86 protein-coding genes, 1 pseudogene and 1 riboswitch (1 of these 88 only partly in view) are annotated in these 84,461 nt (G+C 38.5%); of the genes and pseudogenes, 58 read left to right on the top strand and 29 right to left on the bottom strand.

The window, feature by feature from the left end; genetic code table 11:
- The 8 genes from ACI3K6_RS09075 to ACI3K6_RS09040 form a co-directional block, all read left to right on the top strand.
- Nucleotides 1-947 (top strand): fibronectin type III domain-containing protein (locus ACI3K6_RS09075; protein ID WP_435554553.1); only part of this gene is annotated, 947 nt, incomplete at its 5' end.
- A gap of 573 nt (nucleotides 948-1,520) precedes the next feature.
- Nucleotides 1,521-1,658 carry a TetR-like C-terminal domain-containing protein gene (locus ACI3K6_RS09070; protein ID WP_435554552.1) on the top strand — a complete coding sequence of 46 codons (138 nt, stop codon included), beginning with the start codon at nucleotides 1,521-1,523 and terminating at the stop codon, nucleotides 1,656-1,658.
- A 98-nt stretch (nucleotides 1,659-1,756) separates the two neighbouring features.
- Nucleotides 1,757-2,011 carry a Fic family protein gene (locus tag ACI3K6_RS09065; protein WP_435554551.1) on the top strand — a complete coding sequence of 85 codons (255 nt, stop codon included), beginning with the start codon at nucleotides 1,757-1,759 and terminating at the stop codon, nucleotides 2,009-2,011.
- 116 nt (nucleotides 2,012-2,127) lie between these two features.
- Nucleotides 2,128-2,463, top strand: a complete 336-nt coding sequence (locus ACI3K6_RS09060) for a zinc ribbon domain-containing protein YjdM (RefSeq protein ID WP_435554550.1) — start codon at nucleotides 2,128-2,130, stop codon at nucleotides 2,461-2,463.
- A gap of 227 nt (nucleotides 2,464-2,690) precedes the next feature.
- Nucleotides 2,691-2,792: riboswitch (TPP riboswitch) on the top strand.
- Nucleotides 2,793-2,903: 111 nt separating this feature from the next.
- Complete coding sequence (tenA, locus tag ACI3K6_RS09055; protein ID WP_435554549.1) at nucleotides 2,904-3,590, top strand: thiaminase II; 687 nt, start codon at nucleotides 2,904-2,906, stop codon at nucleotides 3,588-3,590.
- A complete protein-coding gene (locus ACI3K6_RS09050; protein ID WP_435554548.1) occupies nucleotides 3,587-4,183 on the top strand; it encodes an ECF transporter S component in 597 nt (198 codons plus the stop codon). The genes tenA and ACI3K6_RS09050 overlap by 4 nt, the downstream gene beginning before the upstream one ends.
- The gene (locus ACI3K6_RS09045; RefSeq protein WP_435554547.1) at nucleotides 4,161-5,738 is read left to right on the top strand and encodes an ABC transporter ATP-binding protein; all 1,578 of its coding nucleotides are present in this window, start codon (nucleotides 4,161-4,163) and stop codon (nucleotides 5,736-5,738) included. The genes ACI3K6_RS09050 and ACI3K6_RS09045 overlap by 23 nt, the downstream gene beginning before the upstream one ends.
- A complete protein-coding gene (locus ACI3K6_RS09040; protein ID WP_435554546.1) occupies nucleotides 5,735-6,472 on the top strand; it encodes an energy-coupling factor transporter transmembrane component T family protein in 738 nt (245 codons plus the stop codon). The genes ACI3K6_RS09045 and ACI3K6_RS09040 overlap by 4 nt, the downstream gene beginning before the upstream one ends.
- 430 nt (nucleotides 6,473-6,902) lie before the next feature.
- Here ACI3K6_RS09040 and ACI3K6_RS09035 read toward each other — a convergent pair whose 3' ends face one another.
- From ACI3K6_RS09035 to ACI3K6_RS09010, 6 genes are all read right to left on the bottom strand, one after another.
- Nucleotides 6,903-7,328 carry an OsmC family protein gene (locus tag ACI3K6_RS09035; RefSeq protein ID WP_435554545.1) on the bottom strand — a complete coding sequence of 142 codons (426 nt, stop codon included), beginning with the start codon at nucleotides 7,326-7,328 and terminating at the stop codon, nucleotides 6,903-6,905.
- Between the two features lie 35 nt (nucleotides 7,329-7,363).
- Nucleotides 7,364-8,101, bottom strand: coding sequence for an amino acid ABC transporter ATP-binding protein (locus ACI3K6_RS09030; protein ID WP_435554544.1), 738 nt, complete (start codon nucleotides 8,099-8,101; stop codon nucleotides 7,364-7,366).
- A gap of 14 nt (nucleotides 8,102-8,115) precedes the next feature.
- Entirely contained in the window at nucleotides 8,116-8,760 is a 645-nt protein-coding gene (locus tag ACI3K6_RS09025; protein ID WP_435554543.1) for an amino acid ABC transporter permease, read from the bottom strand.
- Between the two features lie 30 nt (nucleotides 8,761-8,790).
- The gene (locus tag ACI3K6_RS09020) at nucleotides 8,791-9,627 is read right to left on the bottom strand and encodes a transporter substrate-binding domain-containing protein (RefSeq protein ID WP_435554542.1); all 837 of its coding nucleotides are present in this window, start codon (nucleotides 9,625-9,627) and stop codon (nucleotides 8,791-8,793) included.
- A gap of 66 nt (nucleotides 9,628-9,693) precedes the next feature.
- The gene (locus ACI3K6_RS09015; RefSeq protein WP_435554541.1) at nucleotides 9,694-10,266 is read right to left on the bottom strand and encodes a TetR/AcrR family transcriptional regulator; all 573 of its coding nucleotides are present in this window, start codon (nucleotides 10,264-10,266) and stop codon (nucleotides 9,694-9,696) included.
- A 434-nt stretch (nucleotides 10,267-10,700) separates the two neighbouring features.
- Entirely contained in the window at nucleotides 10,701-11,870 is a 1,170-nt protein-coding gene (locus tag ACI3K6_RS09010; protein ID WP_435554540.1) for a glycosyl hydrolase family 28-related protein, read from the bottom strand.
- Between the two features lie 528 nt (nucleotides 11,871-12,398).
- Here ACI3K6_RS09010 and ACI3K6_RS09005 point away from each other — a divergent pair.
- Together ACI3K6_RS09005 and ACI3K6_RS09000 are read left to right on the top strand one after the other, a co-directional pair.
- Complete coding sequence (locus tag ACI3K6_RS09005; protein WP_335477398.1) at nucleotides 12,399-12,719, top strand: PTS sugar transporter subunit IIA; 321 nt, start codon at nucleotides 12,399-12,401, stop codon at nucleotides 12,717-12,719.
- Between the two features lie 271 nt (nucleotides 12,720-12,990).
- Nucleotides 12,991-13,347 carry a nucleotide excision repair endonuclease gene (locus tag ACI3K6_RS09000; protein WP_435554539.1) on the top strand — a complete coding sequence of 119 codons (357 nt, stop codon included), beginning with the start codon at nucleotides 12,991-12,993 and terminating at the stop codon, nucleotides 13,345-13,347.
- A gap of 179 nt (nucleotides 13,348-13,526) precedes the next feature.
- Here ACI3K6_RS09000 and ACI3K6_RS08995 read toward each other — a convergent pair whose 3' ends face one another.
- Nucleotides 13,527-14,753, bottom strand: a complete 1,227-nt coding sequence (locus tag ACI3K6_RS08995) for an NAD(P)/FAD-dependent oxidoreductase (RefSeq protein ID WP_435554538.1) — start codon at nucleotides 14,751-14,753, stop codon at nucleotides 13,527-13,529.
- A gap of 243 nt (nucleotides 14,754-14,996) precedes the next feature.
- On the opposite strand from ACI3K6_RS08995, the gene ACI3K6_RS08990 reads away from it, so the two are divergent.
- The 5 genes from ACI3K6_RS08990 to ACI3K6_RS08970 all read left to right on the top strand — a co-directional run bounded on the left by ACI3K6_RS08990 (nucleotide 14,997) and on the right by ACI3K6_RS08970 (nucleotide 23,011).
- Nucleotides 14,997-15,878, top strand: coding sequence for a MurR/RpiR family transcriptional regulator (locus ACI3K6_RS08990; RefSeq protein WP_435554537.1), 882 nt, complete (start codon nucleotides 14,997-14,999; stop codon nucleotides 15,876-15,878).
- Between the two features lie 446 nt (nucleotides 15,879-16,324).
- Nucleotides 16,325-17,734, top strand: coding sequence for an APC family permease (locus ACI3K6_RS08985; protein ID WP_435554536.1), 1,410 nt, complete (start codon nucleotides 16,325-16,327; stop codon nucleotides 17,732-17,734).
- Entirely contained in the window at nucleotides 17,718-18,854 is a 1,137-nt protein-coding gene (gene aguA / locus ACI3K6_RS08980; RefSeq protein WP_435554535.1) for an agmatine deiminase, read from the top strand. Before ACI3K6_RS08985 ends, aguA begins: the two co-directional genes overlap by 17 nt.
- A 108-nt stretch (nucleotides 18,855-18,962) precedes the next feature.
- Complete coding sequence (ptcA, locus tag ACI3K6_RS08975) at nucleotides 18,963-20,000, top strand: putrescine carbamoyltransferase (protein WP_435554534.1); 1,038 nt, start codon at nucleotides 18,963-18,965, stop codon at nucleotides 19,998-20,000.
- 380 nt (nucleotides 20,001-20,380) lie between these two features.
- Nucleotides 20,381-23,011 (top strand): PBP1A family penicillin-binding protein, encoded by a 2,631-nt coding sequence (locus ACI3K6_RS08970; RefSeq protein ID WP_435554533.1) that lies wholly within the window; start codon nucleotides 20,381-20,383, stop codon nucleotides 23,009-23,011.
- A gap of 277 nt (nucleotides 23,012-23,288) precedes the next feature.
- Here ACI3K6_RS08970 and ACI3K6_RS08965 read toward each other — a convergent pair whose 3' ends face one another.
- Nucleotides 23,289-23,720 (bottom strand): MarR family winged helix-turn-helix transcriptional regulator, encoded by a 432-nt coding sequence (locus ACI3K6_RS08965; protein ID WP_335477406.1) that lies wholly within the window; start codon nucleotides 23,718-23,720, stop codon nucleotides 23,289-23,291.
- A 117-nt stretch (nucleotides 23,721-23,837) separates the two neighbouring features.
- Here ACI3K6_RS08965 and ACI3K6_RS08960 point away from each other — a divergent pair, with 117 nt between their 5' ends.
- The gene (locus tag ACI3K6_RS08960) at nucleotides 23,838-24,425 is read left to right on the top strand and encodes an NAD(P)H-dependent oxidoreductase (RefSeq protein ID WP_435554532.1); all 588 of its coding nucleotides are present in this window, start codon (nucleotides 23,838-23,840) and stop codon (nucleotides 24,423-24,425) included.
- Between the two features lie 90 nt (nucleotides 24,426-24,515).
- Here the strand turns inward: ACI3K6_RS08960 and ACI3K6_RS08955 are convergent, their stop codons facing one another.
- Nucleotides 24,516-25,784 (bottom strand): S-adenosylmethionine decarboxylase related protein, encoded by a 1,269-nt coding sequence (locus ACI3K6_RS08955; protein ID WP_435554531.1) that lies wholly within the window; start codon nucleotides 25,782-25,784, stop codon nucleotides 24,516-24,518.
- Between the two features lie 211 nt (nucleotides 25,785-25,995).
- Here ACI3K6_RS08955 and hprK point away from each other — a divergent pair, with 211 nt between their 5' ends.
- On the top strand, nucleotides 25,996-26,931 hold the full coding sequence (gene hprK, locus ACI3K6_RS08950) for an HPr(Ser) kinase/phosphatase (protein WP_435554530.1): 936 nt from the start codon (nucleotides 25,996-25,998) through the stop codon (nucleotides 26,929-26,931).
- Between the two features lie 40 nt (nucleotides 26,932-26,971).
- Here the strand turns inward: hprK and ACI3K6_RS08945 are convergent, their stop codons facing one another.
- Nucleotides 26,972-27,130 carry a hypothetical protein gene (locus tag ACI3K6_RS08945; protein ID WP_335477410.1) on the bottom strand — a complete coding sequence of 53 codons (159 nt, stop codon included), beginning with the start codon at nucleotides 27,128-27,130 and terminating at the stop codon, nucleotides 26,972-26,974.
- A gap of 248 nt (nucleotides 27,131-27,378) precedes the next feature.
- Here ACI3K6_RS08945 and ACI3K6_RS08940 point away from each other — a divergent pair, with 248 nt between their 5' ends.
- A complete protein-coding gene (locus ACI3K6_RS08940) occupies nucleotides 27,379-28,269 on the top strand; it encodes a LysR family transcriptional regulator (protein WP_435554529.1) in 891 nt (296 codons plus the stop codon).
- A gap of 300 nt (nucleotides 28,270-28,569) precedes the next feature.
- Nucleotides 28,570-30,075, top strand: a complete 1,506-nt coding sequence (locus ACI3K6_RS08935; protein ID WP_435554528.1) for a malate:quinone oxidoreductase — start codon at nucleotides 28,570-28,572, stop codon at nucleotides 30,073-30,075.
- Between the two features lie 77 nt (nucleotides 30,076-30,152).
- Here ACI3K6_RS08935 and ACI3K6_RS08930 read toward each other — a convergent pair whose 3' ends face one another.
- The 4 genes from ACI3K6_RS08930 to ACI3K6_RS08915 all read right to left on the bottom strand — a co-directional run bounded on the left by ACI3K6_RS08930 (nucleotide 30,153) and on the right by ACI3K6_RS08915 (nucleotide 32,731).
- The gene (locus tag ACI3K6_RS08930; RefSeq protein ID WP_435554527.1) at nucleotides 30,153-30,806 is read right to left on the bottom strand and encodes an N-acetylmuramoyl-L-alanine amidase; all 654 of its coding nucleotides are present in this window, start codon (nucleotides 30,804-30,806) and stop codon (nucleotides 30,153-30,155) included.
- Between the two features lie 127 nt (nucleotides 30,807-30,933).
- Nucleotides 30,934-31,158 (bottom strand): hypothetical protein, encoded by a 225-nt coding sequence (locus tag ACI3K6_RS08925; protein WP_335477414.1) that lies wholly within the window; start codon nucleotides 31,156-31,158, stop codon nucleotides 30,934-30,936.
- 3 nt (nucleotides 31,159-31,161) lie between these two features.
- Nucleotides 31,162-31,482, bottom strand: a complete 321-nt coding sequence (locus ACI3K6_RS08920; RefSeq protein ID WP_335477415.1) for a YbjQ family protein — start codon at nucleotides 31,480-31,482, stop codon at nucleotides 31,162-31,164.
- Between the two features lie 88 nt (nucleotides 31,483-31,570).
- Entirely contained in the window at nucleotides 31,571-32,731 is a 1,161-nt protein-coding gene (locus ACI3K6_RS08915) for an MFS transporter (protein WP_435554526.1), read from the bottom strand.
- 79 nt (nucleotides 32,732-32,810) lie between these two features.
- Here ACI3K6_RS08915 and yeiL point away from each other — a divergent pair, with 79 nt between their 5' ends.
- The 3 genes from yeiL to ACI3K6_RS08900 all read left to right on the top strand — a co-directional run bounded on the left by yeiL (nucleotide 32,811) and on the right by ACI3K6_RS08900 (nucleotide 35,603).
- Nucleotides 32,811-33,482 carry a transcriptional regulator YeiL gene (yeiL, locus tag ACI3K6_RS08910; protein ID WP_335477417.1) on the top strand — a complete coding sequence of 224 codons (672 nt, stop codon included), beginning with the start codon at nucleotides 32,811-32,813 and terminating at the stop codon, nucleotides 33,480-33,482.
- A gap of 239 nt (nucleotides 33,483-33,721) precedes the next feature.
- On the top strand, nucleotides 33,722-34,036 hold the full coding sequence (locus tag ACI3K6_RS08905) for a hypothetical protein (protein WP_435554525.1): 315 nt from the start codon (nucleotides 33,722-33,724) through the stop codon (nucleotides 34,034-34,036).
- Nucleotides 34,029-35,603 (top strand): LTA synthase family protein, encoded by a 1,575-nt coding sequence (locus ACI3K6_RS08900; protein WP_435554524.1) that lies wholly within the window; start codon nucleotides 34,029-34,031, stop codon nucleotides 35,601-35,603. Before ACI3K6_RS08905 ends, ACI3K6_RS08900 begins: the two co-directional genes overlap by 8 nt.
- 38 nt (nucleotides 35,604-35,641) lie before the next feature.
- Here the strand turns inward: ACI3K6_RS08900 and serC are convergent, their stop codons facing one another.
- Nucleotides 35,642-36,739, bottom strand: a complete 1,098-nt coding sequence (serC, locus tag ACI3K6_RS08895; RefSeq protein WP_435554523.1) for a 3-phosphoserine/phosphohydroxythreonine transaminase — start codon at nucleotides 36,737-36,739, stop codon at nucleotides 35,642-35,644.
- A 222-nt stretch (nucleotides 36,740-36,961) separates the two neighbouring features.
- Between serC and ACI3K6_RS08890 the strand changes: the two genes are divergently transcribed.
- From ACI3K6_RS08890 to ACI3K6_RS08870, 5 genes are all read left to right on the top strand, one after another.
- Nucleotides 36,962-37,594, top strand: a complete 633-nt coding sequence (locus ACI3K6_RS08890; RefSeq protein WP_435554522.1) for an FMN-dependent NADH-azoreductase — start codon at nucleotides 36,962-36,964, stop codon at nucleotides 37,592-37,594.
- 226 nt (nucleotides 37,595-37,820) lie between these two features.
- On the top strand, nucleotides 37,821-38,825 hold the full coding sequence (locus ACI3K6_RS08885; RefSeq protein WP_335479742.1) for an ATP-binding cassette domain-containing protein: 1,005 nt from the start codon (nucleotides 37,821-37,823) through the stop codon (nucleotides 38,823-38,825).
- A gap of 4 nt (nucleotides 38,826-38,829) precedes the next feature.
- Entirely contained in the window at nucleotides 38,830-39,645 is an 816-nt protein-coding gene (locus ACI3K6_RS08880) for an ABC transporter permease (protein WP_435554521.1), read from the top strand.
- Nucleotides 39,646-39,678: 33 nt separating this feature from the next.
- Nucleotides 39,679-40,353 (top strand): response regulator transcription factor, encoded by a 675-nt coding sequence (locus tag ACI3K6_RS08875; RefSeq protein WP_435554520.1) that lies wholly within the window; start codon nucleotides 39,679-39,681, stop codon nucleotides 40,351-40,353.
- Nucleotides 40,350-41,381 carry a sensor histidine kinase gene (locus tag ACI3K6_RS08870; RefSeq protein WP_435554519.1) on the top strand — a complete coding sequence of 344 codons (1,032 nt, stop codon included), beginning with the start codon at nucleotides 40,350-40,352 and terminating at the stop codon, nucleotides 41,379-41,381. Before ACI3K6_RS08875 ends, ACI3K6_RS08870 begins: the two co-directional genes overlap by 4 nt.
- Before the next feature lie 46 nt (nucleotides 41,382-41,427).
- Here ACI3K6_RS08870 and ACI3K6_RS08865 read toward each other — a convergent pair whose 3' ends face one another.
- A complete protein-coding gene (locus ACI3K6_RS08865; RefSeq protein ID WP_435554518.1) occupies nucleotides 41,428-42,270 on the bottom strand; it encodes an aldo/keto reductase in 843 nt (280 codons plus the stop codon).
- Between the two features lie 56 nt (nucleotides 42,271-42,326).
- Nucleotides 42,327-43,541, bottom strand: a complete 1,215-nt coding sequence (locus ACI3K6_RS08860; RefSeq protein WP_435554517.1) for an MFS transporter — start codon at nucleotides 43,539-43,541, stop codon at nucleotides 42,327-42,329.
- Between the two features lie 164 nt (nucleotides 43,542-43,705).
- Between ACI3K6_RS08860 and ACI3K6_RS08855 the strand changes: the two genes are divergently transcribed.
- Both ACI3K6_RS08855 and ACI3K6_RS08850 read left to right on the top strand, forming a co-directional pair.
- A complete protein-coding gene (locus ACI3K6_RS08855) occupies nucleotides 43,706-44,077 on the top strand; it encodes a winged helix-turn-helix transcriptional regulator (RefSeq protein ID WP_335479728.1) in 372 nt (123 codons plus the stop codon).
- Nucleotides 44,078-44,144: 67 nt separating this feature from the next.
- A pseudogene (locus tag ACI3K6_RS08850) lies at nucleotides 44,145-44,234 on the top strand (methyl-accepting chemotaxis protein); the annotation flags it as partial.
- Nucleotides 44,235-44,502: 268 nt separating this feature from the next.
- Here the strand turns inward: ACI3K6_RS08850 and ACI3K6_RS08845 are convergent.
- Nucleotides 44,503-45,396: a helix-turn-helix domain-containing protein gene (locus ACI3K6_RS08845; RefSeq protein ID WP_435554516.1), complete on the bottom strand. Its 894-nt coding sequence runs from the start codon at nucleotides 45,394-45,396 to the stop codon at nucleotides 44,503-44,505.
- A gap of 155 nt (nucleotides 45,397-45,551) precedes the next feature.
- On the opposite strand from ACI3K6_RS08845, the gene ACI3K6_RS08840 reads away from it, so the two are divergent.
- From ACI3K6_RS08840 to ACI3K6_RS08805, 8 genes are all read left to right on the top strand, one after another.
- Nucleotides 45,552-45,752: a hypothetical protein gene (locus tag ACI3K6_RS08840; RefSeq protein ID WP_435554515.1), complete on the top strand. Its 201-nt coding sequence runs from the start codon at nucleotides 45,552-45,554 to the stop codon at nucleotides 45,750-45,752.
- A gap of 28 nt (nucleotides 45,753-45,780) precedes the next feature.
- Complete coding sequence (locus tag ACI3K6_RS08835) at nucleotides 45,781-46,320, top strand: SdpA family antimicrobial peptide system protein (RefSeq protein ID WP_435554514.1); 540 nt, start codon at nucleotides 45,781-45,783, stop codon at nucleotides 46,318-46,320.
- The gene (locus ACI3K6_RS08830; protein ID WP_435554513.1) at nucleotides 46,305-47,234 is read left to right on the top strand and encodes a sporulation-delaying protein SdpB family protein; all 930 of its coding nucleotides are present in this window, start codon (nucleotides 46,305-46,307) and stop codon (nucleotides 47,232-47,234) included. Before ACI3K6_RS08835 ends, ACI3K6_RS08830 begins: the two co-directional genes overlap by 16 nt.
- A complete protein-coding gene (locus ACI3K6_RS08825; protein WP_335479718.1) occupies nucleotides 47,231-47,803 on the top strand; it encodes a sporulation delaying protein family toxin in 573 nt (190 codons plus the stop codon). Before ACI3K6_RS08830 ends, ACI3K6_RS08825 begins: the two co-directional genes overlap by 4 nt.
- 141 nt (nucleotides 47,804-47,944) lie before the next feature.
- Nucleotides 47,945-48,280: a PadR family transcriptional regulator gene (locus tag ACI3K6_RS08820; protein WP_435554512.1), complete on the top strand. Its 336-nt coding sequence runs from the start codon at nucleotides 47,945-47,947 to the stop codon at nucleotides 48,278-48,280.
- Nucleotides 48,273-48,878, top strand: coding sequence for a hypothetical protein (locus ACI3K6_RS08815; protein ID WP_435554511.1), 606 nt, complete (start codon nucleotides 48,273-48,275; stop codon nucleotides 48,876-48,878). Before ACI3K6_RS08820 ends, ACI3K6_RS08815 begins: the two co-directional genes overlap by 8 nt.
- 72 nt (nucleotides 48,879-48,950) lie before the next feature.
- Nucleotides 48,951-49,235 (top strand): DUF3784 domain-containing protein, encoded by a 285-nt coding sequence (locus ACI3K6_RS08810; protein ID WP_335479711.1) that lies wholly within the window; start codon nucleotides 48,951-48,953, stop codon nucleotides 49,233-49,235.
- Between the two features lie 27 nt (nucleotides 49,236-49,262).
- Complete coding sequence (locus ACI3K6_RS08805) at nucleotides 49,263-49,649, top strand: thiol-disulfide oxidoreductase DCC family protein (protein WP_435554510.1); 387 nt, start codon at nucleotides 49,263-49,265, stop codon at nucleotides 49,647-49,649.
- 32 nt (nucleotides 49,650-49,681) lie between these two features.
- Here ACI3K6_RS08805 and ACI3K6_RS08800 read toward each other — a convergent pair whose 3' ends face one another.
- From ACI3K6_RS08800 to ahpC, 7 genes are all read right to left on the bottom strand, one after another.
- Complete coding sequence (locus ACI3K6_RS08800) at nucleotides 49,682-49,828, bottom strand: hypothetical protein (RefSeq protein WP_335479706.1); 147 nt, start codon at nucleotides 49,826-49,828, stop codon at nucleotides 49,682-49,684.
- A 260-nt stretch (nucleotides 49,829-50,088) separates the two neighbouring features.
- Nucleotides 50,089-50,784: an ABC transporter permease gene (locus ACI3K6_RS08795; RefSeq protein ID WP_435554509.1), complete on the bottom strand. Its 696-nt coding sequence runs from the start codon at nucleotides 50,782-50,784 to the stop codon at nucleotides 50,089-50,091.
- Between the two features lie 13 nt (nucleotides 50,785-50,797).
- Complete coding sequence (locus ACI3K6_RS08790) at nucleotides 50,798-51,721, bottom strand: ATP-binding cassette domain-containing protein (protein WP_435554508.1); 924 nt, start codon at nucleotides 51,719-51,721, stop codon at nucleotides 50,798-50,800.
- 102 nt (nucleotides 51,722-51,823) lie between these two features.
- Complete coding sequence (locus ACI3K6_RS08785) at nucleotides 51,824-52,753, bottom strand: sensor histidine kinase (RefSeq protein WP_435554507.1); 930 nt, start codon at nucleotides 52,751-52,753, stop codon at nucleotides 51,824-51,826.
- Nucleotides 52,754-53,452, bottom strand: coding sequence for a response regulator transcription factor (locus ACI3K6_RS08780; RefSeq protein WP_335479744.1), 699 nt, complete (start codon nucleotides 53,450-53,452; stop codon nucleotides 52,754-52,756).
- A 228-nt stretch (nucleotides 53,453-53,680) separates the two neighbouring features.
- The gene (gene ahpF / locus ACI3K6_RS08775) at nucleotides 53,681-55,210 is read right to left on the bottom strand and encodes an alkyl hydroperoxide reductase subunit F (RefSeq protein ID WP_435554506.1); all 1,530 of its coding nucleotides are present in this window, start codon (nucleotides 55,208-55,210) and stop codon (nucleotides 53,681-53,683) included.
- Nucleotides 55,211-55,222: 12 nt separating this feature from the next.
- A complete protein-coding gene (gene ahpC, locus ACI3K6_RS08770) occupies nucleotides 55,223-55,786 on the bottom strand; it encodes an alkyl hydroperoxide reductase subunit C (RefSeq protein ID WP_335481290.1) in 564 nt (187 codons plus the stop codon).
- Nucleotides 55,787-56,019: 233 nt separating this feature from the next.
- Here ahpC and ACI3K6_RS08765 point away from each other — a divergent pair, with 233 nt between their 5' ends.
- The 11 genes from ACI3K6_RS08765 (at nucleotide 56,020) to ACI3K6_RS08715 (ending at nucleotide 69,695) form a co-directional block, all read left to right on the top strand.
- A complete protein-coding gene (locus tag ACI3K6_RS08765; RefSeq protein ID WP_435554505.1) occupies nucleotides 56,020-56,730 on the top strand; it encodes a DUF2238 domain-containing protein in 711 nt (236 codons plus the stop codon).
- Between the two features lie 56 nt (nucleotides 56,731-56,786).
- Nucleotides 56,787-58,076, top strand: a complete 1,290-nt coding sequence (locus ACI3K6_RS08760) for a polysaccharide deacetylase family protein (protein ID WP_435554504.1) — start codon at nucleotides 56,787-56,789, stop codon at nucleotides 58,074-58,076.
- 891 nt (nucleotides 58,077-58,967) lie between these two features.
- On the top strand, nucleotides 58,968-59,795 hold the full coding sequence (locus ACI3K6_RS08755; protein ID WP_435554503.1) for a TIM barrel protein: 828 nt from the start codon (nucleotides 58,968-58,970) through the stop codon (nucleotides 59,793-59,795).
- Nucleotides 59,796-59,810: 15 nt separating this feature from the next.
- The gene (locus ACI3K6_RS08750) at nucleotides 59,811-61,154 is read left to right on the top strand and encodes an amino acid permease (protein WP_435554502.1); all 1,344 of its coding nucleotides are present in this window, start codon (nucleotides 59,811-59,813) and stop codon (nucleotides 61,152-61,154) included.
- Nucleotides 61,155-61,277: 123 nt separating this feature from the next.
- Entirely contained in the window at nucleotides 61,278-62,291 is a 1,014-nt protein-coding gene (locus ACI3K6_RS08745; protein ID WP_435554501.1) for an SIS domain-containing protein, read from the top strand.
- A gap of 64 nt (nucleotides 62,292-62,355) precedes the next feature.
- On the top strand, nucleotides 62,356-63,138 hold the full coding sequence (gene frlD / locus ACI3K6_RS08740) for a fructoselysine 6-kinase (protein ID WP_435554500.1): 783 nt from the start codon (nucleotides 62,356-62,358) through the stop codon (nucleotides 63,136-63,138).
- A gap of 64 nt (nucleotides 63,139-63,202) precedes the next feature.
- Nucleotides 63,203-63,931: a GntR family transcriptional regulator gene (locus ACI3K6_RS08735; RefSeq protein WP_335481246.1), complete on the top strand. Its 729-nt coding sequence runs from the start codon at nucleotides 63,203-63,205 to the stop codon at nucleotides 63,929-63,931.
- Between the two features lie 390 nt (nucleotides 63,932-64,321).
- A complete protein-coding gene (locus ACI3K6_RS08730) occupies nucleotides 64,322-65,905 on the top strand; it encodes an acyl CoA:acetate/3-ketoacid CoA transferase (protein WP_435554499.1) in 1,584 nt (527 codons plus the stop codon).
- A 31-nt stretch (nucleotides 65,906-65,936) separates the two neighbouring features.
- Nucleotides 65,937-67,178: an L-lactate MFS transporter gene (locus ACI3K6_RS08725; RefSeq protein WP_435554498.1), complete on the top strand. Its 1,242-nt coding sequence runs from the start codon at nucleotides 65,937-65,939 to the stop codon at nucleotides 67,176-67,178.
- A 17-nt stretch (nucleotides 67,179-67,195) separates the two neighbouring features.
- Nucleotides 67,196-68,158, top strand: a complete 963-nt coding sequence (locus ACI3K6_RS08720) for a DUF561 domain-containing protein (protein WP_435554497.1) — start codon at nucleotides 67,196-67,198, stop codon at nucleotides 68,156-68,158.
- Between the two features lie 139 nt (nucleotides 68,159-68,297).
- Entirely contained in the window at nucleotides 68,298-69,695 is a 1,398-nt protein-coding gene (locus tag ACI3K6_RS08715; protein WP_435554496.1) for a sigma-54 interaction domain-containing protein, read from the top strand.
- Between the two features lie 19 nt (nucleotides 69,696-69,714).
- Here ACI3K6_RS08715 and ACI3K6_RS08710 read toward each other — a convergent pair whose 3' ends face one another.
- Together ACI3K6_RS08710 and ACI3K6_RS08705 are read right to left on the bottom strand one after the other, a co-directional pair.
- Nucleotides 69,715-70,026, bottom strand: coding sequence for a c-type cytochrome (locus tag ACI3K6_RS08710; protein WP_435554495.1), 312 nt, complete (start codon nucleotides 70,024-70,026; stop codon nucleotides 69,715-69,717).
- Between the two features lie 142 nt (nucleotides 70,027-70,168).
- Nucleotides 70,169-71,218 carry an NAD(P)/FAD-dependent oxidoreductase gene (locus ACI3K6_RS08705; RefSeq protein ID WP_435554494.1) on the bottom strand — a complete coding sequence of 350 codons (1,050 nt, stop codon included), beginning with the start codon at nucleotides 71,216-71,218 and terminating at the stop codon, nucleotides 70,169-70,171.
- 135 nt (nucleotides 71,219-71,353) lie between these two features.
- On the opposite strand from ACI3K6_RS08705, the gene ACI3K6_RS08700 reads away from it, so the two are divergent.
- From ACI3K6_RS08700 to ACI3K6_RS08660, 9 genes are all read left to right on the top strand, one after another.
- A complete protein-coding gene (locus ACI3K6_RS08700; protein ID WP_435554493.1) occupies nucleotides 71,354-72,199 on the top strand; it encodes an ABC transporter ATP-binding protein in 846 nt (281 codons plus the stop codon).
- Nucleotides 72,150-73,067 carry an iron-hydroxamate ABC transporter substrate-binding protein gene (locus ACI3K6_RS08695; protein ID WP_435554492.1) on the top strand — a complete coding sequence of 306 codons (918 nt, stop codon included), beginning with the start codon at nucleotides 72,150-72,152 and terminating at the stop codon, nucleotides 73,065-73,067. The genes ACI3K6_RS08700 and ACI3K6_RS08695 overlap by 50 nt, the downstream gene beginning before the upstream one ends.
- Nucleotides 73,068-73,126: 59 nt before the next feature.
- The gene (locus ACI3K6_RS08690; protein WP_435554491.1) at nucleotides 73,127-74,134 is read left to right on the top strand and encodes a FecCD family ABC transporter permease; all 1,008 of its coding nucleotides are present in this window, start codon (nucleotides 73,127-73,129) and stop codon (nucleotides 74,132-74,134) included.
- On the top strand, nucleotides 74,131-75,138 hold the full coding sequence (locus ACI3K6_RS08685) for a FecCD family ABC transporter permease (RefSeq protein WP_435554490.1): 1,008 nt from the start codon (nucleotides 74,131-74,133) through the stop codon (nucleotides 75,136-75,138). Before ACI3K6_RS08690 ends, ACI3K6_RS08685 begins: the two co-directional genes overlap by 4 nt.
- A 414-nt stretch (nucleotides 75,139-75,552) precedes the next feature.
- Nucleotides 75,553-76,503, top strand: coding sequence for an efflux RND transporter periplasmic adaptor subunit (locus ACI3K6_RS08680; protein WP_435554489.1), 951 nt, complete (start codon nucleotides 75,553-75,555; stop codon nucleotides 76,501-76,503).
- Nucleotides 76,500-77,210 carry an ABC transporter ATP-binding protein gene (locus ACI3K6_RS08675; protein ID WP_435554488.1) on the top strand — a complete coding sequence of 237 codons (711 nt, stop codon included), beginning with the start codon at nucleotides 76,500-76,502 and terminating at the stop codon, nucleotides 77,208-77,210. Before ACI3K6_RS08680 ends, ACI3K6_RS08675 begins: the two co-directional genes overlap by 4 nt.
- Entirely contained in the window at nucleotides 77,188-78,354 is a 1,167-nt protein-coding gene (locus ACI3K6_RS08670; RefSeq protein WP_435554487.1) for an ABC transporter permease, read from the top strand. Before ACI3K6_RS08675 ends, ACI3K6_RS08670 begins: the two co-directional genes overlap by 23 nt.
- 42 nt (nucleotides 78,355-78,396) lie before the next feature.
- Nucleotides 78,397-78,930, top strand: a complete 534-nt coding sequence (locus ACI3K6_RS08665) for a PepSY-associated TM helix domain-containing protein (protein ID WP_435554486.1) — start codon at nucleotides 78,397-78,399, stop codon at nucleotides 78,928-78,930.
- Nucleotides 78,931-79,139: 209 nt separating this feature from the next.
- Nucleotides 79,140-79,394 carry a hypothetical protein gene (locus ACI3K6_RS08660; protein ID WP_435554485.1) on the top strand — a complete coding sequence of 85 codons (255 nt, stop codon included), beginning with the start codon at nucleotides 79,140-79,142 and terminating at the stop codon, nucleotides 79,392-79,394.
- Between the two features lie 116 nt (nucleotides 79,395-79,510).
- Here ACI3K6_RS08660 and nspC read toward each other — a convergent pair whose 3' ends face one another.
- Entirely contained in the window at nucleotides 79,511-80,638 is a 1,128-nt protein-coding gene (nspC, locus tag ACI3K6_RS08655; RefSeq protein ID WP_435554484.1) for a carboxynorspermidine decarboxylase, read from the bottom strand.
- 1 nt (nucleotide 80,639) lies between these two features.
- Nucleotides 80,640-81,878, bottom strand: a complete 1,239-nt coding sequence (locus ACI3K6_RS08650; RefSeq protein WP_335476394.1) for a saccharopine dehydrogenase family protein — start codon at nucleotides 81,876-81,878, stop codon at nucleotides 80,640-80,642.
- A gap of 786 nt (nucleotides 81,879-82,664) precedes the next feature.
- Between ACI3K6_RS08650 and ACI3K6_RS08645 the strand changes: the two genes are divergently transcribed.
- On the top strand, nucleotides 82,665-84,461 hold the 5' portion of the coding sequence (locus tag ACI3K6_RS08645) for a hypothetical protein (protein WP_435554483.1). The gene runs 90 nt beyond the window's last position; only the first 1,797 of its 1,887 coding nucleotides appear in the window; it begins with the start codon at nucleotides 82,665-82,667; the stop codon falls past the right edge of the window.

The following is an 84,461-nucleotide window of genomic DNA, read 5'->3' as shown; positions in this document are numbered from 1 at the left end:
TATCGACCGGAACAACGTATTATTATAAAGTAAGAGCATATGCATTAAATGGAACAACCAAAATATATAGTGACTATTCACCAATCGTAAGTGCAAAGCCGGTTCCAGTTGCACCAGCAGGCGTAAAATCAACATCAACAGGATATAATAGTATAAGTACAAGTTGGAGTACAGTAGCTGGAGCAAGTGGATATGAAGTATGGAGATCAACAAGCAGTACAGGAACATATTCATTAGCAGGGACAGTAGCAGGAACAGTATTAAGTTATAATAATACAGGACTATCGACCGGAACAACGTATTATTATAAAGTAAGAGCATATGCATTAAATGGAACAACCAAAATATATAGTGACTATTCACCAATCGTAAGTGCAAAGCCGGTTCCAGTTGCACCAGCAAGCGTAAAATCAACATCAACAGGATATAATAGTATAAGTACAAGTTGGAGTGCAGTAACTGGAGCAAGTGGATATGAAGTATGGAGATCAACAAGCAGTACAGGAACATATTCATTAGCAGGGATAGTAGCAGGAACAGTATTAAGCTATAATAATATAGGACTATCGACCGGAAAAACTTACTATTATAAAATAAGAGTATATAGATTAGTAGGAACAACAAAAATATATGGAAATTACTCAACTGTTGTAAGTATAAAGCCAGTCCCAGTAGTACCAGTAAATTGTAAAGCAGTAAGGACAAGTTCAACTAGTATAACTAATTCATGGAATGCAGTAGCAGGAGCAAGTGGATATGAGGTATACAGAGCGGGTTTAAGTAATGGAACATATAGCTTAGTGAAAACTACAACCTCTTTAAGTTTTGTAAATACAGGATTAATAAAAGGAAATACTTACTATTACAAAGTGAAAGCATATAGATTAGTTGGAACAACAAAAATATATAGTAACTTTACAAATGTAGTTTATGCTAAAACATATTAGACAAACTAAATAGTGATATTTATTTATGGTTAATTCAAATATTAATAATTGGTTACTAAAGAGATTAAAATATATTTTTATAATAATAAAAAGCTCTTATTCATGTAGTTGTACATGGGTAAGAGCTTTGATTTTTAATAAAATGTTACAAATAGCATATCAAAGTGAAAAAAATAAACTAAAAGGAATTTCAAAAGAGGTAAAAGATACAATTTGCGGTATACTAGAGATTTTAGATTCAGAATATGGAGAGGATAGAAACTACAAGATGATGACTTAGACCAAAGTGATTGTTTTAGCAATCTCTTCGACTTATCGATTCGAGGAAATGTCATTCAATGGTTCGATGGGCACTCTGCAAATCCTTCTCCAGTGTTTTGGTACTCTCTTAATTTTTGATATATAAAAAAGAGACAACAGTATTTCTTCTTCATTAAATAGAAAAGTATGATTTAGTTTTATAAAAAACATGATGATAAACGTGATCAATTGAAAGTTTTTTTATTTCGGATATAGTTTTAATAGATTCTTTCATCATGGAAGGATGATTCATCTTTCCGGTAAAAGATCCCAATGGAATACTTTTTATCATTTATCACGTCTGCTTTTTTAGGATTAATTGAACAATGGGTTCAAAATGGTTTAGATAAGACCCCTCAAGAAATGACAGCATTATATATTGATATAATTTCTTTTATTCAAAAGAAATAACAATACCCACCTCCACCATATAAAATTCAGCAGCAAATGGTTGCTTTGATGATCGGTATGATAGAGGAGCAAAAAAATTACATCTAATTAAACGTGGTGTGATATTAGATGCAATTTTTGTTGGCATTCATCCTTTTATCGATGGTAATGGACGAACTTCGAGACTGCTTTTAAATCTTGAATTTAAGTCTTGTTATCCACCAATTATTATTAAAGTTGAAATTCGATTAGTTTATTACAATGCATTAATAAAGCACATACGACAGAGGAATATGAGGACTTTATTTAGCTGTTTGCGAAGGAAGTTAAATCTTCATTGGATCTTTTTAAGTGCAGTACAAAACCCCATTTAGATATGTTACCGTGAACCGTACCATAAGTAAAGTGAGGATTTCAAAATGCATTTGTTTTTATTAGAAAAAAAGGTAGTATTAAAGGATACCAATTTCACAAGGAGAATTTGAAAACGATGAGTAATTTGCCTAATTGCCCGAAATGTAATTCTGAATATACGTATGAGGATGGGATAATGTTAGTATGCCCCAATTGTGGTTATGAGTGGACGTTAAATCACGAAACGGGCGAGGATCAGAGGACGTTCAAAGATGCAAATGGGAATGTTTTGAACGATGGGGACACGATTACAGTCATTAAAGACCTTAAAGTAAAAGGAAGTTCATCCGTAATAAAACAAGGTACTAAAGTAAAAAATATTCGTTTGGTTGATGGGGATCATGATATTGATTGTAAAATTGATGGGTTTGGTGCAATGAAATTAAAATCAGAGTTTGTAAAAAAAATATAAATAGGATTTTAATGTAATTGAGCCAAAGAACTTTTTATTATATTTTCTCTTAGGGAGTGAAACCTCATTAAACTGTATCATAAGTAAATGAGGTTTTTTGTTTTCCATTAGTAAAGTACTATTACTCATAAAATGGTTGGATTATTTTTGATACTTAAGAATCATAAATGAATCATTTGATTGACTTTATTGTAAGGCCGGTGTAATGTAAATATTAATTTTATAGGAAGACCCACTAGGGGAGCCATTTTTGGCTGAGACAGAGTTGCTCTGGACCCTTTGAACCTGATCTAGTTCATACTAGCGTAGGAAAGTGGAGACCGTGCACGGGTATATTTACAATTATTCTGCCGCTCCATTTTTGGAGCGGTTTTTTGTTTTTTAACAGTGAATCGCTCCATTTAAAGTCTTCCCAATATAACCAAAAGGGGGAAACATTTATGAGTTTTTCAGCGGAATTGAGAAAAGAGGCAAATCCAATCTTTGAAGCAATTTTTGAACATCCTTTTGTGCAAGGTATTGCCAATGGTGATTTAAGAAAGGAACAGCTTATTCATTATGTCAAACAGGATTTTGAATACTTGAATTCCTTTATCAGAATCTATGGAATGGCCATAGCAAAATGTGAGAAACGTGAAGATATGGAGATGTTTAATAAGCAAATCTCATTTATATTAAACAGCGAAATCCATCCACACCATAACTTTTGTCAGGTAGCGGGTGTTCAATATGAGGAACTGCAAGGATTTCCACTAACTCCATCTGCACTTCATTACATACGTCATATGCTGACCATTGCTCATGAAGGTACATTAGGGGAAATCTTGTCTGTTTTATTGCCATGTCCATGGACTTATTGGGAAATTGGAAAGAGATTATTAAGTGAAATTAACCCGGATTGCTCTCATCCCTATTATGAATGGATTCAGTTTTATGGTAATCGGACAGATTCTATTACAACCAAATTTTGTGAACGAATAGATGAATGGGCTTTGGAAGCAACGGAGAAAGAAAAAGCAAAGATGAAAGAACATTTCTTAATTAGTTGTCAGCTTGAATATATGTTTTGGGATATGGCCTATAAACTTGAGGAGTGGCCAGTAAAAATGGAGGCAGTAAAAAGATGAATTGGAAGATGAAAGAAGTCGTGCTAACAGTTATTTTATCAGTTGCCTGCGGAGTTATTTACTTAGGATGGTCGACTCTTTGGATCCCGATTTCTGCTTTAGTAGGACCTGTCGGTGCCGGTTTTATGTTTGGGATTTGGGTGATTGCTAGTCCAGTAGTGGCCTATATTATTCGTAAACCAGGTGCCGCTTTTATTGCCGAGGTTGCAGCAGCAGCTGTTGAGTTATTAACGGGAAGTCATTTTGGTCTTTCAGCCTTGTTAGTAGGAGTGTTTCAAGGGATTGGGTCTGAAATTGCTTTTGCCCTATTTAGATACAAGCGCTACGACCTCGTTACGTTAATGCTATCTGGTGCTCTAGCAGCAATTGTCGGGATGGGGTATAACATATTGGCTAATGGATTTGGATTCTACACCACAGGCGTATTTTTTACAACGTTAGGAATACATGTGATCAGCGGAATCATTCTGGGTGGTTGGTTAGCAAAGGTCATAGTGGATGCACTGGCTAGGACAGGTGTTTTAGAACAATATGCCTTGATGAAAGAAAAAAGAAAAAAGGATGACATTCATGGGAAAATTTCTGGGATGTAGGAATCTTTCTATTCGCTTCTACAATCGTTCTGAAAAGATCCTTAATGATATGACGTTATCCATTAATAAAGGAGAAAAAGTATTAATATTAGGCCCTAGTGGGAGTGGAAAATCTACATTGATTTCTGCTCTTGCAGGGATTATTCCTGAGCATGTTGAGGCAGAAGTAAATGGTGAAGTGTTTCTTAGGAGTCAGGCAGGTGTTATGATTCAAGATCCGGACACTCAATTTTGTATGCTTCGTGTTGATGAAGAAATTGCTTTTAGTCTCGAAAATAAATCTATTCCCCGGAGTCAAATGGACCCAATCATTTTGGATGTAATGGATCAAGTAGGATTAAAGGTTGATAGGAAAACACCCATTGAAACACTCTCAGGGGGGATGAAACAAAGATTGGCATTAGCCTGTTTATTAGCATTAGAACCCGAAGTATTGTTTTTTGATGAACCGACAGCCCAATTAGACCCAGTTGGAAGAATGGATATATTTGAATTATTGAAACAACTATCACAAATGACCAACCAAACAATGGTATTTGTTGAACATGTTCTTGACGGCTGCATCGAATGGATGGATCGGGTCATTCTGATGAATGAGCGAGGAAGCATCATAGCGGATGGGAAGCCAGAAGAAATTCTGCTACATTATCATCATGAAATGACAGAAGCAGGTGTTTGGCGGCCTAAACTATTCCCTTACAAGTGGATAGATGTTGTGGAAAGTGCCTCGCACCCACTATCTATCAAGCTGTCAGAAATGTTGCAACGTAAGCCTCAAGAAAGAGTGGTTGAAGATCATTTGATCACAACTAAAAATGTTGAAATTGGTTATGAAAAAAAGGCGATCGTGAAGGATATTAGTATAGATATCCATAAAGGTGATTGGGTCTCTATCATCGGGGCAAATGGAGGTGGAAAAACCACTTTCTTAAAAAGTTTAATACGGTTAGAGCCAATAAAAAGTGGGAAAATCCTTTTTCAAAATATGGAACTTAAAAAATGGTCTGACCAGGAATTATATGAAAAGGCAGGTTATGTCTTTCAAAATCCAGAGCTTCAATTTATAACAGATACAGTATTTGAGGAAATTGCTTTTGGCGGCAGACAAAGAAATTGGCAAGAAGAGGAGATTCATGCCAAAACCATTGGACTTTTACAGGAGTTTGGGTTGGAATCTTTTCAGAATGCCCACCCTTTTACCTTAAGCTTGGGGCAAAAACGGCGGTTAAGTGTAGCGACCATGTTATTGTTTGATCAACCTTTATTATTGCTTGATGAACCAACGTTCGGTCAGGATGAAAAAACTACTAAGGAACTTATTAAGCAGTTAAAGAAGAGACAGGAACAGGGAACAACCATTGTAATGGTAACGCACGATATGGATTTAGTTGATACTTGTTCTAATCAAGTCATTCTCTTGAATAAAGGAAGAGTTGCCTATCAAGGGACACCATACGGGTTATTTTCTAATCAGGAAATCATACAGGAAACGGATATTATTCCGCCGCTTCAATACCAGTTAATGTATGCAAGAAGGGAGCGGCTTTTTGTATGAAATCCAACGATTCTTTCCTCGCCTCCCTAAATCCTTCTATGAAATTACTCTCTCATTTGTTAGTCATGTTTCTGTTAATGACCATAACAAATCCAAAAGTGACATTTGGGATATGGGTACTTGGGGTATTCATTGGAATTTTTTTAGGGGGGTGGAGAATTAGGTACCTTCTAAAAAGTCTATTACCGTACTTGGGATTTTTTATTCTTGTGTTTTGGATGATGGCGGCTTTTGGAGAAGGGGAAGAAACCATTTGGAAATGGGCCTGGTTTCATATTACAGCGGAAAGTATGAATCATGGCTTAACCATTGCAATAAGGATGTTAGGGTTTGTAACGTATGGATTGTTGTTTACCTCAACAACAGACTTGACTTTACTTATTATGAGTTTCATTCATCAATGCAAACTATCTCCTAAATGGGCTTATGGGCTATTAGCAGGGTTTCGTTTTATCCCGCTATTCCAAACTGAATTCAACCAAATGAAAATCGCACATAAAGTGAGAGGTTATAAGCAAAAAAAAAGTTGGAAAGCGTTTATGAGGTACTCATTACCACTGTTCACTCAAGGTATAAGAAAGTCAGAACGAATTGCTATTGCAATGGAAGTGCGTGGATTTACGGGGGCAAGGGATAGAACTTATTATCAAACCGCTAGAGTAGTCACAAAAGACGTAGCCTATTTACTATCTTTATTAATTGTTGTAATAGGAATTTCCATTTTTATTAAATGAAACAATAGTTTTGATGAAGTTGAATGATCTAAATGAGTTTTTTTAAGTAAAACAAGCCAAAAATAATAAGATAAAAAAATCTGTATATCTTTGGCTTGTTGAATTTATGAGATAGATGACATTCGGTTCCAGTTTTTAATATTATTCCGTAATAGTACTATGATTAAATACTGTTGATAACCTTGGATTGGTAAAGCTCAATTAAATAGCGAGGAATTGTTCTTCATTTGGGATAGTTAATTAATGTGTGTAAAAAAAAAGGTCTTTTGTATAGGAAAGAAAATAAGCCGAATTATATAGAGTATTGAAAAAGACTTGTATACTTCGGCTTATAAAATATTACTCAGTTAAGAGGCTAATGCATCGGTTTTGTTGAATTGAAAAATATAACATTAAGTAGTGACACTAAAAGGCAATCACTGCAAAAAATCTATTCGTTTCTTTTTTGTTCTTCACCATTTAATACTAGTTGAAAGGCAATGTCGGCCTTTAATGAATCAGACACAGCGCAATATTTTTCCTTCCCAAGGTCAATTGCTCTCCAAATTCGTTTGCTGTCAATGTCACCATCAATGATAAATGTTATGAGGATCGAGGTGAAACCTTTTGGCTCTTTTTCTTTTCTCGTTCCGTCAGTTATGATCTCGAGGTTTTGAATGGAAGGCAGGTAGTGGCGTAATATCATGGTGACGTCAATGCCAATACATCCTGCAACGGAAGCTAAAAGCATTTCAGTAGGGGTCATTCCATTTCCTTCTCCGCCATAGGCCTCCGTTGCGTCCATGTTAATTTTAAATCCAGAATCCCCTACAGCTGTAAAGGCGCGCTGCCCATTCCACTTTGTACGTACAATCATATTCATCCTACCTTTACTATGATTCTTTACTATGATTATTGTAATTTTAGAAATCTTTTTGCTCGCTCTGTTTTTGGATTCATAAAAAATTCCTCTGGCTTTCCTTCTTCGACAATGATTCCATCAGCCATAAAAATTATCCTGTCTGCAACTTCTCTAGCAAACTGCATTTCATGTGTAACGATAACCATTGTCATTCCTTCATTGGCAAGCTCTCTTATGACATTTAGCACTTCATCTACTAACTCAGGATCTAATGCAGAAGTGGGCTCATCAAAAAGAATAATACTTGGCTCTAGGGCTAATGTACGTGCAATAGCAACTCTTTGTTGCTGCCCTCCGGATAATCTGGAAGGATACTCATTTCTTTTATCAAATAAACCTACTCTTGAGAGCAGGGCTTCCCCTTTTTGAATCGCCTTTTCTTTATCCCACTTTTTCACAATCATCAATGCTTCCATCACATTTTGTAGAGCAGTCTTATGTGGATATAAATTAAATTGTTGGAACACCATCCCTGTTTGCAGACGAATTTTACGATATTCTTTGATCCGTTCCTTTTTACTTTGCTTCGAATAAACAACATTTCCATTTAGTTCGAAACTGCCTTCCGTCAGTTCCTCGAGCCCATTCAGGCAACGGAGAAGAGTGCTTTTCCCGGAGCCGCTTGGACCAACAATGGCAACTACTTCCCCGTCGTTCACCTGTAAGTCGATTCCTTTTAAAACCTCTAACTGATGAAAGCTTTTTGATAACTTGTTTGTTTTAATCATGATTAAACTCCAACCTAAACATAGATAGATAAATGTTTTTCAATTTTCTCAAGTATAAAGGAAAATAATATGCTCATAATCCAATACATCAATGCAATCGACAAATAAAATGGCATATAGACATAGTATTGAGCAATTAATAATTGGGCTGAACGTAAAAGTTCAGTCACAGTAATAACGGATACAAGCGAAGTTTCCTTTAACATTCCAATAAATGTATTTCCCATTGGTGGAATAGCAATCCTTATTGCTTGCGGGAGAATGATTCGCCTTATTGTTTGAAAGGGTGTCATTCCAGAAGCATATGCAGCCTCGGTTTGTCCTTTCGGGATCGATTGGAGCGCACCCCGCATCGCTTCTGAAATATAAGCTCCAATGTTAATACTTAAAGCAATATAAGCCGCTACTAATGGATTAAGCTCGATATTATAATCGGCTAGTCCATAATAGACAATAATGATTTGGACTAGCGTAGGGGTTCCTCTAATAATCGAAACATAGGTACGAGCCATCCAACTGATAAAGCGATTTCCTTTCAAGCGGGCAATGGCAATTATTATCCCAATTATGGTGCCGAAAAACATGGACACAATGGTGATAAGGAGCGTATAGTACGCCCCTTTTAATAAAAATTGTATATTTTCTAATACTAGATTCATCCTAAGTTTTATCCTTTCTTTGTCAGTAGGTTAATCTTGAGGTTTTTCACCAAACCATTTAACAAAGATATTGTTATAAGTCCCGTCTTTCTTCATATCACTTAAAATAGAGTTTATTTTTTTCACAAATTCCGGATTGCCTTTACGGACAGCAATTCCGGCTTTATCTGATTTAATTGGTTCACCTACCGCTTTGATTTTAAAACCATTCTGTTCAACAACTGGTTTTATCGCATACATATTGTTAATAGTAGCTTCAATTCTGCCTGCATCTAAATCCTTAAGTGATGTGATAACATCATCGTATGTTTTGATATTAAAATTACCAACCTTCGGAAGTAATACAGTTCGAAGATACGTTTCATCGTTTGTCCCTAACCCAACCCCTATGTTTTTCCCTTTAAAATCGGTTACTGACTGGATAGTATTATTATCTTCGCGGACAATAACCTTTACATTATTAGTAATATAAGGATCGGAAAAGTCCATTTGCTTTTGCCGATCAGGGGTGATGGTCATCTGACTGATGACAGCATCAAATTTCTTTGCTTGCAAGCCGGCAATCATTCCAGAAAATTCTTGAGCAACGAACTCAACTTTTACATCTAAACGTTTAGCAATTTCTTTTGCAATATCTGCATCGAATCCATCCATTTGCTTATTTTTGTTTAGGAAGTTATATGGTTGGTATGTACCCATTAACCCAACTTTAAGAACGCCTTTGTCTTTAACTTGTTGCAATAAGTCACCTTTATCTGCATTTCCTTTAGCTGTATTACTATTGCTGTTTGAACTGCATGCACTTAATAATAATGAAACTGTTAACATTAGAATTAATGCGAATAAAGATTGTTTTTTTATATTCATATTCCTATCTCCTCTATTATTTGAAGTTAATGTTTTACAAACAACCTGCCCTTGGGTTTTATTTTTCTATATTCCGAGCAAACCGAAAAACTCAAAACTGACTAGATCATGCGCAATTTCACCAGCTGACTTTTTTGTTAAAGTTGAATGTTCTGAACTGAATAGCCATCTATCCAAAGTTCCAAGGATGAGACTGATTAAAAATGCTGATTCTAAAGAGGGATCTTTTTCTGGCAATATTCCCAGCTCAATAGCGCGTTTAATGTTGTTTTGAAAAGAGTGCTCAACTTTAACCCAAGTTTCTTTGATGACGTTGTTGACTGAGGCTTCTGCTTCTACCCCGTTAAGTAAAAGTTTAATTAAATTTTTATTTTCCTCAGCAAATTCAAATAAATCTTTAAATAATTTTTCTGATGATTTTACGGCATCTTGAACCGTTCCGTTTGTTTGGCGGTAGCCTTGTGCAACAACCTTTAAAATATGCTGTTGACCATTTTGAATAATTTCTAAAGCAATGGCCTCTTTACTTGGAAAGTACCAGTAAAAAGTACCTTGCGCGACCCCGGCTTCACGAACAATATCGGAAATTTTGGTTTTGTGATAACCATTTTTTGAAAATAACTTCAGTGAAATCTTCAATATCTGTTCTCTTCTGTCGAGAGTAGGATTGGGCTTCGAAATGAACACCTCCAATTATTGATTGATTAGTCAGTCAATACAATCCTAATAAACTTTGGGAGTTTAGTCAACAAATTCGATAGATTTAGTAGGAATTATTTTTTATCCTCTTTCAAGGAGATGCCGATTGGTGAAAAAAACTCATTTATATAGTTTTGTTGAACGTTACGATAAGTAAAGGAGCCATCATTAGTAGTCGAAAAAAATTTAAAAAAACGGAATCACTTCAGCAATTCCGTTTTTTACGCACAGTATGATTAGTGAATAAACGTCGATTATCGGAAAGTTTGTTCCTTCGAAGAGACCTAGGAGCAGCATTCTACAGAGAAATGAATAATAGTATGGGGACACTTGGGCCATTATGATGGTGAGTCAAAAGGTATTAGATTCTAAGATTAATTCGTTCCGGAAGTTACAATAAGGGTTCCATCATGTTTAAACATATTAAGAGATTGTCTAACCATTCCAGATCCATATTTAATGATTCGCGCCCTAGAGGTGGGTGGGTCACCCCATAGACAGTTGGTGACAACACCACTAGTACCATCATCCCAGTACATAGCACCTTTGATTTTACAACCATTGAACACTATCCCATTTTGTCTGACATGGACAAAGACGACATAAGGGTCTGCTACGCCATCACTAAAAATATTACAATTATGAAAAGCTACGTAGGTGTTATTTTTAGTTGTAAAAAAGGCTTGGATATCAATCGCTCTTGTTTTAGAGTAAATCCAACACCCATCAAATACAAAGTCTGACATATCGGCACCTGTAATAGCAAAGTGGGTGTTTAAGTCAATGATCACGTGCGAGAATTTGAAAGCGAGACCTTGGACAACATTCACACCCCATCTGGCTGATCCAATATAACCACCAATGAACATGCAGCCCTCCGGTCGTCTAATAAAACCTTGGTAGATTGCTCCATTTACATACACACCATTATTTGAACCCGTAAAGTGACAGCCAACAAAGGTGTTATTCACAATTTGTCCCTGTATTTTTAAGCCACTGTCCCCGATATAAAAGGCAGTAATAGATTCGAAAAAACATCCCCATACTTCTGCTAGAAAAAGGCCGGTAAAGACATGCGAGATTGAAATATTTTTAAATGTACTGTTATAAACAGCGTAGTTGACGCTTGAGGATTGTGTAATTTTACTTTGATCTGCAGTCCCCATATACATGCCAATAAGGTTTTTGTAATTGGCATTTCCATCAATTTGTAAATCGCTAATAAATCTCGTGCTCATCGTCAAATCTGTTCCGGCAATAGGTTCCCGTCCCTTTATCCAAAGCATAGCATCAACAGGAACACTGGCACCTACAGACACTTGATTCCATGCACCGCCAACTTTTATTAAAGCATTATTACCAATAATAGAAATATAGTCTGGGATTACTATTGTTTGTGAAATGATATAGGTGGCACGAGGTTTAAGGTTTACGATTCCCATTCCCCTTAGTGCACTGGCCATACAATTTTTTAACGCTTGTGTGTCATCTGTAACTCCATCACCTTTTGCCCCAAAATCTTCTGGTAGTAGATAGTAATTCATACAGGTTAGAATCAACTCCCCCAAAAAATTACGCACACCCGTTTTGAATTGGTTATTCTTTACTCAAACGATTAAATGGAAGGTACTAAACATTTCCTAGATAAAAACTCAACATAGAAAAGAATGTGGCTTATTTAGTTGTATATGCTAATAATTAGACGAATATCCAATCGTTTCCGTCGGACATTACCGGTGGTTGCTATTTTTTTGAAGAAACACAGGGAGAGTAGGGCGGAGCCCTTTATCATAAGTAAATAAGTTAGTAGCCAATAATGGTTATTTTCGGGTAATCCTTTTAGCAATATAATTTTTTCTATCAACAGAATAAAGAAGAGTATTCTAACTGGAACTCCGATTAAATATATGAAAAGGCAAAATAGAAGCTAATTGAAAGTATTTGAATTATTCGATTGTAACCATAAACATGTAATTATGGTATGATGAACGATGGAAAGTTCTAGATAGGCATTTCAAATAATTGGATGTACATTGCAATAAACTAAATTTATTATTAGGTAGGAAGGCAGAATGACAATAGATCTAAACGATTATTATGCAGTGTCGTTTAATATAATAAGTAACGTAGGTATGGCTAAAAGCTTAGCTATGGAGGCACTTTATGCAGCAAAAGAAGGAAGATTTGAGCTAGCAGAAGAAAAGTTGACCGAATCAAAAAAATTTTATATAGAAGGTCATAAAACTCATGCTTCATTAATGCAGAAAGAGGCACGTGGCGAAGGACTAGAGTTCTCCCTTATCGTTATTCATGCGGAAGATCAGCTGATGAGTGTAGATACGATTACGATGGTTGTTACAGAAATGATTCAGTTGTATAGGCAGTTAATATAGAACAGTCAGGACGTTTATAGGAACGCTTGTAAATGGGCGTTCTACACGTTAACATAGGACCTCCCTCTTTGTTTCCCGGTTTTTAATTATCCGATAGAGGGTGGAAGAAATTTGCTAAATTAGTGAATACTATTAAATATGGCCTTAATAGACGGAAGAATATAGCTTATTGATTGGAATATAACTTGCTTATTTTTTATCTGATTGTTTCTTAAATAAAGAATGAAGAAGAACATCATATTACAACAAATACACGAAGGAGTGAACGAGAATGATAAACATAACCATTCCAAAACCAACTGTTACAATTTCTAAACAAAAGAACCCAGAAGGAAGCAATATTTATGGATTCACAGAATTCCACCTTATTCCTAGAGATAAGGGCGGCATCTTTATGTTCTATAACGATCACCAAGAGCTATTATTTGTTGGTAAGGCAAGGAAATTAAGACAAAGAATTAAAAAGCATTTTGAAGATACTGTTTCTCCTATGAAAATGCATAGAGAGGAAGTCACTAAAATAGATGTTTGTGTGATTGAAGACCCTGTACATAGAGAAATATATGAAACGTTCATTATTAATGAACTCAAATCGAAGTACAATATCGACAAGGCTTTTTTTAGATAAATTAGATGGCTCACGTTTGGTAAAACTAGAAAAAATCAAGTTGGCATCCTTAATGGGTGCCTTTTTTTAATCAAATTGTTGATTTTGGTTGATTAATTCGGTATTGTAACCCAATTTATATCAATTAATTTGGACGAAAATGAAACCCAAAAAAAAAGGGATTATACCATCCCCATTTTTCAGCCCTTATTTAGTAAAGGACGATCTTGCAAGTAGAGATCTAAATCTGGACATTTTCCTTTAACAATTTCTTCGACAATAATCTTCGATAGCAATTGGCTGTAAACCATCCCGTTATCACCAAAGGCAAATAGAAAATAACTATTTGGATAGGCTTCATATTTGCCGATGATTGGAATCCCATCCACTGTGCCTCCATAAAACGCCGCTAAGTAATATTCCGGCTGCACTTGAATAGTGGGAAACATTTTATTAAACTCTTCAATCAGTTGATTTTTTTTGTGAATGAGTTTACTATCTCGATCTTCAGAATACGCAGTATTATCATCAAGCCCGCCTATAATGATCCGGTTATCTCTAGTTGTTCGCATATATAAATAGGGGCGAGCGGTTTCCCAAATAAGTGTCCTGTTATACCATTGGGAGAGATCTTCTACTGGCTGGGTAGTCACTGTATATGTACTTACAAACGAAGCCTTCTTCTCTTTTTTAATTTCTATTCCTTCATAACCTGCCGCAAAGATCACATAGCGTGCTTGTATGGTATGACCATTCTTTGTAGAAACAATCATCTTTCCTATTTTATCATCAAAATGGTGCCCGTTCATTTCTGTATGTTCATATATTTTGATCCCTTTTCTTGCGGCATGCTCCAATAGTGCATGGGTGAATCTGAATGGGTTAATTTCTGCATCGTTGTAGCAATAAATAGCAGCCTCCCTGCTAAAGGGATATTTTGCTTCAATCTCTTCCTTTGATAAAAAGGTAAGTTCACCGTTATGCTGCTTTAAAAATTCATATTCCTTTTTCAGACTTTCAACGTCTTCTGCACAGCTTGCGGCATACAAGGTGTCTCTTCTGCTGAATTCACAATCAATCGTGACGTTCTTAGATGCTACCTCAATTTCATTAATAGCCTCTTTAAGTAATTGTAGATGCCTTTCGATGTAATCTGATCCAAAGGTATTGATTAGATCGGTAAACATTTTTTCACCGGAATACTGAAGAAGGGCTGTATTCGAACTAGTACTGCCGCTCCCAATCGTAGTTTTTTCAATCACAGCCACATCTAAATTAGTATCAGCGAGGTAATATGCACACTGTGCTCCAGAGCTCCCTCCTCCAATGATTAATACATCACAAGATAGGTCCTCTTCCAATACCGTGTATGATGGAGCATCAGGAAAAGTAGTAGGCCAATAATAGGTTCCAGATTGTACATTCATCTATATCCCCCAATTATAAAAAAGTATAATGTTACTATTTCCAACCTCAATTTGTGTATACAGAAATCTAAGTGAAATTGGTATCGGTTAAACAAAATTAAAGGAATGAAGTATACGATTGTTGCTAATTTTGTCAAAAATTACACGACTCCGAAAAGGTAATAGGTATTACCAAGTGGTATAATAGAGGAGAGGAAATTCTAGCGGTTTTTGCTGCAAAAAGTAACATCGGAGGGCTTCAAAATGGACTTTTTTGAGATAACATCCAAACACATAAATACTTTAAACCATAATGAGAAAGACCTGTATAATTACATTATTCGAAATATGGAAGAAGTAAAGAAGAGCACAATCCGAGATTTGGCTGCCAAATGTTATGTATCACCAGCAACCATTATCCGCTTTCTAAGGAAAATTGGTTTTTCCGGTTATAGTGATTTTATAGCAATCTTAAAATTTACAGATACGGATCATGAAGAGTTTCATAATCCATTTGTTGTTTCACAGGAAAATTATCGAATTGAATACTTAAAAAATATATATGAATCTGTCCGGGTTCTGGATATTGAGAAAGTCAATCAAATCTCCCGGCTTTTGAAGAATAAACCGAGACTTGTGATCATGGCACGCGGTTTAAACAAGAGTGTCGGTCATTATTTCGAATATTTATTTTCCGGTTTTGGTTTTGAAGTGGTGTTCCCCGAGGATAATTACTTTCGGCAAATGCTCTTAAATGGTATCCGCAACACAGACCTTGTGTTCTTCTTTTCATATGGAGGGGAAGACAAGGAACTGATAAGAGATATAGAATTATTAAATATAAAATCAAAAGCTACAGTTGTATCCATCACATCAGCAAACAATAATCCGGTACAAAATATGAGCCATATTAATTTTTACGTATTCGCCGATTCTATTCAAGTGAACGGAATTGATATGACTTCTCGGATTTCCATGATTAGTCTAATCGAATTAATTGCTTATAAATATATGGAAGAGATTGCCGAGAATGCAGATCAACAGTTCGACTCCCCCCCTTACTTTAATGGGGAAAACGAGATAGGTGGATATACGAAAGAATCCACATTTAATATAAAAAGGGCCTCAAATGACTTCATCGTATGAGGTCTTTTTTTTTGGGGCTAAACAGATTTATTACATACATTCAGATTGCATACAATCCATTAAACCTCATGAATTATTCAAAATGACTCGCTACTGGGCGAGTCTTCATTTATACAAAGATGTACGTTCCTTTTGTTATCTCAGAACCTCCTCATGATGATATGAAACATGTTTCGGGGTTTGGAACATGTTTTGGAAGCAATGGAAAAACCCCCGTTTTTTAAGGGTTTTGTTTCGTGTTTTGGAACTTTTTTAAAGGTGGTTGTTCTTGATTCTAAAGCCGCAAAACCTATTCTCAGCGCTTAAAAACAGCATTAAGATAAGGGTGTAAACATTACTGCAGGAATGTTGGAAATTAAAAAATCAGCTTGGTTGACGGAAGAACAGAATTTGATTGATCGGGTACCCTTAAATTTTGTCAACCGAATGCATGAGGAGTATGAACGATGGAAAATAAAAAAAAGCTTCGGTTATTTGATTCGGTACTAATGGCTGTAACCGTTGTGCTTGTGGCAGAATCTGTTGCTCCAGCAGCTGCGGTTGGGCCCTCCCAATTTTTCTGGTGGATCCTGCTTTTAATCGGTTTTTTTCTTCCATATGGTTTAGTTTCAGCCGAACTTGGAACGACCTATGATGATGAAGGAGGAATATATGATTGGGTAAAACGTGCCTTTGGCCCAAGAAATGGCGGCCGTGTCGCCTGGTTCTATTGGATTAACTATCCACTATGGATGGGTTCACTGGCAGTACTTGTTCCTACTACTATTACAGAAATATTTGGTCATGAATTTGGCTCTATAAGTGCGATCATCATTTCTTTAGCATTTATCTGGATTGTAACCGTTATCAGCTTCTTTCGCATAAGTGATAGCAAATGGATTTTAAATATGGCAGCTATTTTTAAAGTGTTTATTATGGTGAGCCTCGGCGGTATTGGTATCTATTTTGCCTTTACACAAGGAGTGGCCAATACATTTAATATGAAGACCATGTTGCCTTCGATGGATATTTCCAGCCTTTCATTTTTATCGGTTATCATTTTCAACTTCCTTGGCTTTGAAGTAGTTACATCAATGGCTGGGGAGATGGATAATCCACAGAAGGATATTCCGAAAGCTCTGATTATGGGTGGAGCATTGATTGCAGTGTTTTACTTGTTGGCAGCATTCGGAATTGGAGTAGCAATTCCATTTAAAGAGCTTACTACAGATAGTGGATTAATAGAAAGCTTCTCCACTTTGCTGGGATCTGGCGCAGGTTGGTTTGTTGCCATTATCGGCTTAATGTTTATCTTTACACTTGCCGCAAACCTTATTTCATGGGCATACGGTGTTAACTATGTGGCCCTTTATGCAAGTGAAAATCACAGCTTGCCAAAAATATTTAAATGGAAAAATGAAAAAACAGAAATGCCAATTGGTGCACCGCTTCTAAACGGTATCATTGCATCGGTCCTTGTTGTAATTGTTCCATTAATGAACAATTTTGGACTAGAAGATATATTTTGGAGTTTCTTTGCTCTAAATATGGTTACCTTGCTTGCATCTTATCTCTTTATGTTCCCAGCCTTCTTGAAGCTTCGTAAAATGGATCCTGATCGGGAACGACCATATAAGGTAAAGGCTACGGGTTTCATGTTAAAGGTAATCGCCTATGTACCATTTGTTTTACTTCTAATGTCTGTTGTGTTTACGGTTGTTCCACTTAATTTAAGTAAGGATGAAATAGTCGGTAAACTTCCGTTATTAATCGGAACGATAACTTCAGTTCTCATTGGAGAATTCTTTATTAACCGTAGTCTAAAACAAAAGGATCATAAACAAGGAGGAGACGATAAACATGCACACATTGCTTAGTACCCCAAAAAGAGATGGATACCGGATGCCTGGAGAATTTGAATACCATGATGGCTGCTGGATGATTTGGCCGGAAAGAACAGATAACTGGCGCTATGGTGCTAAGCCAGCACAACATGCCTTTGTTAATGTTGCTGTTGCAATCTCCAAATTTGAACCGGTGACGATGGTGGTCAGCCCTGCACAATATGATAACGCAAGACACATGCTGCCTGAAGATATTCGTGTGGTTGAAATGGTAACAGACGATTCTTGGATGCGCGATGTAGGCCCGACATTTGTAGTGAATGATCAAACTGGAGAAGTCCGCGGAGTAGATTGGACGTTTAATTCCTGGGGCGGGCTTGTCGATGGCCTGTACTTCCCTTGGTTCAATGACGATCACGTTGCACAAAAGGTTTGTGAAATGGAAGGCAAGGACCGGTATCGCCTTAATAACTTTGTCCTTGAGGGAGGCTCCATCCATGTTGACGGTGATGGGACAGTTATTACCACTGAGGAATGCTTGTTAAGCCCAGGCCGAAACCCGCATCTATCAAAAAAGGAAATCGAAGATACGTTAAAAGAGTACTTACATGCAGATAAGGTCATTTGGCTAAAGCGCGGTATCTACCTTGATGAGACAAACGGTCATGTTGATAATATTTGCAATTATGTCCGACCTGGTGAAGTTGTCCTAGCTTGGACAGATGATGAAACAGATCCGCAATATGAAATTTCTAAGGAATGTTATGAGATTTTATCTAAAGAAACGGATGCCAAGGGCCGCAAACTAAAAATTCATAAATTGTATGTCCCGTCTCCTATACTGATCACAAAAGAAGAAAGTGAAGGAGTTGACAGCGTCGATGGAACCTTGCCTCGTGTTGAGGGGGATCGATTGGCTGCGTCTTATGCCAACTACTACACTGCAAATGGAGGAGTCATTATACCGCTGTTTAACGATGCAAACGATGAAAAAGCATTAGCTTTGTTCAGAGAATTGTATCCGGAGCGGGAAGTTGTTGGAGTTTACGCAAGAGAAATTCTTCTTGGCGGCGGAAACATTCACTGCATTACCCAGCAGCAGCCGATGGCAATCCCTGCCGTTAAACCTTTGGAATTAGTGGGAGCGAGATAAATAAAAATTAAAAAATGATAAATTATCGTATTAAAGCATACGAAACATCAACAGAAAATTTAACAAACTACAAAACTATAATTTTCCAAACATTAGGAGGAACTTACCATGACTGTAAAACACTTTATTGACACAAATGATTATTCCAAAGCAGAATTAATGCAAATTGCAAATTTATCGATTGCACTTAAAAAATGCATTAAGGCTGGATACTATCCACAGCTGTTGAAAAATAAAACGTTAGGAATGGTGTTCCAACAATCATCCACAAGAACACGCGTATCGTTTGAAACCGCAATGGAACAGCTTGGTGGCCATGCCCAATATCTTGCTCCAGGACAAATCCAGCTTGGCGGCCACGAAACAATTGAAGATACAAGCCGTGTCCTCTCAAGATTAGTAGATATTGTGATGGCTCGTGTGGAAAGACATAAATCTGTAGAAGATTTGGCTAATAATGCCTCAATCCCTGTTATCAATGCAATGTCCGACTACAACCATCCAACACAGGAAATGGGCGATATTATTACCATGATTGAACACCTTCCAGCTGGTAAGAAATTAGAGGATTGCAAGGTGGTATTTGTTGGGGATGCTACTCAAGTTTGTGCATCACTTGGTTTTATTACAACTAAAATGGGAATGAGATTTGCTCAATTTGGTCCAAAAGGCTTCCAGTTACGTGACAATCACATTAAAATTATGGAAGAAAATTGCAAGGTATCTGGTGGCAGCTTCTTAATTACTGAGGATGCTGATGAAGCACTAAGAGATGCAGACTTTGTTTATACAGATGTATGGTACGGTCTATATGAAGCCGAATTATCTGAAGAAGAAAGAATGGCGGCTTTCTATCCAAAATATCAAGTGACAATGGATATGATGAAGAAGGCAAATCCAGGAGCTAAGTTTATGCACTGCCTCCCTGCAACACGCAATGAGGAAGTAACTGATGAAGTCATTGATTCCTCAATTTCTATCGTTTTTGATGAAGCGGAAAATCGACTTACCGCGATGCGCGGCCTTCTCGTCTACTTCTTAGGCCTTAACAAAGAAGATGCTGAAAAAGTGACAGAAGCCAAATTTGAATTAGAAAAAGCATTAGATGCTGCCTTTGAAACTGAAAAAGAATTAGTTCTTGCATAAAACAAGTTAAAATACTTTCATGGCTGTCCCATTTCACATTAGTAGAAATGGGGCAGTTTTTATTTTTAAAAGCCCCTTCCTGCAGCTAGGTAGGGGGATGCGACAAACATCTTATTATAAATTGGGTCATAAAAATCGAAGAAAAGTCCAATTAATATTTTAAATAGAGCCAAATAATAATAAAGAACGGCGTGATTAGCTTATACTTGCTTACACGCCATTTTTTATCTGCTAGATTTTTTCAGATGCTTATGATAGTTTTTAAAAATCAGTGGTCATAGTATAATTTCTTATATAAACTCTATAGTGTAATCATTTTTTCAAATTGAAAATGCAGAAGGTTACTAGGAGTCATTTTAAAGAAAGAAGGTACAAGAAACATGTCAGAAGATTATCGCTCTCGTATTGAGCGAAAACGAATACAAGAACAGCAAAAGGCATCGAAACAACCAGGGGGCAAGAAGCGCGGGAAAATCTCATGGAAAAAGGTTTCCTTTATTTGTCTTTCTCTAGTGTTAGTGATGATCCTAGTGGGTGTTGGTGCTTTTTTATGGATCATCAAAGATGCGCCGAAATTTGACGAAACATTATTAAAGGATCCATTATCATCTGAAGTATATGCATCTGATGGGAAAACATTAATCGCTGAGGTTGGTGCAGAAAAGCGGGATGATATTAATATTAATCAGATACCTGATGTTCTTAAAAATGCGGTATTGGCAACAGAAGATGCCCGTTTTTACAAGCATCACGGAATTGACGTAAAACGGACGCTTGTTGCTATTTTTACGAATGTCACCTCCGGTACTTCTCAAGGAGGAAGTACGATTACACAGCAAATTGTTAAAAATGCATTTTTAACTTCTGAAAAGAGTGTTACACGAAAAGTGCAAGAATGGTATTTAGCCGTTCAGTTAGAGAGGAAATTCACTAAAGATCAGATTCTTGAAATGTATTTTAACAAAAACTTATATGGCAGTGATGTGTATGGGGTGGCAAAAGCTGCAGAGCGGTTCTTCGGTTTGAAGCCAGATGAGTTAAATAAATTAACACTCGAACAAGCAGCTCTCTTGGCGGGGATTCCGCAGAGTCCAAATAACTATATTCCCACGGTTGAGAGTAATCTTGCGAATGCAGAAAAACGAAGAAATATGGTTCTGCAATATATGAATAGACACGGATATATTTCTAAAGGACAAATGGAAAAGGCACAAAGTACACCGATTAAAGATACGTTAAATATTCAGCAAAAACAAACCAATAAATACCAGGCATTTGTTGATACGGTAATTGAGGAAGTTCAAGACAAAACAGGTTCGAATATTTTTGAAGATGGGTTAAAAATCTATACAACCATTGATCCCCAAATCCAGCAACTAACCGAGGATGTCCTATCTTCTAATGAATATATTAATTTTCCTGAGAATGATAAATTGCAGTCATCTATCGTTATTTTGGACACGCAAACGGGGGCGATCAAAGCAATTGGTGGTGGAAGAAACTATCAATCTGGGGGCTATAACTATGCAACAAAGATTAAACGCCATCCGGGTTCAACGATTAAACCGATTCTTGATTACGGTCCTGCAATTGAAAAGTATAAATGGTCAACAGGGCACTTGATAAAAGACGAACCGTATAAATATTCTAATGGGACCCCAATTCGTAATGCCAACCGTTCCTATGCCGGAAATAAATCCGTAAGAGATCACTTAGCGTGGTCACGGAATATTCCAGCACTAAAAACGTATCAAGAAGTAGGTGCAGACTATGCTACAGCCTTTGCCAATAGTTTGGGATTTCCTATTAATGATACACAAAAAGCAAATGAGTCAAATGCCATTGGTGCTATTGATGCCGCATCGCCGCTGATTATGGCAGGTGCGTATGCTGCGTTTGGTAATGGCGGTTACTATATTGAACCATATACGGTTTCAAAAATTGTTTATGTCGATGGAACAGAAAAGAATCTGGCCTCAACTAAAAAGAAAGTAATGGAGGATTATACGGCATTCCTAATAACCGATTTGTTGCGGACCGTTGTGGATTCTGGTACCGGGACAATGGCCAATATTTCAGGTCTTGATATAGCGGGAAAAACAGGAACTACCAGTTTTGACGAATCGGCCATCGCCAAATATGGTTTGCCGAATAATGCAACGAGAGATGCCTGGTTTGTCGGATATACGCCGCAGTACACAGGTGCAGTTTGGACAGGTTACCCTGAGACAAAAACGGCAGATGATTATTTGGGAAGCAGTAGTGCAAACTTTTCTAAGTTAGTATTTAAAGCCATCTTGTCACGGATCGATGCCAGTACGGAAAGATTTAAACAACCTAGCAGTGTTGGAAGATCTGGGAATGAATACTACGTAAAAGGTGGAGAAAAACCGAAACTGCCAAAGCCGGATAAACCGACCGATTTGAAGGCGACCTATGATAAAGATTCAGACAGCATTCAATTAACATGGAATTATTCATCTGAAAATAGTTCTCAAACAACCTTTGATGTTTCCTATACAGTGGATGGTAAAGCGACAAGTCTACCTTCCACAAGCGACAGGCAAGCGGTGCTGAAAAGTCCTGAGAAAGGAAAGACCTATGTATTCAATGTCGTTGCTGTTACGGAGGGCACCAAGAGTGAGGCAGCGGCTGCCTCTTTAACGGTAGAAGGAAAGGTTGAAGTGCCAAAAAGTCCAAGTGGATTGCAAGCTAAGTATGACAAAAATTCAAATCTGATTACTATTAATTGGAAAGGCAATATTGCCAATGAACAAGATGTCAGCTATATCGTTACTTATGTTGTAAATGGCAATACTCAAACTTTAACGACAACATCAGGGACTAGTGCAACCATAAGCAACCCACAACCAGGTCAAAAGTATGTCATTACGGTGGTAGCATCCAATCAAGCAGGAGCTAGTGAACCAATGTCAACAACTGTTACAGTAGACCCTTCAGAAAATAGTGAAAACAACAACACTGAGGGGAATACTGAAGAGGCACATTAATTATGTGCATTAGATAGAGCCATAACTTTGGACATGGAAAAGTGAAAAAGCAGTAACATGTACAAATCTAAGAATTGACACAGAAAAAAATCTCTTCTGTTCTGATCAGAAGAGATTTTTTCTGCTTATCTATTGACTTGAGCCATTGTGAAAAGTCGATTGAAACACGGTTCTGTTGGTCTGTTCCACGTGAAACAATAAGGACGGAGAAAAATGAAGAGATTTCTCCATTGTACAAGGGCCGTCAATGGAGGAAACTTTATGCTCCATTCGGTATTTATTCAAAGAATAGTTTGGTTTGAAGAGTGTCAATGGCACGTTCTATTTCCTCTAAATCAGCTTTTGAAGCATGTTGTATTCTCTCTTGAAAGCGTGATTGAATTGTTGCAAAAGCTTCCTTCATCAGAGTTTCTCCCTCTTTCGAGAGGCGAACATATTGTTTTCTTCGATCCTCGTCATCATTCACTTTTTCAATTAATTTTTTTTCCGTTAACTTTTTTAGTTCGCGACTCGTGTTTGGCATAGACATATTTTGACAATCATTGATTTCACTTGGTGTCACGGGTTGGCTAACGAAAATATATTCAAGAATATTGTATTGAATTGGTGTGATGGAATCCTGTCTTGCATCTTTTGTTAATTCATGGGTTACACGATGAACAGAAGTTGTAAATGCTATAAGTTTATGAAAAAGGGCATTTTGGTTCATTTTCCTCACCTCTTATAGACAAGATAACAAAGTGATTATCAAAAAACAATTATCATTTGATAATTAAAAGGAAAAGTGTTATGATTTAGTTATCAAATGATAATTAAGGGGTGGGTTATGAAGTTATTAATCATCTACACATATCCTAATCATACAAGTTTGAATTACTCATTTTTACAAAATGTAATAAAGGGAAGCAAACAGAATCCTCATATTAAAGAGATTCAGATTTTGGATTTATATGAAGAGGGATTCAACCCACTACTCGTGTTTAATGAGAAAAAACGAAGGCGCAATATGCATACAGATCCTTCGATTGAAAGGTATCAGAAACAACTTATGTGGGCGGATAAAATTGTCTTTATTTATCCTATTTGGTGGGGAAGACCTCCTGCGATGCTTTTGGGGTATATCGATCAACTTTTTGCTTCTAATTTTGCTTACAGGGATAAAAAGGGACTTTTCCCGGAAGGCCTCCTGAGGGGAAAGTCTGTTGTATGTGTGTCTACCATGAAGGGTCCAACCCATTATCCATTTCTTTGGCTGAATAATGCACATAAAGTTCTAATGAAACGAGCTCTATTTAATTTTGTCGGAATCAAAAAGGTGAGGTTCTTTGAATTTGGAAATATGGAAAGTCCAAAGGGAAAGCAAGAGAAAAAGTTAGAAAAAATTTATCATTATTTTAAAAAGATAGAACGTTGATATAAAACAGGTATAAAATAAAAGCAGGCTGTCCAGTGACCATTAATTCTACCATGTGACAGCCTGTCGTTATTAGTGGTTAAGGACCCTCTATTTTACCCATTTCAACCTTTGATGCAGTAAACCATCTGAACCTTTATTCTCTCCCGTAACAAAGTTCGTCATATGATAGGTGAGATATTGCCCAAATTTGCTTTCGGTATTATACAAAAGCTCGTCTACATAATAGATGCCTAATGGAAAATCATCTAGGATTAAGCTGGAAAATCCGGCATAAATCCCGCAAGCAACCTGGAAGTAAGTTGCATTCGTTTTAAATTTGGGATAAATTTCACTACTTTTCATTACATTATATATAAACTTTTCCTCATCCTCATACACCAACAGAACACCAACTAGGTCCTCACCCTCAACTTCTCCTACCTCTGGATCAATTAATTGCTGATTCCAATTCCATAAATCATCCACATGATCTAAATGATTACGGATTAATTCTGTAGTATGTTCATTGACCCGATATATAAAGCCAACTTGCATATCATGTAATGTACCTAATGTAACAACCTCTTCATGTGGCATCAGACAACCATAAAATTCTCTTTCTCCCAATTTCACCTTAAATTCCATTTCATACACATTCTCATACCAATAATGAAGCAAGTGATGGTGACTAAACATTGGATAGCTCAATATGGCTTCATCTAAAAAGCATTCCGCTGACCAAGAAGTATAAATGGTATTAGGGTCAATGCATGTTTTGTCAGTAAAAAATGAATTATCATGCTCAACGATGTAGCAGGCTAAAGGTTTTTTATCTTTATTTTCCTTCATTAATTTGAAAGCCATCCATTGCACGACACCGGGGTTCATTCCTGAGCACACAATGGCTTTTGTATTTGTAAAGTCTTTTTTGCGTGCCTCATATCGATTATATCGCTCTGTAAGTGGGAAGCCATAAAGACTTTCATCCTCATCAACCTCCGTATTCTCTAGGGCTGAGTTAATGTAGAATACGCCTAAATCATTGCAACAACTAAGCATTTCAAGAGTGTCGGCCCAGGAAACATCAATGACTATTTTTGTTTTTGTATTTTCCAAATGTTTACGGAAACGGTTTAAATCCCTGAGATCTAGATGATGCAGCTTCATTTTGCCCATAAGATTTGGAAAGAGTTGATTGTAATAATCTTGACTCTTTGGCTTGAGATCAATAAGGTGAAGCTGTGCGTGGCTAAGGATGGGGTATAAGGGGTCATTTTTATCAGAAGCAGAATGATTTAGAATCGCTAGTACTGCTTTGGCAACACCTCCACTGCATCCCAAAATAGAAATAGCTAGTGGACTTGTCCCTTTTTTCAATTTGAACACTCCTTTCTTTTTGAGTATTTTTCTATCACTTCTTAGAAGATCGTATTCTTCCAAAAAGGTATTTCGTAATAATATATGATGATGCCAATCCTTTTGTATGTTTGAATGTCCTATTAGCGGATAGCTACTAAATGGATGACGTTTCCAGTATACTTAGATATAATTCAAATATAAAAAGGACTTACAGGGCGGTGCGTTTAGGGTGAAACACATTACAGTTGAAAACTTGGTTCGGAGGTTTTCATTGAAGGTGGTAGCTGGTGAAAATCAGCTGCAGAAACAGATTACACAATCTCGGGTACATCGTCCGGGACTGGAGTTTGTCGGACATTTTGACTTCTTTCCCATGGAACGGGTTCAAATCCTAGGAAAAAAAGAGATTACCTATTTACATAAGTTAAGTAAGGAAGAACGGAAAATAAGAATCGGAAACATCGTCCACTATCATCCGCCATGTTTTATTGTGACAGCTGGTGAGGAAGGACTTACCTATTTGACACACCATTGTATAGAACAGGGGATCCCCTTATTATTAACGAACAAACCGGAGGTCACTTCAGAGTTTATTACTAAGTTGGATGCGTATTTGGTAAAGGAATTAGCTCCAGAAATGACGGTGCACGGTGTTTGTATGAATGTTTCAGGCATTGGGATTTTACTTCGAGGAAATTCAGGGGTAGGGAAAAGTGAGACGGCACATACGTTAATTCGCCGGGGTCATCGTCTGGTGGCAGATGATATTATCGTACTAAAGAAGCTTAGTCCGCAAACGATTTTAGGTACTCATGATGAGAAAACAAAAGAGTTTTTGGCTCTCCGCAGCATTGGGTTGTTGAATGTCGTTCGCCTATATGGACGCAAGGCATTTCAAGATGAAACAAGGATTACTCTGGATATTCATTTGACGAAATGGGAAAAAGATGCCTTGTATAATGATTTAGATCAGGAAATACATTATACCGATTATATGGGTGTGAAGATTCCTTCCTTTGAAATCCAACTCCAGCCTGGACGGGATGTTGCTGGGTTAATAGAAGCAGCGGCAAATAACTGGTATTTGAAGCAGCAAGGATACAGCGCAGCAGAAGAGTTTATGAGCAGGATTGAGGCGGAGATGACAAATTTCGATAAAGAATAAAAGCATGAGGTCCAACTGTTCACAGTTGGACCTCATGTATTTAAGCTACTCCCTGTTGAAAACAAGGATCATTAAAGTAAATCACTTCAGATAAAATGTTACAGCCCTTCATACCTTTTAAAGCCTCTCGTGCCTCTTCTTCTGTTTCAAATTCAAACATGGAAATATTTGAGTCTACATAACGAGTAATAACCCACATAGAAATTCCCTCCAACTTTTTTGTTCTTGCTGTCCTTGTGACAGTTCGTCTATAAATATGGCTTTTTAAAAAATACTGTGCTAAATCTTAGGTGATTTTGCCTTAGTAAGTCCAAATCATGGGTTTGAAGATAACAATTTGTCATTGCTACTGACTAATGATAATGCAATAATGAAAATAAATAAAATGCTAAAAATTTATAATGACATATAAAAAATTTTTATATGGTAAATATAGGGAGTAAAAAAGTGGATTACCGAGATTGGGAAATATTAAAGGTTCTCTATAGTCAGAAGAATATTACGAAAGCAGCACGGCTTTTGTTTATCACTCAACCTGCATTAACGAACCGATTAAAGCACATGCAGGAAGAATTAGGGGTCAAAATTGTAACCCGTGAAAGCAGAGGGATTCATTTTACCCCAGAGGGAGAATATCTTGTTCATTGTGCCGACGATATTCTTAATCAATATAACAAAATAAAAGCGCATGTCCGGAATATGAGCAATATTGCAGGGAACGACGTGGTCGGAACATTGAAATTAGGGGTTTCAAATTTTTTTGTTAATCGTGAACTTCCCTATATTTTAAAACTATTTAAGGATCGGTTTCCCCATGTAGAATTTAAGGTCATTACAGGGTGGAGTAATGATATCACTCAACTTATACACAATAAAGATGTCCATATTGCTTTTGTTCGAGGTGATTATAGCTGCCGTGGACTGAAGAAACATTTACTATTAGAGGAGACCATTTCAATTATGTCCAAGGAAACGATTGACATGGTTGATTTGCCAAATTTACCTAGAATTGATTATAGCGGCGATTACTTACTAAAAACATTGATTGATAATTGGTGGGCAGAAAACTATACTCAGCCTCCTTTGATTAGTATAGAAGTGGACCAAGTAGAAACCTGTAAGGAAATGGTCATGAATGGACTAGGTTATGGCATCTTATCTAGTCGAATGCTCAAGGATATAAAGGAATTAAATAAAATAGATTTAAAAGACCAAAAGGGAAATCCTATTTTGCGCAGAACCTGGATGTATTATCATAAAGAATCCATGGAATGGAATGTCGCAAAAGCATTTATCCATTTTATTGAAGCCTTAAAATTACAGTATGGAACAAAGTAAAAAGGTGAAAAGCCAGTCAAAAAGATGAGCCAACAAGCAATCTTGGCTGGCTTTTTGCGTTCTGTGGCAGTGGAAAGTCTTTTCACTTTTTTACTAGCTTTAAATGGTTTATAATTATCAGAAAAGGGAGATATATGAATTAAGTGTAATTGTGTTACACTAAAGAGAATATATGTTATACTATTGTTAAATGATATTTGATCCAAAGAAGGTATGTACTAGACGTTTCCTGGCATATGGTGATGCTTGACAGGAGCGCCCACATCCTTCTGCAAATCTTAGGGGATAGGGACGGTAAAAATGAGTAACAGACAAACCAAAACAGACGTTATCTTAATTGGTGCCGGTATCATGAGTGCAACTTTGGGGTCATTACTGAAAGCGTTAGCACCGGAATGGGAAATCAAGGTATTTGAAAAGCTTGAGAGTGCGGGGGAAGAAAGCTCTAATGAATGGAATAATGCGGGAACGGGACATGCTGCTCTATGCGAGCTTAACTACACTTCCGAGAAACCTGACGGATCCATTGATATTAGCAAGGCTGTTAAAATTAATGAACAGTTTCAACTTTCAAGACAATTTTGGTCTTATCTAGTAAAAAGTAATCTGATTCAAAATCCGCATGACTTTATCATGTCAATACCGCATATGAGTTTGGTATTAGGGGAAGACAATGTTACGTTTCTAAAAAAGCGATTTGAAGCGCTGTCAAGTCATCCATTGTTTCAAGGGATGGAATATTCCGATGATCATGATAAATTGACCGAATGGATTCCATTGATCATGGAAGGACGTGTCATGAATGAACCCATTGCGGCAACCAAAATTGACTCTGGCACGGATGTCAACTTCGGCGCGTTAACGCGCATATTGTTTGACCATTTAAAGAGTCATAATGTGGAAATTCATTACAAACATAGTGTTGAAGATATTAAGCGTACAGAAGATGGTATGTGGGAATTGAAAATATGGAATAGAGAGACTGGTAGTATCGAGCGCCATACAGCAAAATTTGTCTTTATTGGCGGTGGAGGCGGAAGTCTGCATTTACTGCAAAAAACGGGTATTCCTGAGTCAAAACATATCGGGGGATTCCCTGTTAGCGGTCTATTTATGGTGTGTAATAATCCGGAAGTGATTGAACAACATCATGCCAAGGTTTATGGTAAGGCAAAGGTGGGTGCTCCACCAATGTCGGTTCCACATCTTGATACTAGATTTATAGATAACAAGAAATCCTTACTTTTTGGACCGTTTGCTGGCTTTTCACCTAAATTCTTAAAGACGGGGTCCAATTTAGATTTAATTACATCTGTAAAACCGAACAATGTCCTCACAATGTTAGCAGCAGGTGCAAAGAATATACCATTAACTAAATATTTGATCCAACAGCTTATGTTATCGAAAGAACAACGGATAGAAGAGCTACGGGAATTTATCCCTAATGCCAAGAGTGAGGACTGGGATATTGTAGTGGCAGGCCAACGTGTCCAAGTCATTAAAGATACAGAAACTGAAGGCGTTGGAACACTTCAATTTGGTACGGAAGTTATTAATGCTGCAGATGGTTCAATTGCGGCATTGCTCGGTGCTTCACCAGGTGCATCTACTGCGGTTCATGTTATGCTTGAGGTATTAGAAAAATGCTTCCCGCAGCACATGGATGAGTGGGTACCGAAAATAAAGGAAATGATTCCATCCTATGGCATTTCACTTGTAGAGCACCCCGAGCTATTACAGGAAATTCAATCTTCAACAGCGAAGGTGCTTGGCCTAGTCGAAACAGAAGAATTAGTCTATCATTAAATTCTATTACAGATAAAAAGCCATTGATTCCACAGGGTCAATGGCTTTTTTGCGTTGGTTTACTTCAAAAAGGGGACTTAAAATCCGATTTTAGACCATTGAAATAAAGAGCCAGGATCTGATTTCCTCCCTGGGGCGTATTCGCTATGCCCAATGATGTGCTTTCGGTCTTTTTTTATAGAAGGATTGCGTTTGGTGATATCATCCACTAATAGTGTAAGAGAGCGATATTGGGCACTGGTATAGCCAATATTGGATAGTGGAACGGAGTTATAAATAGCAGGAGAGATCATGGAACTCATTTCTTTTTTTGTCCCTATTGCCATTAATTCGATACCAATGGAATATTGGTTAAGTTGGTTTGTATATGTTGGGAAATAGGCCAAACTTCCTTTGCCTGCATGGTAGGCTGCCTGGGTTTCTGGAACTAATCTATAAATCTCGCCTTTTCTCCCAATTATATAATGAGCGGAAACACCGTATTGTACATAGAGTTTGCGTATATCTTGTAATTGATAAGGATTTTTAGGATTATTAGCCACATTGCTGCTAAAATGAATTACGATATGTGTAATCGGTTTTGTTCTCGGTTCAGAATTTGCCTTTGGAAGAAAGGCATTTGTGACTGTTATTTTTGATGGTGCTTGTACAGCTTGGACTTCTTTTGGTTCGTGAAAACTAGATAGGATCAGAAAAAATATGGCTGTGAGGATTATAATTTTTGTCTTCAAGTCTATACCTTCTTTAGCGTAAAATATGCCTATTACTCTTACATAATATAACAAAAAATGAGATAAAAAGAATTTTAATTCATAGATTACATGAAAAAACCGGCGCAACAAGTGCACCGGTACTACGTTATTCCTCTTTATAAAATCGTTCGCCAGTTTCCGGATTAAAATAAACGACTAATTTTTTCTGAGTGGTTGGATCTATCGATATCTCATTTGTTCGTTCGAAGCCTTTGGGTACTTGTTGCCCATGCTTTCCTTTGAAGCGGCGGTCCCAGATGAGCCAGGAACCGATAATTAAAAGAAGCAGAATAAAAAGCTGGATACCATAGAAGCCTAAAATCCATTTCATCGTTTAGACCTTTTCAACAATCACAGCTGTTCCATAAGCAACAATTTCACTCATATTCTGACCGATTTCACCTGAGTCAAAGCGCATCATAGTGATTGCGTTCGCTCCCATGGACGCAGCGTTTTTCACCATACGGTCGATAGCTTGTTTTCTGGCATCCTCTAGCATTTCTGTATATTGATTAATTTCTCCGCCTACCAGTCCTTTTAAAGAAGCCATGATATCTTTACCAATTCCTCTGGCCCGTACCGTTAAGCCGAATACCGGACCTACCACTTCTGTAATTTTATGATTAGCAATATTCTCAGTTGTTACGATTATCATATGGATCCGCTCCTTAACAAAATAAGTCCTACAAGTTTATTTTACGTCCCGTTGGATATAAATACCATTACTTTTTTTAACCTAGTACCTATTTGGTAACGGAGGTATCCAATTTACGATAGATAAGGGCAAGCAGCATTGAAGGAATGGAGCACACTGTCATTCCGATAAAGGCATATCTTGGTTCAATTTCATATAGGTATCCGCCGAAATAAGTTAAGACCGCCGTGCTCCAGCTGAGTGCCAATGCAGAATACAAGCCTTGGACTTTTGGTATCTCTGTATGTGGGATATTTTTGATTAAATATTTCATAAAGGCATAATGCCCCATTGCAAATGAACAGGCATGCAATGTTTGTGCGATACTAAAAACAATTACGTTTGGGAAAGCAAAAACTAATATCCAGCGAATGGTCGATCCTAAAGCCGCAAGGGCTAACAAAGTTCCTGATGAAAAGCGCTGAAAGAAGCGGTCGGCAATTAGAAAGAAAATAATTTCTGCAATGACGGCAATGTTAAGAATAACTCCAATTAGGAATTTCGGTGCGTGGATATTTTGTAAAAAAAGATAACCATAGTTGTAATAAGAGGCATGTGCTGCCTGCAATAAAATGACAATGATTAGTACTAAACTAAAATGTTTGAAGCGAAACAGTTTTAATAGGCTGCTGCGCTGGGTTTTCTCAGTCCGTGGTTTATTAGATAAAATGTCCGGTGCAGACATAAAGTTAAGAAGGACTAAAAGGAACGTACCAAGTAACATAGCCCAATAAATAGCTGTATCCCCGATTGATCCAGTAAAAAAGGTTAACATCATGCCGGCCACGACAAAACCAATAGATCCCCAGGATCGGCTTTTTCCATAATCCTTTAATTGTTTATGCTGCACGAGTATTCCGGCAGCACTGTCTAAAGCAGGCATCAATGTAGGGTAAATGAAATGGATCAGTAATGTGACTAAGAGTAAGTTTGTAAAAGAATGAGAGGGGTAATAGCACATAATGGCGAATAACGTGCCAATGGTCATTCCCCTTAATAAGGTTTTACTGCTAAGTTTCCCTGAAAAATAAGGATAGGCAACTAATGTTGATAGCCCTCTAACAACCAAGCCTAAACTCATAATCAAACTTGCTTGAGAGATGGAAACCCCTTTTGCATCAATCAACCACCCTGTCCAGTAGGGTAGGAAGATGCCCCAAGTCAGGTAAAAACTAAAAAATTGTCTGCCCATCCATTGTTGAGTGTTCATTCTGTATCCCTCCAATGGTTGTATAGTATCATGGAGTTACAGAATAAAATATGAGATTTCTCATATTTTGAGGTGAAGTATGGAAATTTATAGGAGTAGAAAAAAACAACAATATTTGAAAAAACACCCCATTGCCCATTTATGCTCTTTCCCTATAGAAGAATTCATTGAAATTCATGAATATAAACGAGATGAATGGATTATTCGGGAGGGAATGCGCCCCAATTATTTATTTTATGTAATGGAAGGAAAGGCAAAAATTTATATCACGCATCAAAATGGGAAGGTTTCCTTGATTAACTTTATTAACGAAAATGATTATATAGGGGAAATGGAGTTATTAAATGAGGTTTACTATACAAAAGGAATTCAAACCACTACTAGGACAATTTGCTACGCCATTCCATTTCAGCGATATCGGGAAAAATTGCTGAATGATGTGCTATTTTTACGGGAACTAACCAAGTTCTTAAGTTTAAAGGCATCAACAATGGCTGAAAAGTATTCACAAAGTCTCGCTTTTCCACTTGAAAACAGGCTGGCCGATTTTATTTTGCAAACAGCTGATGAAGAGGTTTATAGGGAGAAGCATGTGATGGTTTGTGATTTTTTAGGTGTTTCCTATCGTCATTTATTATTTGTATTGGCGGATTTTTGTAACAAAGGGTATTTACAAAAGGAAGGCCGCTATTATCGGATTTTGCAGCCTTCGGCATTAATGGAGCTCGCTGAAATGTTAAAGAACTCATAGAAAAAAGGAAGCAGACAGAATGTAGCATTGCTGGCATTCTGTCTGCTTCCTTTTAATTATTTCAAAAGTTTGTTTACCCACGGATGAAAGCAATTTTACTCATATATAGATAAGTGCTATAATGTTCAAAAAAAAACATATATAAAGAAAATACACCTAATAATTATATCCAAAATTTGAAAAAAATTCAAGTAATAGTTTCTTGTTTCCTAAAAAATAATTCCTTTGGGGTGAACGATATGTCGTTTAATGAGGTCATGGCATTAATTATGCCATCCATTATTGCATGTTTATTTTATTCAAAAGTCACGAATCGAGCATTGCCTTTGTTTGAAATAATAGGTAAGATCGTTTTCTTTATGGTGACAACCAATTGTATTTGCTATGCCACCCTCATCTTTTTAAGAAAAACGATAATTTTTGAGTATACACCCACTTTTACATTGAAATACTGTTTAACAGCTACTTTTATTGCATTATTAATGGCTATTTTATACATTTTTATTGAATTAAACTTAAAAATAAGATTTAAGGTCGAGTCCACTGATGAATAAACGTAGGTTTCTGTCAAATTCACTTACCTTTCTATTGTTAATCCTTAGTACCATTATTTTCTCAGCATCTCTCTACATTAGTATAAAATTCGCCGATCAAAGCGTAGAGGAAATGATTTTTTACCTTGTGGGCGGTATGAAAGGTGCTTCAAGTGATGTTTTCATTTCCGGAATTAAATTTAGTTTGATTCCCTTTCTATTAATATTTTCACTCTTGGCCTTGCCATTAATGAATACAAAAAGAAGAAGGCAGATCATCGAAGTAGCCGTAAAAGGAAAGAAAATCAACCTGCAAGTCTTCCCTAATAAATTTATTAGAAAATATAAGGTCATTTATGCGTCAATTATTTTCCTATTTTCATTAGCCTCATGTTATCTGTTATTAGGAATAGATGAATATGTTAAGGGGATAAAAGATTCATCCTATTTTATCGGTAATCATTATGTTAGCGGTACAAATGTCTCTATTACCTTTCCAGAGAAAAAAAGGAACTTAATTATTTTATACATGGAATCCATGGAAAGCTCATTAATTGATAAAGTGAATGGCGGAGGATGGCAATACAACGTTATCCCAGAATTGGAGAATATTGCAAAGCAAAATGTGAATTTTTCAAACACAAGTAAAATAGGCGGGGCTCTCCCTATTTATGGTACCACCTGGACAGTAGGGGGCTTAGTTTCCACAACATCTGGATTGCCCTTGAAAATTCCTGTAAACGGAAACGAATATACATCATCTAAAAACTTTTTAGCAGGGGCCTATACTTTAGGTGATGTGTTAAAAAAAGAGGGGTACAATCTGGAATTCATGGCTGGGTCAGATGCTGAATTTGGCGGGCGGAAAAATTATTATTTGAAGCATGGTAATTATGACATCTTTGATTTGAATGCTGCTATTAAAAAGGGAAAAATGACGGAGAGTGAAAGGGTAGCATGGGGATTTGATGATACTCATTTATTTGAATATGCCAAAGATGAAATTACTTCTTTGGCAAACTCCGACAAACCGTTTAGTTTTTCCTTCCTTACAGTTAATACCCATTTTCCAGATGGCTACTTGGAAAGCGGAGCGGAAAAGAAATTTGATACGCAGTATGAAAATGTGTATGCCTTCTCATCAAAACAAGTGGACGAATTTGTTCGGTGGCTGCAACAACAGGATTTTTACCAAAACACGACTCTTGTTCTAATGGGCGATCACCTGAGCATGCAGCCTGGTGATTATTTTAAAACACATACTTATGAAGGATATCAAAGAACCATTTATAATGCATTCGTAAACCCTGTCAATAGACCAGTCAATGAAAAGAATCGAATATTTTCCTCCTTGGATATGTATCCAACCATTCTTGGCAGTATTGGCGTTACAATTGATGGAGAGCGTTTGGGTCTGGGAACGAATCTGTTTTCCAATCGAAAAACGCTGGAAGAGGAATATGGCTTTGAGCATGTAAATGAAGAGATTACTAAAAATTCTGACTTTTATAATCGACAAATTTTACAAGGCGATTATTTGGAACTATTGGACAAAGCAAAGAAAGAAAAAGCAGAATCCAATCAATAGAAAAATCCCGACTGATTTCCAGTCGGGATTTTTCATGCTTATTGATTAGTTTGTTGAAAGTGAACCATGAATTCACTGAAGGCTTTGCATGTTTCATGTGGAACAGCATTATAGGTAGATGCACGGCAGCCACCGACAGAGCGGTGTCCATTAACGCCAATGAAGCCTTCTGATTTCGCCTCAGCTAGGAACTTCTTCTCTAACTCTTCATCTTTTACACGGAACGTAATATTCATCAATGAACGACTGTTTTGTTCAGCATGACCAATATAAAAGCCATTGCTTTGGTCGATGACATCATATATTAGTTTTGCCTTCTCTTCATTCCGTTTTTCTATTTCATGGATTCCGCCAATCCCTTTCACCCAGTTCAACACTTCACCAAGCATATAAATGCCAAAGGTTGGAGGAGTGTTATACAAAGAGTTATTCTTGGCATGCGTGCTGTACTTTAACATAGTTGGAATATTGGTATTAGCCTTCTCAAGCAAATCTTTACGGGCAATGACAACAGTAACACCTGATGGACCAAGGTTCTTTTGGGCACCGGCATAGATGAAGGCAAATTTGCTGACATCGAATGGTCTGGAGAGAATATCACTGGACATATCCCCAAACAGAGGTACCTCTCCTGTATCAGGGAAATCTCTCCACTGAGTTCCGAAAATCGTGTTATTGGATGTAAGGTGAACATAGGCATCATCTGCATTAAATTGTAGTTCATCAAATTGTGGAATTCGTCGGTATTGACTTTCTTTTGTGCTGGCAGCTTGGTATGGATTTCCGAACAATTTGGCCTCAGCAAAAGCCTTTTCAGACCAAGATCCAGTCATGATATAGGCAGCTTTCTGTTCAGGGTTTAAAAAGTTCATAGGAATCATCGAAAACTGAAGACTTGCTCCACCTTGTAGAAACAGAACTTCATAGCCTTCCGGAATAGACAGCAATTCCTTTAAAAGAGCAATAGCCTGATTGTGAACCTCTTCATAGGCGGCACTGCGGTGGCTAAGTTCCATGACGGACATTCCGGTTCCACGAAAATCAATAAGTTCCTCTTGGGCTTTTTTCAGCACATCAAGTGGAAGGGCAGAAGGGCCTGCGTTAAAGTTATAAGCTCGCTTTAATTGATCGATCATAATCGCACCTCGTTAGAATATTCTTTAATTTGATAATACTAGTTTTTTCTGAAAATTGGAATACATATAGAGGTCCTTTAATTTAATAGAGCGTTTTCATTTCTTTTTTTATCTTTTTTATTAATTCAAATGGAGCAATTAGTTTGACGCAAGTAATAATTTCATATATTATGAATTCAAGATATTTAATTTAAGATTATTAAAAAGGAGACTTTATTGATTATGAATGTATTAGTAGTGAAAGCAAATAACCGCCCTGCATCAGAGGCAGTATCCAGTAAAATGTATGAAACTTTCATGGAGAACCTAGAAGGTGCCAACGTCACGACCTATGACGTTTTTGCAGAAGATATGCCTTACTTTGGCCAGGATTTATTTAATGCTTTTGGAAAAATGCAGAATGGCGAAGAATTGTCAGATGTAGAACAACGCATTTTAGCTGCTAAGCAAAAGGCAATGGATGCATTGTCAGCAGCAGATGTTGTTGTCTTTGCCTTCCCGCTTTGGAACTTAACAATCCCAGCAAAATTACAAACATTTATTGATTATGTATTCGCAGCTGGTTTCACATTTAAATATGGTGAAAATGGCCAGTTAGTAAGTTTAATGACGGATAAGAAAGCTATCGTTCTTAGTGCCCGCGGTGGCGTGTACTCTACACCTGAGGCTGCTCCAATGGAAATGGCAGCTACGTATATAAAAAATGTCGTTGGCGGCATTTTTGGCATGGAGATCATCAATGAAGTCATTATCGAAGGACATAATGCGTTGCCTGCCCAAGCAGAGCAAATCATCGCTGATGGTCTTGCAAAAGTAGCGGAAGCGGCTAAAAACCTAACTGTAGAGTTAGTTTAATATAACTTGAATTCTGGCTGCAAAACTCCAGGTATAAAGTTGACCTTATTGCCAGGCGACATCAGACATAAAGAGTATGTTAAATAAATTATAATGTATATAAAAGGAAGCCGTACTATACAAAAAACAATTGTATAGTACGGCTTCCTTTTTTTATCAGTTCATATTCAGTTCATAAAAACTTGTTACCATACAATCTGTATTCAACGTAAGAGGAGGAATTGAAATGAAATCTAAACCTCAGTCAGATTCTATAAATGGTAAGTGGGCCGTTGAAGCCCAGGGGCTTGTCAAAACGTTTGGCTCTAATCGAGTGGTTGATGGAGTGAATCTTCAAGTTCCCGATGGAGCGATTTATGGCATACTTGGCCCAAACGGGGCGGGTAAAACGACGATTATTAAGATGCTGGCGACATTGCTGCGGCCAGATGCCGGTTCGGCAAAAATCTTTGGGCACGACGTGGTTAGAGAGGCACATATCGTTCGACAATTGATGGGGGTAACAGGACAATATGCATCGGTTGATGAATCACTAAGTGCAACTGAAAACCTGGTGATCTTTTCACAATTGTTGGGATTGAGCCGTAAGGAGGCAAAACAAAAGGCAGAGGAACTTCTTGAGGAATTTAGTTTAACCGAAGCTGCGAAAAGACCATTGAAAAACTTTTCTGGTGGTATGCGCCGCCGGCTTGATCTTGCAGCAAGTCTTATTTCACAGCCACCGCTCATTTTCCTAGATGAGCCAACCACTGGGCTGGATCCAAGGACCCGCAATCAAATGTGGGATACCATCCGCCGATTGGTTAAGGCGGGGTCAACCGTACTGCTCACAACGCAGTACCTTCAAGAGGCTGATGAGCTTGCGGACCGTGTTGCGGTAATCGACGGCGGGATGGTTGTAGCGGAAGGTACTGTAGATGAATTGAAGGCATCCATTGGGAGATCAGCATTACATTTACGGGTACAGGATCAGTCAAATCTTCATGATGCCCGTAAGATGGTAGAGCAGGTCCTCAAGGTTCAATCAAATGTTACAGCTGAAGGTGGGAAGATCACAGCACCTATGGCGAGTGCTGATCAGGTTACGGACTTACTAATTACTCTCCGTGAAGCAGGAATCCACCTTGCCGAAGTGAGCGTGCAGAAGCCAACACTTGATGAGGTGTTTTTGACGATCACAGGTAATGCTGGGAAAAAGTCTGATCAAATTCTACATGAAATGAGGGGGTAATTGTATGGGGAATCATAGTAAGGATGTATTAATAAATCGCCAACTTAAAAATCATACCAGCTTTGGGCAAACGGTACGGCATTCTTTTACGATGGCTTATAGGGGATTGCTGAAAATCCGCAGAACACCTGAGCAATTGTTTGATGTAACCTTTCAGCCGATTATCTTCACGTTAATGTTTACCTATATCTTTGGCGGTGCCATATCTGGCAATGTACAAAACTATTTGCCGGTGATCATTCCAGGAATTCTAGTGCAGACCGTTATTACAACCTCTGTTGTCACAGGCGTTCAACTTCGAGAGGACATGGATAAAGGGGTGTTCGATCGTTTCAAATCGCTGCCTATTGCTCGGATTGCTCCATTGGCGGGAGCCTTGCTGGCAGACACAATACGGTATACAATTGCAACAGTATTAACGTTCACGATGGGATATATTATGGGCTTTCGGCCTGATGGAGGCTTTGAGCATGTCGCGATCGCCTCGGTACTCGTTATCGTGTGTTCCTGGGCAGTCAGTTGGATCTTTGCGTTCTTTGGTGTGATTGCACGAACTGCTTCAAGCGTACAAGGGATATCTATGATTATCTTGTTTCCCCTCACATTTTTGTCCAATGCCTACGTGCCGGTTGATACGATGCCAAACTGGCTTCAATGGTTTGTAAAGGCAAATCCAATCTCACATCTTGTATCTGCTGTAAGGGGACTTGTCAATCATGGAACGTTTGGTTGGGATTTAGGGATTTCCCTTATCGGTGCTGCCGTGATTGTAGCCATTTTTGCTCCCCTAACGGTACGTGCCTATATGAGAAAGGCCTAAATAAGTTTCCACAAGACAAGGGAGGTTACCCTCATGACAAAACTATTATTGGTTGATGACGATGAAAATATCCGGGAACTTGTCTTGCTTTTTTTAAAGAAAGAGGGTTTCGAAGTATATGAAGCATCGGATGGAGTAGAAGCTCTGAAAGTATTGGAAAAAATGAAAGCTGACCTGGCCATCATTGATATCATGATGCCAAATATGGACGGATGGGAATTATGTCGAGAGCTGCGGGAGTTCCAGGATATTCCCATCCTCATGCTGACAGCCAAAGGGGAAACGTCACAGAAGATTAAGGGATTCAATCTAGGAGCAGACGATTATCTGGTGAAACCGTTCGATCCGCTAGAATTAGTGGTAAGGGTAAAAGCTTTATTAAAACGATATAAAATTGCAGTATCACAAACTATCATTATTGGAGAATTTCAGCTAGATCGCAAAACACATGAAATTTTCTATAGAAATCAAAAGTGTACAATTCCGTTGAAGGAATTTGAACTTCTATTTAAACTGGCTAGTTACCCTGGCAAAACTTTTTCCAGAGAAAGCTTGATTGAAGATATATGGGGTTATGATTATGAAGGCGATGAGCGAACCGTGGATGTCCATATTAAAAGAGTCCGTGAGCGATTTTCCGAGACAGAAGTTCCCTTCCGGATTCAAACTGTCAGGGGATTAGGCTATCGGTTAGAGGAAAAATCATGAAGACAAGGGAGTTTTTAAGACATGTATTGGGCTTCTTGCTTTTCCTCACTTTTATTACGGCCAGCTTTACGTCTGGATACTTCATTGTTCGATTGTTCCACTTTCTATCGTCTGACTATCTTCGCTATATGGTAGCAACCATTATCAGTATTTTGATATTGGGGATACTAGGGTTTATCATCCATTTTTTCACCAAGGATAAACAACGCCGACTTTATTTTGAAATCATTGATGCGCTAAGGAAAATTGCCAAAGGGGATTTTAATGTCTATTTGGATATCCGCACAAACGGAAGAAATGAATTTATTGAGCTCATTGATCATTTTAATCATATGGCTCGAGAGTTAAAACAAATGGAGGAAATGCGGCAGGAATTTATTTCAAATGTATCCCATGAAATTCAGTCCCCGCTAACCTCCATTACCGGGTTTGCAAAAGCCCTTCAAAATAATGAATTGCCTATGGAAGAAAGAAACCACTATTTAAGCATTATAGAGACTGAAAGCAAGCGGTTATCAAAGTTAAGTGATAATTTATTAAAACTAACTTCTTTGGAATCTGAGCATCACCCTTTTGAACGAAAAAGCTATCGGTTAGACCAGCAAATCAGAAGAATTATCCTAGCCTGTGAACCCAACTGGATAGAAAAAGAGATCGAAATGGATGTATCGCTTGAAAAAGTTGTGATCATGGCTGATGAAGATTTAATGAGTCAGGTCTGGATCAATTTAATTCATAATAGTATTAAATTTACGCCTTCTAAAGGAAGAATTAGCGTTCAACTGAAAGAGAGTAATGATCAAGCAATCATTAAAATATCCGATACAGGAATGGGTATTTCGAACAAAGACCTAGTCCATATTTTTGAACGATTCTATAAAGCAGATCAGGCGCGTCAAAGGTCTAAAGGCGGAAGTGGTCTAGGACTGTCTATTGTGAAAAAGGTGATTGAAATGCATGATGGCGGAATTATCGTTGAGAGTGCGGAGGGCGAGGGAACAACTTTTACTGTTTCTTTACCCATATAAAAATGGGATCCCCCTAAAGTGTTGTTTTAGGGGGTAATTTATTTAATTAGAAATCAAAATTATCAGGATCTGGGCCTACTCGATGATTTTGATTAAGCTGGTCAATTTTGTCCATGTCTTCTCTTGTTAGATCGAAATCAAATACATCGGAGTTTTCTACAATTCGATGTTCCTTCGTAGATTTTGGAATGGTAACCACTCCGTTTTGTAAATCCCAGTGGATTATAACTTGTGCAATTGATTTATTATATTTAGTGGCTATATCTCGTAAATCCGGGTGATCCAACAGTTGCCCTTGCATGAGTGGCGACCAGGCTTCCAGCTGAATTCCGTGTTCTTGACAAAAAGCCCACAGTTCCCTTTGTGCTAATCTTGGGTGATATTCCACTTGATTGACCATCGGCATTATTTCCGCATCCTTCATTAATTCCTCCAGATGGTGAATATGGAAATTGCTAACCCCAATCGCCTTCACTCTCCCCTCTTTATAAAGAGTTTCCAAAGCACGCCATGCCTCTTTGTATTTGCCTTCAACCGGCCAGTGAATCAGATATAAATCCAAATAATCCAGCCCAAGTTTATTAATACTAGTTTCATAGGCAGCGATGGTAGATTCATAGCCTAGGTCTGCATTCCAAACTTTTGAGGTGATAAATAAATCTTCTCTAGTAAGACCGCTTTCTTTGATGGCGGTGTGAATAGCTTGACCCACACTTTCTTCATTTTCATAAATGGCAGCTGTATCAATACTGCGATAACCGTGTTTAATGGCAAATGAAACAGCATTCACCAGTTCAGGACCTTCCTCTACTTTAAAGACTCCAATTCCAAGCCAAGGCATTTTTACTCCATTGCTAAGTGTTGTAGTACTTTGTAAATTTTTCATCACATATAACCCTCCGTTAATTGTTTTATTAGAACACCATCTTTTATTGTATAAAAAATCTAAGAGCACTTTTGGTTTTGGAAACTTACAGCTTTTTGATCATTTTTTTCAAGATTCCAACTCCAAAAGGCCAAAAATACAGCCGCTAAAACCATCAAGGCCCCCATCCAAGTCGTGTGAATGAGTCCGATGGAATCTGTAATAACCCCTCCTAGGAAGGACCCAAATGCAATGCCAGCGTTAAATGCCGCAATATTTATCGCCGAAGCCACATCTACTGCAGAGGGAACATAACGTTCGGCTAACATAACCACATATACTTGTAATCCCGGGACATTCATAAAGGCAAGAAGACCCATAAAGAACACTGTAATAAGCCCTGCTATTTTAAATGGAGCAGTATACATAAGGATGAAAAGAACAATCGCTTGAACAATGAACATATAAAATAAAGCTTTAATAGGATTTTGATTGGATAGTTTTCCACCTGCTATGTTCCCAATCGCAATGGCTACCCCATATAACAGTAGAATCACCGCTACAGTTCCTTCTTTAAATCCTGTAATATCCTGCAGAATAGGGGATAAATAAGTGAAGACAACAAATGTCCCTCCATACCCTAAGGCGGTAATGATAAATAAAAGTAATAGCCGACCATTTTTCAATAATTGTAATTGATTGCGGATGGATGTTCGCGTTCCTGCCCGTAAGTTGGTTGGAATGAGAATACTATTCGCAATCAAGGCTATAATCCCAACTGCAATGATAAGAATAAATGCCATTCTCCAGCCAAAATGCTGCCCAATGAAGGTTCCAAATGGCACACCCGTAACGGTGGCAACCGTTAATCCCGAAAACATGATGGATATGGCACTGGCTCTGCGGTTTTCAGGTACCAAATCAGCTGCAATAGTGGAACCAATAGACATAAATACGCCATGCGATAAGGCAGAAATGATGCGAGCGGAAAGCAGTACTCCGATACTTGTGGCACTGGCTGCCAAACTATTGCCGAAAATAAAGATGATCATAATCCAAAGTAATAAAGCTTTACGTGACATGCTAGAAGTGATAGATGTTAGGATCGGAGCTCCGAATGTCACTCCTAGGGCGTATAGGGAAACCGTCAGACCGGCAGTTGTAACCGGTACGTTTAAATCTCCGGCAATGAGCGGTAATAACCCAACACTAATAAATTCTGTAGTTCCTATGGCAAAAGCACTTGTCGCAAGAGCTATTAACGCGAATGTGCTTCGTTTTTTATCAATTGACATGTAATCCCTCCTCAATGTTGCAATAAAGATTCTATTTTAGCCGGCAAATGTTATTATGGTATATATCATAAGTAATGAGAAGTACGCACTTTAAAGTGATATAGGCACTTATAGGTAAGATAGTTACTTTTTTGTGCCTATCAATGTTTAGGAGGAAATGGTTCATGAAAAAAAAGAAATACAATATATCAGTTGAGGCGACATTGGAAGTAATAGGAGGTAAGTGGAAATGCGTGATTCTATGCCATCTAACGCATGGTAAAAAGCGCACAAGTGAATTAAAGCGCTTGATGCCAGAGATAACTCAAAAAATGTTAACTCAGCAGTTGCGCGAATTGGAAGAGGACGGGATCATAAATCGAATCGTCTATAATCAAGTGCCTCCAAAAGTAGAGTATGAACTAAGTGAGTATGGCTGGAGCTTAAAGGATATCCTGGATTCGCTTTGTAATTGGGGAGAAAGACATATTACCAAAGTTTATGGAGATAAGTTTTTAGTTTTAGAAGAGAATGTTTTGAATGAGCATTTGAAATAAAAAGAGAGTAGGGTGTTTTCAGACAGAGGAAGCATGGATGACTCAGAATGTGTCCGGAGTCGAGGCAACTTTAGCTTTAAATGCTTCCATCGAAGCAGCACGTGTAGGTGAACATAGAAAAGGATTTGCAGTTGTTGCCAATGAGGTTAGCAGTTTGTAAGGATATACCACTTGGACTTTAATAATTAGTTTGAAAATCCGTATGTATCAGCCTTTTCCCTAAAGCAATGGCATTTGCGATTCCCTTCTCCGACAGTGGCGAATCCCCCATCCATGTAAGCGACTTTCCTTATTCCATTCAGTTTCACCATGCCAGGTTAACTAAATATTAACATTTAATTTCCTCCATAAAAATCCATCTTGATTAGTAGTTATTTTTACACCACCAAAAATTAAGTAGATATATATATTTAGAAAATGTCATTTCAACTATTCACCTCTTTACTAATTTGAATTAATCTTTCTTCCACAATTTTTTTAAAAAGGACTTTATTCTCTATTTCAAAAAGGGATTTTGCCTTTGTGTAAAGACTCGCTGCTTTTATAATATGATGTTGATTCTCGTAGTTTTGTGCAATTTGATAGTAAAGCTCACCTAAAAGGTATAATAGTTCATTGTTAATGCAGAGATTAACCCCTCGCTTACACAAAAAGATTGATTGTTTATAATCACCTATTTTATAGTGGCTTTTAGCTAAACCATAACAAAGCCTAATTTCAACCCTAGGGTCCCTGACATCAATTAATTTATCCAGTTTAGCAAAGGCCTTCTGATAAATATTTATTGAATCTGTAAACCTTTTGATTTCATTGTTGATGATGGCAATACTGTTTAAGATTTCTATCTCTTGTAGCTTGATATTTACGATATTTGAATTAACCTCTAGTTCCAATGCCTTCTGAAGGGTAGATAAAGATTTTTTAAAGTCACCTTTATTGTAATATTCTACAATTCCAAGGTGCCATAGCATAAATTGCCAATTATGAGGAACCTTAAATGCAGGATTCTTCTCCTCTGCCACAATCATCTTTTCAACCTCTTCATAATTTCTTTCCCTAATAAACTTACGAATCTGAAATTTTACTTCGCTTATATAATCATGACGCACGGTATAGGCCTGTTCATAAAAGTAATTTACATCAACACCTAGTTTATTGGCTATTTCAAAAAGAGTTGTGCTTAAAGGCAAAACCCGTCCTTTTTCAATGTTACTAATTTGTGCTTGAGTAATAATACCTTGGGCCAATTGGGCCTGTGTTAGACCCGCTTGTTGACGCAAGTATCTTATTTGTTCTCCTATTAATTTAGCTATATTCAAAAAGGATCCCTCCCAAAATATTAATATAATTATATTTTAAATCAAAACCACCATAAATACTGTATAAACGAGTAAAAAAACCAGTATTTCCCTAATTTTGCCGAAAACATGGATTTTTACATTCATTTATAATCAGATTAATAGGAGGGATTATTATGAAAAAACATTTAGTAAAATCTATTTTTGCCTTAACTTTATTAGTTTTTTCCATGTCTTACCAACTACAAGCTAAAGCTATAAAAACCGCTAATGTACCTAAACAAGATGACATGATGCTATGTGATCTGCCTAATCAACATTCCGATCTGGAATTACACCTGGAGATGAATCTACAACTAGACACCTATTTAGGCTAATATTTTCAACCAAAAGGGAGGGAATCACTTGGGGAAAAAAGCTATATCCGTATTTATCGTTTTTTCAACTATCTGGGGGTTCATTTTTTCCTCCTCTGTAGTAGCAAGTTTAGGAACAACTCCCATTCCCTTAAGCAAAGATTCAAAAATCGTATTTGCATCTATGCTCCCCCAAGGATGGGGTTTCTTCAGTAAAAGTCCAAGAGACATGTTATTGGGCATACATACAGCTAACGAAAAGAGCTTGAAAGTACTTTTTCCAACCATGAGATTTGAAAATTTATTGGGGTTATACCGAAAGGGCCGATCCCAAGGAGTGGAAATGGGGGCATTGTCCGTAAAAATTAGTAAGGAAGACTGGGTAAAATGTGATGGAAATGACCTTAAGTCATGTGAAAAATCAGCAAAAAAAATCCACATTGAAAATAAAACTCCCAGTCCATTACTATGTGGAGAGTACTACTTTACACAGGAAGAAATCATTCCTTGGAGCTATTACAAGTACAGTTTGGCAGGGACTGAAGTAAAACAAATCGTAAAGGCGGATATCCAATGTTCCAAACAATAGAGAAGTTAATCCTCTGTTGGAAACTCAAAAATCCTTGGACAAATGTATATGGGCTAGCCAGGAGTATAATCGCTTTTTCAAGCATGGTTACATTAATCTCGAATAGGCCCGAGTTACTTTTCAAACCATCCTCGGCATCTATCAAATTTCCAATCTGTGAAACTGGATTTAGTGCTTTCTGCTTTGCCCAGAACAATTATTTTTACCTCAACATAATCCGTTGGATCTTTATCTTTCTTCTTATTTTGGTCGTTAGCGGTTGGAGACCAAGATTTACAGGTGTTCTTCACTGGTATGTAACATACAGTATGCAAGCTTCGATGGTGGTAATTGATGGAGGCGAGCAGGCCGCTTCTGTCATTGCGTTTCTATTGATTCCAATTACATTAACTGATAACAGAAAATGGCATTGGGACGCCAGCGAAAACCACTTTAGTCCTGGCATCTATTCGAAAATTATAGCCTATATCTCCTTTTTCTTTATTCGTCTTCAAGTAGCCATTATTTATTTTCACTCCACAATAGCAAAATTAAAGAATAAGGAATGGATTGACGGTACAGCCGTCTATTATTACTCCCGTGAAAAAACAGTTGGATTTAATTCATTTTTTGACTATATCACTCACTCAATTATTGCAAGCCCACTAGTTGTTATTCCCACTTGGGGAACTCTTCTTGTTCAAATCGTCATCTTTTGCTCACTCTTCGCACCTAAGAAATATTGGAGAACCATCTTTATTATAGCCATATCCATGCATGAGATTTTTGCACTTATGTTGGGTCTTATTAGTTTTTCCATGATTATGACCGGTGTATTGATTCTATACCTGATACCCATTGACTCAGTTTTTTGCAAATTACTTGCTAAAAATAAAACCAAAAAAACAAAGAAATTAGAGGAGGCAGTAAGTTGAAGAAAATCATTATATCACTACTCTCATTTGCCATTGTCTTTGGAGTAATCTTCTCCAACGGGGCAGGCACTACCGTTCACGCAAAAGAGTACCAATATTCAGGGGAAGAAATTTTTAAAGGTTTCGTCTTTGCACAAGGCGAACTAGGAAAGAAACTGGATAACGTATTCTCTCAGGATATGGTAGAAAAGCTCAACACAAAAGAATCTAAGGAATTTGCTAATAGAGTGATGATAGAGATTTCAAAAGAAGATCCTAATTTTTTCAAGAAGCTTCAAAAGGCTACTTATTCAAAAAATCCTGCTAAAGTAGACAAGTTATTAAAAGATGCCGGAGATATCATCAAAAGTGATGTTGCCGAAATGGAAAAGCAAATGGCAAAAAATGATGGAGTAGTAGGAGCAGCAGCTTCTGTATCCGTATCTTGGTACTACTACTATTATTATGTTGCAGCAGCAGCAGCGGGCATTGTCCTTGTCCTCTTTGCAATCGATATTACCCCAATCGCAAAAAAAGATGATACAAACAGAGAAATGGCTATCCGCTCCCTAGTTGAAGAAGTAAACTAAGAGCAAATATAGTGCGGAAGACTCCCCATCTTCCGCACTTTTAATCCGAAAAGGCTCCCAAACTTTCATATTTTTTTACTAACTAAGTATAACTGATATATAGTGTTAATATTTGAAACTAAAGATATGGACAGTGAAAATATGGATAATTGGACAATTCAGTTAAGAAAAGGCATGTTCGAGTTAACCATTCTCTCTCAAATTAAAAATCAGTCCAGGTATGGGTATGAAATCTCGGCTGCATTAAAACAATCACCGTTATTTTCAATTTCGGAAGGAGCCATTTACCCAATTCTAAAAAGGATGACCGAAAAAGGATGGATCGAGTTTTACTGGGAGGATTCGTTAGAAGGGCCTCGAAGAAAGTACTACTACATCACAAAAGAAGGTAGTTTACTTTTAAAAGAACGGATCATGAAGTTAAAGGAAATTTATGAAGCAGTTGAGCTTTTGGGAGGAGGTGGTGCTTTTGAATAATTTAGAGGACATAATTTCACAGTATATTGAGGACCTAGAGGAGCGGATGCATCAAATTCAGCAGGTTCAGCGTAAAAACTTAGTCGAAGAAATTAGGGACCATCTGAATTCCTATGCAGAAGATCTCAAAAAGAAAGGGTTATCCACCAATGAGATTGCACAAAAAATAAAGGATGAATTTCTGTCGCTGAACGAATTAGCCACAGAATTTATGGAAGCCTCTAATAAAATCAGTTTTGGAAGAAAAGTGAAGCATCATTTGGGACTCCTATTCCCCATTGTTGTAGGCATCATAGGGATCACCGTTTTTCCGGAATATCAAGAACTATTATTAGCATTGATGCTATTCATCTATTCCTATGTAATCCTATTCAAGAAAACAATCTGGGGGTTTGCCGTTATCAGAAAAAAGCCTGCAAGAGTTAGGCATAAAGAAAAAATCGCCCAATTGGGCAGCATCTACCTGTTTGTATTAGGGATGATATTTCTTGTTGGACAATATGTTACGTTTCCTAACAAACAGCTTCTCTTTATGGCTATGGTTATTCTAGTTAGTGCGGGGTTCTACTTTTATATGAATAAAAAGCTAGTACACTAGTAAAGCCATTTATCAACAAAGAAAAGAAGGGGAATGGGTATTTTCAAAAGATTTTTAAATGGAGGTATTAAGATGGATTACAATCTAATCATTCTAAGTCTTTTGTTTTTTTTCATCGCTTTTCTAGTAGGGGTGAAAAAACAGACATGGATTCTAACGGGGTTTAATGAAAAAAGAGTTAGAGACAAAAATAAATTAGCCAAAATTGCAGGTTTATACTTATTCTTTCCTCTAGGCATACTTTTATTAATAAGTGCGTTCTTTGATTATCCTTATAAAGATACAATCCTGCCGATCGTAAGTGTCGCTTATGGACTAACAATCATTATTTATGTAAACGAAAAAATGGTTGAGTAACTATTGGGGCAAAGTGAGTTGATATGCATGAAATCATTGAAAATGGTAGTCTTTTACGATAACTGGTGCTCATTGTGTATTGCAATTAAAGAGAAAATCCAACGGTTAGACTGGTTCGGGCTAATAGAGATGATTGGTATCCGCGAAAAAGGAATTGAAAAAGAAATCTCTGTCCCCTTGGAGGACTTAGAAAAGAAAATGTACGCCGTTATTAAACGTAACGGAAAATATGTATCCGGCCTGGATGCTTTTATTTCAATATCGGCTCGTATCCCCATGTTTTTTATTCTTTGGCCATTTTTAATCATTTCTTCAAGGCTTGGAATTGGCCATGTTGTTTACAAATACATTTCCGAACACCGTACGATCGTACCAGTCGGCAAGTGTGATGATTCATTCTGTAAATTGAAATAAGAAAACTAATCAAATATTTACGCTAAAAGATATTACTTTAAAAATGGCTCTGTCAAACTTGGCTTTGATTTACGTTCCAAGCACTTTGCTTTCCGCGGGCGGTCCGGTGAGCCTCTTCGGCGTTTTGGCGCCTGCGGGGTCTCACCTGTTCCGTGCTCCCGCAGGACATTGAATTTCATCTTGAATCCGCCCGCGCGCGAAGGAAATGCGATAGCATTTTCGAAGAGTCTTCGTGCCTTCCGCTCCAATTATCGTGTTGAAAAAATCAATAATTCTCTATTACACAGCTTTAAAAATAGCAAAATCACCCGATTTTGCCGCAATATACTGATAGCTTTTACCATATACTAGGAAACTGTTTCTTCAAAGCCCCATTGTCGCTTTCTACACCATATTAAAACAAGAGAGATAAACATACACTTAAAATATTCACCAACACTTAATTTAAATCAATCCGTTCAATATTCCGAATAGCTAAAAAAACAATTCCTAGAGCCATTAATGCCAATGCAAGTGGAATATAAATGATGCTGGCTAATGAGATACCTGATCCTGTTGACGAGGTTACAAAAACAATTAATATTGAGGAAACAATCGTTGCCGGTGTTGAGTACTTTTTCATACCAAAATATAATGGCACAAGTGCCGCTCCTGCAGTGGCAAGATTAAACATCAACAGTTTTACTATTTCCGCAAAATAATCAGTAACCGTAAAACTCATGACAGACGTTAAATGTAAAATCTGGTTCATACCCATTAAAGCATGAATCACGAACAGATTAGAGATTACCATTGTAAATAAAGTTAAAGTAAAAATTAGTATTAATTTTGCTGTTAGGATCTTTTTACGGTTAACTGGATAGGAAAACAGCACAAGGTGTGTTCGATTTTTAAATTCATCAATAATTATTTTTGAAATCAGTACAGCGGCAAAAACAATCATAGTGCCCCTTACCATCGCCCCACTGAGGGTAAAATAATCAGTAAAGCTGTTCAAGGTTTGATCTCCTTCACTCTTTTCGATTGCAGGAATCATGCATAATAAACCAAGAATAATTAAATTAGCAAGAATAATCCCTTTGAAAAACCACCCTAATTTATTCTTTTTAAGCTCAAGTTTTATTAAATTTAACAAAGTGTTCCCTCCCTTACACTACGGACTTATTTAACTCAACTTGTTTAATGAAATACTCTTCTAACGTTGTCCGATTTTTATTCATATACTCAATATTGATATCTTCCATTATCAAGGTCTTAGAAATGGTCGACTGAGGCACTTCTGTAGCATAGATACGAATGACCTGGCCATCAATCACCTTAAAATTATTTATACCAAGTTTATCATGAAGAACAGCGACTGCTTTCCTTTGATTACTTGTCACTAACTCAATATATTCTGTTGTTCTCGCCTTTATCGTAGCCATTGACGCCTCTTCTATCAGTATGCCTCCTTTAATGATACCGATGGTGTCTGCGATTTTCTCAATTTCACCGATAACATGGCTGGAAATTAATAGTGTCATGCCGTATTCTTGATTAAGCATTTTAAATAACTTTCTCATAGCCTTAATCCCGGCTGGATCCAGTCCGTTAATGGGCTCATCCAGAATCAAGAATTCCGGCTTTGTGATAATGGCTCTTGCGACAGAAAGACGCTGTCTCATCCCAAGTGAAAAATCCTTTGGTAGTTTATTTTCAACATTTTCAAGACCAACCCGCTCCAAAGCATCACGAATTGCCTGCCTGTTATGGTACCCCATATAGGCGCAATGCAGTTCTAAGTTTTCAAGAGCAGTCATTTTCTCATAAAAAATGGGGTATTCGATCATACTGCCTATTCGCTTCAAGTAATCGAAGGAATCACGGTTGAGTGATTTTCCAAAGATGGTGATCTCACCTTGCGAAGGCTTAATCATATTAGTTAACATCTTCATAATGGTTGATTTACCGGCACCATTCGGCCCAAGAAATCCATAAATCTCACCCTCCCTAATATTCATCGTTACATTTGACACAGCATCATGTCCGTGGAAAGTTTTCGTTAAATTTCTTGTCTGTACTACATAGTCCATGATACCCCTCCTTGTTTTCGACCTAGTTAAAGTCTAGCAAGCAACCCTTGCTTTTTTCTGTCTAAATTCTTACAAAAGTCTTAAGAAAAATAGCTTGCTACTCTATAAACGTTTCAATGAAAATGTAAAGGATGTTTTTTCAAACGGTATCGATTGTATTGAAATGTCCCCTTGCATTTCTTCAACCAGTCTTTTGGTTATGGTTAAACCCAGACCACTGCCTTGGAAGGCTTTATTTCTCGATTCTTCAAGTGTGAATAAACGTTCAAATACACGGTCCTGCTCCGTTTCATTTATTCCTTTTCCTTTATCGAAAACTTCGACAAAGACCCTTGTCTCGTCATTAAACAACCTTATACCGATCAACTTGCCATCAGCACCATAGCGAAGACCGTTTGAAATCAGGTTATTTAAAACACGGTTTAGTGCTTCCTCATTACCGAGAGCAAATACGGGCCTTTCAGGAATCTCAATAACTACTTCTAGTCCTTTCATTTGGATCCATTCATAGAACAATAGAATATTATTTTTACAGATCTCCGTTAAATTAATTTTTTCAAGCGGGATGTCTTTATCACCGGATTCTAACTTGGCTAAGTCAAAAAATGTATTCATTAACGTAATAAGTTCTAATGTTTTACTATGTACTTGTTCGAGCATACGCACTCTTTCTTGTTCCTTCATTTGAGGTTGCTGCTGCAGCATTTCAATATATCCTGCGATTACGGTAAGCGGCGTTTTAAGATCATGAGAGACATTCGCTAACATCCGCTTCATCGAGGTTTTCGATTTTTTATACTGACGTACATTTTCTTGATACTCATCAACTACTTGATTTAACATATCTAGCATTTTAATGAGTTGCTTATCATCTGTTACGACGAGAATTCTCTCACTTACTTGTGAGGCTTTTATCTGTTCTAGTTTGTTAGTTATATAGATAAGCTCCTTATTTCTTCCCTTTTTTGATTGGTATTGAAAGATCACACAAATAAGAAGGGCCAGTATGATCATGCTTAATATTGTAATCATTTAAAATTCACCCAGCTTGTAGCCAATCCCCCATATTGTTTTAATATAGGTTGGTTTCGATGGGGTATCCTCGATCTTTTCTCTCAGTCGGCTAATATGTACGTTTATAATATTTTCATCCCCATAATAATCATCACTCCATACGGATCGATAAATCTGTTCTTTTGTAAAAACTTTCTTTTGATGTTCAAAAAACAAACAAAGAATCTTCCATTCCTTTGATGTTAAGTTGATCTCAATACCGTTTTTAGTCACAAGATAATTCTCCATATCTAATTCAATCTCATGTACTTTGATTATGGATGTATTTCGTTCGATTTGAGTCCCTATGTATTGTGTAGATCTTCTTATCGCTGCTTTCACTCTTGCAGCTAGTTCAACCATTGAAAATGGTTTAGTGATATAATCATCTGCTCCTAAACCAAGCCCTAACGCTTTATCCACTTCGCTATCTTTTGCTGACATAATAATTACGGGTATGTAACTAGTAGTCCGCACTATTTGAATAAAGTCCATACCATTCAACTTCGGCAACATTAAGTCTAACAAAACCAAATCATAATTCGCATGCTTAAAGGCAATTTCTGCTTCTTCGCCATCAAATACACATTTAACAGTGAAGCCCTCGTTATTTAAATATGTTTTTACCATATTACTAATAGCCGGGTCATCTTCAACAAGTAAAATAGTTTTCTGCATCAAAAATATCGCCTCCCCATTAATATTTCAGTTTTGTTGTATATAAAGAGAAAAGTGATGTTACGCATAACTTTAATGCTTACCTAATTATACCAAAATGGCAAGAATTTATTTGAAGACGAGGCAAGTTTGGACAAAGCAGGAACTAAAAAAGCAACAGGCTGAAGCTAAATAAATGCCAGAAAAGTAAAAAAGGGAATTGGACATCTCCAATTCCCTTTAAAATATCTAATTACGAATGAGATAATCAAATGCACCTAAAGCTGCGGTTGCACCTGACCCCATTGAAATAATAATTTGCTTATAAGCACTGTCGGTACAATCCCCTGCAGCAAATACACCAGGGACGTTTGTAGCGCCGTGTTTATCGACGATGATTTCGCCAAAACGAGTCCGTTCAACTGTTTCACCCAACCAATCGGTATTAGGAACAAGACCGATTTGAACAAATACCCCTTGTAATTCCACGTGATGCTCAGCACCAGTTTCACGATTTATATAAGTAATCCCATTCACTTTGTCAGTACCAGTGATCTCTTTTGTCTGAACGTTCTTCAGAACGGTAACGTTTGGCAGGCTGTAAAGACGCTCTTGTAAGACAGAGTCAGCTTTAAGCTCTGGCATAAATTCAAGTACTGTTACATGGTTGACGATACCGGCAAGGTCAATTGCTGCTTCAATACCAGAGTTACCGCCGCCGATCACCGCAACGTCTTTACCCGCAAATAATGGACCGTCACAGTGTGGGCAGTAAGCCACGCCTTTATTCTTGAACTCAGCTTCCCCAGGAGCACCGACATTACGCCAACGGGCACCAGTTGACAGAATGACGGTCTTACTTTTTAGAACAGCACCGTTTTCCAATTCAACTTCAATAAATTCTTTCTTTTCCAAGCGTTTCGCACGCTGAAGATTCATGACATCAACATCATACTCTTTCACATGCTCTTCAAGGCTGGCTGCAAGTTTAGGGCCTTCGGTATATTTAACGCTGATAAAGTTTTCAATACCCATGGTATCCATGACTTGACCGCCAAAGCGTTCTGCCACAATACCAGTGCGAATTCCTTTACGTGCAGCATAGATTGCCGCACTGGAACCAGCAGGACCGCCGCCAATTACTAGTACATCAAAAGGTTCTTTATCAGAAAGCTCTGATGCATCCGGACCATTTCCTAATTTAGCAAGGATTTCTTCAACTGTCATACGACCGCTTCCGAAAGATTCTCCATTTAGGAAAACGGTTGGGACCGCCATGATGTTTTTGCTCTCGACCTCATCCTTAAAGGCTCCACCATCAATCATGGTGTGTGAAATACCAGGATTAAGTATGCTCATCAAGTTTAAGGCTTGAACAACATCAGGGCAGTTGTGGCAAGTCAAGCTGATATAAGAATCAAAGTGATAGTTGCCTTTAATGTTTTTGATTTGATCAATAACTTTTTGTTCCACCTTTGGTGCTCTTCCGCTAACCTGAAGCAGTGCCAATACTAATGAAGTGAATTCATGACCAAGTGGAACACCGGCAAAAGTGACTCCAGTATCTTCCCCAATACGGTTGACGCTGAAGCTTGGTGTTCTTTCTAATTGAACCTTTTCCACTTTCACGTTGGATGACATAGAAGTTAATTCATCCACCAAAGAAAGCATATCGCGGGAAACGGCATCCTCTCCTGCACTAACTTTAAGCAGCACGTCCCCCTCCATTAGTTGAAGGTACTGGGCTAATTGTGCTTTTATTTCTGTATCTAGTAACATAGGAGCTACTCCTTAAATCTTTCCTACTAGATCAAGGCTTGGCTTCAATGTTTGTCCGCCTTCTTGCCATTTAGCAGGGCAAACTTCTCCTGGATTGTTGCGAACATATTGTGCTGCTTTGATTTTGTTTACAAGTGTGCTTGCGTCACGGCCGATGCCACCTGCATTGATTTCCATTGCTTGAACAACGCCGTCTGGATCAATAATGAAAGTACCACGTTGTGCAAGGCCTTCTTCTTCTTCTAATACGTCAAAGATGCGAGTAAGTTTTTGGGAAGGGTCTCCCACCATAATGTACTCAATTTTGCTGATCGCTGGTGAATGATCATGCCATGCTTTATGTGTGAAATGAGTATCTGTTGAAACAGAGTATACTTCAACTCCAAGCTCTTTTAGTGTTGCATATTGATTTTGAAGATCTTCTAATTCAGTAGGACATACGAATGTAAAATCTGCTGGATAAAAGCATACTACACTCCATTTGCCTTTAAAGTTTTGTTCAGAAACTGTAATGAAATCACCGTTATGATAAGCTTGATTTACGAATGGTTGTACTTCTTTACCGATTAAAGACATGTTTGTTTCCTCCTAAAATGGTTTTATATTGATAAAAGATTTTAATAAATCTTTTTCTAAACTAGAATAATTCTAATTCAAAAATAATTATCGTATAAATTTCACTTTTTTGTCAAGTGAATCAACTCACATTTCATAAATTATTTAGAAAAAAATGGAGTTTTATACAATAGAGCGAATCCTTTTTTCTAATTTCACGTAAAAGGTATAGAATGATTTGGGGGTGGAAAAAATTGAAAAAATATCCAAAAAGAAAGACGTGGATCTTCAGAATCGTTTTAACCTTACTTATCATGTCCATTATTTACGCAATTTATATGTTTTTTACGACGCCTTCAGGACCTGCACAAAATGAATACGATCGGGTTAGAAGTGACTATGTATTGATGATCTTGCAATGTGTCTTCGGCAGCATTGTAATTTTTCTACCTTCAGAAGTGGAGAGAAGATTCCGGGTTGATATACCGGATATCATGGAAATCATCTATTTCATCTTTCTATTTTGTGCCATTTATTTAGGTGAAGTTCGAAATTTTTATTATAGAATTCCCTATTGGGATTTAATTCTCCATTGCTTTAGTGCAGCGATGCTTGGTTCCTTAGGCTTTGTCATTGTCAATTTCTTTAATAAAACAGAAAAGCTTAATATCCAGTTAAGTCCATTTTTCGTTGCCTTATTTGCGTTTTGTTTCGCTTTGGCATGTGGCGCTGTTTGGGAGATCTATGAATTTACCGCAGATGGCCTATTAGGGACCAATATGCAGAAGTTCATTACCGCAGAAGGTACGATTTTAATTGGGCACGAAGCGGTTGCAGACACCATGGAGGATATCATCGTAGACGCATTGGGTGCCTTGGTCATGTCAACGGTTGGGTATATCAATTTGCGAAAGCAACAAATGAAAAGCTTTAAAATGCAAATAGAAAACAAGGAAAGTTGTTAATAACATTCATAGATATTTTCTCTGGGGTCAGGGAGAAAATAATATGGGGGATGCTAATGAGGATTTATTATGTAATCATATTGAGTATTTTACTCTTGGCAGGTTGCTCGCAAAAGGAAGAGGCCAAGCCACCGAAAAGTTCACCTAGTGACCATGGCGGAAAACAAGTTCAGGAATCTAATCAACAACCATCTCAGAATCAAACGTCTGTTTCTGTTCAACAGCTCGTAGCCCAAGCTAAAACTGGTCATGCCTATACCGTTCCTTTTGCAGCCCAACACTCCACGATTTCCCAGGTAAAAGATGCCTGGGGAGAGCCAAATCAAGTGGACCAGGTTGGGGGCGGGTATTATGCCAATTACACAAAAAGGTATGCCGTATTTGGTTATAATCAAGATGGCACCATATTTGATGTGCGTTCCAATGATCCAACGATTCAAGAATTTACGTTATCAGATATTGAGAAAGAGTTGGGAACCCCAACAAGTAGGTCAACTAATCAAAATGATCAAATATATACGTATAAACTGAATGCTCAATATCAATTAAAATGGATCATCCCTCAATCGACGGGAAAAGTGGATCATATTGCAGTCTATAGCCCAATCCAAACTTCAAGCCCTAATCAGAATTATATTCTGTCGATCAAGGGAACTTCAGAAAACTTGACGGCTTCCGCTTGGAAAAATATGATTCAGTGGCGTAGTGACATTCTGGCATTTCCAAAACGGTATCCTAATGATGTATTTGTGAATGGTCCGAATAAAAAGCGGGTGGCTCTAACGTTTGACGATGGGCCTGACAGGATCAATACACCAAAAATTATAGAGGCACTTAAACAGCAAAATGTGAAAGGAACCTTCTTTTTTATCGGACAAAAGGTTCAACAAAATCCGGATATTGTGAAGATGGCTTACGATAACGGAAATGTGATTGGAAGTCATAGTTTTTACCATCGCGAGCTAACCAAAGAAACTGCTGAGGATGTTAGGCAAGATTTAATGGGAGCTTCCGCAGCGATTAAAAGTGTGATCGGCAAATCACCTGCCCTTTTAAGACCGCCGTATGGTGATACAGATATAAAAGTAGTCAATGTGGCAAAAGAACAACAAAACAAAATCATCCTTTGGTCCATTGATACATTAGATTGGTCCCAAAAAGAGCAAACCCATATTGAAAACAATGTCTTGGAGAATGTGAGGAATGGAGACATCATTCTGATGCATAGTGATGATGATAAAACGGAGACGGCGAAGGCGGTCCCTATTATCATCCAAAAACTAAAAAGCCAAGGGTTCGAAATTGTTGATGTTGCAACGTTGCTCAACACGAATCCATATAAATAATCGGAAAAAGGGGCACATGTCTAGTTATAGATGTGCCCTTTGTTATAGGTATAATCAAGCTAAATTACTTATATCGGTGGCTGACCGTCCTTCATCGAGGGTGTGAAAGCCAAAATCGGGACGAGCAAGAAGAATACTGTCATTCATCGAGGGTGTGAAAGCCAAAACCGGTGCGAGCAAAAAGAGAACTGTCATTCATCGAGGGTATGAAAGCCAAAATCGGGACGAGCAAGAAGAATACTGTCCTTCATCTTCATCGAGGGTGTGAAAGCCAAAACCCGTACGAGCAAAAAGAGAACTGTCATTCATCGAGGTATGAAAGCCAAAACCCGGACGAGCCAGAAGAAAGCTGTCATTCATCGAGGATGTGAAAGCCAACCCGGACGAGCCAGAAGAAAACTGTCATTCATTGAGGGTGTGAAAGACAAACCCCGTACGAGCCAGAAGAAAACTGTCATTCATCAAGGGAATGAAAGACAAGACCGGGACGAGCCAGAAGAAAACTGTCATTCATCGAAGGAATGAAAGCCAAAACCGGGACGAGCAAGAAAGAAACTGTCTTTCATTGAGGGAATGAAAGCCAAAACCCGGACGGGCAAGAAAGAAACTGTCTTTCATCAAGGGTATGAAAGACAAAACCAGGACGAGCAAGAAGAAAAAGGACCCTCATCGGGGAAAATATCTAAATATAAATAAGTCACACATTTTCTTGAAAAGGTTATACCTCTAACGGGGTATAGCCTTTTTTATTTAGTAGTTTTGTTACCTAATAAGTTATTTTCAAAAATAAATAAATTATTTTAAAAATTACGATTGAAATTATTGTACTGTTAGAATATAATACAAGGCATAACAAATAAAAAAGCGTTTTCACAAAGGAGGTGAATCAATTTGAAAGTAGCCGGAATGAATATCACTTTTAAGCATTTCCCATTCCAAACCTTTTTGGATTGTATGGATCAACTAGGAATGAAAAGCATTGAATTGTGGGCAGGGGAGCCACACTTATATGTTTATCGTCATGCCTTGGGCAACATTAGAAACATCAGAAAAGAAGTAAAGACAAGAGAGATGAATATTGTCTGCTTTACCCCGGAACAATGTGTTTATCCATATAATATCGCTGCATCGGACACACATTTACGTAAGGCAAGCATTGATTATTTTATAGAAAATGCTTATGCAGCACTTGAACTTGGGACGAATATGATGCTGATTACTTCGGGTATTGGAGACTTTTCTGTCACCCGTGAGGATTCATGGAAGTATGCCAGTGACTCCATCTATCAGCTAACAAAAGTAGCTGAAAAGGAAGGGCTGACTCTTGCACTGGAGCCATTAACCAGGTTTGAATCTAATCTGATTGTTAGTGTCAAGGATCTTGAAAAAATGATCGGAGAAATTAAATCTCCTGCATTAACAGGGATGATTGATACAGTGGCAATGCGATTGGCAGGAGAAACGCCAGATGACTATTTTTCCAACCAGTCAGGTATTAGTCATTTCCACCTCATTGATGGAGATGGACAAACAGACGCCCATCTTGGACTCGATGACGGTTCACTAAATTGGAGGGAGTATTTATATAGCCTTCAAAAGAACCAATACGATGGGTATCTCACCCTCGAAATTATGGGCTCGCAATATTATCAAAATCCGCATGAGGCCCTCAAGAAATCGGTTAATAAAGTAAAAGAATTAGGAATTATATCTTCTTGATATGGAGGAACTCTTATGAGTAATGGCACACTGACAAGAAAATTGGGCTTCTGGTCGGCTTTGGCAATCGCAGTAGGAACCACAGTCGGTTCGGGGATCTTCGTTTCATCGGGTGACGTAGCGAAAGCTGCTGGTACACCGACAATCTCTATTCTTGCATGGATCATCGGGGGCATTATTGCCATTCCACAGGTAATGGTATTGGCGGAACTGTCAACAGCCTATCCCCAAAATGGAAGCGGTTATGTTTATTTGAATAAAGCAGGCTGGCGGCCATTGGCCTTTCTATATGGATGGGCAACGTTTTGGGCGCTTGACCCTCCGTCCATTTCCATAATGGCATTGGCCATTGTGTCCTATGTTGCTTCCTTTTTCCCATTCTTCTCCGGGATTGCAGGGAAACTATTAGGTGTCGCAATTATTTTAATTATTACTTCCATCCACTATCGCAGTGTCAAAGAGGGCGGTTTTTTCCAAGTTCTGATTACCGCCATCAAAATTATTCCATTCTTAATTGTTATTGTACTGGGCATTATGTATATGAATCCAGAGCATTTTTCTTATACTCCTGCATCAGGCATGGTGAAAACTAGTTTAATTGGAGGAGTATCCGCCACAACCTGGGCCTATACAGGTATGGCAGCCATATGTTTTATGGCAGGGGAATTCAAAAATCCAGGAAAAGTGCTGCCAAAAGCACTGATCAGTTCTGTGTTTATCGTCCTTGGTTTATATACATTACTAGCTGTTTGCGTGACAGGTCTAATGCCTTTTGAAAAATTAATCCACTCAAGTGCAGCAGTATCGGATGCGGTTAAGTATATTCCTGGTTTTTCTGGAATGGCTTCTTCCTTTGTCGCGATTACTGCGATTATCGTTATTTTGGGATCTTTGAGCTCTTGCATCATGTTCCAGCCTAGACTTGAGTACGCCATGGCGAATGATGGTCTGTTCTTCCAACGTTTTGCAAAAGTTCATCCTAAATATGAAACACCTAGTTTTTCGATTATTGTTCAGGTTACCTATGCCTGTATTCTAGTATTCTTTAGCAATTTAACCGCGCTGTTAGGGTATTTCACCCTCATTCAATTAGTCATTAATATTTTGGACTTTGCAGCTGTTTATAAGTGCCGTAAACGGGAGGATTATAACCCGATTTATCGGATGCCAATGTGGAGAATCACAACCATTTTGGCCATCCTTGGGGCTTCCTGGCTTGCTTGGGGAACCTTTACCTGGGCACCAATCCAAGGGATGATTGCGGCCTTTATTGTAATCGCTACAGGCCTTCCTGTGTATTACTATTGGGAAAAGAAATACGGATCAAAAAATAGAAATGATCATGATCTAACAGCTTAACAGAAAGGAAGTTAGTTCTTAGCAGCTAACTTCCTTAAAAATTTATGATAAAACAATTGTATATTTTGTAATGTTTAGTTATAATACAAGGCATAACAAATAAACTTTCAGGAGGAAAACACAATGCTAAAGTTTGATGAGGAATTATTCCTAAAGCTTGTTGAAAAAGAAGGTCTTGCCTTTAGAGGGCAAATTGAACAATTTGTCGATGAAATCTGTAAAAAGGGATACAAGAACATTTTCTTGATCGGAGCAGGTGGAACCATTGCAATGATGTATCCTTATGAATATATTTTAAAATCAAATTCAACTATAGATGTACATGCGGAAATCGCTGCTGAATTTATGGTGATGAACCATAAACATTTCAGTAAAGATTCGGTTTGCATCTTTACCTCTGTATCTGGAACAACGAAAGAAACGGTAGCTGCGGCAGAATATTGTAAAGAAAGAGGAGCTACAACCATTGCATTGGTGGCTGAGCCAAACACACCAATGACACAAATCGTCGATTACTGTATCACAACGGGCTCTGAAAACCATTCATTTGATACCTTCTTTATGCTGCTATACATGGTTGTTTTCCGTTTCATGTATAACAACAATGAATTTCCGCAGTATGAGCAATTTACAAAAGAAGTGGCCTTACTTCCAAGAGCCATTCTTAGTGCAGTAAAAGCATTTGATAAAAAAGCAGAGGAATTTGCGATTAAACATAAAGACACCGATTATCACATGATGGTTGGATCTGGTAACCTTTGGGGCAATACGTATTCATACGCTATGTGTATATTGGAAGAGATGCAGTGGATTCATGCAAAATCTATTCACGCTGCTGAGTTTTTCCATGGTACGCTGGAATTAGTATTGGAAGATACAAGTGTTATTTTACTAAAAGGTGAAGATGAAACAAGACCATTAATGGACCGTGTTGAGAGATTTGCAGAGAAGATTACAAAGCAGCTAACAGTCATTGATACAAAGGATTTCGATATGGAAGGCATCAGTGAGGAATTCCGAAAACACTTTGCTGTCAGCATCAATTGGTCTGTCCTTAGCCGAATCAGCGTTCATCTTGAGAAGGAAAGAAACCACCCATTAACCCTTAGAAGATACTATCGCCAGTTTGAATACTAAAATAATTACGAGCACTACATCGTAGTGCTCTCATTCCTTTATGCTAATGAAAGAAGGGCTAAAAATGAGGTTCGTAACTGTCGGTGATAACTGTATGGATGTCTATCAGGCAAGCAAGAAAGCCTACCCGGGAGGAAATCCGGTGAATGTGGCAGTTTATTTGAAAGAATTAGGGGCTGAAACAGCTTATATTGGCTGGGTTGGAACCGATCCATACGGGGATGTCATGATACATGCACTTCAGGAAAAGGGCGTGGATGTATCACATCTTACGAAAAAAGAAGGAAAGACAGCTGTTACGTATGTAGAATTAGTCGATAATGACCGCAAGTTTGGCGATTATGAAGAAGGAGTGATGGCTGATTTTTCATTAACGAATGAAGAGCTTCACTTCATTGGAAATCACCAACTTGTACATGCTGGGATTTGGGGACACGTAGAAGAGTATTTTCCGACTTTTAGAGAAATGGGTCTGACCACCTCTTTTGATTTCTCAGATCAATTAGACCATAGTCTAGTTCAAACCTTGCCGTCATTAGTTGATTATTCGTTCTTTTCCTATACAAAAGATGACGATTATATCCGTCAATTTTTAAAGGATGTAAAGAGTCGAGGTACAAATATTGCTGTGGCAACCTTAGGTGAAAACGGTTCTTTAGCCTATGATGGGGAACAGTTTTACCAATTTGGAGTACAGGAAGCTAATGTGGTAGATACGATGGGCGCTGGTGATTCCTTTATTTCCGGATTTATCTATGCGAGATTGCAGGGCCAGCCAATTCAAAAATGTCTTGAATGTGGCACAAATACAGCTGCCAAAACCATCAGCTACTTTGGCGCATGGTGACGGAGATTCACTATCAATGTATAATAGATTATATAATCTATTGATAGTAAGGATGAAATAAAGAATGAATTTAAATCCATCCACTCCCCAGCCATTATATATGCAAATTAGACAAATGCTGATGAATGATATCCAGCAGGGAAAATACAAGCCGGATGAACAAATCCCAACAGAAGCAGAGCTTTGTGAAATTTATAACGTGAGCCGAATCACGATTCGAAAAGCGATTGAGGAATTAGTGAAGGAAGGAACCCTGACTCGGATTCCCCGCAGAGGTACCTTTGTTACCTCAAAGAAAATCAATAACGAACTGTTATCTGTAAGCGGATTCTCAGAATTCAGCCACCAGCTTGGTATGATTCCCAACTCCCGAATTTTAAGAAGTGAAGTCATTCCAGCCTCTGAGGTTGTTGCGGGTCATCTGCAGATTGAGGCAGGAAGTCCGGTGTTAGAGTTGGAGCGCCTGATGTATGTCAATGATCGTCCGTTATTTTACGATGTCGCTCACTATTCGTTAATTCGCTTCCCTGATTTGGAAAAGAAAATCACAACAGATGAATCAACTTATAAGATTCTGTCGGAAAATTACCATACAGAAATTGTCAGCAACGATAAGAACATCGATGTTATTAGTGCCACAAAGGATTATGCAAAGTTATTGGAATGTGATATCGGAGCAAATCTATTTCGAATTTTAAAAATTGCATTTGATACGAAGGATGAACCTGTTCACCTTTCTACCTTTATGTGTGAAACAAATAAGGTCACTCTGACCGTTCATCGTGCAAAATAGGTTATACCCTTCCTTGGGTATAGCCTTTTTATTTGGTAGTTAAGAACTGTTGTAAAAATGCGACAAACCTTGAACACAAAAACGTCATAACTTTTTTCATAGGATGGCAGTTAACGATGAAAGCTAGAGTTTAAATGGTTAATGGTCTCACCTTCCCTGCCAGTTTGATGTAACCCCCTCTTTATTTCCGTATTTTTAAGGCTGTTGCAAAAATACCACAGTATTCTCAGCCCTTTAGTGGCTGCTCCTTGGCTGATTGACGCGTCTTTTTTTCTTGCTTATGATGTTAGTGAAAAGATTCACAAACTAGTTTATATAAACATTTTATTACTGCTTTTTTATTTATAGATTTTTGTGAAATTATTCACATACTACTGAGGAGTGAGCGAGATGTCAAAAGTCATTTCAGCAAAAGAAGCTGCCGAGCTGATCAAAGATGGCGATACGGTTGCTGCGAGTGGATTTGGGTTAGCTTGTTGGGCGGAGGAAATGGGAATTTCCATTGAGGAACGTTTTCTGCAAACAGGCCATCCGCAAAATCTAACCGTTATGCATTCAAGTGCTGTTGGAAATAGACGTGATAAAGGAATGAGCCATTTAGGGTATGAAGGGTTAATCAAACGATGGATTGGCGGAATCGCCATTGCATCACCTGGGATGGCCAAATTAATTGAAGAAGACAAATGTGAAGCGTATAACTTGCCGCAAGGTGTCATCACCCAATTATATAGAGAGATTGCTGCCAAACGCCCGGGAGTCATTACTAAAGTAGGAATGGGGACATTTGTTGACCCGCGAGTCGAAGGCGGCAAGATGTCAGCATCTACCAAAGAAGACATTGTCAAAGTAGTGGAGCTAGATGGAGAAGAATGGTTGTATTATAAGTCCTTCCCTATTCAAGTGGGCTTAATCCGCGGAACCGTGGCTGATGAAAATGGCAACTTAACTCTTGAAAAAGAAGGACTTCATATGGAAGTACTGCCGATAGCACAAGCTGTTCATAACTCTGGAGGCATTGTGATTGCCCAGGTAGAAACAGTTGCGAAAAATGGTACGTTAGATCCAAAAGATATCAAGGTACCCGGTATTTTAGTCGATTATATAGTTGTTTCAAAGCCTGAAAACCATTTTCAAACAGAAAATACTTATTATAATCCTGCCTTTTCCGGACATGTAAAAGTTCCAGTTGATTCAATAGATGCACTGCCGTTGGATGAACGGAAAATAATTGCCCGCCGTTCAGCAGCAGAACTTATGCCAAATACCGTCTTAAACCTTGGTGTAGGGATTCCGGTTTGTGTGGGTACTGTTGCTGCAGAGGAAGAAGTAAGCGAACAGCTCATTCTTACGACAGAAGCAGGATCCATTGGCGGTGTTCCAGCAGGTTTGAAGGACTTTGGCCATGCCTATAACTCTGAGGCCATTGTGGATCACGATTCACAGTTTGATTTTTACGATGGCGGCGGTATTGATTTATCCGTTCTGGGACTTGCGCAAACTGACGAATTTGGCAATGTCAACGTGAGTAAGTTTGGCACTCGTGTAGCAGGCTGCGGTGGATTTATTAATATCTCACAATCTGCGAAAAAACTAGTGTTTGCCGGTACCTTTACAGCAGGCGGCCTTCAGGTTCAGGTGAAAAATGGAAAGCTGAACATTATACAAGAAGGAAAAGCGAAAAAATTTATTAAAAAAGTCCAGCAAATTACCTTCAGTGGAGCCTATGCAACACAAATCAATCAGCCGGTGGTGTACGTAACAGAACGCGCTGTTTTTGAACTAATCGAGGGAAAAGTAACCTTGACTGAAATAGCGCCGGGAGTTGACTTACAAACTCATATTTTCGATCAAATGGAATTTACTCCAGCTGTATCTCCAAACTTAAAGGTAATGGATCCAGCTATGTTCCAAGAAAACTGGGGTAAGCTGAAGTCCATTATTGCTGAAAGAAGCAAAGAATTAGTTACGGTTTAAAAAAGTATATAATCTTGGAGGAAACAAAAACATGAATATAGAGCTTAATCGCTGGAGAATTTTAATCGCCTCGACCCTGATTAATATCTGTGTCGGAGCCGTCTATGCCTTTAGTATTTTTGCTTTACCATTAACAAAGGTGTTTCATGCAACCATGCCGGAAATCATGATGGCATTTACGATCAATGCAGCCATCGCGCCGATTCCTATGATTTTAGGCGGAAAATTAGTTGACAAGGGTGGGGCTAGAACCGCCATCTTCCTGGGAGGGTCCATGTTTGGGATCGGGTTTATTTTATCCGGTTTAGCCACTGCACCTTGGATGCTTTACATCACTTACGGTATCATTACCGGTATTGGCCAAGGTATTGTATATTCTTCTACTATCGGAAACTCAGTAAAGCTGTTCCCAGATAAACGCGGTATGGCTGCAGGGATTGTAACTGCCGGTTATGGCGGCGGTACGATTGTCATTGCGCCCATTGCTAACGCGCTAATTACTAGCAACGGTGTTCAATCAACTTTAGTGACACTTGGCATGGTCTTCTTAGTGATAATTTTGGGATGCGGTCTATTAGTAAAAGCTTGTCCGGTTGGATATGCACCAAAAGGATGGACTCCTCCAGTTGTTAAAGGTACTCAAACGGGCGGTGTGAATATCCCTTGGAACCAAATGATCAAAAAACCAATGTTCTACGTAATAGCATGCATGTTCTTAATTGGTGCTCTTTCCGGAATGATGGTTACCTCCAATGCTTCTGTAATTGGACAGACCATGTTTGGCCTATCTGCTGCAACAGCTGCATTATATGTTAGTTTATATTCTCTAAGTAACTGTCTTGGTCGTGTATTCTGGGGAGCTGTTTCTGATAAAATCGGCCGAACCAAATGTTTAATGGCCATCTACTTAGTCATTGCGGTAATGATGCTAATCATTGCATCATCTACATCTGTTGCCGGCTTCGCGGCAGCCATTGTTGGAATTGGTTTATGCTTCGGCGGTACGATGGGAATTTTCCCTTCTATTGTTGGTGAGAAATTTGGAATGAAATATTATGGGGTTAATTATGGCGTTACGTTTATTGGTTACTCAGGTGCTGCCTTCTTTGGCCCAAGAATTGCCAACAGCGTGGCAGCTGCAAATGGCGGTATGTTTACCAAAGCGTTCTATATTGCCTTAGTGATCTCACTAGTTGGTTTTGCGTTAACATTTATCTTTAAATCAATGGAAAGTAAAAAAACAACGGCACCAACCTCAACAAAGGTTGCTTAATAGAGGAGGAAGTTATCATGAGTATTACTAAATTGTTAGGTATCAAGTATCCTATTTTTCAAGGAGCTATGGCTCAAATTGCCTTTGCCCCATTAGTTGGAGCTGTTGCGAACGCTGGTGGATTAGGGATTATCGGATCAGGTGGCCTTTCTGCCGATCGTTTAAGAGAAGAAATTCGCAAAACAAAAGAAATTACGGACAAACCATTTGCTGTTAATCTAATGTTAATGATGAATAATATTCCAGAACTTATTCAAGTTCTTATTGAAGAAGGCGTAAAAATTGTGACAACCGGTGCAGGCAACCCGGCACCTTATATGCCAATTCTTAAAGAAAATGGTATTAAAGTCATTCCGGTTGTACCATCTGTTAAGCTTGCCAAGAAAATGGAAGCTATTGGGGTGGATGCGGTAGTCGCTGAAGGAACGGAATCAGGCGGACATGTGGGTGAAACAACAACAATGGCATTGCTGCCGCAGGTAACCAGTGCTGTTTCCATTCCAGTTGTTGCTGCAGGTGGAATTGCCGACGGCCGCGGAGTTGCTGCTGCTTTCGCTTTAGGCGCCCAAGGAGTTCAATTGGGAACCCGATTCTTAACAACTGTGGAATGTCCGACGCATATCAACTTTAAAATGGCTGTTGTGGAAGCGGATGATACAAGTACGACTGTAACAGGCCGCAGTGCCGGTGCTCCAGTGCGCAGTATTAAAAACAGTATGATTGCGGAATATTTAAGACTTGAGCAGGAAAAAGCAACACGTGATCAACTTGAAGAACTTACGTTAGGATCACTTAGAAAAGCTGTGTTTGAAGGTGATACGGACCGCGGTTCTGTCATGGCTGGCCAAATCGCAGGTATGTGCAATGAGATTACCACTGTTGAAGAAATGATTACCACTATGTTTGCCGAAGCTCAAGAAGTCTTGAACCGACTAGGAAACGTAATCCTTACAGAAGAAAAAGAATTAGTATTATCATAAATGAGAAGTAGCCAAGCAGAAAGTTTTCAAACCTGTTTGGCTATTTCTGTATAAAATGATTCATAATATGGACACCGCTTTTCACATTTATGACGTTTATAATACTACATAGGCAAAAAACTTAAGGGAGGTTTTACATATGAATCGCCCAAACGAATCTATAGTAGATAAACATATACACGACTTACCCTCCACTCTATTTGTCACAGATAAAGAAGGCAATATTCTCATTTCCAATGAATTTACGGCATTAACGATAGGTATGCCTCTTGAAGAATTAATCAAGGCCAATGTTCAAGACTTGGTTAAGGCCGGTTATTATAACCATTCAATTACGATGGAAGCGATTGAAAGCAAGCAGCGGGTTACGAGGATTATCAAAACAAGCAGAGGATTTAATGTACAGTCCACTGCCATTCCGATTTTTAATAATGTCGGAGATATTCAGCTGGTTGTAACGAAATCTAATCAATATAAAGAAAAAATTCATTTGGATGATGAGGCTTACGAATTACTTTATTCAAATGATAATAAAAAAGAAGAACTTCCAATAGAGGCTGAGCCGGGGATTATTGCAGAAAGCTTAGCGATGAAACAAATTTTGAAGGTCTGCAGCCAAATTGCTTCCTATGATACTAAGGTATTAATCTCAGGGGAATCAGGAACTGGCAAGGAAGTGATGGCGAAATACATCCATCAAAAAAGTGATCGCCAAGGTCCGTTCGTTTCGATTAATTGTGCCGCGATACATCCATCATTATTTGAATATGAGTTGTTTGGTTATGAAAAAGGATCTTTTGAAGGCGCCATTGAGGCAAAAAAGGGAATATTCGAAGAAGCCAACGATGGCACGTTGTTTTTAGATGAAATAGCTGAATTGCCATTGGACATGCAGGCCAAATTACTCAGGGTTATTGAAAATAATGAGGTAAGAAGAGTCGGCGGTGTCCGTAATATTACCGTGAATTGCCGCGTCATTTCCGCTACCAACAGGGATTTGTGGAAAATGATTAAACAGGGAGTTTTTCGGGAGGATTTATATTACCGAATCAATGTGATTCCAATACAAATTCCACCGCTGCGCAATCGAAAGTTAGATCTAGTGGGTCTTATATCTTGTTTCATTACGGAATTTAATCAAAAATATGATAAAAGTTATGTCCTCAGTGCTGAGGATTTTCAAAAAATGCTTTGGCAGGACTGGCCCGGCAATGCCAGAGAACTTCGCAATTATATTGAAAGACTGGTCGTAACGGAGCATGCCCACATGGATCAGCAATCAAACGAAGCTGTTACAGACTGGTTTACCATTGACCATTTTATAAAAAGTAACATGAAAAATTCTTGGAAACTGAAAGATTTTACAGCAGTAGTGGAAGGAAGATACATCCAACACATTCTTGATGCCAGCAATGGAAATGCCACAGAGGCAGCAAAGCGTTTAGAGGTGGATCGATCGGCCGTTTATCGGAAATTGAAAAAGATGGATGGGATCATTCATTCTAAGGAGCAAACTGACAAAAGGCATACCGAATAAATGGTATGCCTTACAATGGTTACTTCTTATCTGCAAGCCATTTGGCAACTGCCTTGGAATCTTTATCAGAAAGAAGATCACCTGGCATCATGCCTTTTCCGTCCTTAATAATTTTAAGGATTTCCTTTTCATTGGATTTGCCACCAACCTTGGAAATATCAGGTCCTGCCCCTCCTGTCAAGTCAGCGCCATGACAGCCTGCACATGACCTATTGTAAGGTTTCTCTCCAGCAGACACCACCTTATTTTTATCGTCTTCCTTTACAGCATCTGAACTACATCCGCTTGTTATGAGTGCAGTAAACAGAAATGCTGTCCATAATTTTTTCATGGTGTTCCTCCTTCCTATCAGATAAGTTAAATATACTGAATAACTTGTATAGGGAGAGGATTACTCCATGAAATTTTAATGAACTCAAGTTCAAGTTTTTTGGTTTTGTCACATGTTGGTTTGGTATATCGTAAAAGAAGATTTATTTAATCATTTTCATAATCAATTCCTTATTCCGGTTATAGAAAACCTCATTATGAGAAGAAACCATCGCAGATGCTTCAGATAAGGGTTCAATAAATTTCTTCGCTTTGTTCACAGCATTGGCGGCGTCCTGGAAAGCCCCGGCGATTAAATGCAATTTCCCGTCGTGTTTTAGAATATCACCTGCAGCATAAAGCCCCGGAATAGCCGTTTCACTAGTAGCATTCCCTTTTATATAGAATTCGTCAACCATCGGAATATCCAATTCACTGTCTTCCAGTAACGAAGCATCTCGGTCAAATCCATGATGGATCAGGACATCGTCCACAGGAATCGTGGTAATGTCCTCGGTTAGATGATTGGTCACCTCCACTGATTCAATGGATGGCTCTTTTGGACATGGGATTAATTTGGTAATAGAGGAATTGAACATACAATTAGCCGAGCTGTTTAAGAGCTGTGACACCTGTGACTCATGACCTGACAGTGAATCGCGTCTATGTACCAAGTAGACCTTCGCAGCAATTGGCTCTAAAAGGTTAGCCCAATCTATGGCTGAATTCCCTCCGCCTGATATCACAACTGTTTTATCTTTAAAATGTTTAATGGATTGGACCGTATAATGCAGGTTGGTCACTTCATAGCGATCAGCACCTTCAAGCGCTAGCTTTAGCGGCTGTAAAATTCCGCTGCCAATCGCGATTATCACAGATTTAGAGTAATGAATAGTACTAGAAGCTGCTTTTAAGACAAACCATCCTTCGTCACTGCGAGAAATAGAAGTGACCTTTTCATTTAAAATAACCTCAGGGTTAAAGGTTAACGCCTGTTCCTTTAGTTGCTCAATCAGCTTAGCACCTGTAATCGGTACTAAACCGCCTACATCCCAAATGATTTTCTCCGGATAGACATGAATTTTTCCGCCTAATTCGGGCTGAGCTTCAATGATTTTTGTTTTCATTTCCCGAAGTCCCCCGTAAAAAGCTGAATAAAGGCCGGCCGGTCCCCCACCAATAATCGTTAAGTCAAACAATTCAATATCACTCATGTTTTAAGACTCCTTATCTTTCATCTTAAAAAATAGTATTGACTCTTTAAATAATAAGCTTTATAGTCTTATTGTAATGATATTGATAATCATTATCAATGGTAATTTTAAATCATTTTTTTTGGAGGAATGGTAATGGTTCGTTTATACACTGAACAATTACAGGTAGGTTATGGGGAACGAACAATTGTGAAGGACTTGTCGATTGAAATTCCAGATAAAAAAATAACCATTATCATCGGTCCCAACGGATGCGGAAAATCGACCCTTCTAAAAGCGATGTCGCGGATTATTTCTCATCAGTCCGGTTCCATCATTCTTGATGGGGTGAGTATTACCAGGGAAGATACGAAAAGCCTGGCGCAAAAGCTTGCGATTCTGCCGCAAACGCCGGAAAGTGCTGCTGGCCTTACGGTTGGCGAGCTTGTGTCATATGGACGTTTTCCGTATCAAAGTGGATTCGGTAGGCTGACCAAAAAGGATATAGAAGTGATCAATTGGGCCATGGAGGTAACGGGTACAGCTGCCTATAAATATGATCAAGTCGATTCACTATCTGGTGGACAGAGGCAGCGGGTTTGGATTGCCTTGGCTCTCGCCCAAAAAACAGAAATGATATTCCTAGACGAGCCGACAACCTATCTTGATATGGCACATCAGCTCGAAGTTCTGGAACTGCTGCAGAAGCTTAACAAGGAACAGGGCCGAACCATCGTCATGGTCTTGCATGACCTAAACCAGGCAGCTCGTTTTGCGGATTATCTAGTGGCATTAAAAGCTGGAAAAATTGTCAAAACCGGTACGGGCAGAGAGGTTATGAATCGAGAAGTATTACGGGAGGTTTTTCAGATTGATGCGGAAATCGGAAAGGACCCCAGAACCAATAAACCAATTTGCATCACATACAACTTAATTAAGGGAGAAGAGAAAGATGAAGAAATTATGGATGCCATGCCTGCTTATACTGGTACTTATTCTTAGTGCCTGTGGAGGAAAGACTGCCGAAACATCAAAGGATGATAAGAAAACGGATGAATCGAAGACCATTACATATCAATCTGAGAATGGACCTGTGGAAGTTCCGGCAAATCCGAAGAGAGTCATTGTTCTTTCATCATTTGCAGGTAATGTGATGTCTTTGGGAGTCAATATGGTAGGAGTGGATTCCTGGTCCAAAGCCAATCCGCGCTTTGACAAATTGAAAAATGTTGAGGAAGTAACAGATGATAATTTAGAAAAAATTATTGAACTAAATCCCGATTTGATTATTGGTCTTTCTAATACAAAAAATGTTGATAAATTAAAAGAAATTGCCCCTACTGTCACCTTTACTTATGGAAAACTAGATTATTTAACACAACATTTGGAAATTGGAAAACTATTAAACAAACAAAAAGAGGCCCAACAGTGGGTTAAAAACTTCAAGGCAGAGGCTAAGGCTGCAGGAGAAGAAATTAAAGAAAAAATTGGTGAAAATGCAACAGTTTCAGTTGTTGAAAACTTTGACAAGCAGCTTTACGTATTCGGTGACCATTGGGCCCGAGGTACGGAAATTTTATATCAGGAAATGAAATTAAATATGCCGGAAAAAGTGAAAGAAATGGCACTAAAACCAGGCTATTATGCTATTTCTCCAGAAGTGCTATCAGACTATGCCGGGGACTATGTCATCTTTAGTAAAAATGCGGATGGCGATACATCCTTCCAAGGAACGGAAACCTATAAAAATATGCCTGCTGTAAAGAACAACCATGTCTTTGAGGCGAATGCCAAGGAATTCTACTTTAATGACCCCATCACCTTGGAATATCAACTGGACTTCTTTAAAAAGTCTTTTCTAAACAAATAGGATAGCAAGAGGGATTCTCAACAGGAATTCCTCTTTTCTATCAGAAAGATGAGATGCTTATGTTAAAACAAAAAAGCTCCTTTTCTTTGCTGTATAAGTTCATAGTAGGAATATTAGTACTGATTGCCTCCTTTTTGATTGCTATGATATTTGGCGCTGCTGATACCAGTATGAATGAGGTTTGGCTGTCACTTACCTCTACTGTAAAAACAGATACCATCACGATGATTCGGGAAATCCGTTTGCCTCGCGAGGTAGCTGCGGTCTTTGTTGGAGCTGCCCTTTCCATCTCCGGGGCGATTATGCAAGGTCTGACTAGAAACCCACTGGCAGATCCGGGGTTGCTGGGATTAACAGCCGGGGCCAATGCCGCCCTAGCGCTAATATTGGCGCTTAGACCTTCAGCCGGATACTTGGCCATTACCTTGACATGTTTTTTGGGAGCCGCTGTCGGTGTGATTTTTGTATTTGGGATTGGTGCCATGAAAAAAGGTGGTTTCTCACCGTTAAGAATTGTACTTGCGGGTGCGGCAGTATCTGCCTTTTTATATGGAATTGCAGAAGGAATTGGCCTTTATTTTAAAATATCTAAGGATGTCTCCATGTGGACAGCTGGCGGTTTGATGGGCACTACATGGAAGCAGCTCCAAGTGATAGTTCCCTTTATTATTTTGGGAATCATTGTTTCCTTTTTTCTGGCAAGACAGCTTACGATTCTTAGCTTAAATGAAGAGGTGGCTGTTGGATTAGGGCAGAAGACTAATCAGATCAAGGCAGTGCTGTTTATCATAATTGTTCTGCTAGCGGGCTCCTCCGTTGCGCTGGTTGGTAATATGGCCTTTATCGGTTTGATGGTGCCGCATTTCGTAAGGATCATCGTGGGCACGGATTATCGTTTTGTCCTCCCTATGTCGGCGATCTTTGGTGCTGCGTTTATGATGTTGGCGGACATGTTGGGGCGTACAATAAATGCCCCCTATGAAACACCTGTTTACGCCATTGTTTCGATGCTGGGTTTGCCATTCTTCCTGTTTATTGTACATAAAGGAGGGAAAACCCTTTTATGATTCATCCAAGTATTTTAAGAAAACAAAGATTAATAATCAGTATACTACTAGTTTTAATAGGATTGACCATTATCGTAAGTCTTGGTTTAGGCTATTCATCCGTATCCTATCAACGAATTTTGCCTGTCCTTATGGGAGATGGAACCTTTAAAGAGGATTTTGTCTTATTTTCTATTCGCATGCCGCGGATTGTGGTAACCTTGCTTGCAGGAATGGCCTTAGCTGTCTCAGGATCTATTTTGCAGGGACTAACCCGAAATGACCTGGCAGATCCGGGAATCCTCGGTATCAATTCCGGGGCAGGGATAGGGATTGCGATTTTCTTCTTGTTTTTCCCAATTGATGCAGGTTCATTTGTCTATATGCTGCCAGCGGTAGGGTTTTTTGGAGCACTTTTAACGGCCGTTTTCATTTATCTTTTTGCCTATCAAAAAGGCCTAGGGCTGCAGCCTAATAAATTGGTTCTTGTTGGGATTGGTTTTTCGATGGCCTTATCAGGGGCAATGATTGTGATAATTTCTTCTGCTGAACGCCAAAAGGTAGATTTCATTGCTAAATGGTTATCCGGAAATATTTGGGGTGCAGACTGGCCGTTTATCTGGGCGATCCTCCCCTGGCTAGCTATTTTAATCCCCTTCACCTTATATAAAGCAAATCGATTAAATCTACTTAGCTTGAATGACCCTGTTGCCATTGGGGTGGGCTTAAAGATGGAAAAAGAAAGGCTAGTTCTCCTGTTTACTGCTGTGGCTCTTTCAGCCTCTGCCGTTTCAGCGGCCGGAGGCATATCCTTTATTGGATTGATGGCGCCTCATTTTGCAAAGGCTCTGATTGGTCCAAGAAATCAATTGTTTCTCCCTATTGCTATGTTGGTAGGCGGATGGCTCCTCCTGTTTGCAGATACCATTGGTCGAAATCTTCTTCAACCGGAAGGAGTGTCCGCAGGAATCATGACGGCACTGATCGGTGCTCCCTATTTCATCTACTTGCTGCTTCGAAAATAATCGATAGGTGCCTGCCACCCAAATGGAAAATTTCATTTGGTGACAGGCGCCTTTTTTTATTGGCTGTGTTAAAGAACAGTGTTAATTTTTTTACACTCTGTTGATTGGAGCGGAAGGTGTGAAGACTCCTCGAAAATGCTAACGCATTTCCTTCGTGCGTGGGCGAATTCCAGGAAGAAAATCAATGTCCTGTGGGAGTACGGTTCTGGAGAGACCCCGCAGGCGTAAGCGCCGAGGAGGCTCGCCGAAACGCCCACGGAAAGCGAAGCACCTGGAGCGCAAATCAACAGACAAGTTTAATAGAGCTTTTTTTATTAAGGATAATTTAAGGTTAGGAAACGATAATGGGCACATGGACAAAATTGAACTATGGCAGTTCCGAAAACGCCATGGAGAAAAGGAGTTAAAAAATAGATGAAAAGATGGATTTGGATCATCATTAGTGTTCTTGTCATTGGCTTTGTTGGTTATCAGTATTATAACTCAAAAACCAGCAGCACTGAGGCCACTACTCAGGTTCGAACGGCTACGGTCCAAAAAGGCAAGTTAGAAGTTAAAATAAGTGGCTCTGGGGCAGTTGAGCCGGTTACTTCTGAAGATATTAAGGCAACAGAAGACAATAATGAAATTGATGAGGTATTAGTGGCTGCCGGTGACAAAGTTACAGCAGGTGAGGAATTAGTTACTTTCACGGATGATAGTGATCCAATAACGGCACCTGTTGATGGAACCATTACATCTGTATCGGTAAAAGCAGGTGAGCGAGTAACAAGCGGCTTTGCAGTAGCACATCTAACTAATTATACCGATTTGCAAACAGTGGTTCAGGTAGATGAGTTGGATATTCCGAAGGTTAAAGTAGGACAGACTGCAAGCTTAACAATTAGTGCTTATCCAGATACCACTTATACCGGTAAGGTAACGGCGGTTGCAGACGAAGGAAGTTCAGAAAGTGGCTCATCAACGTTTGATGTCACCATTCACATTGATAACCCAGCAAACCTAAAGGTAGGGATGAGTTCGGAAGCAAGTATTCTCACAGACAGTAAAGATCAAGCTTTATATGTCCCAGTAGACGCAGTACACACAAGTAATAATGAAAAATACGTCATAGTGACTTCAGGCAATACTAGCACTTCTGAGCAGAAAACAGTTAAAACAGGTATTGCCAATGATGAATATGTGGAAATAACAGAAGGAGTTTCAGAAGGTGAAACGGTCCAATTACCAGAGCTTTCATCCAGTTCATCAAGTCAATCGCAAGGCTTTATGATGAGAGGAATGGATGGTGGAGGAGGCATGCCGCCAAGCGGTGGTGGCAGCCAAGGACAAGGACAGTCCAGTGGAAGGAGTGGAAATGAATGAGTTCTCCAATGATTAAAATCAACAATCTCATGAAAACCTATATGCTTGGCGGTGAAACGGTCCATGCGTTAAATGACGTTTCTCTGGAAATTCAAAAAGGTGAATTCATCGCCATTATTGGTCCGTCTGGTTCAGGGAAGTCAACGCTAATGAACATGCTTGGCTGTCTCGACCGCCCTGATAAGGGTTCATACCTCCTGGATGGAAAAGATGTCGGTCAAATGGATGATAATAGTCTTGCTGTGATTCGTAACCAAAAAATCGGCTTTATTTTTCAAAACTTCAACCTATTAAATAAACTGACTGCATTGGAGAATGTCGAACTTCCGTTGTTATATGCTGGTATGCCAACCAAGGAAAGACGTGACCGTGCATTGGAGGGTCTTGGTAAGGTTGGATTAAAGGAACGGGCAGGTCATATGCCTACTCAGCTTTCGGGGGGGCAGCAGCAAAGGGTTGCTATTGCAAGAGCACTTGTTGGTCAGCCATCGATCCTGTTAGCAGACGAACCAACCGGTGCACTTGATAGTAAAACAAGTAAAGAGATTTTGCAATTAATGAAGGAATTAAACGAGTTAGGTCATACCATCATCTTGATTACCCATGATTTAGGAATCGCGAAACAAGCAAGACGAATGGTCAGTATTCAAGATGGTCAGTTGTTGGAGAATGGAGGTGTTCTCCTTGGGCATCACGCAATCCATTAAAATGGCTCTCCGCAGTATCAAAAGTAATAAGCTGCGGGCAGTTCTCACGATGTTGGGAATTATTATTGGGGTGGCTTCCGTAATCGTGCTTGTTTCGATTGCACAAGGTTCAACCAAATCGGTAACAAGCCAGATCAATAATTTAGGAACTAACCTTCTAACGGTCAGTACCTATAGCACAGATGTTGAATTAACCGAGGATAAAATTAGTGAAATAAGCAAACTTGACGGTGTAAAAGCGGTGGCACCTATTGTTTCCGGTCGGGTCAATGTCAAAAAGGAAAGGACCTCTTCCCAAGTACAAGTAACAGGCACGAATGCTGCCTATTCTACTGTCCGGGATGCGAATGTTAGCCAAGGCCGATTCATTACCGACCTCGATGTTGAATACCGGCAGAAGGTCGCGGTCTTGGGTTCAAGTACAGCAGAAACCTTTTTTGGCACAGATAACCCAGTAGGGCAATATCTCCAGATTGATGGCACGTCCTTTAAGGTAGTAGGTGTAATGGCATCAAAAGGAAGCTCCTTGGGCCAGAGCGGCGATAATGTCATCATTGTTCCACTTAGCACGGGTCAACGTGTTGTGGGAAGCACTTCGATTAGCACGGTTTATTTACAAGGGAAAAGTCAAGAACAAATGGACTACGTCATGAACGAGGTCAAATTGGCTTTGGCAAGCATGTTTCCTGGCAAATCCGATAGTTACGGTGTAACGAATCAACAGGATGTCATGGATACTATGAGTTCTGTTAGTGACACAATGACGATGATGCTTGGAGGAATTGCGAGTATTTCCTTGTTAGTCGGAGGAATCGGAATTATGAATATTATGCTTGTCTCGGTGACAGAACGAACAAAAGAGATTGGAATTCGGAAAGCAATCGGCGCCAAACGGCGTGATGTCCTTTTGCAATTTTTAATTGAGGCCATTGTTCTAAGTGCAATGGGTGGACTGATCGGTGTCCTAGCGGGATTGGGAATAGGTAAACTCGTTTCCACCTTTATGAGTTTGACCGTATCCTTCTCCACAACGGTAATAGCGGCTTCATTCTTATTCTCACTTGTGGTGGGAGTGGTTTTCGGTGTATTCCCTGCTAATAAAGCTTCCAAGTTAAATCCTATCCAGGCACTAAGGTACCAATAAATACTAGCCTGGAAATATATTAATAAAAGGAGAATATTAAATATGAAGAAAACTAGAAACGCTCACTTATGGATTGGGTTGATTTGTTCAATATTTATCCTAATGGAGTCCATTACTGGATTGATTATGAATGAGCCGTGGCTGATTGGACAGTCACAGACGGAACAAAAAGGTAATTTCCCAACAGGACAAATGATACCGCCTGGTCAACAAGGAACGACAAATAGCTCCAGCCAATCCGGTCAAACTAACGGGCGATCTTCCACTGCTACAAATGGAACGACTACCGGGAATACACAAGAGAATGCTAACAGCCAAACGGGGACAAATACAAATGGACAATTCCCTGCCATGGGTGGACGCATGGGTCAAGGCGGAACGAACGGCCAATCACAATCTTTAATGGGGATCATTAGAGGTCTTCATGAAGGGAGAATTGGGAACACAGATGTTACATGGTTAATAGATTTAGTGGCGGTGGCACTAATCTTCCTAACCGGGACAGGCATCTATTTATCTGTAAAAATTCTAGCAGCTGAGAAGAAACGGAAAAAGTTAAAAACTCAAGTAGCATAATGAGACAGAGAGCTCCAACCCAAGTCGGTTGAGCTCTTTTTTTATATGTTGGTTCTAGTTGGGAAGTGAACTTGTTGATAAGTGGACAAGAGACGTCGATAAATGAACAAAACACGTTGATAAATCTGTAAAATACGTGGATATCTTACTGATTTGCGTTGATAAACTGAAAAAATATGTTGATAAAGTGTCAAAAAAAGCGGAACTTGTTGATAAGAGAACAAAAACACGTTGATAAATTCTCAAAATGCGTGGATATCCTGCCGATTTGCGTTGATAAACTGATAAAATACGTTGATAAAGTGTCAAAAAAAGTGGAACTTGTTGATAAGAGAACAAAAAACGTTGAAAAATCCTCAAAATGTGTGGATATCCTGCCGATTTGCGTTGATAAACTGATAAAATACGTTGATAAAGTGCCAAAAAAAGTGGAACTTGTTGATAAAAGAACAAAAACACGTTGATAAATCCTTAAAATGCGTGGATAACCTAGCGATTAATGCAGTTAAATCCATCATTCACGTAGATCTCCTACAGCGCAAAAAACCAGATTCAGCATATGAATCTGGTTTTTACTATATTAAGCTAGTCGCATTTTAAAATCTTCATAGCCAAATTGTTGGACAATCTCACAATCTCCGTCTTTCTTTTTCACGGCAATGGCAGGTAAGCCCATACCATTGAAAGTGGTGTTTTTAACCATGGTGTAGATGGCCATATCGCCAAAAACCAAGCGATCGCCGCTCTTTAATGGCTGATCGAAGGAATAATCTCCAATCACATCACCGGCCATACAGGTTTGTCCGCCTAAACGGTACAGATGTGGCTTCTCGCCAACTTCTCCTGATCCGAAAAGAGGAGGACGATAAGGCATTTCTAATACATCAGGCATATGGCAAGATGCAGAGGTGTCAAGAATGGCAATATCGATTCCATTTTTAATCGTATCTAAAACCGTTGTTATCAAATATCCTGCATTGAGTGCAACGGCTTCTCCTGGCTCTAGATAGACCTCTAAACCGTATTTCTCTTGCATTCTTTTGATACAAGATTCCAATAGTGGAATATCATAATCTTCCCTAGTGATGTGGTGCCCACCGCCAAAATTGATCCACTCCATTTGCGGCAGCCATTGACCGAACTTTTCTTCAACTGCATTTAGCGTTGTTGCCAAGTCGTCAGAGTTTTGCTGACAAAGAGTGTGGAAATGCAATCCGGAGATGCCTTCAAGCAATTCTGGACGGAACTGTTCTAAGGTCACACCGAATCTGGATCCAGGTGAACATGGGTCATATATGGCATGCCCATCTTGGGTAGAGCATTCAGGATTGATGCGCAAGCCGACCTTTTTACCGGCTTGCAGCACCTTATCTTTGAATTTTTCTACCTGAGAAAAAGAGTTAAAGATAATATGGTCACAGATAGAGACGATTTCATCGATTTCATCATCACGGAAAGCTGGGGCAAAGACGTGAGTTTCTTTTCCCATTTCCTCGTAACCTAATCGTGCCTCATAAAGACCGCTTGCTGTTGTTCCTGCTAAATATTTTCCAATTAGCGGATACATTGAAGTCATCGAAAAAGCTTTTTGAGCCAATATAATCTTGCATCCTGTACGGTTCATAACCCCACTTAGGATTTTAAGATTTTTCTCTAAAAGTTCTTCATCAACGACATAACATGGTGTAGGAAGTTCTTCAAAGCGCATTTTATCGAACAGACTCCTGACTTTTGACTTTAACAGGCTCATGATCAACAAGTTCCGGATTGAAGTCTTCTTTCCAAGGAAGTCCCCACTTGTTTAATGCTTCCATAAATGGATCTGGATCGAATTCCTCAATATTGTAAACGCCCGGCTTATTCCATTTACCAGTCATCATCATCATGGCACCAATCATCGCTGGTACACCAGTTGTATAGGAAACCGCTTGTGAACCCACTTCTTTAAAGCACTCTTCATGGTCGCAAACATTGTATACATAATAAGTCTTTTCTTTTCCATCCTTCTTACCTCTGAAGATACAGCCAATGTTTGTTTTCCCTTTTGTGCGTGGTCCAAGAGAAGCTGGATCTGGTAAAACGGCTTTCAAGAATTGTAGAGGAATGATTTGCTTGCCTTCGAATTCAATTGGTTCAATGGAAGTCATTCCGACGTTTTCAAGACACTTTAAGTGAGTAAGGTAGCTTTGACCAAATGTCATGAAGAAACGGATCCGCTTAAGGCCTGGAATGTTAACAGCAAGGGATTCAAGTTCTTCATGATAAAGAAGATACATATCTTTTTCACCAACTTCAGGGAAGTTATAAGTGCGTTTGATCTCCATTGGTTTTGTTTCGATCCACTCACCATTTTCCCAATATCTGCCGTTAGCCGATACTTCACGGATATTGATTTCAGGGTTGAAGTTGGTTGCAAATGGGTATCCATGATCCCCAGCATTACAGTCAAGAATATCGATGTATTCAATTTCATCAAAATGATGTTTTAGAGCATATGCAGAAAATACCCCAGTTACACCCGGATCGAAGCCGCTGCCTAATAAAGCAGTAATGCCAGCTTTTTCAAAACGTTCGCGGTATTCCCACTGCCAGCTGTATTCAAATTTTGCTGTATCTTCAGGCTCATAGTTAGCAGTATCCATATAGTTAGTCTTAGTAGCTAAACAAGCATCCATGATCGTTAAATCTTGGTAAGGTAAAGCCAAGTTCATAACGATGTCAGGTTTCACTTCTTCAATCAAAGCGATTAATTCATCCACATTGTTTGCATCAACTTGTGCAGTTGTAATCTTAGTTTTTCCACCGTCTAACTTTGCCTTTAAGTCATCACACTTTGATTTTGTACGGCTGGCAATACAAATTTCTTCAAAAACTTCACTATTTTGAACACATTTATGGATGGCAACTGAAGCTACGCCACCACAACCGATAATAAGCGCTTTTCCCATTTTCCTGTCTCCTAACTAAATAGATTTTTTTGAATATAAAAAAGTGATGTAAAACTTTTCAAAACAAAAAAGCAAGTGCATAACGCCAGAACTGCGCACAACACTTGCTTTGATATAATCATAAATATTTATAAGCATAAATGTACCCATGACCATAGTCGGACGGCATACATTTACCATAAAAATCAGGACATTATGGCAGAAAGCTCTAAAATATTTAAAATATATCTTCTTTAGGATCAGAGTCTATATAGCAAATAATTACTTTTACCACTCTTATTGACCGTTTCACAAGTTGATGTGCATATGCACTGGTTGTAAAGTAACCAACTTATAAAATTTGAGCTTTTAACTCAATCAATAAGGCAACTAAGTTGCCAATCGGCATTTGACCCGGCTGTCCGTGGCCTTAACTTCCTTTGAGAAGTGGTCAAAATTATCTGCTTGGAAAGATCCCGATATATTTTTATAGTAGCTTTCCAAATAATACTTCTCTATATTAGCAGTATGTTTTCCAAGAAGCAAGAGGAAAAATAAAAATACTTTCACATTTGTCAAGAAAATATTTTGAATACCACCTATTATTAGGTCTATTAGTAAAATTATCTATTTTTAGAAAAGTACACTAAATAATCACGACTTTACCTACCTAAAATATGGTAATATTAGTTGTTGAAGTTTACTAGTTTACTAGAAAAAATTATAAAAGGGGGTTCATAGGTACTAAGGTTAGCAAGTGAAACTTAATGTAGAATAAGAAATTAATAGAAAATGTTGGAGGCAAATATGATAAAAAAGATCATTCTCGTATTAATAGGGGCCATTCTATTTCTTACTGGGTGTCAATCCATTAATGGTGTTGACCTCAATAAGATGATTTTAAATAGTACCAATGTTGCAGCATCTGAAAGTAAAGTAACGACCGCTTTAGATTTTACATATACCAGATCAAAAGTCCAAGATCCTGACTTATTGAAGATTCTTGACTTATTTGACGGAGCAAAGATAGAAGTTCAAGCGAATGTAAAAGATAGCAGTACGGCTTCTTTTTCCGGTAATATCATCCTTAAGATAGGGAAAATTCCATTTAAATTATATATGGATAAAAAAGAAATAGTCATTTTGCTAGACAATGCTAGTAAGCCAATCAGGATCTCTGTAGTGGAGGACGGTTCATCTGATACAAAACTAATCCAAGAAATACAGCAAAAACTTCTGGCACCGGTAGTTAAAAACTTGCCAAATCCAAAAAAGATAACTGCTGGGAAATCGACGCAGAAGGTGAACGGGGCCCAAGTAGCAGGTTATAAAGTCCATGCTGAAATTTATGCACCTGAATTACCTGAACTAATGATTAAGTTCCTTGATAACCTTTCAAAAGATCAAGCAGCTATTAAACAAATGGTAAGTGCAATTAACGAATTAAATGAAGTCACAGGCGGAGGAGAACCGATTTCTGAGACAGAGTTCAAAAATGGACTTAAGGAATTTAAAGCATCACTTGTGGAGATGTTACCTGAGCTCAAAAAGGATCCATTATTTAGCAGTAAAAATTATCTGAAGACAGATATTTTTGTTGATCAAAAGCTTTTTGAAAGAAAATCAACAACAGAGATTAACTTGGGAAGCTTCCCTGCAGATAGTGGATTTGATATTAGCAATGTAAACTTGAAAATTTCCAGAGAGGTCTGGAATATTAACGGTGCTGTAAAGGTTAATAAAATTCCATATAAAAGCTATTTAAATGCGGATGCAACAATGGAACAAATTATGGCCACTCTTGATAAGAAAACCAGTGCGCTTTACTCTGTAATCGGATTACTTTCATTTGAGCCGTCTAAATCTTTAGACCCTTCTCAAGTGTTAATTAAAAATAATAAAACCGCTGCGGATACTATTACGGTAACCGGATTAGCTAAAGGAGATGTAATCAGGGTTTATAAAGCTGTTCAAGGTGGAGAAATGTGGGCAGCGGCAGAGGCTGCGGGGCCAACGGTGACCATGTCTATTAAAGAGCTTGGCAAAATCCCGGGCAAAGTGTATGTCAGTGTGATTCGCTCTAATAAGGCTGAAAGCAGCCGGGTAGCGGTAGCCTATACAAAAGAGATGGTTTATCCATCCCAACCGCTGGCTGTTTCACAGGTTGAGATTAAAAATAATAAAAATAGTGCTGATACCATTATAGTAAGAGATATTGCTAAAGGTGACGTAATTAAGGTATACAAAGCAAAAACAGGTAGTGATCTTTGGACAAAGGCCACTGCAACTGGTTCAACTGCTACGATCTCGATTAATCAGTTAGGGAAGGACGCCGGAAAGGTATATATTAGCATCACACGTGCTAATATGACAGAAAGCAGCCGTTTAGAAGCTGCCTATGCTAAAGAGGCATTAGATCCTTCGAAGGCATTGACTGCTTCCCAAGTCACAATTAAAAACAATAAAACGATAGCAGACACCATTACAGTAACCGGAATGGCTAAAGGTGATGTTATCAAAGTCTATAAATATAAGACAGGCAGAACTTTATGGACTTCGACTACTGCAACAGCCCAAACTGCTACTATGGCTGTTAAACAATTA

It is taken from the genome of Neobacillus solisequens (genome assembly GCF_051233465.1).
Classification (GTDB): Bacteria; Bacillota; Bacilli; order Bacillales; family Cytobacillaceae; genus Neobacillus.
This window is presented reverse-complemented; position numbering and strand designations above follow the sequence as displayed.

Coding starts and splice junctions, on each gene's coding strand:
- ACI3K6_RS08720 (WP_435554497.1), top strand. CDS start 67,196: ATGAGTATTACTAAATTGTTAGGTATCAAGTATCCTATTTTTCAAGGA.
- ACI3K6_RS08715 (WP_435554496.1), top strand. CDS start 68,298: ATGAATCGCCCAAACGAATCTATAGTAGATAAACATATACACGACTTA.
- ACI3K6_RS09035 (WP_435554545.1), bottom strand. CDS start 7,328: ATGATTGTACGTACAAAGTGGAATGGGCAGCGCGCCTTTACAGCTGTA.
- ACI3K6_RS08860 (WP_435554517.1), bottom strand. CDS start 43,541: ATGTCAATTGATAAAAAACGAAGCACATTCGCGTTAATAGCTCTTGCG.
- ACI3K6_RS08925 (WP_335477414.1), bottom strand. CDS start 31,158: ATGAAATGGATTTTAGGCTTCTATGGTATCCAGCTTTTTATTCTGCTT.
- ACI3K6_RS08705 (WP_435554494.1), bottom strand. CDS start 71,218: ATGAGTGATATTGAATTGTTTGACTTAACGATTATTGGTGGGGGACCG.
- ACI3K6_RS08710 (WP_435554495.1), bottom strand. CDS start 70,026: ATGAAAAAATTATGGACAGCATTTCTGTTTACTGCACTCATAACAAGC.
- ahpC (WP_335481290.1), bottom strand. CDS start 55,786: ATGTCTTTAATCGGTAAAGAAGTACAACCATTCGTAAATCAAGCTTAT.
- ACI3K6_RS09050 (WP_435554548.1), top strand. CDS start 3,587: ATGAATTGGAAGATGAAAGAAGTCGTGCTAACAGTTATTTTATCAGTT.
- ACI3K6_RS08785 (WP_435554507.1), bottom strand. CDS start 52,753: ATGATTACAATATTAAGCATGATCATACTGGCCCTTCTTATTTGTGTG.
- ahpF (WP_435554506.1), bottom strand. CDS start 55,210: ATGTTACTAGATACAGAAATAAAAGCACAATTAGCCCAGTACCTTCAA.
- ACI3K6_RS08820 (WP_435554512.1), top strand. CDS start 47,945: ATGGATAATTGGACAATTCAGTTAAGAAAAGGCATGTTCGAGTTAACC.
- ACI3K6_RS09010 (WP_435554540.1), bottom strand. CDS start 11,870: ATGAATTACTATCTACTACCAGAAGATTTTGGGGCAAAAGGTGATGGA.
- ACI3K6_RS08855 (WP_335479728.1), top strand. CDS start 43,706: ATGAAAAAAAAGAAATACAATATATCAGTTGAGGCGACATTGGAAGTA.
- ACI3K6_RS08805 (WP_435554510.1), top strand. CDS start 49,263: ATGAAATCATTGAAAATGGTAGTCTTTTACGATAACTGGTGCTCATTG.
- ACI3K6_RS08880 (WP_435554521.1), top strand. CDS start 38,830: ATGGGGAATCATAGTAAGGATGTATTAATAAATCGCCAACTTAAAAAT.
- ptcA (WP_435554534.1), top strand. CDS start 18,963: ATGACTGTAAAACACTTTATTGACACAAATGATTATTCCAAAGCAGAA.
- ACI3K6_RS08685 (WP_435554490.1), top strand. CDS start 74,131: ATGATTCATCCAAGTATTTTAAGAAAACAAAGATTAATAATCAGTATA.
- ACI3K6_RS08665 (WP_435554486.1), top strand. CDS start 78,397: ATGAAGAAAACTAGAAACGCTCACTTATGGATTGGGTTGATTTGTTCA.
- ACI3K6_RS09070 (WP_435554552.1), top strand. CDS start 1,521: ATGGAATACTTTTTATCATTTATCACGTCTGCTTTTTTAGGATTAATT.
- ACI3K6_RS08960 (WP_435554532.1), top strand. CDS start 23,838: ATGAAGTTATTAATCATCTACACATATCCTAATCATACAAGTTTGAAT.
- ACI3K6_RS08905 (WP_435554525.1), top strand. CDS start 33,722: ATGTCGTTTAATGAGGTCATGGCATTAATTATGCCATCCATTATTGCA.
- ACI3K6_RS09000 (WP_435554539.1), top strand. CDS start 12,991: ATGATAAACATAACCATTCCAAAACCAACTGTTACAATTTCTAAACAA.
- ACI3K6_RS08935 (WP_435554528.1), top strand. CDS start 28,570: ATGAGTAACAGACAAACCAAAACAGACGTTATCTTAATTGGTGCCGGT.
- ACI3K6_RS08725 (WP_435554498.1), top strand. CDS start 65,937: ATGAATATAGAGCTTAATCGCTGGAGAATTTTAATCGCCTCGACCCTG.
- nspC (WP_435554484.1), bottom strand. CDS start 80,638: ATGCGCTTTGAAGAACTTCCTACACCATGTTATGTCGTTGATGAAGAA.
- ACI3K6_RS08965 (WP_335477406.1), bottom strand. CDS start 23,720: ATGAACCAAAATGCCCTTTTTCATAAACTTATAGCATTTACAACTTCT.
- ACI3K6_RS09005 (WP_335477398.1), top strand. CDS start 12,399: ATGACAATAGATCTAAACGATTATTATGCAGTGTCGTTTAATATAATA.
- ACI3K6_RS08985 (WP_435554536.1), top strand. CDS start 16,325: ATGGAAAATAAAAAAAAGCTTCGGTTATTTGATTCGGTACTAATGGCT.
- ACI3K6_RS08840 (WP_435554515.1), top strand. CDS start 45,552: ATGAAAAAACATTTAGTAAAATCTATTTTTGCCTTAACTTTATTAGTT.
- ACI3K6_RS08830 (WP_435554513.1), top strand. CDS start 46,305: ATGTTCCAAACAATAGAGAAGTTAATCCTCTGTTGGAAACTCAAAAAT.
- ACI3K6_RS09030 (WP_435554544.1), bottom strand. CDS start 8,101: ATGATTAAAACAAACAAGTTATCAAAAAGCTTTCATCAGTTAGAGGTT.
- ACI3K6_RS08920 (WP_335477415.1), bottom strand. CDS start 31,482: ATGATAATCGTAACAACTGAGAATATTGCTAATCATAAAATTACAGAA.
- serC (WP_435554523.1), bottom strand. CDS start 36,739: ATGATCGATCAATTAAAGCGAGCTTATAACTTTAACGCAGGCCCTTCT.
- ACI3K6_RS08730 (WP_435554499.1), top strand. CDS start 64,322: ATGTCAAAAGTCATTTCAGCAAAAGAAGCTGCCGAGCTGATCAAAGAT.
- ACI3K6_RS08675 (WP_435554488.1), top strand. CDS start 76,500: ATGAGTTCTCCAATGATTAAAATCAACAATCTCATGAAAACCTATATG.
- ACI3K6_RS09020 (WP_435554542.1), bottom strand. CDS start 9,627: ATGAATATAAAAAAACAATCTTTATTCGCATTAATTCTAATGTTAACA.
- ACI3K6_RS08745 (WP_435554501.1), top strand. CDS start 61,278: ATGCTAAAGTTTGATGAGGAATTATTCCTAAAGCTTGTTGAAAAAGAA.
- ACI3K6_RS09025 (WP_435554543.1), bottom strand. CDS start 8,760: ATGAATCTAGTATTAGAAAATATACAATTTTTATTAAAAGGGGCGTAC.
- ACI3K6_RS08680 (WP_435554489.1), top strand. CDS start 75,553: ATGAAAAGATGGATTTGGATCATCATTAGTGTTCTTGTCATTGGCTTT.
- ACI3K6_RS08890 (WP_435554522.1), top strand. CDS start 36,962: ATGAATGTATTAGTAGTGAAAGCAAATAACCGCCCTGCATCAGAGGCA.
- ACI3K6_RS08760 (WP_435554504.1), top strand. CDS start 56,787: ATGAGGATTTATTATGTAATCATATTGAGTATTTTACTCTTGGCAGGT.
- ACI3K6_RS08875 (WP_435554520.1), top strand. CDS start 39,679: ATGACAAAACTATTATTGGTTGATGACGATGAAAATATCCGGGAACTT.
- tenA (WP_435554549.1), top strand. CDS start 2,904: ATGAGTTTTTCAGCGGAATTGAGAAAAGAGGCAAATCCAATCTTTGAA.
- ACI3K6_RS08900 (WP_435554524.1), top strand. CDS start 34,029: ATGAATAAACGTAGGTTTCTGTCAAATTCACTTACCTTTCTATTGTTA.
- ACI3K6_RS08695 (WP_435554492.1), top strand. CDS start 72,150: ATGAAGAAATTATGGATGCCATGCCTGCTTATACTGGTACTTATTCTT.
- ACI3K6_RS08790 (WP_435554508.1), bottom strand. CDS start 51,721: ATGGACTATGTAGTACAGACAAGAAATTTAACGAAAACTTTCCACGGA.
- ACI3K6_RS08700 (WP_435554493.1), top strand. CDS start 71,354: ATGGTTCGTTTATACACTGAACAATTACAGGTAGGTTATGGGGAACGA.
- ACI3K6_RS08750 (WP_435554502.1), top strand. CDS start 59,811: ATGAGTAATGGCACACTGACAAGAAAATTGGGCTTCTGGTCGGCTTTG.
- ACI3K6_RS08780 (WP_335479744.1), bottom strand. CDS start 53,452: ATGCAGAAAACTATTTTACTTGTTGAAGATGACCCGGCTATTAGTAAT.
- ACI3K6_RS08990 (WP_435554537.1), top strand. CDS start 14,997: ATGGACTTTTTTGAGATAACATCCAAACACATAAATACTTTAAACCAT.
- ACI3K6_RS09040 (WP_435554546.1), top strand. CDS start 5,735: ATGAAATCCAACGATTCTTTCCTCGCCTCCCTAAATCCTTCTATGAAA.
- ACI3K6_RS08810 (WP_335479711.1), top strand. CDS start 48,951: ATGGATTACAATCTAATCATTCTAAGTCTTTTGTTTTTTTTCATCGCT.
- ACI3K6_RS08915 (WP_435554526.1), bottom strand. CDS start 32,731: ATGAACACTCAACAATGGATGGGCAGACAATTTTTTAGTTTTTACCTG.
- ACI3K6_RS08650 (WP_335476394.1), bottom strand. CDS start 81,878: ATGGGAAAAGCGCTTATTATCGGTTGTGGTGGCGTAGCTTCAGTTGCC.
- ACI3K6_RS08800 (WP_335479706.1), bottom strand. CDS start 49,828: ATGAAATTCAATGTCCTGCGGGAGCACGGAACAGGTGAGACCCCGCAG.
- ACI3K6_RS08870 (WP_435554519.1), top strand. CDS start 40,350: ATGAAGACAAGGGAGTTTTTAAGACATGTATTGGGCTTCTTGCTTTTC.
- aguA (WP_435554535.1), top strand. CDS start 17,718: ATGCACACATTGCTTAGTACCCCAAAAAGAGATGGATACCGGATGCCT.
- frlD (WP_435554500.1), top strand. CDS start 62,356: ATGAGGTTCGTAACTGTCGGTGATAACTGTATGGATGTCTATCAGGCA.
- ACI3K6_RS09045 (WP_435554547.1), top strand. CDS start 4,161: ATGGGAAAATTTCTGGGATGTAGGAATCTTTCTATTCGCTTCTACAAT.
- ACI3K6_RS08970 (WP_435554533.1), top strand. CDS start 20,381: ATGTCAGAAGATTATCGCTCTCGTATTGAGCGAAAACGAATACAAGAA.
- ACI3K6_RS09060 (WP_435554550.1), top strand. CDS start 2,128: ATGAGTAATTTGCCTAATTGCCCGAAATGTAATTCTGAATATACGTAT.
- ACI3K6_RS08735 (WP_335481246.1), top strand. CDS start 63,203: ATGAATTTAAATCCATCCACTCCCCAGCCATTATATATGCAAATTAGA.
- ACI3K6_RS08945 (WP_335477410.1), bottom strand. CDS start 27,130: ATGTGGGTTATTACTCGTTATGTAGACTCAAATATTTCCATGTTTGAA.
- yeiL (WP_335477417.1), top strand. CDS start 32,811: ATGGAAATTTATAGGAGTAGAAAAAAACAACAATATTTGAAAAAACAC.
- ACI3K6_RS08690 (WP_435554491.1), top strand. CDS start 73,127: ATGTTAAAACAAAAAAGCTCCTTTTCTTTGCTGTATAAGTTCATAGTA.
- ACI3K6_RS08885 (WP_335479742.1), top strand. CDS start 37,821: ATGAAATCTAAACCTCAGTCAGATTCTATAAATGGTAAGTGGGCCGTT.
- ACI3K6_RS08995 (WP_435554538.1), bottom strand. CDS start 14,753: ATGAATGTACAATCTGGAACCTATTATTGGCCTACTACTTTTCCTGAT.